Origin of the sequence: Nocardia sp. NPDC049526 (assembly GCF_044465765.1) — a bacterium.
Taxonomy (GTDB): domain Bacteria; phylum Actinomycetota; class Actinomycetes; order Mycobacteriales; family Mycobacteriaceae; genus Nocardia.
This window is the reverse complement of sequence record NZ_JBITMA010000008.1, coordinates 166915-279064: the sequence shown is the minus strand read 5'-3', so window position 1 is coordinate 279064 and position 112150 is coordinate 166915. Positions and strand designations below refer to the sequence as shown.

The following is a 112150-nucleotide window of genomic DNA, read 5'->3' as shown; positions in this document are numbered from 1 at the left end:
TCTGACAAGCACCGGCCCCGGTAGCCGGTTGACGCGTCTAGCGCCACGTAGCTTGTTGCCCCGCACGGCATTTGGGAAACCCCTGACAGTCATCGTTATTCGATTGTTATTCCAGCATCCGACCTATGGTCATTTCACACAAGTATCCTTTTTATCCTCGAAAATGGGTGACTCGACGCGCACACACCGGATGGTGTAGGCATGACGTGATCTCTCACAATTGCAACTTTCAACTTCGTATCTCGGCGCGCGAGTTCGAACAGCCCTGGAGGACGTCACAGGTGTCGCGTCAACGTGTCCGTGCGGGTCTCACCTTGACGGTCTTCATAGCTGTAACCGCGCTGGCCGCGGCCGTCGTGGCGGTGGCGGCGATGTCGCTCAGCAACGACAAATCCACCACGAGCAGCCCATCGCCCGCGGCCCAGAACGACGCCGCGCCGACCACCGCGGCGGAACCGTCGTTCCCCGAGCTGCCGCTGACCACCCCCGAGGCCCCGCCGACCACCTCCGCCATCCGCAGCACCTTCGACAAGATCGCGGGCGGTCTGAAGGTGGACGTCGGTGACTGCGTCGAAATCGGCGGCAGCGGCGACAACCCCACCCTCGGTAAGGCCACCTGCGGCAGCGCGACCTCCAACTACAAGGTCATCGATAAAGCGGCCGATAACGCCGCCTGCCCCACCGACGCCGACCGCGCCCTCAACGACACCCTGCACGGCATCAACCGCGCCGCCCTGTGCCTGGACATCGACTGGGTAATCGGCGGCTGCATGGACCCGAACAAAGACGGCCCCAAACGCCTCGACTGCAACACCAAGGGCGTCCCCAACGCCGTCCGCGTCATGGACGTCAAACAAAAAACCACAAACGTGAACGTCTGCTCCTCCAGCGACCGCGGAATCGTCTACCAACAACGCCAATTCGTAGTCTGCGTCCACCGGTTGTAGGCCCGGGCCGAGTGCTGCGGACGTTGCGTTCCGGTACGCGATGGGTCCCTGGGCGGATCAGAAGGTGAACTGTCTGCCGTAGGCGGTGGTCTGTACCGTCTCCACCGCGGTACTCACCGTGGCGGTGATGAAGGGGACGGCCGATACCGGTGAGGCACACTGGCCGACGTTCAACGCGGCGTTGTTGAAAATGAAGTGGTACGGGAACACGGTCTGGTTGTCCAGGTCGGTCGTCACTGTCGTGACGGTGGTGATCTGGCCCGGTGCCAAGGTGGCTTCCAGGACCTGTGTCAAGCCCAGGGCCCCGCCGACGGTCGGTCCGAGGCTCGCGCTGGGGGCCGAGGCACTCGGGGATGTGGTCTCGACACTCGGGGATGTGGTCTCGACACTCGGGGATGTGGTCTCGACACTCGGGGATGTGGTGTCGGCGCTTTGGGGGGTGGTGGCAGCACTCTGAGACGTAGTGGCAGCGCTTTGAGGGGTGGTGGCAGCGCTTTGAGGGGTGGCAGCAGCACTCTGAGGGGCGGCAGCAGCACTCTGAGGGGCGGCAGCAGCACTCTGAGGGGCGGCAGCAGCACTCTGAGGGGCGGCAGCAGCACTCTGAGGGGCGGCAACACTCTGAGGGGTGACGGCAGCACTCTGAGACGTGGCGGCAACACTCTGAGGGGTGACGGCAGCACTCTGAGACGTAGTAGCAGCACTTTGAGGGGTAGTGGCACTCTGAGACGTCGTGGCGGCACGCGGCGTCGCGGGGACGGTCGTCAGCGTCGCATTCGGTAGCGTGGCGGCAACGTTCGACTGGCTGAATTCGGGGGAAATACTCGCCGCCAGCCCTTGATTGGGATCGATTCCGACGGTGAAGCCGTTGTCCAGACTGATCGCGCAGCCGAGGAGGAACCCCGCGACGGCTTGGCCGGACATTACTCCATCACCCTCCACGTTCAGCGAGTAGTCGCCGGATAGCTGCGCGGCATGCGCGAACGTCATGAGAAAGTTCGGCATCCGGTCGCCCGCTGGGTCCACGTTGACGCTCTCCACCGATGTCGTCACATGCACCCCGGCACCGGATACGTCCGCACCCGGCGGTTGGGCTCGGCTCGGCTCGACGCTGGACCACAGAACCACAGCCAGGACGGCCACGACCACACCGGTCGCGATAAAGACGAATCGAGGTCGCATATCTGATCCCGTTTCGAATCGGATGTACATCAGCGGCGGCTAAATCGCATGACCAGACCCACATAGCTAATATTTGGCAAGCATAGTGGGATACCGTCCCGACTCGTTCAGGCTGCGGGGCGTGTCGCGCACCGCCCCGGGCTCAGCCGTGGCGCCGATATCAAAGACCGTGCAGACCCGCGTTCTTCACGGGAGCGCGGTGACAACGATGCGGTATTACGCCCATCTGTGGCCGGACGCGGACGCGACAACCCGTGCCGCCCGCTAATTCAGGCCCGCGTACGAGTGCAATCCGCTGATCACGATGTTGATGATGAACAAGTTGAAGAGCATCGCGACGAACCCCGCGATGTTGATGTACGCGGCCTTGGTGTCGCGCCAGCCCGAGGTGGCGCGGGCGTGGAGGTAGGCGGCGTACAAGACCCAGGCGATGAAAGAGCAGGTTTCCTTCGGATCCCAGCCCCAGAAGCGGCCCCAGGCGGCTTCGGCCCAGATGGCGCCGAGGATCACGCCGGCACCGAAGAGGGGGAAGCCGATGATGGTGGTTTTGTAGGCGAGGCGGTCGAGGGTGCGGGCGTCGGGGAGGCGGCGGGCGATGGTGCCGAGGATGTTGTCGGATTCGGCGCCTTCGGGCTGACGCAAGCGGTAGAGGAACAGCAGGCTGGCTATGCCGGAGACCAGGAAGACGCCGCTGCCGATGCTGACGATGGTGACGTGGATGGGCAGCCAGAACGACTTCAGTGCGGGCACAACGGGTGCCGCGTCGGCGTACAGCAAGGTGCCTGCCAGGAACAGCAGGATCAGGATCGGGACGAGCAGGAAGACCCACATCGAGCGGTAGCGCTGTTCGCGCAGGAACACCATGCCGACCACGGCGGCCGCGGCGGTCGCCATGGTGACGAATTCGTACATGTTGCCGAGCGGGAAGCGGTGGGTTGCGAAGCCGCGCAACACGATCGAGGTCACATGCAGGGCGATGGCGACGAACAGCACCGAGAATGCCATATTGCCCGCGCGTTCGGCGAACGGCTTGGCCTGCGGCGTCTCGACCCGACCGGGTCCGGCGGGACGATCGGAACCACCGCCGGCAGTTACCAGTTCACGCGCGACGACCTTCTGCGTCCGCGCCGCCGCGTACTGCACGATCAGCAGCACCAGCACCAGCGCGTACACGACGATCGCCGATTTGAAGGCGAGATCGCTGTACTGGGCGATGGTCTCGTCGATCGGCATGGTCACTCTCCCGTGGCGGATCGGTCATCGAGCAGGCGCTTGCGCAGGCGATCGAATTCGCCGCCCCAGCCCGCCTGATCGGTTCTGGCGAGCCCGCCCATCTCTACTACGGTGCGTCGTTTGTCAACGGTACCCGCTTCGTCATCGGCCGGGTACACGCGGATCCAGATGCGTCGCCGCTTCACCAGCAGCGACACCAGCAGTCCGGCCATCATGGCCAGCGCGCTCACCAGCACCCACTGCTGGGCCGGATCGTGGGATACCTGCAGATTCACGAATTCCTGCGCACCGTCGAAGGTGACCTTGGTGCCATTGGGCAACGTCGACGACTCGCCGGGACGCAGATTGACCCTGGCCTCCTTGGTCAGCCGCCCCTGCTTGACCTGCTCGGTATCCAGCGCGAACAGCGACTGCGGCTTGCCGGTATCGAGACCGGTATCGCCGCGATAGATGTCCACCGCGACGGCCGGATCGTTCATGGTCGGGAACGAGGAGGTCAGCAGGCTGCCGTGCAGTAGCGCGGTCGGCGCGAAGAGCCCCTCGATGGCGATCTGGTTCTTGCGGCGCTCTTCGTCGGTCGCGTACATGCCGCCGGGCGGATCGATCCGCAGCACACCGCTGGACAGGAAGGTCTGCGCATTATCGGGCCGCCACTGGATGGTCTCGGTCCGGGTCTGGCCGTTCGGGAAGGTCACCGTGAACGTCGGCGCGTAACCGTGGCCCTGCAGATACAACCGGTCCCCCGAGACGCGCAGCGGATGGTTCACCTGGATCTGCGCACCGCGCCAGGTATCGCCCTGCAGATCGCCGCCGGCCTGATATTCGATATGCGAGGTGAACATCTCGGCCTGACCGTTCTGCAGGTAATCGGCCTTGAAGTCCTTGACCCGCACGCACAATGGCGCCATACCGGTGCCGTCGTTGATATTGCCCGCCTTGAACGAGTCGAAGACGGCGGGCGAGGTGGTGCAGAAGCCGGGACCGTTGTTCGCGATGACGATCACACTGCCCTCGTAACCGAACAGCTTGCCGACCGCGATCGCGACGAGCAGCCCGACCAGAGCCAGGTGGAAGACGAGGTTGCCGAGTTCGCGGGTGTAACCCTTCTCCGCAGAAAGGGTGATCTCGCCGTCACGAGTGCCGTCGCGCACCTCGGTCCGCCAGCCGCGCAACTCTTTTCGAGCGTGCTCGAGCGCGGCGTCCGGCGTGCCATCGATGGTCTCGGAGTAATGGTGCGGCAGCCGAGACAGGTTGCGCGGTACCCGGACCGGCGGCGTGCGCAGCGCGCGATAGTGGTCCAGGCAGCGCGGCAGAATGCAGCCGACGAGCGAAATGAACAGCAGCGCATAGATTGCCGTGAACCAGAAGCTGGAGAACACGTCGAACAGCTGGAACTGGTCCATCCACGGTCCGAGCGTCGGGCGGTCGGCGATGTACTGATCGACCTTGCCCTCGTTGAGATTTCGCTGCGGCAGCAATGCACCCGGAATCGCGCCCAGGGCCAGCAGGAACAGCAATACCAGCGCGGTGCGCATGCTGGTGAGCCCACGCCAGGCATTGCGCACGAGCGCCCACGCGCGACCCGGTAGCGACTGGCGCGGCGGCGTGACCGGCGCCTCGGGTCTGTCGATCACGGTCATATCGGCAGCGTCACCTCGGAAACGAACCCGTCGCGCACCCAGGCGACGAACTGGTCCCACGCCCCTGTGACCAGCGCGATCCCGACTGCGACGAGCAATATGCCCCCGATGATCTGAATGGTGCGCGAATTGCGCCGCAGCCAACCGACCCCGCGCAACGCACTCGCCGACCCGAAGGCCAGGATCACGAACGGCAATCCGAGGCCGAGACAGTAGGCGACGATCAGCGCGACGCCGCGCACGGCCGTCGTGCCCTCGGTCCCGGCCGAAACCGCCATCACCCCGGACAGCGTCGGCCCGAGGCACGGCGTCCAACCGAGCGCGAAGACCGCGCCGAGCAGCGGAGCGCCCAGAACACTGGTGAGCCTGCGCGGCTCCATCCGCGTATCGCGCTGCAACGCGGGGACCAAGCCGATGAATACCAGCCCCATCAGGATGGTGACCACACCGCCGACCCGTTGCAGCAGTCCACGATTCACGTTCAGGGTCTGGATGACGCCGAAAACCGTTGCGGTGGCGAGCACGAACACCACGGTGAAGCCCGCGACGAACAAACCGGCCGCACCGGCCACTCGGATCCGACCCGTACGTGCCGCAGCCCGATCGACCGAAACCGCTGTGCCGCCAAGGCTTTTGGCCTGCGCTGCGGTGGCGGGCGGCGCCTCGGCGCCGACCAGCCCGGCCAGATAGGACAGGTAACCCGGCACCAGCGGCACCACACACGGCGAGGCGAACGAGACCAGTCCGGCCAGTAAGCATGCGCCGAGCGCCAATAACAGCGGCCCCGTCGCCGCCGTCTGCTGGAACGAATCACCTACTGCGGCAAGCACCATCAGTCGGTCTCCACCGGGGGTCGATCAGCACGCTCGGGCACCGGTGCTGATTCCGGGACGAAGTCCATCATGGAATCGGCTGCGGCGCTGCGCGGTACGGCGGCAACGCCGACCCAGCGGTCATCGACCGTCCAGACACCGCGGACGAGACGGGCGGCCTGCCGCGGGCGACAGGCACGCGGGCTACGAGTACGGCGATCGCGATTCACGATTGCACCTTTCCTACCGCTCGCTATGGAGCGGGACGTAATTACGACATGGGCCGAACGACTTGTGCGGGGTCACTGCGAACCTTCCGCGGCAATGCGTTCGACAACTGGTTGGAGGTCTTCCGCCAAGAGCGAGCGGAGGAAGACAGCGGCGACCCGATGTTGCCGATCCAGCACCAGCGTGGTGGGAATGACACTGGTCGGGAAGTTGCCGCCGAGCGCGAGCAGGGTGCGCATGGACGGGTCGTAGACGGACGGATAACCGACCTTGTTGTCGACGACGAAGTCCTGTGCCTTGTCCTGCTGGAAATCACGGACATTGATGCCGAGAAAGACGACGCCCCTGTCCTTGGTTGCCTCGTAGACCTTTTCGAGCGCGGGCGCCTCGGCGCGGCACGGCCCGCACCACTGCCCCCACAGATTGAGCACGACCACCTTGTCCGGGAAGTCGGCGACCGAGGTGGTCTTGCCCGAGGTCATCAGATCCGGCCCGGCGAGCTTGCCGATAGTGCCACGCGCGGCGGGCGGATCGTAGAAAATATCGGTTTTGCCACCGGGCGAGACGAATTCGAACGTACCGCCGGAGGCCACCGCATCCTTCCCGGTCGAACAACCCGCGAGCGCGGCCACCAGGGCCACGCACGCGAGCAGGACCGACGTGAAACGCCGGGCCGACGGCCGGGAAGAAGTTCTCATGCGCCGTGCACCGTGGGATCCGAACCGCCTGCGGGCTCGGAGTAGACGATGTCGACGAGGGTATCGCCCTGGTAGACCAGCGAGGTCAGCGAGGCGAGCGAGCACTGCCGATGCCGCGGATCGTGCCAGAGCCGCTGACCCTGCAGGAACCGCCGCAGCGTCCAGACCGGCAGCTGATGCGAGACCAGCACCGCCTCGTGTCCGGCCGCCTCGACCCTGGCCTTATTGACCGCGGCCAGCATGCGGTGCGCGATCTGCAGATACGGCTCGCCCCAGGACGGGGTGAACGGATCGCGCAGCTTCCACCAGTGTCTCGGCTTGCGCAACGCACCGTCGCCGACCGATACCCGCAGGCCCTCGAAGGTATTACCGGCCTCGATCAGGTTCTCGTCGGTGCGCACGAGCAACCCGTGCTGACGCGCGATCGGCTCGGCGGTCTCCTGCGCACGCTGCAGTGGCGAGGCGATCACCACCGCGATGTCGTGGTCGGCCAGCGACCGCGCCACCGCACCGGCCTGCGCGCGACCGGTCACCGACAGGCTGAATCCAGGCAGGCGACCGTAGAGAATGCCCTTCGGGTTGTGCACCTCGCCATGCCGCAGCACGTGCACGATGGTCTCGACGGTGTCGTCCTCGACCGCGTCGACCGGCGCAGCGGCATCGGACTCGTCGGCGAGGGCGGCCGTTTCCACACTGTCGACTGGAGTCTCTGGTACTTCGCGCATTTCTGAATCTGGCTGGTCGGAACTCACGCGCGGGATCCTTCGGGGGTGGCGGCCGCGGCCGCATGTGCGGCGGCGGGCAGGGCGGCGGCGATACGGTCGAATGCGTCCTCGTCGAGCGCCGCGGAGACGAACCACGCTTCGAACGCGCTCGGCGGCGCGTACACACCGCCGTCGAGCAGTGCGTGGAAGAAGGCGGGGAAACGCCAGGTCTGGCTGGCTTTCGCGGCAGCGTAGTCGGTGACCGGACGGTCGGCGAAGAACACGCTCACCATATTGCCCGCGAACTGGACCTGATGCTCGACCCCCGCGGCACCGAGCGCCTCGGTGAACAAGCCGCCCAGCCGCTCGGCATTGCGATCCAGTGCGGCGTACACCGCGTCATCGGCCGCGCGCAGCGAGGCGAGCCCAGCTGCGACGGCGACCGGGTTCCCGGAAAGGGTGCCCGCCTGATACACCGGGCCAAGCGGCGCAAGGTGATTCATGATCTCGGCGCGCCCGCCGAACGCGGCGGCAGGCAGCCCACCGCTCATCACCTTGCCGAAGGTGTAGAGGTCACCGGCGACACCGTCGCGGCCGAACCAGCCGGACCGGCTCACCCGGAACCCGGTCATCACCTCGTCCATGATCAGCAGCGCGCCGTCGTCGGCGGTCAGCTTGCGCAGGCCCTCGTTGAAACCGGGCAGCGGTGCGACCGCACCCATATTGCCCGCGGCCGCCTCGGTGATCACACACGCGATTTCACCCGGATGCGCGGCGAACGCGGCGGCAACGGCCTCGATGTCGTTGTACGGCAGCACGATGGTGTCGCCCGCCTGCGCGCCGGTGACACCGGGCGAGGTCGGCAGGCCGAGGGTCGCGACACCGGATCCGGCGTCGGCGAGCAGCGCGTCCACATGGCCGTGGTAGCAACCGGAAAATTTGATGATCTTGGCGCGACCGGTGTAGCCGCGGGCCAGCCGGACCGCGCTCATGGTGGCCTCGGTGCCGGAGTTGACCAGGCGGACCCGCTCCACCGGCGCCATCCGTTCGGCGATCAGCTCGGCGAGTTCGATCTCGGCCTCGGTCGGCGCGCCGAAGGACAGTCCGCCGACGGCCGCGCGCTGCACCGCCTCGACCACCTCGGGATGCGCGTGGCCGAGAATCATCGGACCCCAGGAACACACCAGGTCGACATACTCGTTCCCGTCGACATCGATGAGTGTGTAGCCCTTGGCCGATGCGATGAATCGCGGTGTGCCACCGACGGACTTGAAGGCCCGCACCGGCGAATTCACACCACCCGGAATCACCGAAGCGGCCCGGTCGAAGAGCTGAGCCGAGACCGGCACCGATGCCCTGGTCACGCGCGGAGAAGAACTCACGACGTCCAGTGTCTCAGCCCGATTGGAACGAGTCGACGACAGGGTGTAGTCGAGTGACGCAGACCGCACGCACCGCAGCCTCTTCAGCGCAACACGCCGATCATGGTTGCGGCCGATATCGGTCGCCGACGGATTGCCGATGCGTAATCTCGGTGGGTCGTCGCACCATCTAACCCATCGGGAGGGTCCAATGCGGTTCGCCGTCATCAGCGCCACGATCTTTGCCGCGCTCGCCGCCGTCACCTTCGGCACCGGGACCGCGGCCGCCGCGGATCCGGTCAGCCAGCCCGACCGGGTCGGGCTGCATCTGGATCACGCGGAGACCGCGGCCCTCGGCGACGGACCACTGCCCGCATTGGTCTCCATGGTGGTGCCGCTCAACCGGATCGGCGCCGGACTGAAGAGCGACACCGAGATCTACCGCGACGAGAACGGCGGAGTGCACGCCTCATTGCGCCAAGTCATCATGGAGGCGGCCAATCATCCGGACGGCACCGTCACCGTGTACCTCAACGCGCCGGGCACCAGGGACGGCCGCACGCTCGACATCTATCAGAGTTGGAACTAGAGGGACGGCAGCCGGCGGGGGTGGGTGAGCTCAGGTGTACATGCACGGCACCGAGGCCGAGATGGTGTGCAGCTGGCACATGAAGTTGTTGTACACACCCGCCGAACCCGAGTCGGGCACGAAGATAGGCGCGGACTGGGCCACCTCGGTCTGCGTGTCGGTCTGGGCGGCGGGCTCCAGCGGCAGTCCCGGCGCGGCCCATGCGGGCGCCGCACCGATCGCGGACGCCACGACGACCGCCGCGCACACTTTCCCGGCAAAACGAATCACAAGCATTTCTCCCAGTCGACACAATTCGGATACCGGCCGAAAGCATAACGGCCGCAACAGTATTCACTGAATGCCGACCGTTGCACCTCGCGGCGCGGCACTTGCACGGTAGTGCAGTTGCGGCCGATGCGCCAGGGCACGTCTCGGATCCGCCGTCGCACCCGAGCGTGATACGGCGCTACGAGGTGACGCCGACGCAGAACAAGGCGAAGCCGGTTGTCAGCAGACAGGCCAACGGGGCCGGCAGCAGATTCAACAGCGAAAACGACGGGATTGTCGGCATCATGCCTGCGATTTTCCCGCGAAATTCGCGACCGAACTGGTGCGGCGATGCAGATCGCCGGTGATTGCCCTGGTTCAGCGCGAACGCGCGGCACGCACCGTGCGCGCGACCGCATCGATCGCGAGCGCGCCGGCCACCATGACCAGGAAAGCGGCGAGCACCAACCACGGCGCGCTGTAGCGGGTGGAATCGAAGCCGGGCGCGTCACCCGACGGCGCGAAGGTCGTGGTGATCAGCCCGTTGCGCCAGCTCACCACCGCGAGAACCGCGCACCCGAGCGCGAGTGTGAACTCGACCAATGCCGGAAGCATCCGGTCACCGAGCGCAATCAAGCGCGTCAACGATCCGCTCCGTTCTCGCTGTCTTCGGTTTCCTCGATCCGCGTGGGCAGGTCGGCATCGGTCGCGCCGAGCGCTTCGGTGAGCGCGGCCCGCAGTCCGCGGTGATCCTTCGCCCACGCCTGTACCAGTTCACCACCGACGAGCCGCAGCCCGATGCCCTTGCGCCGGCGTGGCACGCCGCTCAATTCGCCGATCGAGCGCGCCGATTCCCAATCCTCATCATCCCAGGAGTCCTCGTCCCGCTCGGGCAGCACCGCCGCGATGGCCGACAGCGGCAGGGTCTCGGTGCCCTCGCGCAGCGTGTCGGGGGTCAGCTCGACGCTCACATGCCGCTGTCCCGCGATCACCTGCAGCACAACGAAACCCGCGATCAGCGCGGCACAGAAAATGAGGGCGAACCAGTGCACCTGATCAGCGGTCACCAATTCCAGAATCAGCACGATCAGACACAGCAACGGCCCGTAGGCCACCGAACGCCAGCGCGCGCCCGGTTCGGCGAACAGGGTGGTCGCGCCATCCGCGGAATCCGTCACACCGCGCTCCCCGTGCCGAGCCCGGCGACGGGAATCGACATCCGGTCCCGGATCAGCCGACCGCGCCGGGCAGGATCAGCAGCGCGACGGTTACCAACGCGAACAGGATCAGCAGGCTCAGTACAAGCAGATCTCGTCGAATGCTCTGCGGCTGTTGGATCACCACTCGCATCGATGCCTCCGATCTCCCGGAGCCATCTGGTCGATGTACTTACAAAACGTAAGACAACGTGTAACAAATGACTTCCGGTTCCCATGTCCTCTGTGACAACCCTCACGATACATGCTGCCGATTTCTTGACAAACTCGCGGACGGCTCCAGCCTTCGTTCACCTGCGATTCACCTGGAAGTACGCAGTCGAGTCCGGACGGTGACTCAGATACACCGCACCCGCCGCCAGCACGCCCTGCACAATCGCCGCCGCACCCGCCACCAGCGAGGCTGCTCCGGTCACCGCTTCCAGCGCGAACAGTGTGCCGACCGCGACCAGCACCAACCAGATGCCCACAGCAGTCAAAAACGTCCGTGCCCATAGCTTTCCGCGCACGAGCTGGTGCACGAACAGCAAAGCGAATGCGGCCAGCGCCAACCCGATCACAACAGCGACCACGAAGGCCAACGAGACCATCAGCTCCGCATTGGCCATCGTGAAATTCGGATCGCCGACGTGCACCTGGTCGAACATCTTCTGCGCGAAATCCTTGCGCTGCTGAAACGCCGCGACAACCGACCCGATCATCTGCAGAATGCCGAATCCGATTACGCCCCACCACAATTGCCGCGCCGTCCGAATATCCTCCGGCGGTTCCGGCCGCGGCCCGACAACGGGCCCACGCGCGTGCGGCCCGGGTGGATACATCCCAGGCGGATACGGCATCGGTGGATACGCCCCTGGCGGAATCGCACCCTGCGGATACGGTCCGGGCGGATGCGCTGCCGCCGGACTTGGGCCGTGGGTATGCGCGCCTGCCGCACTAGGGCCGTCTGTGTGGGCTCCCGCCGGACTCGAGCCGGGCGCATCCGCGTCCGCCGGAGGGCCGTGCGGATTCGAATCAGCCGCCCCGGTCGACTCGGTGTCCCGCGGTCCAGGCAGATACGCCTCGGTTGGATATGCGCCCTCCGGCGGTGACGGTGGGTTCGGTCCCGGCGTATCCGACCCTTGCGGATTCGAACGGAGCGACTCCGTCCCACCCGACTCACGGTCCGACGAATTCGAACCCGACTCGGAGGATGAAGGCGGTGTGGCCGATTCCGGGCTCGACGATTCCGACCCGAACGACTTCGGACTGCCGGACTCCGAACCCGGCGCCTCGGGTCTGGGCGGATTCGTCACGACAGCCAGTGCGCGGCCTCGGTCGCCCAGTAGGTGAGCACCATATCCGCGCCGGCCCGGCGGATACCGATCAGCGATTCGAGGATGGCGGCACGCCGGTCGATCCAGCCGCGTTGGGCGGCGGCTGTGATCATCGCGTATTCGCCCGAGATCTGATATGCGGCCACCGGCACCGTGGATTGGTCGGCGACATCGCGCAGGATGTCCAGATACGACATCGCCGGCTTGACCATCACGATGTCCGCGCCCTCGGCCAGATCCAGTTGCAGCTCCCGGATCGCCTCGCGACGGTTCGCCGGATCCTGCTGATAACTGCGCCGATCCCCTTCCAGCGAGGAGGCGACCGCCTCGCGGAACGGACCGTAGAACGCCGAGGCGTACTTCGCCGCGTAGGCGAGGATGCCGGTGTCGGTTCGCCCGACCGCGTCCAGGCCGCGCCGGATCGCGCCGACCTGACCGTCCATCATGCCGCTGGTACCGAGCAGATCCGCACCGGCTTCGGCCTGCGCGAGCGCCATCTCCACGTAGCGGTGCAGGGTGGCGTCGTTATCGACGGCACCATCCGCGGACAGCACGCCGCAGTGCCCGTGATCGGTGAATTCGTCGAGACAGGTATCGGCCATGACCACCGTCGAATCGCCGACCTCGTCGGCGAGCGCGCGCAGCCCCCGGTTGAGAATGCCGTCGGGATCGCTGGCCTTGCTGCCGGTGGCGTCCTTGTCCTCGGGCCGCGGCACGCCGAAGAGCATGAGCCCGCCCACGCCCGCGGTGACCGCCTCGACCGCCGCCTTGCGCAGCGAATCCATCGAATGCTGCAGCACGCCCGGCATCGAGCCGATCTCGCGCGGCTCGTCCAGTCCGTCGGCGACGAACATCGGCAGCACCAATTGCCGTGGCTCGAGAGTTGTTTCGGCCACGAGACGACGCAGGGCGGGAGTACGGCGCAACCGCCGCGGGCGGTCCAATCCGGTCATAACCGCACGATACGCCCGGCCCGAATGCGAGTCACAAGCGGCGGGTACGCCGATAGATCAGCGGGCCCGTCATCGCCGTTAAGGATGTCTCGAGGATTCGATAAGCCCGCCGCGCGACACTGCGCCTCCCGGGGGGTCGCCGGGGATTTACCGGCGCTCGAAGAGTGCGGTGCGAGGGGCGGATGATGGTGCGGAGTGGCCGGTCTTGTTCCAGGAGTACGCGATGACCGAATTCGCGACGCCACCGCGGCGACGCACCGATTGGGCGGGTCTGCGGAGACTGGCGCGTGGCGGGGATCCGGGCGTGATCGTGCAGTTGGCGCAGCGGTTATCCGAGGCGGGTGAGACGGTCGAGGCCGAGCAGTGGTTCCGCCGCGCCGTTGCCCAAGGCAGCGCACCGGCCATGGCCGGCCTCGGTGCATTGCTCGCGGCCGATGGCCGGATCTCGGATGCGATTCGATGGCTGGAGTTCGCCATCGCGGCGGGTTGTCCGGGGGCGGATCAGCAATTGGGCACGTTGTATCTGGAGCGCGGAAATCTCGACGCCGCCGAGCTGTGGTTCCTGCCCGCGGCCGAGGACGGGCTGCCGGAGGCGCTGTGCAATATGGGTGTTGTCGCGAGTCGTCGCGGTGTCGACAATGAGGCGCGGCATTGGTACGAGCGCGCGGTGCGCGCCGGAAGTCCAACGGCCATGCGCACTCTCGGTGTATATCTGGCGCGCGACGGTGAAATCGTAAGGGCGGTCACGCTGCTGACCGAAGCGGTCCGGCGCGGTCGCGACGACGCGATGGCCGTACTCGGCGCGATCTTCCTCGACCATGGCGACTGGGTCGAGGGCGAGCGGTGGTTGCGCCGCGGCGCCGAAGCAGGCGATGCCGATTCGATGTTCCAACTCGCGCGATTCCTGCGAGAGCAGCCTGTGCAGACGGCCAATCCCGCGGCAAAAGCTCAGGCGCACAAGGACGCCCGCTACTGGCTCGAGCGCGCCGCAATCCTGGGCCACCCCCAAGCCCTCGAGCTCCTACACGAACTCTGAACGCACAAATCACCGGCCCGGGCACCCCGTCTCACAGCCGGGCACCGTGTACCCGGCTCCCGGCTCGAACTCGGGGGTGCCCCGGACTACCACGCGGTTCGCGCAGCCTGCGAAAGCCCTTGTGAGCGGGGCGTTTTTGTCGGTGGGCAGGAGTAAAATCGAAGGCGTGTTCGAGGGAATCGCTCCGGGTTCCCGATTGCGACGGGAGGACGCCACCGTGCCCAACACCGCACCGAAGTCGAAGGTTACCGCTAGCGATTGCTTGCAGGTCGCTCGAAACAACACAGTTCGGCCCTATGTTCCGCTGCAGAAGCGGCCGCTGCCCACCGGGCGGCCACGCAAGTGGTACGTCTCGCACAATCGGCGACTCAAGGCGATGCGCCTGACCATTGCCCTGCTGGACTCCGGGATCTACCTGCCGAGCCAGGCCAGCAACGAAAGGATCCGGCGCACAGCCGAACTCATCGATATCCGCCCGCCGTCCGACACCACCTGCCGTTTGGTGCGGACCCTGATGCGCTACAGCCGCTGATCAACGGAGCTCGACGGTTGCGGCGGCTCCGGTTGTGCGGCGAGGGAGCCGCCGCTAGCGACTGCTTGCAGGTCGCTCGAAAAGGTCCGCTAGCGACTGCTTGCAGGTCGCTCGAAAAGGTCCGCTAGCGACTGCTTGCAGGTCGCTCGAAACAGCCTGCACTCTCGGCGCTCAACCGGGTAGGCCAACGGATATCTAGCGGCTGCGGCGGCTCTTCTTGCGCGGCGGGGGCAGCAGTCCCTCGGCGCGCAGGCGGGCCGCATGCTCGGCCAGCGCCTCGACCAGCGGACCGACCTGGGCGACCTCCGGCTGCACATCCACGCGCAGACCGAATTCGATGGCCGTCTCGGCGGTCTTCGGGCCGATGCACGCAACGATGGTGCGCGCGTGCGGCTTACCCGCGATACCGACCAGATTGCGGACCGTGGATGACGAGGTGAACAGGACCGCGTCGAAACCGCCGGTCTTGATCATCTCGCGGGTCTCGGCGGGCGGCGGCGAGGCGCGCACCGTGCGGTAGGCCGTCACGTCATCGATTTCCCAGCCGCGGTCACGCAGACCCTCGGCCAGGGTTTCGGTGGCAATGTCCGCGCGCGGCAACAGGACTCGGTTCACCGGGTCGAAAACGTCGTCGTAGGGCGGGAAGTCGGCGAGCAGACCCTCGGAAGACTGTTCGCCGCTCGGCACCAGCTCCGGGTTGATGCCGAACGAGCGCACCTTGTCCGCGGTGGCTTCGCCGACGCAGGCAATCTTCACACCGGAAAAGGCCCGTGCGTCCAAACCGAACTCGGCGAACTTCTCCCAAACCGCGCGCACCGCATTGGTGGAGGTGAACACCACCCACTGGTAGCGGCCGTCGACCAGACCCTTGACGGCACGCTCCATCTGCGCCGGACTGCGCGGCGGCTCTACCGCGATGGTCGGGACCTCCATCGGGATGGCACCATGGGTGACCAGTCGCTCGCTCATCTCGGCGGCCTGATCCTTGGTGCGCGGCACCAGCACGGTCCAGCCGTACAGCGCCCGCGACTCCCACCACGACATCTTCGACCGCTGCGCGACCACCTTGCCGATGGTCACCACCAGCGGGCCGACCAATTCGGAGGCCGCGCTGTTGAGCGTGGCCAGGGTGGCCTCGATGGTGCGCTGCTGGCGGGTGGTGCCGCGCACCGTCACCGCGACCGGGGTCTGCGGCGCCATACCGTGTTCGACCAGCGCACTCGCGGTTTCGGCCAGATGACCCGAGGTCGCCGACAACACCAGCGGGCCGGGCGCGGCGGCCAGTGCGGCCCAGTCGACCTCACCGCGCACATCGGCCTCGGTGTGCCCGGAGCCGAGCGCGATACCGGCGAAACTCGGCACCGCGGAACCGTTGGGCAGCCCCGGCAGCACCTCGAAGACCATATGCGAGCGCGTCACCGCATTGACCTCGGCGATCACCGAATCGGTCGTCAGCGGATCACCCGCGACCACCCGGACCACGTCGTGCCCACCGCGGGCCTCGGCGATCAGCGTCTTGGCCACCTCGGCGGGGTCGCCGAGCGCGGGACGCACGTCCACCGGATGCTCACCGTCCTCGCCCGGCTCGACCGCGATACCGATCAGGGCGAGCACGCCCTTGTCGACATCGGGATCGGTGAATGCCAATGTCGCCCGCCCCAGCACCTCGCGCGCACGCACTGTCAGCAGTGCCGCGTCGCCGGGCCCCGACCCGACAAACAGGATCCGTCCTGGATGCTTCTTGTGTGCTCGGCTCATGCCCGCACCTCGCTAGCGCTCGGCACGGCCATGCCCGAAGGCGCTGTGCTGTTGATTCGCTCGCTTCGCTCGCTCATCGGCTGTTCTCCATTGGGCTGGAATTGGAAAAGTCAGTGGGCGGGTTAACCGCTGCTTCCGGCGTGCTGAGCAACTCACGGGCGCCCAGATCGAGCAGTTCCCGGGCCAACTCGCGACCGAGCTCCGCAGCGCGCTCGGGAGCGCCGACCACGGAGGCTCGCAATACATCGGAGCCGTCGACGGCCGCCGCGCAACCGCGCAGCGAGAGTTCGTCGACAATTCTGCCGTCATCGTCGAGTGATTCGACGACCTCGGCGATCGCGCCGATCGGCACGGTGCAACCGGCCTCCAGTTCGGCCAGCATCGATCGTTCGGCAATGACGGACGCGCGGGTCGCGGCGTCGTCGAGTTCGGTCAGCGCCTTGATGAGTTCGCTGTCATCGCCCCGGCATTCGACTGCCAACGCACCCTGTGCGGGCGCGGGCAACATCTGCACCGGCTCCAGCGCCTCGGTGACCACGTCGAGCCGGCCGATTCTGGCCAGTCCGGCCCTGGCCACCACGACCGCGTCCAACTCCCCCTCGCTGACCTTGCGCAGCCGGGTATCGAGATTGCCACGCAGCGGCACGATGTCCAGGCCGAGTCCGAGGGCACGCAATTGCGCGGCGCGGCGCGGCGCGGAGGTGCCGACCTTGGCGCCGGCGGGAAGTTCGCCGAGCACCAGACCGTCGCGCGCGACCAGTGCATCGCGCGGATCCTCGCGGGGCGGGATGGCGGCGATGGTGAAACGCGGATCCTGTGCGGTCGGCAGGTCTTTGTACGAATGCACCGCGATATCGATATTCCCAGCGGCAAGTTCGTCGCGCAGTGCCGAGGTGAAGACTCCGACACCGATCTGCTGCACCGGATCCGAGGACAGATCGCCCGCGGTCTTGACGACCACCAGCTCCGCATCGTGTCCGGCCGCGATCAGGTTGTCGCGGATGGTGCCCGCCTGGGTGAGGGCGAGCAAACTGCCTCTGGTGCCGATCCGCCACGGCACGCGAATGCTGCCTGCGGTCACGTTTTCCTCTTCCTGCACAACTGTCATGCCGTCTGCCCCTGTTCTTCGCCGCGGTGTCCGGCGGTGAAGTCGTCGGCCAACGCGATCTCACTGCCGCCGACGATCGCTTCCGGATCGACCGAAACATCGCCGAGGAAGCGGATCGCCGTATGCTCGTCGCTGACCGAACTGAGTTCCATCGGAGCCGCGACCGCTTGCGCCGCACCGGGTTTGAGCTCGAACAGTTCGCGCAGCGCCTCGGCGTAGGTGTCGCCGCCCGGGGTGGAGGCCAACTGTTTAACTCGCACCGTCGGCGCGTGGAGCAACTTGTCCACCACGCGACGCACGGTGCGCGCCACCTCGTCACGTTCTGGATCGGCCAGTCCGGGCAGCCGGGAATCCAGCCGCAGCAATTCGGCCTCGACCACCTCGGCCGCGCGCTGCCGCAACGCGGCAACGGTCGGGGTGACCTCCGCCATGCGCTGGCCCGCAAGGTATTTCGCGAGTTCGTCGGCGACGATCGAGCGGGCGGCGGCGGTATCGTCGGCGGCCGCACCGGCCGCCGGATCGCGCTGCAATGTCTCGATATCGATGACGGTGACACCGGGCAGTCCGGCTACAGCGTGTTCGACATCGCGCGGCAGACCGAGATCGCAGAACACCAACGGCCGTTCCACCTGGCTGGCGCGCTCGCGCTCGGCGAGTGCGCGATGGGTGTCGGCCAGCGTCACCACCGCGCCGACCGCGCCGGTACAGGTGATGACGACATCCGCGGCCGCCATCGCCTCGGTCAGACGCGACAGTTCCATCGAATGAGCCTCGACACCGTGACTGCGCGCGGTCGCGGCGAGCCGCTTGGCCCGGGCCGACGTGCGATTCACCACGATGATGCGGCCGATGCCCGCCCGCGACAGATGCGCCACCGCGAGCCCGCCCATCGCCCCGGCTCCCAGCACGACGGCGGTCTGCCCGGCGAGCGGGCCGAGCACATGCTGCGCCCGATCCAGCGCCACCGAAACCACCGACGCACCGGCCCGGTCGATACCGGTCTCCGAATGCACCCGCTTGCCGACTCGCAGTGCGTGCTGCGCGAGTTCGTGCAGGGTCCGCCCGACCGCCTGCTGGGCATCGGCGGAGGCATAGGCGCCACGGATCTGGCTGAGCACCTGCTGCTCGCCGATCACCATCGAATCCAGGCCGCTGGCCACCGCGAACAGGTGTTCGGCGGCGGCCTCGCTGTAGCGGACGTAGGCGTGCTTGGTCAGATCCGGCAGCGGGAGGCCGGAATGTTTGGTCAGCAAATCGCCGACTTCGGCGAGGCCGCCGTGGAAGGCGTCCACCACGGCGTACACCTCGACGCGGTTGCAGGTGGAGACGATCATCGCCTCGGACACACGGCTGGAGGTGAGCATTCGATCGATCAGTTTCGGCCGGTCCGCGTCGGTGATCGCGACCTTCTCCAGAATCGAGACGGGCGCACTGCGATGCGAAATCCCGACTAGAAGAATGCTCATGGTGTGACCACCGATCCCTTGCTGGATGGCTCCGTTGCCGAATGCGAGGATGTCGAGTGCTTGAGTGCCGGATGTCCGGCAGCAGTGTGCGCGGGCACGCGGTGGGCGATGCGGCCGGAAACGGCGTGCGCGACCTCGGGCAGCGGCGGCGCATTGCGTGCGGTCTCGAACGACAGCATCTGCAACTCGACCGCCAGATCGACCCGGCGCACCTCCACCGTCTCCGGTGCGGTCAGCTCACACGGGGCAAAGCTCAGAATCGACTGCAGCCCGGAGACGACCAGCAGATCGCAAACGTCCTGTGCCGCGTCGTCGGGCACGGTGATCACCGCGATGGTCGGCTTCAAGGCTTCGATGGCCGGGGCCAGATCCGCGACATCGCGCACCACCAGACCGGCGACCGACCGGCCGATCACCTCGGGGTGGCTGTCGAACATGCCGACCACGGTGAAGCCGCGCCGCCGGAACCCGCCGTAGCCCACCAGGGCCCGGCCCAGATTTCCGGCGCCGACCAGTACCACCCGATGTCCCTGCGAGAGCCCGAGCACATCCTCGATCCTGGTGCGCAACTTGGCGACGTCATAGCCGACACCCCGAACACCGTTGGGGCCGAGGAAGGAAAGGTCCTTGCGCAACTTGGCCGAATTGACACCCGCCGCGACAGCCAGTTCCTCACTCGATACGATGGCAACACCGTCGTCGGCCAACATGGCCAGGACCCGGAGATAGGTGGCCAGCCGCGCCACGGTGGCTTGGGGGATGTCCTTCTGCAGAGCCCTGCCGGAGACGCCACTCGGCGCCTCATGCTGCTCTGTCACGTCGTCGGCTCCTCGTTCCGGCCTCCGGCGAGGTCCGGTTCGTCGTTCGACCTCGGGCCCGGGGCGGTCCGGTGCCATGGTCGAAGTATTCGGAATGCTGGGTTCATTACGCGGTGGATCCGCAGCCTCGGCGAGCGGGTCGCGTGCCACCACCGTAACCGCTTGTGCAGCCCTTCACAAAGTCGGTGAATTTGGCCTCATTTTCCGCCGCGACCAGCAGCGCGGCGGAATCAGGCCGGATCAGCAATCGCTCAGCGAGTCAAGTCGGCCCGCAATCGGGGCTCGTCGACATCGAAATAGCTGTGCTCACGGCCGTCCAAAAGCACGACGGGAAGCCGGTCGCCGTACTCCGCGCGCAGGCCAGGGTCGGTTCCGGCGGCTTCGTCGACGTCGACGGTCGACGGTTCGATATCGAAATCGGCGCAGATCGCCCGGAGTTGCTCGAACGCGGTGACGCAGAGCCCGCAGCCCGATCTCGTCAGCAGCGTCACCGAATGTGTGGGATTGGTCATGGCCGATATTAAATCCCCTCGCCACGCCCCGATCCGAGCGCGCGGTAGTGCCTTAACTGTCACCGCGGCCAGCTAATGTGGTTGTGGTTCGCGCGACGGGCGGAGGTACTGGTGCCGGAACGATCGAAGGTGGCAAGGGCAGGTTTCATCGCGGGACGATTCGGTGAGTTTCCGGTGCGGTGGAATCAGGGTCGGCTCGGCCAGGGTCTGCAGGACCAGCTCGCGCGCATCTCTCGCAGCCCCTTCGGCCCGAGCGAGGAAGAGCTGCGGGCCAATCTGGCCGGTGAGGCCAGTGCCGAGGCGGCGCTGTCGCTGCACGATGCCGAACTCGCCGAAGCCGCTATCGAGGCCACCGGGCCCGAGGTGCCGCGGGACCTGACCGCGGCCGCGTTCTTCGATGTCGACAACACCATGGTGCAGGGTGCGTCGATCGTGCATTTCGCCCGCGGTTTGGCCGCGCGCAAATACTTCAAAACCTCCGATCTGGTGGACGTCGCCTGGAAGCAGGTGAAGTTCCGGGTCACCGGCAAGGAGAACAGCACCGATATGGCCGCGGGCCGGGAGAAGGCGCTGGCATTCATCGCGGGCCGCCCGACCGCCGAACTGGCCGCCCTCGGCGAGGAGATCTACGACGAGATCATCGCCGACAAGATCTGGCCCGGCACAAGGGCTTTGGCGCAGATGCACCTGGACGCCGGCCAGCAGGTATGGCTGGTCACCGCGACGCCGGTCGAGCTGGCACAGGTGATCGCGAAGCGGCTCGGACTCACCGGCGCTCTCGGCACGGTCGCCGAGAGCGTCGACGGAAAGTTCACCGGGCGATTGGTCGGCGACATCCTGCACGGACTCGGCAAGGCGCATGCGGTGCGCACGCTGGCGATCCGAGAAGGCTTGAACCTCAAGCGCTGTACGGCCTACTCCGACAGCCACAACGATGTGCCGATGCTGTCGCTGGTCGGCACCGCGGTGGCGATCAATCCGGATTCGGACCTACGTGAGGTGGCGAAGAATCGCGGCTGGGAGATCCGTGATTTCCGCACCGGACGCAAGGCCGCCAAGATCGGCGTGCCGACCGCGCTGGCACTCGGCGCCGCCGGTGGCGCGGTCGCAGCGGCGGTCACCCGGCGCCGCGAGCATTAGCCCGTGAACGGGTTGCGGCGCTTGGTGAGCAGTTTGTAGAGAGTCTGCTGAATGGTTTCGCGGACCTGATCGGTGACCTCGAACATGGTCATCGGATCGTCCGCGTCCTCGGCCTCGTAGCCGGTGGTCGCGATGGGCTCGCCGAATTCGATGTACCACTTCGACGGCAGCGGCAGCGCACCGAGCGGACCCAAGTGCGGGAACAGCGGCGTCACCGGGAAATACGGCACATTGAGCAGCCGGGCGAGCGGCTTGATATCGGCCAGCTTCGGGTAGATCTCCTCCGAGCCGACGATCGAGCACGGAATGATCGGCGTGCCGGTGCGCACCGCCGCCGCGACGAATCCGCCGCGACCGAAGCGCTGCAGCTTGTAGCGGTCGGTGAACTGCTTGCCGACGCCTTTGAAGCCCTCCGGGAACACACCGGTCAATTCGCCTGCGCGCAAAAGCCTTTCGGCATCCGGATGGCAGGCCAAGGTGTGCCCCGCCTTGCGGGCGAGCACACCGAGCACCGGCGTCTCGAAGAGGAGATCGGCGGCTAGCAGGCGCAGCGCGCGTTCCTTCGGATGCCGGTCGTGGATCGCCAGTTGCAGCATCAGCCCGTCGAGCGGGATGGTGCCCGCATGATTGGCGACGATCAGCGCACCGCCGGCCTCCGGAATGTTCTCGATCCCGTTGACCTGCACCCGGAACCAATAATCCGAGAGCGGGCGCAGCGCGGGCAGGATCAACGATTCGAGCAGATGCTCGTCGAAGCCGAATTCGTCGACCTGATAGTCGCCGGTGACCCGACGGCGCAAGAAATCCGCGGTGGTGCGGATCTGCTTGCCGATGGCGCCGCGCAGCATGTCCGACACCGAATGCGGCGCCGGCGGTTCGGCGGCCGCGAGACGTTCGGTCAGCGACGTCACCACCTGGCTCGGCGTGACCTCGCCGGTCACCGGCTCCGGCCAGCGCCGCGGCGTGCTTCGCTGGCGCGTTTCGATATTCAGATCGTGGAGTTGGATGACTTTTGCGACGTCATTCATGTATGTGCTCCCGTAGCGGCCCCGAGCAGGCCGAGCAGTTTATGTTCTGCGGCATCGATCCATGCTGGATCGATGACGGGCCGCGACGCTGCGCCCCCGATGAAGTCGTCGAATGCCTGCACCGTCGTCCAGCGCGGGACGAAACCGAGTTCGGTGCGCATACGGGTGGTGTCGAGGCCACAGCCGAAGTGGAAATAGTCGATCTGCTCACTGGTGAAATCACGCATGATCGGGCCCATGATCGCCCGACCGGCGGTGCGGAAGACCGACCATGGAATCGGCAGCTCGATCCGGCCCGCACGCCGGATGGCCTGTGACAACACCAATGCGCCGTCCCCGGCGACATTGTAGGTGCCGCCGGGTGCCTGCCGTGCCGCGTGCGCCATCGCGGCGATGGCGTCCTCCTCGTGCAGCAACTGCAACCTGGGATCGCGGCCCAGGACCGTCGGGGCGATCGGTGAACGCAGATATTGCACACCGCGCCGGGCCAATCGCGGGCCGACAATGGGCGCCAAACGCAAAATCGAAGCGGCGATATCGGGACGCCGCCGCGCGAGTCCGCGGACGAATCCTTCGATTTCGATCATGTCGCGAGCAAACCAACCACTCGGTGGGGTTCGCGCACTCATTTCTTCGGTGAATTTCGCGGGATCCTTCGCACTGCATCCGTAGACCGCGGAGGTCGAGCGCACCACCACGCGCCGCACCGAAGGCGACTTCTGACAGACCGCGAGCAGCTGCATGGCGCCGAGTACGTTGAGATCCTTCATCACCGCCCGGCCACCACCGGCCGGTGGATGCGTGAGCATCGCGGCATGCACGACGGTATCGACCTCATTGCCGCCGATCACCTTGCGAATCAAGGGATTTCGAATATCGGCGCGAACGAATTCGGCGCGACCCATGCGTCGTTGCAGCTCGCGACCCGGGGTCATGGTGTCGACGGCCAGGATGTGTTCGACGGTCTGATCCTGGGCCAAACGTGCGACCACGTTGCCGCCGAAGAATCGGCTGGCACCGGTCACCATCACCACCTTGGGTGTATGTCCATCCCGTATTTCAGAACCCACCGCACCGGATCCCAACTGTGACAGCCCCCCAATTCCATTTGCTGCGGTATCAGAGTAACCGGTCGACTCCGATGCGCAGAGGGTATTAACCAGGATCTAACGATGACTTCAGTCACCTGATACATGAGCAACTTTCAAAATTCGCTGTTTCAAACAGAAAAGCCCGCCACCAAACGGTGACGGGCCTCTCAGCTAACGCGCAGCGACTCACTTGCCGAGTTTGCGCCGCTGAACACGCGTGCGGCGAAGCAGCTTGCGATGCTTCTTCTTCGACATGCGCTTGCGGCGCTTCTTGATCACAGAACCCATAGGGTTGTCCTCGCGTTCTCTCTACTCGGCGCGCACGCCAATCACGTACGCCTATTTCAGCGTCCGCGCCGCCAAGCTGGCACCGGACACCACGAAGCGGTGCCGCCGGCAGGCGCACACGAACCGAGGATTCATCCTACCGGGACACCGTCAAGCTGATGAAACCGCCTCATCCAGCGTCGAAGTAGGACGTCTCCAAATAGTCGTGCACCGCCTTGGCATGCACCCGGAACGAGCGACCGACCCGTACGGCGGGCAACTCACCCGAGTGCACCAGCCGATAGACCGTCATCTTGGACACTCGCATGAGATTCGCAACCTCGGCGACGGTGAGGAACTGAGTACCTCCGCCTAGCACCGATTGCGTCGGAGCCGCCGAACCGCCTTGGGTCCGGGAATTAGCCCGGCTACCCGATGGTCCGGAACTTCCTGGCGACGTCCCTGAACTATTTGCAGACATCTTGTTAGACATCATCGCACCACTGACCTCCGGCACGTCCGCGCCGCCGGCTTCCCCACCGGCGGAACAGACACGCACGTGCTCCTTGAAGCTTAGCGGGACCAGTGGGATTACTGCGACGGGTGTGAGAAATCAGGTTTACACGCAGGGAACCGACCGGTCACCCCGTAGACGCGCGGTGTTTGATCAACGCCCGCCCGAGACACCTCAGGTAGCACTGCCGCCCGCACCGTCGTTGGCACCCTGTTCGGCGGATCGTTGCTTCGCGGCGTGCAATGCCTCGAGGAAGGCAGAACGCACCCCGCCACGCTCCAATTCACGCACCGCGGCGGCGGTCGTACCCGCCGGCGAGGTTACGGCGGCACGCAGCTCGGCAGCGGTCTGTCCGGTGCTCTCGAGTAGGGCTGCCGAGCCGAGCATGGTCTGCACCACTAGTTCGGTGGCGACGTCGTGGGTCAGGCCGAGCCCGACACCGGCATCGACCATTGCCTCGACCACCAGGAAGAAGTACGCGGGTCCGGAACCCGAGACCGCGGTCACCGCATCCATCTGCGCCTCGGTTACGGTCGCCACCTTGCCGACCGCGGCGAGCAGCTCGGTCACCTGGGCCAGCTGTTCCGGCCGGGCATAGCGGCCCGGCGCGAGCACGATCATGCCCTGGCCGACCAGCATCGGGGTATTCGGCATCACCCGCACCACCGGGAAACCGGCGGGCAGCTTGTTCTCCAGGCGCGCCGTGGGCACACCCGCCGCCAGCGACACCAGGATCTGATCCCGGTCGGCGTCGAGTTCGGCCTTGCCGAGCTGGGTCAGGACCGTATCCACATCACCCGGCTTGACCGCGATGACCAGGACATCCGCACCGACGATCGCATCCGCGATCGAATCGGTGACCCGCACGCCGAAGCGGTCGCCGATGAGTTCGGCCCGATCGGCATGCGTCTCGACGACGACCAGACCCTTCGCCGCCCGTCCGGATTCGAGCAATCCGGCGATCAACGCCTCCCCGATGCGACCGCCACCGATCACCGCAACTCTCGTCATGGGCTCAAGGCTAATCGCGCGGCAATATCGGCTCGGCGCTGGGGAACCGGTCCTATCGCTGCTGCGGAACCAGGGCGAGCTGACGGCTCTGTGCGACGACCGCACCGGTGGAGTCGAGAATCAGCTGGTCCTCGTCGAACATGCGCTCACCGATCTCATGGCTGGTCGCGATGATCCGCAGCCAACCGGGCGCCGGGCGGCGGCGCAGGTAGGTGGTCATCTGAACGGTCGGGGCCCAACCGGTCTGGCCGAGATTCGCCGGGACCGGCGGGCTCATATCGGCGGACATGATCGCGAAGTACATGGCGATATCCGGATCCTGCTGGTCGCCCTCGAACGGACGCATCCAAAGACGCAGGCGCGGTTCACCTTTCGCACCGTCGAGGAATCGGGCCCACTCGCGGTCGATGAACAGTTCGGCGCCGCGCGCCACGTGGACGACCTTGCCCATCGAGGAATCCCGGTAGCCGACGGCGTCGGCGGGCGGTTCGATCGGCATTTCAGCATGCTGCTGTGCGTAGATCGGATCGGCATCGTCGAGATGACCGAAGGTGAACGCAGTGCGCACCAGCGTGCGCCCGCTCTGGATCAGGTTCACATCGACCAGGCAGATCTGGCGACCGACCTTGCGGATGTGCACCTCGTACTCGACCTCGCCCGGCTCCGGTGCACCGAGGAAATCGGAGCTCGCCGCGATCGGCGCCATGGCCACCAGGGCCGGATCGGCGGCGCGCAGCCAGCGGGTGGCCGCGGCGGCGCTGGTCGCCACCATGGTGCCGCCGTGCACCTTCGGCCCGATGGTCCAGATTTTGTCGATGATGCCCAGGTAGCGGCCGGTATCCGGGTTGGCCGACAGCAGTTCGGTCAGTGTGCACACCCGGCTGAAGGGTGCGTCCGTCGTGATGGCCTGCTCGAGTTCGGCGGTCAGCTCCGGCATCGTCACTCCTATCGTCGGTCGGCCGCGTCGGCGGGACGCGGCGTTCGTACAGCGTAGAACGAAGCGATTCTGGGTCGGAATTCCCCTCTGCGGGCAGATCGGTACGGCGTCACACCTGGTTGGCGTGCGTCGGCGCCGGAGCGGGTGCGTTGAGGTGTGTTCTGGCGAAGTCCAGCGTGCGGTTCAGCATGCCCGTGCGGCCCTGGGCGGTACGGGCATTCTGGGTATTGATCTCGGCGACCGCGTGACCGGCGAAACCGGAGCGCAGTAGTGCCGCGCAGAGCTCGACGCACGGCTGCGTACCCTCGCCCGGCACCAGATGCTCGTCGTGCGCCGCACCGCGGCCGTCGGCGAGATGCAGGTGCGCGAGGCCGCTGCCCATCCGCGCGGCCAACGCCAGCGGATCGGCACCCGCGGTCGCGGTATGTGAGACATCGAGGGTGTAGTGCCGGAATCCGGTATCGGTCGGATCGTAGGACGGGCTGAAGGCGGTCACGCCGGGACCGGGACCGCCGCGGCGCTCCAGCCGCTTCGCCGACCCGGTTTTGCGGCCGAAGAGGGTGTCCGCGCGCATGGGGAACATATTCTCCACCGCGACGATGATGTGGCTGTGCTCCTCCAACTCGGCCACTTGATCGGCGAAGCCCTGCGCATACCTACGCTGCCAGCGGAACGGTGGATGCACGACAACGGTGCCCGCGCCGAGCGCCTCGGCCGTGCGCACACTGCGCTCGAGTTTTGCCACCGGATCCGAGCCCCAGACCCGCTGCGAGATCAGCAGGCATGGTGCGTGGATCGCCAGTACCGGCACACCGTATTTGCGCGAGTATGCCTGGACCGTGGCGATGCTCTGGCTGGCCGGCTCGGCCCAGACCATCAATTCGATACCGTCGTAACCGATTTCGGCCGCGTACCGGAAGGCCGCCTCGGTGTTCTGCGGATAGACCGAGGCCGTCGAGAGACCGACGAGGATCTGCTGACCGCCGGATCCGGCGGCCGCTTCGACCGGCGTATCGGGTTCGGTACGCACGTCGGGATCGGGAGCGCGCCCCATGGCCACGCTCGCCGTTCTGGTGTCGTCCGCCTGCCCGATATTCCCCACAGCCTGCTCCCTGCTCAGTTCGTACTGAGTAGAAAGGCTAGCGGTCCCAGGGTGACAAAGATGCCGACGACGACGGCTATCACCGTGCTGAGAATGTCATCGGTGCGCCGCAGTATTCGCACCAGCGCCACCAAGCCCAGGATCACGATCATCGCCAGGCACAGCGCCACCCAGGGCAGCATTTCCCACATGCGCTCGAAGCCCTTGAAGAGCAACATTCCGGCGACTGCGGCGCCGGTGCTCTGACCGCCGAGAATCATCCACTGGCGGCGATTGGCGTCGTACTCCGACTTGCGGGCGACCCGCGAGCGCGCGCGTCTCGGAGACAGGCGGGAGGCGAACGAATGATCCGAATCGACATCGTCGCCGTCGAAATCCTCGTCGTCGTCGAGGACATCACCGGTCGGGAACGGCTCGTACACATCGGTCAGACCGTCGTACACCTCTGGCTCGGCGGGCTGCGATCGGCCACGTCGCCCACGCCCGTTGCGTTCGGCGACGCGCCCGCGCGCCCGCTCGGCCTCGGCGCGTTCGACTTCGTCGCGCAGCAGGTCGCCCGCCACGGTCTGACCGGAGACGAGTTGCTGATCCTGACTGGCCAGCGACCACGCGGCGGTGGGGATGCTCTCGGATTCGGGCACGTTGCCCTTGGGCGGTGCATGTCTTCGCGCCGACCAGGCGGGCAGACCGCCATCGGCCGGACTGTCCAGTCGTGCGGATCTTCGCTGATCCGGCGGCTCGGGATAGGCGCCGCGCGCCGGACCGTCCGGCAGCGGGGGCATCGGCTGTGGTGCGGAGTCCGGTGCGAAGCCATTGGTGGACGGCGACCACGGCGCGGTCGAGGGTCCGGCGTTATTGGCTTCGGCCTCGGCCTCGGCCTCCGCCGCGCGTCGCCGGGCGGCCCGGCCGCCGGACCTCGATCCATTCGGCGGGCTTTCGGGCGGGGCGCCGATGCCACGGCCGAGATCGCGCAGCGGCTGTACGTCGGTGGTCTCTTCCTCCGGTTCGGCATGCCGACGTCTGCGGCCGGTGCGCCCCGAGCCGACCGCCGAAGCGCCATCTCCAAGCGGGTCCCGCGCATACGGATCAGGCGCCGGGGCATACGGATCCGGCGCCGGGGCGTACAGATCCGAGATCGGCGCGGACAGCGGATCCGCGGGTGCGGCATGCCGCGACGAATCCGCGCCCGGCATTTCCCGCCCTGGCATGACCCGGCTCGAATATCCCGGCGCGGGCAGCGGATCGGCGGACGCGTCCGAGGCGGCGTAGGCCGAGAGCGGGTCGTATCGGGTGATCGGCCCCGACATCGGCGAGTAGTTGGGTAATTCGGGTGCGGCGTACGGCGCCGGATCCGGCGCGGCGTACGAAGTGGGTTCCGGCGCAGGCGTTTCGAAACCCGACCCCGCGTACCCGCCGGACTGAAAACCGGAGGGTTGGTAACCCGACGCGTCGTACCCGTTGGATTCGTACCCGTTGGATTCGTACGACGGCGGTTCATGCGCCGGTTCGTCGTCCTCGGGTGCGGCGTGCGCGGAATGGCCACCGCCGCCGCCCACCGGAATGGCAGGCAGATCACCGGTCAGCTCGGCAACCGAGATGCCGCGACCACTGCGCCGCCGCCGTCCGCCGCCACCGGGCGATGCCGCGCCCTGCTGGCCGTTGCGTGCCAGCAGCTCGGCAACCGATAGCTGCTTGGAATCCTCACTCATGACGACACCGTTTCGATCGGGCCCGATAGACCGCCGCCGGGCACCGGCTTACCGCTCATTTCCGCGACGGAACCCGGCAATGCCGTAGCCCTCGGTCCGCCGTTCATATCGGTATCCAGTTTGCGCAGGATCAGCCCCTCGCGCAGTGCCCACGGACAAATCTCGAGGGTATCCAGCGATAGTGCCCGCATACTCGCCTCCGCGACCAATGCGCCAGCCACCAATTGCTGTGACCGATCGGAACTTACGCCTTCCAATTCTGCACGGTCCGCCGCCGTCATTCTCGAGATGAAGGCAATCAGTTGGCGCAGACCTGAGCTGGTGAGTGTACGGCGCACCCGCAGCCCGGCCGAAGAGGGTGCCGCTCCGGTCAACCGGGCAAGCGACCGAAACGTCTTCGATGTGCCGACCGCGAGATCCGGTTTCCCCACGTCCAGCAGCTGTTTCGTGGGTGCGACAAGTTCCGCGTCGAGCCAATCGCGCAGCACCGCGACGCGGCGTTTGCCCGGCGGATCCTCGCGCAGCCATTCTCTGGTCAATCTTCCGGCGCCGAGTTGCAGCGAGACCGCGAGATCGGGTTCCTCGTCGCCGCCGTTGGTCATTTCCAGTGAGCCGCCGCCGATGTCGAGATTGAGGATCCGGCCCGCGCTCCAGCCGTACCACCGGCGCACGGCGAGAAAGGTCAGCCGGGCCTCGTCGACACCGGCGAGCACCTGCAGTTCGACGCCGGTTTCGGCGCGGACCCTGGCGAGAACCTCATCGGAGTTCGCGGCCTCACGCAGCGCGGAGGTCGCGAACGGCATCAACTCGACGCAGCGGGAAGTCTCGGCGATGCTGGCGAATTCGGCGACCGTCGCGATCAGCCGTTCGGCCCCCTGGACGGTGATGCAGCCGTCGGAATCCATGTTCTCCGATAGCCGGAGAGTGGCCTTTGTCGAGCTCATCGGCATCGGGTGACCACCGCGATGGGCGTCCACCACAAGCAGGTGGACGGTATTGCTTCCGACATCGAGTACCCCAAGCCGCACATGAATACGGTACTGGGTGAACCGGCCCTTTAGCCCAGGCGACTGAGCTGTTAGCGTCCTGAAGTGTGACGGTAGGCGCAGCGAACAGCGGCTCCAAGAGGCCCCGACCAGCGGGGAAGATCGATCCGGCGCCGGAGGTCGATCTCGACTTTCCCCGTGAATGGATCGAGTTCGTGGATCCAGCGAACGACGAGCATGTGATCGTCGCGGATTTGACCTGGCTGCTGTCGCGCTGGACGTGTGTCTTCGGAACTCCGGCCTGTCAGGGAATTCTGAGCGACCGCCCCGATGACGGCTGCTGTTCGCACGGTGCGTTCCTCTCCGACAAGGACGACCGCAAGCGTCTGACCAATGCTGTGAAAATGCTCACACCGAGCGACTGGCAGCTGATGGACGAGGCAACCGACGCCCACGGCAAGATCACCAAGAACGGCTATCTGGAACTCGACGAGTTGGAGGACGAGCCCGCCCTGCGCACCCGTCGCTTCGACGGCGCCTGCATTTTCCTGAACCGCCCCGGGTTCGAGGGCGGCGTCGGGTGCGCGCTGCACACCATGGCGCTGCGCAAGGGCATCGAGCCGCTCGAGGTGAAGCCGGATGTGTGCTGGCAGCTGCCGATCCGGCGCACCCAGGACTGGGTGGAGCGCCCAGACGGCGTGCAGATCCTGAAGACCACCATCACCGAATACGACCGGCGCGGCTGGGGTCCCGGCGGCGAGGACCTGGACTGGTACTGCTCCGGCTCCCCCGACGCCCATGTCGGCGCCCGTCCGGTGTGGCAGTCCTACGGTCCCGAGCTGAAGGAATTGCTGGGTGCACCCGCCTACGAAGAGCTGGCCAGACACTGCAAGCGGCGCGAGGGACTCGGCCTGATCGCGATCCATCCCGCGACCGTGCATGCCGACCGGATGAAATCCGACCAACCCATCGCCGACCAGTCGGCGTGAGGCTTGCATTGCGGGCGATTCACCTCCCCGCCATGCAGGCTTTACTCACATGCGGTTGGATGTGCGGTCATGTTGAAGAAAGCCCTGACCCTGACCGCCATCGCGCTCGGCGCCACCGCCGCACTGACCGGTGCCGCGCATGCCGAACCCAATGGTGACCCGGCCAAATACGCCGATTTCACCGCCGACTTCCTGCCGGCCAACACCCCCGAGGCGATCAATGCCCAGGCGAACGGCAAGAACCTGATCATGAGCCCGTACGGCGTCACCCGCACCATCGCGTGCCGCGGCACCAGCGCGGCCGATGTCTACGAATGCATGCAGGAAGACGATCTCGGCTGGATCACCCTGCACAAGCAGGACGTCCCCGGCCTCGGCCCCACCTGGGTCTACCTGCCCTGATTCGGATACGCAGCAGCACCGAGGTTGTCGGGGCCTCGGTTGCTGGGCTTGTCGGAACTGTTAGTGAGCGCTGACCGTCACGCCTCGAGCTTGTAGCCGAGGCCACGGACGGTGACGAGGTGCTCCGGCTTGGCCGGATCGCCCTCGATCTTCGAGCGCAACCGCTTGACGTGCACGTCGAGGGTCTTGGTGTCGCCGACGTAGTCGGCGCCCCAGACCCGGTCGATCAGCTGGCCGCGGGTGAGCACTCGCCCGGAATTGCGCAGCAGATATTCGAGCAGATCGAATTCCTTCAACGGCAGGGTGACCTGCCTGCCGTTGACGTGCACGGTGTGGCGGTCGACATCCATCCGGACCGGTCCGGCCTCGAGCACACCGCTCTCATTGCCGCCGTCCAGTTCATCGCCCGCGCCACGGCGCAGCACGGCCCGGATACGGGCGATCAATTCGCGCGCCGAGTACGGCTTGGTGACGTAGTCGTCGGCGCCGAGTTCCAGGCCGACCACCTTGTCGATCTCGCTGTCGCGCGCGGTGACCATGATCACCGGGACCCCGCTGCGGGTGCGCAGCTGTTTGCACACATCGGTGCCGCTCATGCCGGGCAGCATGAGGTCGAGCAGCACGATATCGGCGCCGGAGCGGTCGAATTCGGCGAGCGCGGACGGTCCGTCACCGACCACGGTGACCTCGAATCCCTCCTTGCGCAGCAGGAACGCAAGCGGATCGGCCAGCGACTCCTCATCTTCGACGATCAGAACACTCGTCATCTGCGTGCCTCCACACCATTCGGTCTGCCCGGCCCCGTGGGGCGCGGGTGTGTTTCTCTCATGCTCACCGCGGAGCCGTCGACTTCTTCTTCGCCGTCGGCTTCATGGTGGGCAGGTATTCGCAGGGTGAACGTCGATCCGGTGCCGAGCTTGCTCCACAGGGTGATTTCACCGTTGTGGTTGGCCGCCACGTGCTTGACGATAGCCAGGCCGAGCCCGGTACCACCGGTGGCGCGCGAGCGCGCCTTATCGGATCGGAAGAATCGTTCGAAGACCCGCTCCTGGTCTTCCTTGGCGATGCCGATGCCACGATCGGTCACCGCCATCGCGACGTGATCGCCGCGCAGTGAGCGGCTCACCGAAACGTGGGAGCCGGCGAGTGAGTACGCGATCGCGTTCTCCACCAGATTGGACAGTGCGGTGACGAGCAGGGTTTCATCGCCGAGCACCTCGAGTCCGCTCGGGCGATCGGTGCTGACGGTGATGCCCGCGGCCTCGGCGGCGGTACGGGAGCGATCGACCGCCTGCGTGACCACGGTGTCGACGTCGACCACCTCGAGCTCGGGTAGCTTTTCCGCGCCCTGTAGTCGCGAGAGCGCGATCAACTCGGTCACCATCTTGCCCAGGCGCCGGGATTCACCGAGTACGCGCTGACCGAAGTGCCGGACCGCCTCGGGATCTTCGGCGGATTCCAGCATGGCCTCGGCCAGCAGGCTCATCGCGCCGACGGGAGTCTTGAGTTCGTGGCTGACATTGGCGACGAAGTCGCGGCGGGTGGCCTCCATGCGGGCCTGCTCGGAATCGTCGTCGGCGAACAGCACGGTGAAACTGGTCTCTTCGCGCGAAAGCTGTCTGGCCACGCCGCGCACCGCGATCCGGCTGCGGCCGGGCATCGGCTTCTCCGCGGTGAGATCGAATTCGCTGGATTCACCGCTGGCGAGCACCTTCTCCACCGCGGCCCAAGCGCGTTCGTCGAGCAGCCGGTTGCGAACCAGGCCCAGTTCCTCGGCGCGCGGATTGACCAGCACCACATCGCGGTATTCGTCCACGACCGCGATTCCGCTCTCGGAGGCGAGCACGATCAGGTCGAGTACCTGGGACATGGTGAGACCGGAATCCGCCTGTCTGCGGGCGGCCTGCCTGGCGTTCATGAATGGGATCAGTAGCCCGCCGACTGCCAGGCCGACGACAGCCGCGAGGACTGCCAGTAGGACGGCCTGGGGAACACTCACACTTGAATCGTACGGTCGCCGACCGACAACCCAACTCGGGGTACGCGAAGTTTCGCGCAGGTCATAGGCACTTCCAGGCCCGTTAGCCGCTTGTTTACGCGTTGTTCGCGCGACAGCGTCCGGATCGTTTTCACTCCTCCGAATCCGACATTGCCGACCGCACCGAGTCGCCGTAGCGGTCGGCCCATTCGCCGAGGGCGTAGATCGGAATGAGCAGATCGCGTCCGGCTTCGGTCAGTTCGTATTCGACGCGGGGCGGGGCCTCGGCGTAGCGGTGGCGCTCGATGAGGGTCATGGTCTGCATGCGGCGCAGCGTCTGGGTGAGCATCTTCTGGCTGATGCCGCCGATGGCGGTGCGCAGGTCACCGGGGCGCATCGGGCCGTCGCGCAGCATGTAGACGATGACCGCGAGCCAGCGGTTGCCGAACAGGTCGACGCCGAGGCGGGCCGGACAGTCGGCCTCGTAGTCGCCATAGGGCGCGAATTCCACGGGTTCGGCATGTTCGACCGTCATGACACCCAGCCTGCCATCGTCATTGCGCACCTTCGAGTGCCTATCGAAATCCCTAGCGTCGGTGCCGAATACATCCCGAACCAGGAGTTGATATGCGAATCGGAATCATCGGGGCCGGCGCGATGGCGAAGGCACTCGGCGGCGGCTGGGCCGCGGCCGGGCACGAGGTCGTCATCGGCGCTCGGTCCCGTGCGGCCGCGGATGCGCTGGCAGCAACCATCGGGCACGGAGCACGGGGCGGAGGTGTCGGCGCGGCTGCCGAATTCGGGGCGGTCGTGCTGTTGGCACTGCCGGTAAGTGCCCTTGACGAAGTACTGGGTGAAATCGGCGGAGAACTTGCCGGACGGACGGTGATCGACTGCACCAATGCGTTCCTCCCGGACGAGGCCGCGCCGCAGGGAGTTCTGGCTTTCGTACTGTCCGAGGAGGCGGTCGCCGCTCGCATCGCGGCGACGGTCCCCGAGGCGAACGTGGTGAAGGCGTTCAACGTATGTGCCGCCGAGGTGTGGGAATCACCGGCCCGCGTCTTCGAGGACCGCAGGCTGGCGGTGCCGATCTGCGGTGACGATGCCGTCGCGGTGCAACAGGTCGCCGCGCTGGCGGAAGATCTCGGGCTGCAACCGATTTCGGCGGGCGGACTGCATCGCGCCAAATATCTGGAGGCCACCTCGGTCTTCACCGTCGGCCTCTGGTTCGGCGGCGCGGATGCCCGCGCGATCTTCCCGCCGTTGGAAGCGGCATTCGCCGCGGCCGACTAGCGACCGGACCCGGTCCGAGCGTGCACATCCGCCCATACCCCGCGGATTCGAGCTTGAATGCGCGAGAGATGCACGCTCGGGCCGGATACGGCTTACCAGCCCGGGTTACCCCGCACCGGAAGATTCACGAAACTCGGCCGATTCGGATCCAGTTGCACGTGTTGTGGTTTCAGACCCGTATCGATCAGCATCGGCAATACCGGCAGGCCCTTGGGGAAGTTGCCCGCGAAGACATCCACGCGCAGGCGATGGCCAGGCTGCAGAATCGCCTCGGTGGCGGGCAGGGTGATATCGAGGGTCGTCTCCTCCCCCGGCACAGTCGGCTGACGCAGGTCGAGCGAGGTGTAGGGCCGCGGATCGGTGTAATCGCCACTGGCGGAACGGGTGCTGTTCGCCTCGTCGACCTGACGCAGCGACGCCATCAACTGGCCGGAGGAGAGCACGGTGGACTGGCCGTCCGGCGCGACATCGTTCACCGTGACCACCCAGTAGCCGTCGGTCGCATCCTGAACGGTATTGAGGTGCGCAGCGATTCGGCCGGAGATGGTGGTCGGCTCGGCGACCGGGTCGCTGGTGAAGGTCAGCCCGTTCAGCTCGGCGATCCGGGAGTCCTTGGCACAACCATCGATGATCGAGAGGAAACCCGCACTACCCTGCGCTGCGTCGTTGGAGCACAGGGTAGTCAGGCCTGGCGCGACGGTGAGCCGCGCCGAGTCCGGGCTCGCGGTGGCGAGCAACGATCCGTCGTTCAGGCTGTTCGCGGTGTCACTTCGGTTGGCGGACAGGTACATCCGGCGATATTCGGCATCCGGGGAGCCGGTCTGCGGATCGGCGAACGAGTCGGTGGTGATCCAGCCGCCGCCCTGCTGCCGCAAGGTGATCGGGCCGTACTGATCGATGCCGTTGTCGATTCCCTTGAGCCACTTGTCGAACCACGCGCGCTGCAGCACATCCAGGCGCGGCGGCAGGCCGGGCTTGCCGTATTCATTGCCCGAGTTGATGTGGTACGTATTGCCCATCAGCAGCTGTTTCTGGCCCGCGGGCAGCGGAATGTCGTTGTAGATCTTGGATTCCGAGTAGGTGAACAGATCGTGCCAGCCTCCGGTGACGAAGGTGGGTACCTGGATCTGGCTCGGATCGCTGAGCCAGGCCGCGCGCGACGCCGACGAACCGGTCAGCAGTTCCTTGGCGCGCGGGTCCAGGTCCTCGATCCGGGTGGTGCTGTAGACATTGAGGAGCACATCCAGGAAGGTGAACGGATCCTTCGCGCGATCCGCGAGCCATTTCATATCGAACTGTCCGTTGAGTATCGACGCGACATCCGGAACCAGCTTGAGACCGTTGATGGCGGTCAGCCACAGCGGAATGAAGTTGAAGCCGAAGCCGCCACCGGGTGCGAGCACATCGTTGACCAGGTCACTGCCGGGCACTACCGGGAAGATCGCCTTCAGCGCGGGCGGATGCATCGCGGCGACCTGGATCTGGTTGATGCCCGAATAGGACAGGCCGTTCATGCCGATGCGGCCGTCGGACCACGGCTGCCGCGCGGTCCAGTCGATCACCTCATAGGTGTCCTGCTGTTCACGCCGGCGCAGCATGTCCCAGGTGCCCTGGGAGAAGCCGGTGCCGCGCACGTCGACCACGACCTGGGTGTAGCCGCTCTTGATGAGCTGGCGGTCGACGGCGAAGTTGCGCAGTTCGCCGCCGCCGAAGGATTTGGTCAGATCGGTGACGCCGGAGAGCGGGGTGCCGCTGAGGTCGATCCGGCGGAACAGTTCGATCAGCGCATCGGACAGGCCCGGAATGGACATGGCGCTGTCGGCGATGTTCGAGACCAGTTTTGTGTACGGGGTCAGGTTGACCACCGTGGGCGTCGGGGTGTCGACGGGGCGACCCGCGGCATCCGCCGGGCGGTACACATTGCCCCGCAGGACAGTGCCGTCGCTCATGGTGATCGGCACATCCCACTGGATATTCACATTCGGGTACTGCTGGGGTCCGTCCTCGGTCGCGGCCCAGGCGGCGCCGGCCGCGCCACCGTCGGGACCGGACGGCTCCGGCGCGGCGGTCGCGCTCTGGGTGACGAATGGAATGAGCACCGCCGTGACGACTGCCGCCACTGTGGCACGCAACATTGTCTGCATCAGGGGTGATCCGCCTCTCGGACTGGTCGAACGACCAGAGCTTACATACCGACGAGTAGGTTCGAACTTGGGGCTACTTAGATCAGGAGCCGAATGTCGGTTCACATATAGCAACCGACCTCGCTTAATGCCTGCGAAAGACTGGGGAAATCCACGCCAACCTGCAGAATTCACACTAACCCAGACGATCACAGCTAACTGACCGCGACCCGCACACCAGCCCATTTCCGATCGAGGCAGACGGCGTGCCACCGGCGCGACCTCGCAAGCGGATCAGCTGTGTCCCGCCAAGAAACGACAAAGCGCCGCGACCGATGCCGGTCGCGGCGCGTCGAGGCAGCTACGTAGGTGCTTATTTGCCGCCCTGGCTGGCGACGGCCGCGGCACCCGCGGCGGCTGCCTCGGGGTCCAGGTATTCGCGCGGACGAACCGGGCGCAAGTTCTCGTCCAGCTCGTAGCGCAGCGGAATGCCGGTGGGGATGTTCAGCCCGGCGATATCGTCATCGGAGATCCGGTCCAGGTGCTTGACCAGCGCGCGCAACGAATTGCCGTGTGCCGCAACGAGAACGGTCTTGCCCGAGAGCAGGTCCTTGGAGATGGTCGACTCCCAGTACGGGACCATCCGGTTCACCACGTCGAGCAGGCATTCGGTCTTGGGGACGTCGATGCCGTCGTAGCGCGGGTCGCTCTCCTGGCTGTACTCGTTGGCCGGGTCGATGGGCGGCGGCGGGGTGTCGTAGCTGCGCCGCCACAGCATGAACTGGTCGTCGCCGTACTGGTCGCGGACCTGCGCCTTGTTCTTGCCTTGCAGATCGCCGTAGTGGCGCTCGTTGAGGCGCCAGTCGCGCACGACCGGGATCCAGTGCCGGTCGGCAGCGTCCAGCGCGATATTCGCGGTGCTGATCGCGCGCCGCAACACGGAGGTGTAGACGATATCGGGCAGAATGCCGTGTTCGGCCAGCAGTTCCCCGGCGCGCTTGCCCTCGGCGATGCCCTTATCGGTCAGGTGCACATCCACCCAACCGGTGAAAAGGTTCATGGCATTCCATTCGCTCTCGCCGTGGCGCAGCAACACGAGGGTGTACGTCATGCAGGCCATTCTGGCATGTACGCGAACCGGGCTCGCATCCGTTCCCACTGCTCAGGAGATGACATCGGCCGTATCGTGGCCCGCAGCGAGCACACCCGCGCCAACCAGGGTGGCGCCATTGGTGATTCGCGACGGCACCACCTGCAGCTCGCGCAGGAAGTCCAAACCCGCGTGCCGGGTCAGCGCCGCGCGCAGCGGTTCCCACAGCGGTTCACCCGATTGCGCGAAGCCGCCGCCGATCACCACCCGATCGATATCGAGCGTCGCTGCCGCGGAGGCGACGGCCGTGCCGAGTGCGGTTCCGGCCCGATGCAGCGCCGCGAGTGCGATCTCGTTGCCGGTGTGCGCGGCCTTCGCCAGCCCGGCGCCGGTCTCGCCGCGCCAACCCTGTTCGCGCGCCCAGCGCACCGATGACATACCGCTGGCGATCGCCTCCACGCAGCCGACGCCGCCGCATTCACACGGGACATCCCAACCCGGCACCACGATATGGCCGACGTGTCCGGCATTGCCGGTGCGCCCGAGCACCACCCGACCGTCGGCGATGATGCCGCCGCCGATGCCCGAGGAGACCGTCATGGCCAGGCCGTTCGGAATGCCGCGCAGCGCGCCGACGTGATGTTCGGCCAGCGCCAGGCAGGCGCCGTCGATGGCGAATCGCACTGCGGCGGAAGGGAACAGCCGCTGCACCTCGGCCACGATCGGAAAGCCCGGCTTCCATTCCGGAATGTTCAGCGGCCCGGTGACACCGGTGCGCACATCGACCGGCCCGGCCGAACCGATCCCGATCGCCGAGACCGTCGCGTCACCGGCCACCTCCAGTAGCAGGTCGCGGCACGCCGACCACACCGATTCCCGGGGCACATCGACCCGCCGCACATCGCGTACCTTCCGCCCCCCGTAGACCACCCCGGCGGCGAATTTCGTCGCACCGATATCCAGAGCAAGAACCATCATCGCCGGGCAGCCTCCTGTTATCTCGCGGCCCCACGCGCACGTTGCGCCACAGCGCGATTGTCACCTATGCCGAGCGCATCGGCGTGGGATCCGACGGCAACGAACTTCCTGCTCGGATCCGGACCGAGTCTGTCGGCCTCAGCTGCGCTCCCCGACGCCTTGCTTCGTCTGTGCACCCGTTGTCGCAGGCACCAGGAGGCGGGCACTGGCGACATCGGGAGTGCTTGTGCAGCAAGGCCGGTCCGGGGCAGGCTCAGAGCTGGTCGGCGGCCTCGACCAGATGCTCGAAGGCGCGCAGGTTCTGCAGGGATTCGCCGCGCGATACCCGCCACTTCCATTCCCGGCGAATGGATTCGGCGAAGCCGAGTTCCAGCAGGACATTGAAGTCGGCGTCGACGGCCTCGAGGATCTGGCCGAAGATCCGATCCAGTTCATCGGGGGTGACGGCATGGGTGGCCATGCGGCCGACCAGATAGATATCGCCGATCCGGTCCAGTGTGTAGGCCACACCGTAGAGGCGGCGGTTGCGACGCAGCAGGAATTTGTAGACGCCCTCGAAGTTCTCGTCGGGCTTGCGGCACACGAACGATTCGATCCGCAGTCCGTGCTTACCGACGGTGAGCATCACGGTGGTCTTTAGTTTGCGCTCACCGGGCAGGATGACGACAAACGTCTCCTGGCTGGGATGGGTGTACTCGATCTCGCGCTCGCGCAGCGTTTCGTCGATCAGCTGTGCGGTCGCGGCTGCCGTGCTCATCGGTGCGCTCCCGTCCGGCGCCGCCACAGCGCCCGCGATCTGGCCTGACTGGTCTCGCCGAGGAGAACAGCACTGCGGTCCCCCGTCAGGCTAGTGCGTTCACCCGGCAACTCGGCCCGCGCGGCCTCGAAGACCTTGCGGCGGCCCGCACCGAGACCGGCACGTAGTGCGCGGAAATCGGCGAGCGCCGCCGAATAGCTGGCGAGCAGTCCGTCCGCGGTGTGCTCCCAGGAGAAATGCCCGGCGTGCCCGACCGCGCGCAGACCCATCCGACGTAGTCGCTCGCCGTCGTCGAGCAGGTGGCCGAGGGCATCGGCCCAGTCCGGCGTCCGATGTCCGGGGACGAGCAGGCCGGTCTCACCGTGACGCACGGCGGTGCCGAGCCCGCCCACATCGGCCGCGAGCACCGGGGTGCCGCTGGCCTGCGCCTCGATGGCGACCAGACCGAAGGATTCGTTGTAGCTGGGCACCGCGACCAGGTCGGCGGCCCGATACACCTGGACCAGGCGATCCGGCGGCTGCGGCGGCAGGAAGGTGACGTGCTCGGCGATACCGAGCGCGGCCGCGAGTTCGATCAGTGAATCGGGGCGCTCCAGTCCGGTACCGGACGGTCCGCCGACGATGAGCACCCGCAGCTTGCGCGCCGGGTCGCGGTACAGCAGCTCGGCGGCCGCGCGGACCAGCACATCCGGGGCCTTGAGCGGCTGGATGCGGCCGATGAACGCGACGATCCGCTCGTCGGTGGCCAGACCCAATTCGGCTCGGGCCGCCGCCTTTTCACCGGGACAGTAGCGAGTCAGATCCGCGCCGGGCGGCACCACATCGATGCGCTCGGGATCGGCGCCGTACAGCTCGATGAGCTGGCGCGCCTCCTCCGCGGTATTGGCGACCATGCGATCGGCCTCGGCGATCACCTGCTTCTCGCCGATCTCGCGAGTCGCGGGTTCGGGGCAGTCGCCCTCGGCCAGCGCCGCGTTCTTCACCGCCGCCAAGGTGTGCGCGGTGTGCACCAGCGGCACCCGCCAGCGGTCGCGCGCCAGCCAGCCGACCTGACCGGAGAGCCAGTAGTGCGAATGGACGAGGTCATAGTGTCCGGGCAGGTGTCTGGCCTCTTGGCGCAGCACCTCGGCCGTGAATGGGCACAGCTGAGTCGGCAGGTCGTGCTTGTCCAGCCCCTCGAACGGGCCCGCCACCACATTGCGCACCAGCACCCCCGGGGCCGCCTCCTGGACCGGCGGGACGTTCGAGGAGGTGGCCCGGGTGAAAATCTCGACCTCGGTGCCGCGTCGGGCCAGCTGAATGGCGGTCTGCAGGACATAGACGTTCATGCCGCCTGCATCGCCGGTACCCGGTTGAGCAAGTGGTGAGGTGTGCACCGATAACACGGCAATCCGATTCGGCCGTAGGTCCGGGCGTTGACTCACACCATCCATAGTGCACGTTGAATTGCCCAACCCAGACACCGTAACCGGGACGAGTGACAGTCGTCACAGCAGTTTCGTGAGGGTTCTCACGCGCGGTGCAAATATCTGCCCGGCGCTGATCTTGGCACCGGGACACGACAAGTCTGCTCGAGCCGAGCGTGCGTCGCCAGCGAATTTCGGACGGCTAATTCAGACCGTCGATGAACGCGCTCACCTCGGCGACGAAGCGGGCCCGATCCTCGATGAACAGCCCGTGCTGCGCGTCCTCCCAGAACGAGCCGCGGCCGTCGGGCACCGCGTCGAGGATGTAGCGACCGTTCTCGATCGGCACGACCGGATCCTTGGTCCCGTGCAGGACCAGCACCGGAATATCCAGAGCACGTAGCGTTTCGGTGTTGTCGACGGTCCGGTAGAACAGCGCCTTGCGCACCCGGGGCGGCGTGCCGAGGCTCGCACCGAAGATGCGCTGGGCATCGACGCCCTTATCCGGACCGGGTCCGGTATTGGCATTGCCGAAGGCGCCGAAGGCGCGCAACGCACGACCCGCGCTCTCCTCGAAGACACCGGGAATGGCCTCCTGCATGGCCGAACCGGTCTCCGCGCCGGGCGCGCGACCGATATTGGCCATCGAACCCGAGTAGATGACGGCCGCGACCGCGCCGGTGCCGTAGGCGGTCAGATAGTCGCTGATCACGATGCCGCCGTAGGACCAGCCGAGCAGCACCGCATCGGATCGGATGCCCTCGGCGGCGAGCACCGCGGCGATATCGGCGGCCCATTTCTTCGGATCGTCGTAGCCGGTCTCCGGGGCGCCGGAGTAGCCGTGACCGCGCAGGTCGACGGCGAGCACTCGGAAACGCACGGCCAGCTCGTCCGCGGCCGCACCCCAGCACTGCAGATTGGCCGACCAACCGTGTACCAGCACCAGCGGCGTGCCGTCGGCCGGGCCGCTGACCCGATAGACGATGCTCGTTCCGTCCGCACTGACCGCTTCCCGAATAGCCATGCCACCGAGGCTAGTCCGCCTCGCCCGCGCCTTTTGCCGGTCGTAGGTGCGACAGACGTCCCATCGCGGATCGGCGATCAGTGGCCGGTCTGCTTGTTCTGGACGTCCCCGGCGAGTTACCCGGTACTTACGAAATCAGGTCATGCGTTCCATGCAGCCGCGGTCTTCGGCAAATTTTCTGCACTTAGGATCGGAAATATGAGCATTCGCACTGCCGTCGTCACCGGAGCCAGCTCGGGAATCGGGGAAGCCACCGCCCGGGAACTCGCCAAACAGGGCTATCACGTGGTCGTCGGCGCCCGCAGGCTCGATCGGCTGCGGCGCCTCGCCGACGAAATCGGCGGCACCGCACTCGAACTCGATGTGACCTCGGAGGATTCCGTACGCAGTTTCACCGAAGCGATCGAGAACGCCGATGTGCTCGTCAACAATGCGGGTGGCGCGAAGGGGCTGACCCCGGTGGCCGAGGCGGATCTGGACGACTGGCGCTGGATGTGGGAAACCAATGTGCTCGGCACGCTGCGGGTGACCAAGGCGTTGCTGCCGAAGCTGATCGCCTCGGGCGACGGGCTCATCGTCACCATCACCTCGGTCGCCGCCTTCGAGGCCTACGACAATGGCTCCGGCTACACCTCGGCCAAGCACGCACAGGCCGTACTGCACCGCACATTGCGCGGCGAATTGCTCGGCCAGCCGGTGCGGCTCACCGAAATCGCACCCGGCGCAGTGGAAACCGAGTTCTCGCTGATTCGATTCGCTGGCGACGAAGAGCGCGCGGCCAAGGTGTACGAGGGCATTGATCCGCTGGTTGCGCAGGATATCGCGGAGATCATCGGGTTCGTGGCGTCGCGACCGTCACATGTGAATCTGGACCAGATCATCGTCAAGCCCCGTGACCAGGCCGGTCCGGGACGCTTCGCTCGCCGCGGCTGACGGAATCGGCGATACTCCATCTGATTCAGCGTTTCTCGATTGCTGTGAATTCGCTCCAGCGTGGCGCGAACGTTAGCATCGGGTGTTTGAAACGCATCTAGACCAGATTGGAGTAGCTCGGCTCATGCTCAAGGGTTTCAAAGATTTCCTGATGCGCGGGAACGTTATCGATCTTGCGGTCGCGGTGGTCATGGGTACCGCGTTCACCGCGGTGGTGACGGCGGTGACGAAGGGAGTCGTCAATCCGCTGCTCGCGGTATTGGGTAAGACCAACGAGCTGGGACTCGGCGTTCAGCTGGTCTCGGGTAAGCCGGCCACCTTCATCGCGATCGGGCCGATCATCACCGCGCTCATCGACTTCGTGCTGGTCGCCGCGGTGCTGTACTTCGTGCTGATGGTGCCGATGAAGACGCTGAAGAACCGCTTCGGCACCGCCAAGGTGGCCGAGCCGTCCGAGATCGAATTGCTCATCGAGATTCGCGATCTGCTGGCCAAGCAGCAGAAGGATTCGGTCGTCGACACCGAATCGTTCGGTAAGGACGGTTCGCTCGTCAAGGAGCACGCGCGGTAATCGCCACGCGCCGAATATGTTTCGCCCCCGCACGGTTCTTCCGAGCGGGGGCGATTCTCATTCAGGCGCCGACGTATGTTGCGAGGTGTTCGCCGGTGAGAGTGGCGCGCTCGGCGACCAGGTCGGCGGGCGTGCCCTCGAAGACGATCTTGCCGCCGTCGTGGCCCGCGCCGGGACCTAGGTCGATGATCCAGTCGGCATGGGCCAAAACTGCCTGGTGGTGCTCGATGACGATGACCGACTTACCCGAGTCGACCAGCCGATCGAGCAGGCCGAGCAACTGCTCGACATCGGCGAGATGCAGGCCCGTCGTCGGCTCGTCGAGGACGTAGACGCCGCCCTTCTCGGCCATATGGGTGGCCAGCTTGAGCCGCTGCCGCTCGCCGCCGGACAGCGTGGTGAGCGGCTGGCCGAGGGTGAGGTAGCCGAGCCCGACATCGGCGAGCCGGTCGAGGATCTTCTCCGCGGCCGGTGTGCGCGCCGCATCGTCGCTGAAGAACTCCTGCGCCTCGGTCACCGACATCGCGAGCACCTCGCTGATATCGCGGCCGCCGAGGTGGTACTCGAGCACCGCGGCCTGGAACCGCTTGCCCTCACATTCCTCACAGGTGGTGGCGACACCGGCCATGACCGCGAGGTCGGTGTAGATGACGCCCGCGCCGTTGCAGTTGGGGCATGCACCCTCGGAGTTGGCGCTGAAAAGCGCCGGCTTGACGCCGTTTTCCTTCGCGAATGCCTTGCGGATCGGGTCGAGCAGTCCGGTGTAGGTCGCCGGGTTGCTTCGTCGCGAACCGCGGATCGCGCCCTGATCGACCGACACCACGTCCGTGGAGCTTGCGGAGCGGCCATTGAGCTGAGCTGCGCCCGCGGGGATGGAGCCGTGCACGAGCGAGCTCTTGCCCGAGCCCGCGACGCCGGTGATGACGGCGAGCACGCCGAGCGGAATATCGACATCGACATCCCGCAGGTTGTTGGTCGATGCACCGCGAATCGCCAACGCGCCGTTGGACTTTCGCACCGTCTTCTTCAGCGAGGCGCGGTCGTCGAAGTGACGGCCGGTAATGGTGCCGCTGCCGCGCAGCCCATCGACGCTGCCCTCGAAGCAGACGGTGCCGCCGCCCGTACCCGCGCCGGGCCCCAGGTCGACGATGTGGTCGGCAATGACGATCGTCTCCGGCTTGTGCTCGACGACGAGCACCGTATTGCCCTTGTCCCGCAGCCGCAGCAACAGTTCGTTCATCCGCTGGATGTCATGCGGATGCAGACCCGCGGTGGGCTCGTCGAATACATAGGTGACGTCGGTGAGCGAGGAGCCGAGGTGGCGGATCATCTTGACGCGCTGCGCCTCACCACCCGACAGCGTGCCCGCGGGCCGCTCCAGCGACAGATAGCCGAGTCCGATCTCCACGAAGGAGTCGAGGGTGTGGCGCAACGAGGTCAGCAGCGGCGCCACCGACGGCTCCTTCAGCCCGCTGACCCATTCGGCCAGATCGCTGATCTGCATGGCGCAGGCGTCGGCGATGCTGATGCCCTTGATCTTCGACGATCGCGCCAACTCGCTGAGCCGGGTGCCATCGCATTCTGGGCAGATCTGGAAGGTGACCGCCCGCTCCACGAACGCGCGGATATGCGGCTGCAGCGCGTCGACATCCTTGGACAGCATCGACTTGCGGATCCGCGGGATCAGGCCCTCGTAGGTCAGGTTGATGCCATCGACCTTGATCTTGATCGGCTCCTTGTAGAGCAGATCGTTGAGTTCGCGCTTGTTGAACTTCTTGATCGGCTTGTCCGGATCGAAGAACCCACAGCCGGTGAAGATGCGGCCGAACCAGCCGTCCATGCTGTAGCCGGGGATGGTGAGCGCGCCCTCGTTCAGCGATTTGGTGTCGTCGTACAGCTGGGTCAGGTCGATGTCGTTGACCGAACCCCGGCCCTCACAGCGCGGACACATGCCACCGGTAATGCTGAAGCTGCGGCGCTCCTTGACCGTCTTGCCGGCACGCTCTACCGCGACCGCACCCGCGCCGCTGATCGACGCGACATTGAAGGAGAACGCCTGCGGTGAGCCGATATGCGGCTTGCCGAGTCGGCTGAACAGGATGCGCAACATGGCACTGGCGTCGGTGGCGGTGCCGACCGTGGAGCGCGGGTCGGCGCCCATCCGCTGCTGGTCGACGATGATCGCGGTGGTCAGCCCATCGAGCACGTCGACATCGGGCCGCGCCAGCGTGGGCATGAAGCCCTGCACGAAGGTGCTGTAGGTCTCGTTGATCAGCCGCTGCGACTCCGCGGCGATGGTGTCGAATACCAGCGAACTCTTGCCCGAGCCGGAAACACCGGTGAACACCGTCAAGCGGCGCTTCGGGATTTCGATGCTGATGTCTTTGAGGTTGTTCACGCGCGCGCCGAACACGCGGATCAGATCGTGGCTGTCGGCAGCGTGTGGGGCCTGCGTGTCCGTCTTCTTGGCCATTCTGATCGGTTCTCCATCTGGTTGCGCGGGCCGCCTGCGCGGTCTCCGTCGGAGTCGACTGGCTCGATCTGATCAGCTTCGAGCAGTGCGTTCGGTACTTCTACGGCAGGTGGCCGTGGCAATTGCGCGCCATGGGATCGACACCGGTGGCTTGCGGCCGCCACCGGCGTCTCTGCGATTGCCGAGGCTCAGCTCAACTGCTGGATACGGACCATGTTTCCGGCGGGATCGCGGAAAGCGCAGTCGCGAACTCCGTACGGCTGATCGGTCGGCTCCTGGACGACCTCGGCATCGGTGGCCTGCACCTTCTCGAAGGTGGCGTCGACATCCTTGGTCGCCAGCAGGATGCTGGCGTAGGTGCCCTTCGCCATCATCTCGGCGATGGTGCGGCGCTCGTCGTCGGTGATGCCGGGGTCGGCGGCCGGCGGATGCAGGACGATGGATGTGCCGGGCTGGTCGACCGGGCCGACGGTGAGCCAGCGCATCCCGTTGAATCCGACGTCTTTGCGGAGTTCGAAGCCGAGGGCGTCGCGGTAGAAGGCCAGGGCGGCCTCCGGGTCGTCCTGCGGGAGGAAGCTCGCTTGAATGATGATGTCCATGGCGTTCACGCTAGTTGCGCCTTGTTGGCCGGCGCTTCTCGATTCCTGATCGGTCTCGTCACCCGTTTCACGACGAGCGTCGGCAGATCCACCGTGGCGTGCTCGGCCTGCTCCCGGTAGGCGCTCGGCGGAATTCCGACCAATTCGGTGAACCGTGTGCTGAAGGTGCCCAGCGACTGGCAGCCGACCGCGAAACAGACCTCGGTGACGCTGAGATCGCCACGCCGCAACAGCGACATCGCGCGCTCGATGCGCCGCGTCATCAGATAGGAGTACGGCGACTCGCCGTAGGCGAGCTTGAACTGGCGGCTCAAGTGACCGGCCGATATGTGCTCGTCGCGGGCCAGCCGCTCGACGTCGAGCGGCTGCGCGTACTCCCGGTCGATCCGGTCGCGGACACGACGCAGGCGAGCGAGCTCGCGCAGGTTGTCCTCCGTGGCTGGTCTGCTGGTCACCTGACCGATCGTCGCATGTCGCGCGGGGATTGCCTAGCTCAGCGACCGCCGGCGGGCAGCGGCGGCACCGGTGTCGCGGACACCCGATTCTTCGGTTCGCCCTGCAATGCCGACAGCCCGGTCCAGGTATTCCAGTCGATGGTCCAGTCGTAGAGATCGCCATCGGCGGCCGACAGCGCGATCGACGTGCCGGTCACCTCGACCGGATCGCCGTAGAGCGCGGTCGGGAAGTAGGCCTGCGCGTCGCTCGGCGACAGGTTGATGCAGCCGTTGGTGACATTCGAAGAGCCCTGTGCCGAAAGGGATTCCGGGTTGGCGTGAATGAATTCGCCATTATTCGAGATGCGTACGGCCCACCGTTCGCGAACATTGGTGTAGAACGGCGGATTCGACATCATGAAGTCTTCGTACTTCTCGGTGACGACGTGCACTCCGGAGCGGGTGACATTGCGCGCCTCATTGCCCTCGCCGTAGCTGACCGGGATATCGACGACGACCTGTCCGTCGCGCACGACCTGCATGCGATGACTCGGTGCGTTGGCCTTGACGATCTGGCTGCGGCCGATGCGGAAATCCGAAGTGAGATCGGAATATCCGTAGTTTCCGCCGCCGAGATCCAGGCCGTAGAGCTTGGCCGCGACGTGCACGGTGGTGCCGGGCGCCCAGTAGTCCTTCGGTCGCCAGTGCACGCGCGAGCCGCCGTTGTCGTCCGGGAACCAGGCCCACGCGCCCTCGGTCGGCGGATTGGTAGTGACGGTGAGCGCCTTCTCCACCGCGGCCTTGTTCTGCACAGATCCCTTGAACTGCAAGATGATCGGCGCGGCGATGCCGACTTCCTGGTTATCGGCGATGTTGAGCGTCGCGGGGAAGGTGTTCTTCGGTGCCAGGGTGGTGAAGGTGCCGTCGATCGGGACCGGCTTGTGGTCGGCGCCGACCGCGGTGCCGGACCAGGTGTATTTGGCGTCGTAGCCGAGCGGTTCGGTGGTCTGGTAGCTGTGCTTGTCCGCGGCGAGTTCGCCGGCGACCTGCTTGCCGTTGGCATTGGTCAGCGCGATCTGATCGATGGCGCCGTCGGTGACGGTGACCGAGATCGGTGCGGTCGGATTGACGTTCTTGGCGTCTGCGCCCGGCGTCAGCGTGACCTTCGCAAGGGGGGTGTTGTCTTTGGCGGAGTCGCTACTACCGCCTTTGTCGGACGTGCATCCGGCCACCAGCGCGACTACCACGAGCAGCACGGCGGAGACGGCGGCGGCCGGTCTGTGGATGACTGGACGATGGCTCACTTCATCGAATTTACGCGGCGAAAACCGCCCGATTGGGCTGCGAAGAGTGTGGTGTCCGTTTCACCGTTTAAAGATCCACCCCAATGGGTACCGGCTCTGGTTCCAGCCGAATACCGAATCGCTCGGCGACACCGTCGCGGACCGTGCGGGCCAGTGCGACCAGATCGGCGGCGGTCGCACTGCCACGGTTGGTCAAGGCCAGCGTATGTTTCGTGGACAGCCGGGCCGGGGCGTGCGGGCCCGGAAAACCCTTGCCGAAGCCCGCCCGCTCGATGAGCCAGCCCGCGGAGAATTTGACGCCGTCGGGGGCCGGATAAGTCGGAATCGTGACGTCGCCCACATGGGCGATGATCGCAGCCTTCACTGCCTCGACACGGTGATCCGGCACGACCGGATTGGTGAAGAACGAGCCCGCACTCCAGGTGTCGTTGTCGGCGGGGTCGAGCACCATGCCCTTGCCCGCGCGCAACTTCAGCACCGCCGCCCGCACCTGATCGGCGGGCCTGGAGTCACCGTTGCCCGCGCCGAGTGCGTTCGCGAGCTCGCCGTAGCGCAGCGGTGCGCTCGCGCCATCGTGGTTGAGGACGAAGTCCACCGCGAGCACCACGGCGGTATCGCGATGCTTGAGTGCGCTGGTGCGGTAGCCGAAGCCGAGTTCGGCCGGTTCGACCCAGCGGATCTCGCCGCTCGCGCGATCCAGCAGGCGCACCCGGCGCAGCAGACTCTCGACCTCCACGCCGTACGCCCCGACGTTCTGTACCGGCGTCGCACCGGCCGATCCGGGAATGCCCGACAGGCATTCCAGCCCGCCGAGACCGGCCTCGATCGTGGCCGCGACCACCGCGTCCCAGTTCGCACCTGCCTCGGCGACCACACCGTGCGCGCCGATCTCGACCGCCTCGTTGCGCACCAGGACCACGACACCGTCGAAGCCGTCGTCGCCGATGAGCAGGTTGGATCCACCTGCGAGCAGCAGTAGTGGAATGCCGGCGGTGTCCAGCGTCCGGACTGTCGCGACCAGCGCTTCGGTTGTCGCACATTCCGCGACCGTGGCCGCACCGCCGACCCGCAATGTGGTCAGCTCGGCCAGCCGCACCGATTCGCGCAGCCGCGCACCGCTATCGACCAGCAGCTCGCGCAGCTGGTCCGCCGACACCACCCGTGAAGTTCGCACGCCCCAGACGGTAGCCTGTTCGACCATGGCTACACCCCTGGCGTACACGGCTCGCTACTCGCATCCGGTTGCCGCCGTACGCGCGGCCTTCGCCGATGAGCAGTACTGGAAGGACCGCATCGCCGAGGTGGGTGGCGATAATGCCCGGCTGGATTCGGTCAGCGTCAATGGCGACCAGGTCAACGTCGAGATGGTGCAGGTCATCGCCGCCGAGCTGCTGCCGGCCGCGATCACCGCGGTGCGGCCCGGTGATCTGATCATCCCGCGCACCGAGAGCTGGACCGGCGATTCGGCCACCTTCACCGCGCGGGTGGAGGGTGCGCCCGCCGAGGTCCGCGGGACCATCGAGCTCACGGCCGACGGCTCCGGTTCGGTGGCCGAGACCAAGGGCACCATCGAGGTCAAGATTCCGCTGTTCGGCGGGAAGATCGAGGCCGCGATCGCGGAGCGGTTGACCGAACTGCTGGCGAACGAGGAAGAGTTCACCAACAACTGGCTCGCCGGGCACTGAGCTCGGTCGGCCGCGGGGCAGTGATCACCCCAGGTGTGGGGTGGCGCGCGAGTTCGACGCCCACCAGCGATTCGATGCAAGTCCGGCGAGCATGGCTCCGATCGCGTTGACGAGGACATCGTCGACGGACGAGTGGCGGCCGATGCACAGCGCGAACTGCGACACCTCCACCACGCTGGACAGCACCGCGCCGACCAGCAGCAGCCGCCACGGGTCGGCGAACCAGGCCCAGCGCAGCGGCAGCAGAAAGCCGAGTGCGGCGAATACCAACAGATTTCCGCCGAGCTGCTCGACGACGCGATCGTCGCGCAGCTGATCGATCAGATCGCGCAGCGGCACCACATTCACCGAACGACCGGCGCCCGCCGGGGTGAGGATCATCCACAACCACGGCGCGGTGCCGACCACAACGCCGACCTCGCACAGGGCATTGCGCCACGAACCCCGCCGCCGCGCCAGCCACCACGCGACACAACCGGCGAGCGGAAGTGCCGCGATCGTCGCCGTGATCACCCCGCCCCACGCCTCCCACGTACTGTTCATACCGCGATTCTGACCGGACGATGTGCAGATTCCGCGTGGCGTGGGTGTGACGATTGTGGCGAATCCCCAGACCCACCGCCGAGCGATGCGGCGGCAATCGGTCCCGGTAACGTAATCCCACATGGCCCGCCGACTGGACTATTCAGCCCGCTTCCCGCTGCACACCACCAAGGAGCTGTACGCGGCGCTGTCGACCCGGGAGTACTGGGACGACCGGTGCGCGGAGATGTCGAAAATATCTCCGGGCAATGAGGTCAGCAGCCTCGAGGTCAGCGACTCCGGTATCGATGTCGTGCTCAACCACATCCTGCCGCGCGACATGCTGCCGGAGATCGCGCAGGCGGTCATGCGCAAGGACATGGTCATCACCCGCAAGGAGAGCTGGGGACCGTTCGACGAGAACGAGTCCGTCGGCAAGTTCTCCGCCTCGATACCGGCCGGGCCGGGCAGCCTCGGCGGCACCATTCGCCTGTTCCCCACCGATACCGGCTGCACCATGCGGTTCTCCTCCGAGGCCAAGGTGTTCATCCCGATGGTCGGCCCGCGACTCGAGCAGCTGATGCTGGTCAACCTGGTCGACCTGTTCCGCGGCGAGGCCGAGCAGACCGTGAAGTGGCTGGAAGAGCAAAACCCGACCCGCTGAGACCGGTCGGCACCATCACCAGGGGCACCACCGGTGTCAACCGATTACGACGCAGCGACCGCTGGCTGATCCACGACGAACTGGTCACCGGTCGACTGCGCAGTGCGGCCGATCCGCTGGTCGTCGATCTCGGTTATGGGGCGAGTCCGTGGACCACGCTGGAGTTGGCGGTCCGGCTGCGCACGGTCCGCGCGGATGTGCGGGTGGTCGGGCTGGAGATCGATCCGGAACGGGTGGTGCCCGGCCGCGACGGCGTCACCTTCGCCCGCGGCGGATTCGAATTGGCCGGGCTGCGACCGGTGCTGGTACGCGCGTTCAACGTGCTGCGGCAATATCCGGAAACCGCCGTCCCCGATGCGTGGGCCACCATCCTGTCCAGGATGGATCCGGACGGTTTACTCGTCGACGGCACCTGCGATGAGCTGGGCAGACGCTGCGCCTGGGTGCTGCTGGATCGATCCGGACCGCTCTCACTCACCCTGGCCTGGGATCCGTTCACGGTCGAGCGTCCGTCCGATATCGCCGAGCGCCTGCCGAAAGTATTGATCCACCGCAACATTCCCGGCGAGCCGATCCACGCGCTTTTGGCGGCCGCTGATCGCGCATGGGCCCGTGCCGCCCCGCTCGCCCCCTTCGGCCCCCGAGTGCGCTGGCGCGCCGCGGCGGAATACCTCCGCCACGAAGGTCTCCCGGTGCGCACCTACCGCCGCCGCATGCGCGACTGCGTGCTGTCGATCCCCTGGTCTGCCGTCGCGCCCAACCAAGCGCACTGAGTCGCGGCCCGATCACCGCAACGGGGCAGTCGATGGGATCAAGATCAGGTGGAACTGATGGCGGAGGCTTCTCGGGCGATGCCGCCACAGATGCCACCTGATCTTGATCGTGACATCTAGATGGCCCCGCTCGGGTGGGCAAGTCGCGCCGTGGGTGGTTCGTTGTGTCGAGGGGTGTTAGGGGCGGCCGAGGATTGTGCGGAGGTAGGCGGCGAGGGCCGCGAGCGGGAGGATCGAGGTCGGCTCGAAGGGCTGACGCCAGAGGCCGCCGTGGGCGGCACCGGCTACGAATATGGCCTCGGGGTTCGTGTCGGCGGGTGTTTCGGGTGGGGCGAAGAGGTCGGCGACGAGCTTGGCCGCCAAGAGAGTTCGGGCGGTGTCGGGGTCGAATACTTCGATGCCGAAGTGGCGGGCGCCGCGGTAGGAGGCGGCGAGGGAGCGTTGGGCGCGGAGGGATTTCGTCCTGACGGGTGGTGCGACGGCGCATGAGACCGTGCGGCCCGCGGTGTGCGCGAGGACGGTACGCCAGCGCAGGAGGCGTTGGGCCAGTGCGTGATTCGGACCTTGGGCGGGGAGCAGTGCGTCGGCGACGCTCCAGGTCGCGCCGAGGTGGTCCGGATTCGTGGTCCGGTAGTTGGGTCGGTACAGGGTTGATGCGGTGAGCACGCGCAACAGGCGCGGTCCTACACCGCACTCGCGCAGGCGGGCGTGGGCGTCCGCGATGACGTCCTCGGGCACGGCATAGCAGTCGGTCGGCGAACCGAGATATGCGATGGCCGCGTCATCGCGGTGCTCGAGCAGATCCTCGACGAGGACATCCAGCGCGGCGGCCAGCCGAACCCCTTGCGGTCCGGGACCATTCGCGTACAGGCCGAATACCGGGCGAGCGTCGTGGTCGAACTGCGCGCGAATCCAGTGCACCAACGCCGGGAACTGCCTGGTGATATCCGCACCGGGTCCGACCGTGACGGGATAGCGCAGCCGTCCCGCCCCTGCCTTCGCGATATCCGAAATCTCGCGCCACCGCTGCGATCCGGGCAGGTCTATCGCGAGAACGTCAGCGCCCCACCGCAATAGCGGTCGCAGCGGGCCGAGTTCGGCCGCCGCCCCGGTGACGATCACCCGGAAACCGGACAGCGACAACCACTCCGGATGATCGATCACCCGCTCCACCGCCGCCGCGAAGGCGGGCTCGATGATGCCACGGCGACGCCAGTCGGTGAGCTGCTGCCACAGCGCCTCCTCGGCCAATAGCTCTCCGCGGAACGGAATTTCGAGTCGGGGCGCGGGTTTCGCGGTCCCGTCGATCCGGCCGGTCCGGAGTCCGTCGGGTGTGGCGATCGCATCGACGTCGACGCTGTGCAGCGGCGCGATCGTGTGCCCGGTCACGAAACGCAGCAGCTGGCGTGCTGCCCGCAACCCGTCGGTCGCGATCCCCACCGACACCGCGGGCGAGCTCGCGGCCAAGGCGGTCAGGCCACGGAAGATGCCGCGGTAGTCACAGTGCCAGTCCCGGCAGGTTTCGACCTGTTGTGCGAGGTCGGCGTCATATCCGCGGACCGCGTCGGCGACCACGGCGGTGGCGAACATATCACCGATGCGCTCGGGCGCTCCGGACGGAAAGACGAGATCCCAATTGCCCTGACCTACCGTCCCCATGGTCAGTCACCCTGCCATGATTGCGCGCCGGGCAAAACCGGAGATCGAACGAATTGATAGCAGAATCGGATCATTCGCGACTTCACCGCGCCGATCACGCGGCAGTGAGGGCCCGGTGCACGCGAGCCGCCGCACGCGGGGGTAGTCGCACACTCGCGGAACGGATTTCATCGATACCGCAACGGTGGATGGCGACCGCGTCGCCGACCACCTCATCCAATGCGGATTGCCCGATAGCGGCCTCGGCCAGATCGAGCACCGTGCGCACCGGCGTGGTCACCAGAAATCCACCCGCGGATTCGAGATCGGCCGGAATCAGCGGGCGGCGCAGCACCACCAGTCGCGGGGTGACCGGCGGCCGTCCCGCACCGACCGACATATGCAGGAATCGCGGACATAGTCGACCGAGTCCGTGCAACTCCGCAGCACTCTGATGCGACACCGCGGCCGCCCCGTCGAACCAGGCCGCCCACATGGCGTATTCGTCGAGCGGGCCGTTGGGCCAATCGGCCAGCCGCAACAGCCCGACCCCGGCGCGCGTCACCGAGCCGTCGCCGAGACCGGCGCGAACGCGGGCCTCACACCCGGCACGCAGTACCTGCCTGGTAGTAAAGAACCCGGCATGGCGCCCGGCCAATCGCCGCAGCACACGCCACCCGTGCTCGGCGGAATCGAGTGCACGGCCCGCCGCATCGCCAGCCATGTCGACCAGGCTACGCTCGAATTCTGTGTCACATGTCACAATCGAACCCCTCACGGCGCCCTCAGACCGAGCACAGAAACGTGGTGAAGAATCGAGCGCATGAGTACGAAGAGCCCATCCACCCTGAAGGTCAACCGGCGCGCCCTGGTGATCACCCTCGTCGTGGTCGCGATTCTGCTCGCTACCGTGCTGGTCGGCGGGGAGGCATATGCGCGGTACCAGGTATCACGGTGCATCAGCACACAATTCGAGAAGGATATGGGTTCGAAGATCGATGTGAGCTTCGGAGCCAAGCCCATGCTGATCACCTGGATCGACGGGAAGGTCGATCAGGTGAAAGTGAACAGCGACGATTCCAAGTTCGGTCCGGCCGTCGGCATGGTGGTGCACGCCAGGTTCAACAATGTCGAGGTCGGCAATAGTGGCAGCGGCAACACCATCGGCAGCTCGTCGGCCGATGTCACCTGGGGCAACGACGGCATCCGGGAAACGCTCGGCGGCCTGGTCAGCGGCGTGTCGTCCTCCGCGTCGAGCGGGATGCTGACCCTGGATGTGCTCGGTGGGCTCGCGCAGTTGCAGGTGAAGCCGGAGATCAAGGACGGCACCGTGCAGGTCGAGACGAAGTCGGCGGCACTGCTCGGGATGGGGATACCGACCGATCTGGTTTCGGGCATCGTCGAGGTGTTCACGCAGAGTCTGCAGAGCTACCCGCTCGGTATGAAGGCCACCGAGGTCAAGGTCACCGATAACGGCGTCGCGGTGAAGCTGGCGGGTGGGCGGACCGAACTGCCCGCCGCGCAGGACAGCAGCGGTAGCGTCAGCTGCTGATCCGGCTCTCAGGTCCGGGCCGTTGTGCCGGACCAGCGGGCTTTGGGGTCGAGATGGCTATCCAGGTAGCCATTTCCATGGTCACGTTGTCGAATCCACAACGCTGATTGTCGGGCTCGGGATCAGGCGGGGAATCCCTCCAGCACCGCACGGGATTTCGAAAGCCCGAGACGGGTCGCGCCGGCGGCGATCAACTCGGCGGCGGCCTCGGAGGTGCGGATGCCGCCGCTGGCCTTCACGCCCAGACGTCCGCCGACGGTCTCGGCCATGAGCTGGACCGCGTGCACGCCGGCACCACCGGAGGGGTGAAATCCCGTGGAGGTCTTCACGAAATCGGCCCCGGCACGTTCGGCGGCGCGGCAGACCTCGACGATCGCGGCATCGGACAGCGCCGCCGATTCGATGATCACCTTGAGCACCGCGCGATCCCCCATTGCCTCACGCACCGTCACGATGTCGGACAGCACCGCGCTGTAATCGCCTGCGCGCGCGGCTCCGACATCGATCACCATATCGACCTCCGCCGCGCCCTGTTCGATCGCGAGGCGCGCCTCGGCGCCCTTCACGAGCGAATGGTGCTTCCCGGAAGGGAATCCGGCGACCGTCGCGACCACCACGCCGGACGCTCGAATCGGCAACATAGATGGTGATACGCAGATCGCGTACACGCCGAGTTCGCGTGCCTCCGCGACCAAAGCGTTCACCTCCGCGGCAGTCGCCTCCGGCGCCAGCAGCGTGTGATCGATCATGGCGGCCACTTCGGCCCTGGTCAGCGACGCGGAATTTGCCACAGGGTGAGAGTCTGGCATACCGGTGGCGAATTCCATTGCGCGCCTGGCGACACATCGCGCACACTCGATACTGTCGGTGGAGCTACGGACATCGCTTTGCGACTGCCCAGCCGACTGTTGCGCAGTTGCGGAGGGCCCCATTCGTTCAGGAGGAGACGACACCGTGCTGATCCGTCGCGAACGCGCCGACGATGCCGCTGGGATCGCGGCCGTCCACCGCAGCGCCTTCGGACCGCAGTACGCGAATACCGACAACGGCCGGGGGACGGCCGAACTCACCGACGACAGCGCCGCGGACCCACCCGAGGTCGACCTCGTCACCCGGCTGCGCAGCGACTCGGGCTGGATCCCCACCCTCTCGATGGTCGCGGTCGAACACGACACCGTCATCGGGCACGTCTGTCTCACCCGCGCGGGCGTCGGCCCGTTCCCGGTGCTCGCCCTCGGCCCGATCGGTGTGCTGGCCGACCATCAGGGCAATGGCGTCGGCGCGGCCATGATGCACGCCGCCCTCGGCGCCGCCGACGCCCTCGACGAACCCCTGATCGGTCTGGCCGGGAGCATCGACTACTACCCCCGATTCGGCTTCACCCCCGCCGCCCGCCTCGGCATCACGCCGGATGAACCGGCCTGGGTTTCCCACTTCCAGGTGCGGGCATTGTCGGCGTACGACTCGCAGATCACCGGCGAATTCCGCTACGCGGAACCGTTTTACGAGTTGTAGGTCGGGGGCCGGGTTCGGGGTTACGGTCCGAGCGGAGGCTAGGGACCGATGCTCGGAATTCACACAACAGCTCACCAGGTGTTCAGCGATACCCACCAAAGCGGCGACTTCAAGATCACCATGTATTGGTGGAGGCAAACGTCGAGAGTGGCACTCCCGGAATACCCTCTCGGTGGTGTCAGGGGTGGTGGAGCATGTCGTAGACGTAGGAGCGTTCGTGTTTGCGGGAGACCCAGGCGCCTTCGGGAGGGAGGGGGCCTTGGCCGGGGTCGTCGAAGGGGCGACTCAGGACTTCGCCGGAATCGGTGCAGATCGACCAGCCGAAGTCCGGTAGGCGGCGGCACCAGAGGTCGTGATCGACTCGCTTGTAGGACGGGTAGCCGTAGGCCCAGCCGTCGCGCACGAATTCGTACGTCAGCCCATCGAGCTGTCGTACGAACTTCACACGCGTCACATTTCCATTGTCGGCTTTCCCGCGGCCTTCGCTCAACACCTGCCCGGGCAGGGCGCCGCAGGTGCACATAGTCGACCTGGGAGGATTAGCCCCATGAGTTCCGCTCCACCTGTCCTGGACGACCGACGCTTCGTGCTCACCCTCGGGTGCCCGGACCGTCCCGGCATCATTGCCAGGATCACCTCCTTCATCGCCGAGTTCGGGGGGTCCATCGTGGAGGCGGGCTACCACTCCGACCCGGATATCGGCTGGTTCTTCACCCGTCAGGCGATCAAGGCATCGACGGTGCCGTTCGGCATCGCGGAACTGCGCGACCGGTTCGCCGGGGTCGCGGCCGACTTCGGCCCGGAGACCGAGTGGCAGCTGCTCGACTCGGGTGAGCGCCGCCGGGCCGTACTACTGGTCAGCAAGGACGGTCATTGCCTGCACGACCTGCTCGGACGCGCTGCGAGCGGTGAATTGCCCGCCACCATCGAAGCGGTGATCGGCAATCACCCGGACCTCGCCGGGATGACCGAGGCGCACGGCGTGAAGTTCCACCACGTGCCATTCCCGAAGGATCCGGCCGAACGCGGCCCGGCCTTCGAGGAGGTGCGCGCCCTGGTCGATGCTCACGATCCGCACGCCGTCGTCCTGGCCCGCTTCATGCAGGTACTTCCCGCCGAACTGTGCGAGCACTGGGCAGGCAAGGCGATCAATATCCACCACAGCTTCCTGCCATCGTTCGTCGGCGCTCGGCCCTACCACCAAGCCTTCGCCCGCGGCGTCAAACTGATCGGCGCGACCTGCCATTACGTCACCGCCGAACTCGACGCGGGCCCCATCATCGAACAGGACGTCATCCGCATCGACCATGCCGACGAGGTCCGCGATATGGTCCGCCAAGGCCGCGATATCGAACGAGTGGTCCTTGCACGGGGTCTGCGCTGGCATCTCGAGGGCCGAGTGCTGGTTCACGGCCGCCGCACCGTGGTCTTCTCCTGACCCTTATCCGGCTGCTTCGACGGGCTGACGCACCGAATCGAGGACCAACTCCAGTTCCTCGTTGAACCGCTCGTACATCTCGGTATTTCCCAGATGTCCCTGCGGAAGCACCTCGTATTTGACCAGACTGCCGGTCTCCCTGAGCATTTCGGCGATTCGTCCGGCGTGCACCGGCGGCGTCATATCGTCGAACTCGCCGGCCAGGATTGTGGTCGGCACGACGAGGTTGCGGGCCGATTCGCCGAGATCCAGTTCGGCGAGCAGGATTCCGAATTTCGCACGGACGCGGGCGGGGCAGGAGCGGACGACGGCGAGGCTGTAGTCGACCACGTCGCCGGTGGCGCGCAGGCTCATGATCTGTCGGGTGAAGGCCCACTTCACCGGGGCGATCGGCGGGAAGACGAGCGAGGAGCCGAGGCCTAGGCGGCCTATCTTGTACGGCAGCTGAATTCGCCGGTTGAGCAATGGGAGTGGTGCATTGAAGAACGGCAGGACCGTCGTCTCGGCGATCAGTCGACTCGGCGCAGTGTTGGTCAGCAGTACTGCGCATGCCTGCTTCGCGACTCGGTCCCGATAGCGTCCGGCCCAGGCCTGCAGAGTCATGCCGCCGAGACTGTGGCCGACCACAACCGCCCGCTCGCCCGGGCGCAGTGTGGCGTCGAGCACGGTGGCCAGATCGTCGGCGAGCAGATCGGTGGTCAGCCGGCTGGAACCGAGTTCGCTCTCGCCGTGCCCCCGCACGTCGTAGACAACTACGCGGTACCGATCGGCGAACTCGTTGATCTGCGCATTCCAATATTCGATGGCGCAGGTCCAGCCGTGTACCAGCACGATCGTCTGCGCACCGGCCGGTCCGTAGACGTGTACGCGCAAGCGCGCACCGTCACGAGTGATGACCGGAACGACCTCATAGGGCGCGGTCGGGGGATTCAGCGCCGCGGTCGCATAGGTACGCGACCGCAGGTTCGCGCGGTGTGTGTGAAGCAACCCCCGGACCCGACCAGGGACGTCCACCAGTGCAGGCGGCATTGCACGCATCGGACACTCCTTTGTGTAACTCTCCGATACACTAATCGCAAACCGCCGTGCTTGCTAGTGCAAGCACCCCAAAAGTTATCCGAACTTCTCCCCAGCCCTGTTTGTGACCGATCCCAAAGGGAAGCTCGAACCAGCCAGTCGCCGGAAGATCGAAACCAGCTTTCACAAGCACAAATCACCACTGTGAACGCTGACAAGCCGCCGCCGAATCACATCTCCGATCACCCACCGGATCGCACCAAGTCGACCGACAATCCAACTACAGGTACACAGATCCGTCGCGTCGATGGCGACCAGCGCACGCAGACCACGAGTGCTCGATACGCACCACGCCATCCCCAACCGCGGCCGTGACCGGCTCAGGCACGCAGCTTGACGGGCATGGAGCGGTAGGCGTGCAGATTGCGCAGGGGATGCGGGATCGGCGGACCGTCCAAGGACAGATCCGGGTAGCGCTCGAACAGGGCTCGCAGCGCAATGGAGCCTTCCAATCGGGCCAGCGTGGCGCCCAGGCAGCCGTGCAGCCCGCTGCCGAACGCCAGATGATCCGCGGCGTTGGCCCTGGTCACATCGAATCGTTCGGGATCAGGGAAGACCGCGGGGTCGTAGTTGGCGCCCGCCAACGACAGCAGGACCAGCGAACCGGATTCGACGCGCTGATCGGCGATGTCGACCTCGCAGTTCGTGACTCGGCCCGTCATCCGCACCGGACCGTCGTAACGCAAGACTTCCTCGACCGCACGTGGCCACAGCTCCGGCTGCGCCAACAGCAGTTCCAGCTGGTCCGGATGGCTTGTCAGCAGGGCGATTCCGTTGCCGAGCATATTCACCGTCGTCAAGAATCCAGCGTCCAGCAGCAGCGCAGCATTGGCCATCTGCTCGCGTCGGGAGAGCACGCCACCTGTCACCAGCATGCTGAGCACGTCGTCGGCCGGTTCGGCTGTGAGCCCGTCGAGGTGTTGGTCGAAGTACCGCTGAACCTCGGTCAGGTCTTCGATGGCATGGCGGTAAGTGCTCCAGCTCAGGCCGCGTTCGAGCAGCGGCGCACCGGAATCTCCCCACTTCAGCAGTGTCGAATGCATATGCGCGGGCAACCCGAGAATCTCGGCGATGATCGCGACCGGCAACTGTGCGGAAAAGTCGACGATCAGATCCGGTCGCGGCTTCGATTCCAAGCGTTCGAGCAGGTCATCGGTCACTTCGACAACCCGCTCACGCAGTTTGGCGATTGCCTTCGGGGTGAATGCCTGCCCGACCAGGCGTCGGTACCGGGTGTGGTCCGGCGGATCGGTCACCAGCATCGAGGGCGGTTCCGCCAGGTTGGGCAGCCCCGGATCCGTTTTGGTCATCACCCAGCGGATCGGCTTCGGCAAGGCGGAATGATTGGGCGTGACGACGCTGAAGCGACGGTCTCGCAGGATGAGTCGGCACAGCTCGTAGTCCGCGGTCACGCGCAACCCCGACATCTTGGGTATCCGGCCCCGCTGCCGGATCTCCTCGACATACTGCGACGAGCCGAGCAAACGATCCGGACCGACCGCGATCTGCCCCAGGGGATCGCCCCGACGCGCCGCCCACAGGAGATAGAACCGTGGCAGGCCATGCATCATCAGCCACCGAATCCATACCCGTATCAAGATCTCGTCACCTCCCACTCCCTCCTTTTCATATGATAGATAGCCGCTATGGCGGAGCGTCGCTGTCGACGCTGATGGAGCGACCTTCGGATCAGGTGAGAGGCACCATGGACAGGCGCAGTTTCGTCAAGGCCGCCGGCCTGGCGACGATGCTGGGTTTTGCGAGTGGCAGCAAGTATGCGGCGTGGGCCGACGATTACAGCCCGAGCCCGAGATCACCGGTGTACCGCACACTGGTGCCGGAGATCTTCGCACCGCTGCCGGATCCGGCGGATCATCTGCCCGCGATCGTTATCGGATCCGGATTCGGAGCGTCGATCACCGCGCTGCGTCTGGCGCAGGCCGGGACCCAGGTCGCGGTGCTCGAGCGCGGGTCGCGCTGGCCGAACGATCCGTGGCGCAATATCTTCGCCAACGACACGATTCCGGATGGCCGCGGCTTCTGGCATCGCACGACCTTTACCGGCGCGAACAGGATCACGGTGCAGATCGATCCGTTCGGCGGGGTGCTCGACGTTTCCGGTTACCCGGGCATGGACGTGTGGCGCGGTGCGTGTGTGGGCGGTGGCTCGGTGGTGTTCACCGGGGTGATGATCGAGCCGGAGCAGCGGTTCTTCGACCACGTGTTCCAGGGTGTGGTCGACTACCGCGAGATGCACGACGTCTACTATCCCCGAGTCCGAAATACGTTGCGGCCGAGCCCGATACCGAACGATATCTACGACTCCTTCGCGTTCACCCACGCACGGGGCTGGGACGAACAGTTCCGCGCGGCCGGCTATACACCGCAGCGCATCGACGGCAGTTGGAATTGGGACGTCCTGCGCGACGAGCTGACCGGACGATCGATGCCGTCGGCCACGGTCGGCTGTTCGAACCTCGGCAATTCCAACGGCGCGAAGTTCGATCTGAACCAGAACTACCTGCGTTATGCCGAGGACACCGGCTGTGCCCAGATCTATCCCGGCCATCGCGTGGACGCCATCGGCGCGGAGTCGGATCGCTATACCGTCGCCGTGACCAAACTCGCACCTACCGGCGAGGTGCTCCGCATCCGCACGCTGACCTGCGACAAGCTGTTCCTCGCCGCGGGCTCGGTCGGCACCTCCGAGCTGCTGGTACGCGCGCGGGCGACGGGCGCGCTGCCGAACCTCAACGAGCACGTCGGCGAAGGTTGGGGCGGCAACGGCGATGTCGCATTGGCGCGGCCTGCCGGCTCGGTCGACATCGGTACGCAGGGTACGCCGTCCGCGAGCCGGATTCTGGACGAGGCGGGCGCACCCGTATCGCTGGAGAACTGGTTCGTCCCCGGCACCACGCCGTTCGACGTCGGCATTGTCGCGTCGTTGGGCATGGTCCTCGACGACACCCGCGGCCGGTTCGTCTACAACCCGACCGATGGGAGCGTGGGCCTGCAGTGGCCATCCGACGGCGCTGCCGGCTACCTGGCGCACGCGCGGGAAGTCAACAACAAGGCGACCTGCAACTGCCCGTCCAACGCCCAACCAGCCTTGGAGGCGGATGCCTCGTTCACCTCACATCCGTTGGGCGGCGCGGTGATCGGCCGCGCGACGGACCCGTACGGTCGGGTGCGCGGTTATCGAGGCCTGTACGTGATGGACGGGGCGGCGGTGCCCGGCAGCACCGGAACAGTGAACCCGTCCTTGACGATCAGTGCGCTGGCCGAACGCAATATCGAAGAGATCATTCGTTCCGGCGGATAGTCACTACCAGCGCGGCCCGCGCTGAATCTCATCCACCTTCGGCCGCACATCGGCGAGGTACACGCCGGTCGCGATAATCGACACCAGCGCAAGCAGACTCGTGACGCTCAGCGAGAGCAACAGGAACAGCAGGGCTGCGCCGAGGATGGCGATCCAGATCGGTTTGGTCAGCTTGTCGACCGCGGTGAAGGCGTCGGGGCGCTGGCGGATGGCGTGGATGAGCGCGAAAATCGTCGCGCCGAGCGCCAAGAGCCGCAGCCCGTACAAGATCCAGCTGGCCAATCCGTGCGCTGTGTCCACCAGCCCATCATAGAAGCAACGACCCCGCACACGTCGGTGTGCGGGGTCGTCAGCGTGGAGAAGGGAAGGGCGTCAGGCCTTCTTGGGGGCCGCCTTCTTGGCCGGAGCCTTCTTGGCGGCGGGCGCCTTCTTGGCCGGAGCCTTCTTCGGGGCGACGCCGTCGGCGGCGGGCTCGGTCTCGGTGGTCACCTCGATGACCTCGGCCTCGACGACCGGCTCGACCTCGGCCTCTTCTTCCTTGGCCGGGCGGCCGATCAGCTCGTTGACCTTGGCGAGGGCATCCTCGGCGCGGCCGGCCGCATCCTTGTACAGCGTCTCGACGCGCTCGATCCGATCCTCGACGAGGTGGTTGGCGCGCAGCCGCTCGACGGTCTCCTCGCCGCGCACGGCCAGATCCGCGTACAGGTCCAGGACCTGGGTGTAGTACTTCTCGGCGAGCGCCTTCAGCTCCTCCGGGGTGAACTTCTCGCGCAGCTCGGCGAGGTCCTCCGGCAGCTCCGAGGGCAGGCCGGACAGCCGCTCGCGCAGCGTCTCGAACTGGGCCCGGACATCGGCGGGCACGTTGGCGAAGCGCTCGCGGGCCTCTTCTACGCGACCGCTGACATCGGTGGAGGCGGCGCGCTCACGCACCTGGGTGACCGCATCGACAACCGCGGCGTACACGGCGTCACCGGCACCGACGGTTGCGAACAGTGGCTTGATGGTTGCGTTTTCGGTCATTCTTCGCTCTCCTGGCGTGGCGGAGTTGGTGATGTGCTCGGAACGTCGCTGTCCCACTCGTTCCCCCCTGGTTCGCTTCCTCCGTTTTCCCGGCGAAACGATTCATAGATGTCCAGCAGCACCTGCTTCTGCCGTTCGCTGATCGACGTATCGGCAAGCAGGGCATCCCGGACCGGACTGTGCGGCCGCTGCTCGAGATAGCCAGCCCGTACGTACAACACCTCCGAAGAGACCCGCAGTGCCTTGGCGATCTGCGCGAGTACTTCGGCGGACGGATTACGCAATCCGCGCTCGATCTGACTGAGATACGGATTGCTCACTCCCGCCAGGGTGGCGAGCTGACGCAACGAGACTTGCGCGGCTTCTCGCTGTGCCCTGATGAAACCTCCGATGTCGTGTGCCGCGTTGGCCACACGAGCCGCCTTTTCGCCGACGCCGTTGGATCTATCCTGCGAATCGTCGGTGTACTCGGCGGAACCTTCGGGCTGGTCTGCCATCACTCACCTTCTGGCGGTTGTACGTATCCAATTCTAAAGCAGGGTGCTAGCTATTGCAAGCACGCTGTAAGCACCCTTCCAGTCAGCGCGCTCTGCCCCAATTCGCGGCCTTCACGACCCGCCATGGTTACGCAGGCTGCCGCCTCCAGGCCTGAGCTCACGCCGCGGGGGTCAGCCGCCGAACATCAAATGCGAAATCGTGTAGATCACCAGCCCTGCCAGCGATCCTACGACCGTGCCATTGATGCGAATGAATTGCAGATCACGCCCGACCTGCAATTCGATCTTCTTGCTGGCTTCCTCGGCATCCCACCTGGCAACCGTATCGGTGACCAGAGTGGTGATCTCCCCCGCATAGTTTTCCACCAGATACCGCGCGCCGCGGTCGATCCAATCGTCGACTTTGGCGCGCATCTCGGCATCGTCGCGCAGCCGCTCCCCGAGCTGCTGCACATTCTCGGCGACCTTGCGCCGCAGCGTGGAGTTCGGATCGTCGGCCGATTCCAGGATCAACCGCTTCGCCGCGCGCCAGGTCGCCTCGGCCATGCCGGTGATCTCCTCGCGACCCATGATCTGCGCCTTGATCCGCTCGGCCTTTTTGATCATGGCGTCGTCGTGCTGGAGGTCGTAGGCGAATTCCTCGAGGAACCTATTCGCCGCGAGTCGCACCTCGTGTTCCGGATTCGACCGCACCTTCCAGGTGAACTCGACGAGCTCCCGATAGATCCTTTCTGAAAGCAGAATGTTTACGAATTTCGGAGCCCACTGCGGCGCATCCCGCAAAACGATCCGGTCGATCGTTTCCTGCGAACCGAGCGCCCACTGGTGCGCGCGCTCGGCAAGCATGTCGAGCAGCGGCAACTGCCGATTGTCGGCAAGCAGTTCGGCAAGCACCCGGCCGATCGGCGGACCCCACAGCGGCTCGGCGATCCGCTTGACGATGGTGTTGTCGATGACCTGCTCGACATCCTCGTCTCGCAGCACCCCGACCACCGCGCGCAAAATGGTCGAACTCTCCTGCGCCACCCGGCCCGCATGCCCGGGATCGGCCATCCAGCGCCCCACCCGCCAGGAGACCTGCGCCGAATTCACCTTCGCCGAGACCACGTCCGGGGCAAGGAAATTCGAACCGACGAAGGCGCCGAGACTGGCGCCGAGCTGATCCTTCTTCTTCCTGATGATCGCGGTATGCGGGATCGGCAGGCCCAGTGGATGGCGGAACAGCGCGGTCACGGCGAACCAGTCGGCGAGTGCGCCGACCATGCCCGCCTCGGACGCGGCCCGTAGGTAACCGACCCAATCATCGCCCGCCCCGCGCGATTCCATCCAGCGGCAGAACAGATAGACCGCCGTCGCGAACGCCAAAAACCCGGTGGCCAGGGCCTTCATCTTGAACAGATCGCGGCGCTTGCCCGCCTCGTCGACGAAGGCCGCGAAACTGGCCGGTGGTGCGGACGTGGGCACATCCAGCACCACTGTGCTGGACAGGCGGCGTTCGCGGTTACGCTCCACTACCGCCTCCGGGCCCGTCGCTCGCGCCGCCGTGTTGCCGGGAGCTTTCTCCATGACACCCATTCTGCTGTGTGTTACCGACCGACCTCCGAGGCCGATCGCAAGCGACACGCAACCGACGCCGAATGGCCCGATTATGTGCAACCTGTCGCAACCCACACCCAAACGCGCATGTGGGTCGTTGCCTGGACCTAAGCTGGTGGTCCACGAACCCACACAAACGAGGGAGCTGACGCTGTCCACCGAAGACCTTGTCGATGTCGGCGAGCTTGCCGAACGACCGGCGGCGGTGCGCACCGGCCGGACGGACGGCCGCAAGCGCCGATGGCGGCAGCACAAGATCGACCGCCGCGAAGAGCTGGTCGATGGCACCCTCGCGGCCATTCGCACGCGGGGCAGCAATGCGGGCATGGACGAGATCGCCGCGGAGATCGGCGTCTCCAAAACCGTGCTCTACCGCTACTTCTCGGATAAGAACGACCTGGTCCACGCGACCATGCAGCGGTTCATCGAGACCACCCTGATGCCGCGGGTGTACGAGGCGATCAGCCTCGACGCGGACGAGTACCACCTGGTGCGTTCGGCCCTGACCGCCTACGTCGGCACCGTCGACGAGGACCCCGAGGTCTACCGGTTCATCATGGGCAACGGCTCGACCGATCAGTCCTCGCTCGCCGAATTCGAGAAGCTCTTCGCCGACGTCGTCACCACGGTCATCATCGATCGCGGCGCCGAGCACGGCTTCGAGACCGAGGGCGCGCTGCTGTGGTCGTATGTGCTCGTCGGCGGCATCCAGCTGGCAACGCACTGGTGGACCACGGATAAGGCGATGTCGCGCGAGGAAGTCATCGACTACCTGACCATGATGGCCTGGAGCGCCATCGAGGGCATGGCGCGCGCGGGGGGCTCCCGGGCGATCTTCAACGCCCAGCCGCACATCCTGCCGGACCCGCCGCAGAACGGCGCCTGAGCGCTAGCTGGTGATCGCCAACTGATCAATCGCCCGACTTCGCGCGCTAACAGGCCGCTAGCTGGGGCGCTAGCTGAAATAGTGACGGCGGTCTCGACATTGCCGCGAGGTTGGCTACTCTGAACCCGAGCGGTACGCGGGTGTCCCAGGTCACCGCCCCGCGCTCTGCCTGATGGCGGTCCGCGCGGGTCGCTACGTGGTTACGCAAGCGACCGCCTGCGCGCCCGTCGCTCCGACCGCTGGCACCAATGGAGGTACCTCGATGGCGAAGCAAGTGCCGACTTCTCGGCTTGCTCGTGGCACCAAGCTGGGTGCGGTGGCAGCCAGTTCGGTAATCCGAACCCAGCGCACACGCCTATCCATGCGGGGCCGGTCGGCGGCCGTGCGCGCGAAGATGGCCGAGGAGTCCATGATCCGCACCACCGAGCAGGTGGTCACGGTCCTCGGGACCATGAAGGGCGTGGCCATGAAGCTCGGCCAGATGATGTCGGTGCTCGATCTCGATCTGGTGCCCGAGAGCCATCGAGAACGCTTCCAGAAACGACTCGCCGTGCTGCGCAACGCCGCGCCGACGGTGTCGTTCGAGTCGATGCGGCAGGTGATCGAGGAGGACTTCGGGCAGCCGCTGGACGCGGTCTTCGCCGAATTCCAGCCCGAGCCCATTGCCGCGGCCTCGATCGGCCAGGTGTACCTGGGGCGGCTGCACGACGGACGTCAGGTCGCGGTGAAGGTGCAGTACCCGGGCATCGATGCGGCGGTGCGCGCGGATCTCAAGAATCTGGCCATGTTCCGGCGTGTACTGCAATCGGCGATGCCGTGGGTGACGCCCGCCGTACTCGACGAGCTGCGGCTGAACATGGAGAGCGAACTCGACTATCACGCAGAGGCCGATACCCAGCTCCAGATCGCCGAACTCTACGCCGGACACCCGTTCATCATGGTGCCGCGCTCACTGCCCGAACTCAGTACGACGCGGGTGCTGGTCAGTGAATATGTGGCGGGCAAGGGATTCGAGGAGATCCGGCAGCTGCCCGCGGCCGAACGCAATCGGATCGGCGAGATCATCTATCGCTTCTATGTCGGTTCGCTGTTCAGCTTCAACGAATTCTGTGGTGACCCACATCCGGGAAATGTGTTGCTGGCCGACGACGGTCGGATCGGATTCCTCGATTTCGGCCTGTTCAATCGGATGGATGCCGAGCATGTGCGGTTCGAGACGATCTGTCTGCGGGCGGCGGCCGAAGATCGGGCAGAAGACCTGCGGCAGTTGATGATCGAGCGCGGCGTAATCGACTCGCCCGACGAGATCGGCGCCGAGGAATGCCTGGAATACGTGCTCGCGGCCTCGGAATGGTGTCTGCTCGACGAGGAGCTGACCATTACCCCGGAACTGGCCAGCGGTGCGTTTCTGCTCGCGGTGGATCCGCGCGCCAGTGAGTTCGCCGGGATGAAACAGCAGAATCTGCCGCCGGAGCACCTGTTCTCGCGGCGTGCCGACTTCCTCACCTTCGGCATGCTCGGTCAGCTCGAATGCACCGCGAACTGGCACAAGATCTCCCGCGAATGGCTCTACGACGAAGCGCCGGTCACCGATTTGGGTAAGGCGCATCGGGAGTGGTTGATCGAGCGCAAACCGAGGCCGACCAAGAAGCCGCGGGCGCGGGCGAAGAAGCCGACCACGCGCGGTTCCGGTACCAAGTAATTCACCACAGCAGCTATCGAACGGAAGATCATGGCAGACAACCGAGAATTCGACCTAGTGCTGTTCGGCGCAACGGGTTTCGTCGGCAAGCTCACCGCACAGTATCTGCTCGATGGGGCGCCCGCCGAGGCGCGCATCGCGCTGGCGGGACGCTCGCTCGACAAATTGACAGCGGTCCGTGACGAACTCGGCCCGGCCGCCGCGAATTGGGGTCTGGTAGTTGCCGATTCGACGGACCAGACCGCACTCGACGCACTCGCGGCGCGGACCACGGTTGTGGTGACCACCGTCGGCCCGTACCTGCGCTACGGCATCCCGCTGGTGTCCGCGTGCGCGAAGGCCGGGACCCACTACGCCGACCTCACCGGTGAGCCGCTGTTCATCCGGGACGCGATCGACCGGTACCACGAGCAGGCGGTGGAGACCGGCGCGAAGATCGTGAATTCCTGTGGCTACGACTCGATTCCGTCGGATCTCAGTGTGTACCAGCTGTACAAGCGCACCGTTGCGGACAATACCGGCGAGCTGGAGGACACCACCCTGATCGCGTCGCTCAAGGGCGGGGTGAGCGGCGGTACCATCGACTCGGGCCGGGCCATGATGGAGGCAATCGCGGCCGATCCGGCCAAGGGTTCGGTGATGAGCCACCCGTATTCGCTCAGCCCGGACAAGTCGATGGAACCGAATGTCGGCCGTCAGACCGATCAGGCGCTGCAGCGGGCCAGCAGCATCGACCCCAGCCTGGACGGGTGGGTCGGTACCTTCGTCATGGCCGCGCACAACACCAAGATCGTGCGCCGCACCAATGGGCTGCTCGGTTGGGTCTACGGCAAGAACTTCCGCTACCGCGAGGTCATGAACGCGGGCAAGTCGGCCGCGGCGCCGCTGGTGGCCGCCGGTATGGCGGGCGGCATCGTGGCGACGATGGCGTGCGGTGCGGTGCTGTCGCGAGTCGCGATGGGGCGCAAGCTGCTCGACCGGATCGTGCCCAAGCCCGGCACCGGACCGAGCGAACAGGCGCGCACCAGTGGCTGGTTCACCATGAAGACCTACGCACGCACCTCCTCGGGCGCGAAATACGTGGCGACCTTCTCCGGCGCCGGCGACCCCGGCTACCAGGCCACCGCCGTCATGCTCGGACAGGCCGGACTGTGCCTGGCATTCGACGGTGCGAAGCAGCCCGAATTGGCGGGCATCCTCACCCCGGCGGCCGCAATGGGCGACGCACTCACCGATCGCTTGCGTGCTACGGGCATGACCATCGAGGTCGAGCGCACGTAGTCGGGGACAAACCGAGGAGCTCAGATGAAATTGCCGCCTGCGGAACCGAGGGCGGTGCGGTGAACCTCGCTCGACGCACCATGAACGCCCCCGCCCTCGCCGCGATCTACGAAAAGGCTTGGCGGCCTACGCTGTTCTATCTGGCAAGCGGCCGCACCACCGCTGCCGACCGTCGCGACGCCGTCCGCACCCTGCGCCTCGGCCGGGGCCAGAAGGTGCTCGATATCGCTTGCGGCCCAGGCAACTTCACTCGCTATCTGAGCAATGCTCTCGACGGCGACGGCTTCGCCATCGGCCTGGACTACTCCGAACCGATGCTGGCCCGAGCCGTCACCGATAACGCGGGCCCGCGCGTCGGCTACCTTCGTGGCGACGCGCGCACCCTGCCCTTCGCGGACGGCACCTTCGACGCGGTCTGCTGCTTCGGCGCGCTCTATTTGATCCCCGACCCGATCGCGGCGACCCGCGAAATGATCCGCGTCCTCGCGCCAGGCGGGCGCATCGCCATCACCACAAGTCACCGCGCCGACAACAGCTTCGGCCACGCGAGCCGGGTCGTCGGCGGCTGGAGTGGACTGCGCGTCTTCGACGACGAGACCTTCCCGAAGCTCTTCGCCGAAGCGGGCCTGATCGATATTGATCAACAGGTCCACCGCCTCCTGCAATACATCAGCGCCACCCGCCCGCTCTAGGGATCCGCTTTGTCGTGCGCCACATCACATAGGTGCGACGCCGAGGGACGAGCACAAGCGGGTTACACCGGTCGGTACCGAACGGTAAAGTGCCCGCAAGCGGTGGGTGGACCGAACGTGAGGGGGCGACCCAGATGGCGGTACCGGATACCGGTCAACGGATGGCCAGGCAGTTGTATGCCGCCGCCACCGGAACCAGCGGCGGGGAACCCTTCGAGTTGGCCGAGGATGTCGCCGAGAACCTCGCCGCCGCATGCGACAAGCTCGTCGAGGAATTACAAAAAGCCACGGCCACCGGACATCTCGTCACCGAGGTGTCCGGGTTCCCGAACCTACCGACGGGACACGGCTTGGCAAAAGGCTTCGGCGACAAAGGCACTCAGTTCCTCGACACCGTCACCGCCTTCCAGGAAACGGCCCTGCTGTACAAGGCCGCCTACCTGGCCGCGGGAAAGCGTTTCGAGGATGCCGAGGCCGCGAATCGTGCCGCCCTACAACTGATCACCGATTACCTGGAGTCGCCGCGCGGCGAACAGACCGACGGAAACCACTGACCCATGGCCGATTCCGTCACCAGGGCAGCCGCCGATGCCATCCGGGTCCAGCAGCGTGCCGTCGCCGCCGCGGCCGGATCGGCAAGCGGCGGAACCGATCCCCCGTACGCACCAGAGCGCGAACTGTTCGGCGCCTATACGCACCAGGAGATCTGGGATCTGGTGCACGAGGTCATCGATCCCGCGGCCCTCGGCCGGGTCGCCGATGCGTGGCGCGCCAATGCCACCATGGTCGCCGAGGCATTCCAGGCCTTCTCCGATGCCACCAATCGCGAATTCGCGCACTGGTCGGGTCGTTCCGCCGATGCCGCGCTGCGCGCCACCCGCGAATTCGTCCGCGCCGGTACCGAGGCGCATGATGCCTGCCGCGCGATACAGCGCCTGATGGAGCTCAATTCTGATGCGGCACAGGCCATCCGAGCGGCGATTTCGCCGCCGCCGCAGTATCGTGCTCTGGAAGATCCGGCCGCCGAAGCGATCCACGGCGGACAACGCAGGATGGACCACGACATGGCCGCTGCTACGGCGCAGGCCGACGTCCAGGACACGATGACCTATGTCTACACCCCGATCATGCCCGCATCCGGCGACCGTGTCCCCCGATTCACCCCGCCGCCCGACGGCCCACAGATCGCGCGGCCGAATGCCGGCAGCGGGGGCGCACGGTGAAATGGGTATTCACCCCGGACGAATTCACGCATGTCTGGGAGAACGAAACGAGTCTGGACCGTCGACCCTATCCGGTCAATCTGGCGCCCGCCGGCACGGTCCGCACCGAATCCGAATACACCGCACTGCGACTACCCCAGCGCTTCGCCCGCCAGGCCGATGCCGATCTGGCGGCCGCGCTCATGCTGTGCGCCCGCCCCGATGCCACCACCATCACCGTCTCCGGTGAGTCGGGCGCCAAGCGGATCCTTGTTTTCGCCGCGGTGGTGCACAACCACGCGGGCATTCTGATCGCCGATATCGACAAGGTGACGGTGCGCATGTGCCACGTCCGCAACCTCGGCAAACATCTGGTCGAAATCATCGGATCGGCCGAACCGGGCAAGCTGGCGCCCATGCGGGAGCCGCAGGACGCCGTCCTGAACTCCGACGAAGGCGACAGCGCGACCAACGGCCATCGCCGCGCCGCCCGGTTCCGCCAGATCCTGCGAAAACCGGTGGACGGTCGCGGCTTCATCACCGTGACCGTGGAACCGGAAAACCCGATGTCGCCGCCCACCCGGCACCGCAGCTGGCTCGATTTCACCGGTGACGGACGCTATCTGCTCACCACCTCGCACGAGCTGACCCTGACCCCGGTCACCGACGAGGATTTCGCCGACCAATTGCTTCGGCTCGCCCAGATCCGCTGACACATCGCCGGGCAGTTGACAACCGCCACGCTGCAGCGCCCACGTGAGCACAACGAAGCGAGTCTTACGAGCGACCCGTTCGCGGCCCGTCTCGCGTCCGAGTCGTCGAAGCGCATGCGACGAAGTCGCGAGTCTCGACGACTCGGACGCGAGACACCAGGGGGCCGCGAACCCGCCGCGCCGAAGGCGCGGCAATCAGACAGAGCCATAAGATACATCGATGGCGAAGAAATGGTCTCTGCCGCCCACCGAGGCCCTGCGGGCCGATGGCTTGCGCATCGCTGATCTCGACGCCTCCGGTACGCCCGGATTCGAAGGTGACAAGAAGCAGGCCCAGAAGCTGCTCATCGAACGCGCCGGCGTGCTCTCGGATCTGCAGGAGAAGCTCTACGCCAACGGCCGTTCCGGTGATACCCGCAGCGTGCTGTTGGTGCTGCAGGGGATGGATACCGCAGGCAAGGGCGGTATCGTCCGCCACGTCATCGGTTCGGTGGATCCGTCCGGCGTCGACCACGCCTCCTTCGGTGTTCCGACCGCGGAGGAGAAGAGCCACCACTACCTGTGGCGCATTCGCAAGGCACTGCCGCGCGCCGGCCAACTCGGCGTCTTCGACCGCTCGCACTACGAGGATGTACTGGTCGTGCGGGTGCACAATCTGGTGCCTCCGGAGGTCTGGGAACCGCGCTACGACGAGATCAACGCCTTCGAGCGGGAACTGGTCGACCAGGGCACCACGCTGGTGAAGGTCGCCATGTTCGTCTCCCTCGACGTACAGAAGAAGCGGCTGCGCGAACGGCTGGACCGACCGGATAAGCACTGGAAGTTCAACCCCGCCGATATCGACGAACGTGGTTACTGGCCTGCCTATCAAGAGGCCTACCAGGTCATGATGGACCGCACCTCGACCGACTACGCCCCTTGGCATGTGCTCCCGGCCGACCACAAGTGGTTCGCCCGCCTCGCGGTCACCGAACTGCTGATCGACGCACTCGACGGGCTGAAACTCGACTGGCCACCAGCCTTGTTCGATGTCGAGGAGCAACGGCGTCGCCTCACCGAGGCCTGACCAAGGTTCCTCTCAGGTTGACCACGGATGATGTGGCCGTGCCCGTCCACGCCCCGGGGGAGCTCCGGATCTACCATCGTGGCGGCAGGTAACCGGCAGGCAAGCGAAAGGCGTGGTGAACGCACGGTGAGCAATAAACCGGGTGGCAAAACGAATCCGCTCGCGGCGGCGGAGCGCGCCGACCGCAACCGCAAGATCCTGATCCAGGTGGGTGTGGCCGTCGTGCTGGTCGGGCTCATCGCGGCGATCGGCATCGGTATCGCGGTGAAGAACGCAAACAAGAACGATCTGGGCACCACCCCGTCCATCGCCGCCACCGCGAGCCAGCTGCCCAACGGCGCCACCGCGACCATCACCGATAACGGTGCGGTCCGCATCGGCAAGCCGGATGCGAAGGTGACCGTCCGCGTGGTCGCCGACCTGCAGTGCCCGGCCTGCAAGGGCTTCGAGGCCGCCAACGCCCAGGCGATCAAGGATGCCGTCGACAATGGCACGGCCATTGTCGAATACAACATCATCTCGTTCCTGGACAAGGCCTCCACCACGAAGTACTCCTCGCGCGCGGCCAATGCGGCGTACTGCGTCGCCGAGGCGGATCCGTCGAAGTACCTCGGCTGGTTGGCCACCATGTACGAGCAGCAGCCCGCCGAAGGCAGTGCGGGTCTCACCGATGACCAGCTGATCACTATCGCGAAGGGCGCCGGCCTTCCCGATTCGGTCGGGCAGTGCATCAAGGACAACAGCTACAACAAGTACATCGGTGCCAAGACCAAGGATGTGCTGAACAGCGGAGTCCAATCCACACCGACGGTCTTCGTCAACGGCACCCAGATGAACAGCCAGGACCTCGCCTTGCCGAACGGTCAGTTCAAGCCCGACGCGATGGCAGCGGTCATCGCGGCAGCCGCGGCCAAGTGAACAACACCTCTTCCAGGGCCGCCTGGGTGTTGCTGATCGGCGGGCTGGCCGGGTGGCTCGCCTCGGTCACGCTGACCATCGAGCGGTTCAAGCTGTTCACCGATCCGAACTACCGGCCCTCGTGCAGCATCAACCCGATCCTGTCCTGCGGCAGCGTGATGACCACCGAACAGGCCGCGAAATTCGGATTTCCCAATCCGATCATCGGCATCGTGGGCTTCTCGGTGGTCGTCACCCTCGCGGTGCTCGCGGTCGCCAATGTGCGCTTTCCGCGCTGGATCTGGGTCGGGCTGTGGGTGGGGACCGTGCTCGGCACGGTCTTCATCTGCTGGCTGATCTTCCAGAGCCTGTACCGGATCGGCGCGCTGTGCCCGTACTGCATGGTGGTGTGGGCGATCATCACGCCACTGCTCGCGGTGGCCACCGAGCAGGTGTGGGGTGGTGCGCGCGGGCCGATGCGGATCGTCGTCGAGTGGCGGTGGACGTTCGTCGCGGTGTTCTACGCCGTGGTGCTGCTGCTGATCTTCCTGAAGTTCCAGGATTACTGGCTGTCGCTGGTCTAGTTCGGTGTGCCCAGCGCGAGCACCACGGTGATCTTGCGCTGCGTTCCGCCGGGGCCGAGGACACCCAGCTGAACGGTGTCGTCCGGCTTGTGCACATTGATCGCGGCCCGCAACGCCTTCGCGGTGGTGATGTCACGGCCGTCGATCGAGGTGATGACATCGCCATCTACCAGCCCGGCGGCAAAGGCCGGTAATCCGTACAGCGCGACATCGATCTTCGCCCCGCTCGGTTTCGCATCTGAGATCAGTACGCCGAGCGTCGCGGTCGGCCCGATGTGCACGGTTTCGGTGGGCGTGCCGGAACGGATCTGGCCCACTACCCGCATCGCGGTGTCGATCGGCACCGCATAGCCGTTCGCGGTGCGCCCGACCTCGCGTGAGGTTTCGCCCGACGCCGCGGTGATCACGCCGACCACCGTGCCACCGGGATCGGCGAGCGCGCCGCCGGACTGTCCCGCAGTGACCGGGGCCGCGATCTCCACCATTCCGGTCAGCGATTTGCGGGTCAGATCGGAGGAATTGAGCGCGACGATCGTGCTGTTCAGGTCGGTGATATTGCCCTGGATCGAGGTCGGCGTGCCGCCCGCGCCGCCCGCATTGCCGATGGCGAGCACATCCTCGTGCACGCGCAGCTCGGCGGAGCGGCCGATGCGTGCGATCGTCAGGTCGGTGGCGCCGGTGAGTTCCAGCAGCGCGATATCCGCACCGGCGTCGTAGCCGAGCACCGTCGCGTCGTAGACGGTGCCGTTGCCGACATCGGTGACCGTCACGATTTCGGCGCCCTTGACCACATGATGGCTGGTCAGCACCTGTCCGTCGGCGGTGAGCACGATCCCGGTTCCGGCCGCGCCGGGGCCGAACGGCCGTGCGGACGTGCTGATATTCACCAGCGCCGGTTCGACGGCATGTGCGACCGCCACCGGGTCCAGCGGCGGCAGCGGCTCGAGCAGGGCGGGCGGGGAACTGTCCGCACCCGAGGACGACGACCAGTCGGGCAGTTCACCTCGGAAACCGAAGAATGCGGCTATGGCGAGCAGGAAGACCGCGAACAGCGCCGACGCGCGCCCACCACCGCTTCGCTGCCGCTCGGGCGCGCCGTACCGCTCGTCGTCCATGCCGCTCTCCCGCCTCCGGCTGGGCCCTTGACCAATTCCATTGTGGCCGGAGATCTTTTTTCAGCGATGCGTTTGGCAAACCTCCGCTGCGGCGGTAGGCATGTACGCATGAGCGTTGCTGCTGCGTATGCGATGTCCGCGCCCGATGGGCAATTCGAGAAGCTCACGATCGCGCGGCGCGAGCTCGGACCACGCGATGTGCTGATAGATGTCAAATACGCAGGTATCTGCCATTCCGATATCCACACCACCCGCGACGAATGGGGCGGCGCCATATACCCGTGCGTCCCCGGGCACGAGATCGCGGGCATTGTCGCCGCGGTCGGTCCGGAGGTGACCAGGCATCGGGTCGGCGATCGCGTCGGTGTCGGCTGCATGGTCGATTCCTGCGGCGTCTGCGGTCCCTGTCTGGCCAATGAGGAGCAGTACTGCGACAACGGGGCCACCATGACCTACAACACCCGGGTGGACTCGTCCATCCAGCCGGGTGGGTACACGATGGGCGGGTATTCGACCCAGGTCGTGGTGACCGAGAACTTCGTGCTGTCGATTCCGGAGGGCATCGGACTCGATGTGGCGGCGCCGCTGCTGTGCGCGGGCATCACGCTGTTCTCCCCGCTGCGGCACTGGAACGCGGGACCGGGTAAGAAGGTCGCGATCATCGGCATGGGTGGACTCGGGCACGTCGGGGTGAAGATCGCCGCGGCGATGGGGGCCGAGGTCACCGTGCTGAGCCATTCGCTGAGCAAGCAGGACGACGGCAAACGCTTCGGCGCGGACCACTACTACGCGACCGGCGATAAGCAAACCTTCCGCGAGCTGCGCAACCGCTTCGATCTGATCCTCAATACGGTCTCGGCCGAGCTGCCGATCAACGACTACCTGCGCCTGCTGAAGCTGGACGGCACCCTGGTGATCCTCGGCCTGCCCGAGAACCCGTTGATCGTCAAGCCTTTCACCATCACCGGATACCGGCGGGCGCTGGCCGGCTCGATGATCGGCGGTATCGCACAGACCCAGGAGATGCTGAACTTCTGCGCCGCACACGGGATCGGCGCGGAGATCGAGCTGATCTCGGCCGACGAGATCGATGGCGCCTACGACCGGGTCGTCGCGAGTGATGTGCGGTACCGGTTCGTGATCGACGCCGCAACGATGTAGTCCGTGTCGCTGCGCCGATTCGTCGCCGGTTCAGTAGCTTGGCGATGTGTCTGCGGATGAAGAGCGATCCCGGCCCGCCGAAACGGCGGTGGTCACCGCCGATGTGACCGCGGGGCCGCCGCCGTGGCTGTTGCGAGCGTTCCTACTCGCGGCGGCGACGGTGGCCGGGCTGGTGTGCGGCTTCTGGATTCTGCAGAAACTACAGGGTTTCTTGCTGGTGCTGCTGGTTTCGCTGTTCCTGGCCTTCGCCATCGAGCCGGCGGTGAATTGGCTTGCCGCACGCGGTGTCCGGCGCGGGCCGGCGACCGGGGTGGTCTTCCTGGTGTTGGCCGTCGGCGCCACCGCATTCGTATGGACGCTCGGCGCGCTGCTGGTCGATCAGGTCACCACCCTGGTCAAGAACGCACCCGAACATGCGGATCAGGTCGTCGACTGGGTGAATCGCACCTTCAAAGCCGATCTGTCCAGCAGCGATATCCAGAAGTACCTCGGTGACTGGAGTTCCACCATCGACGGCTATCTGGTCGGCTTGGCGGGCAATGCCTGGGGCGTCGGCACCGCCGCGATCGGTGCGATTTTCCAGGCACTCGGCGTGCTGTTGTTCACCTACTACTTCGCCGCCGACGGACCGCGCTTCCGCAACGCGGTCTGCTCGCTGCTGCCGCCACGCCACCAGCGACATGTATTGCGCGCCTGGGATATCGCCGTCGACAAAACCGGCGGCTATATCTATTCGCGCGCACTACTCGCGCTGTGCTCGACGATCGCGCACTATGTTGCGCTGCGGATCCTCGACGTACCGTCCGCATTCGCACTGGCGCTGTGGGTCGGCGTTGTCTCGCAGTTCATTCCGACTGTCGGCACCTATCTCGCCGGTGCGCTGCCGGTGCTCGTCGCGCTGGTGCACGGCCCGTCCACCGCGCTGTGGATTCTGGGCTTCATCGTGGTGTACCAGCAATTCGAAAACTATGTCCTGCAACCGAGAATCACCGCGACCACGCTGGATATGCATCCGGCCGTGGCATTCGGCGCGGTCATAGCGGGTGCGGCGATACTCGGGCCGACGGGTGCGCTGCTGGCGATTCCGGTCACCGCGACGGTGCAGGCGTTCGCGGGCGCCTATATCCGTCGCTACGAGGTCGAGACCGACGGCGATTCCGAAAAGCCCGACCAGCCGCCGAAGAAACAACGAAAGTGGACGCGCCAGTTGATCATTCGCCTCAGCGGCAGCGGTCGGCCACCGGAGTGATCATTCGGCGCGAATGCCTTGCAGAGCGTCGATCAGTGCCAGGCTCACCTTGCCCATCTGGGCGCGGCTGTAGCGGGCGGTGTCGTACTCGACCTGGATGGTCAGGCGTCCGCCGATGGTGAATACGGTGAGCTTCGGCGGCATGCCGGGGCCCATGGCGAAGACGTCGTCGCGGATGTGGCGGATACCGTCCGGGGTCGAATGTGCGGGCAGGCGACCGATATTGGAGATGGCTACGGTTGGCGGGGCCGCCAAAATCGCGGCGGTGGCCTCGTCCTGGACGCGCTGCGAGGCGAGTAGGAATATGGGGGCTTGGCGCTGCTCCAGTGCGGACGCCATGCCCGTGGCCACCTCGTGTGCGATCTCGATCGGGCCCGTGTTCTCGGCGACGAGTGCGGGGGTGCCCACGCCGGAAGCGCAATTCAGGATCGTGTGCGCGGGCAAGTTCAGCTCGGATCGCACATCCACCGCGTGGCCGCAGAATACCGGGAGCGTTCCCGTCGCGGGTTCGAGTTGGGAGCGGACTGCGACGAGTGCGGCGCCGGTGAGCAGGCTGTTGACCGAAAGCCCGTGCGCACGACCGGCGTCGACCAGGTTCTGGGTTTCCTTGGTATCCAATTCGATTCGCTGCACCGCGAACCGGCCGAGTGGGTCGTCGCCGCTCCCGTCGATCGGTAAGGTGCGCGGAGCCGATTCCGGCCCGATCAGCGAGGCCACGGCCCGGATCTGGTCGAGCGACTCGGCGACCTCCACATCCGAGACCACCGCGGCGAGTTGGATATCGATGCCCTCCGGCAATTCCTGATCGGAATCCGACTGCGGCAGTGCGGTTCCCGTCGCATATGCGGTGTAGCGCTGCCACAGCTGCCCGAGCAGTGCGAAAGCCGATCTGCCATCGGCGATTCCGTGATGGATGACCAGGACGATTTGATCGCGGTCGCCGTCGCGGAGCAGATGGGCGCGGAACAGTCCGTCGCGCCAATCCCGAGGCCCGTTGACCAGGTTCAGGTACTCGGCTTCACCGCCATCGGTGATCTCGAGGCGGGGCCGGTAGGCGTCGTCCCGGCGCAGGTACAGCGTGCCGTCGGCATCGGCCACCGGCTTGCTGCGCAGCAGTGGATGCTGGGCAGCGAGTTCGTCGACCACCCGGCGCAGGATCTCGACATCCAGCAGCCCGTGCACGGTGGAACCGATGAACAGCGGCATACCGCCGGTCGGCACGCTGCCGAGGCGGGTTTCGGAGCCGAAGTAGGTGAGCTCGAAGGGAGAAAGTGCTCGCTGTGCGGTCATTGGTCGTCTCGTACTTCCGTGTGGCGGTGCAGGCTACGCCCCAACATACAGATGTTTAAAACGCTTGTCACAAACTGCCGTTTGAAACGTTTGTCACAAACGGACGTATGCCGCGCTGATAAGGTGCGAGGGTGGGAACACGAGACGATCTGCTCGCCGCGGCCAAGCAGTGTCTGGCCGAACGCGGATACGCACGCACCACCGTGCGGGATATCGTGGCCGCCTCCGGCACCAATCTGGCCGCCATCAACTACCACTTCGGCACCCGCGACAAGCTGCTCAACCAGGCGATGATGGAATCGAGCGCGGACGCGGTCCAGCAGATTCTCGATTCGCTCCCCGCCCGTGACGCCGCGGATCCGGCCGCGCGACTACAGGACTTCTTACAGCAGCTGATCACCTCGTTCACCGAGGATCACGCCCTCTGGACCGCCAATGGCGAAAGTCTGGCCCAGGCACTGCACTCCCCCGAACTGCGTGCCGAACTGGGCTCCGCCCAGGAACGGGCGCGCACCGAACTATCCGACTTCTTCGGCCCCGGTGGGCAGAACCCGCAATTAGGCGCCGTCTTGCAAACCATGATCGGCGGGCTGCTGATCCAACACCTGGTCGACCCGGAAAACGCCCCCACCGCCGCCGACATCACCGCAGGTCTGCGCACTCTCGGCGCACTGCTCCCAGCTGAGAGCGGTACTTGACCGCCGCATCGTTGCTTGTGCGTGCTTCCAGGTGGTCTCGCTCTCGGGCGGCGCAACGCCGCTCTCAGCGCTTCACCCCCGTGCGCCGTAGCCCGCTCCGCGCTCATGTCCCGCTGACGCGTTGATCCAACTCGGCCATATCCACGCTCTTCGCGCCCGAATAGCGGCCGCTGCCGATGCGGCGCGCCGCCTGGCATCGCGAACAGGCAGCGAATTCACTGCGCGAATATCGCATCGCCTCGGCGGCGGGTGACAGATGCTGGACCCATGGCGATTCTGCTTGCGCTGGTATCGATGTGCTCGACGCTGGTCGGCGGGCTGGTGGCGGTGCGGATCGGCGACCGCAAACATCTGGTACTGGGGCTGGCGGCGGGTGTCATGTTGGGTGTGGTGTTCTTCGATCTGCTGCCGGAGGCATTGGAGCAGTCGGGGGATATCGTGCTCGGTGTCCCCGCGGCGCTGATCGCCACCGTGTTCGGCTTTGTCACCATCCATGTGATCGAGCGCGCGGTCGCCATCCACACCGGCCATGAAGGCGAATTCGGTTCGCACAAGCACGGTTTCGAATCCGTCGGGCTGGTCGCGGCGGCCGGGCTCATCTTCCACAGCACCCTCGACGGACTCGGCATCGGATTGGGTTTCCAAGCCGGAGCCACCGTCGGCATCGCGGTCGCCATTGCCGTCATCTGTCACGACTTCGCCGACGGCTTCAACACTTTCACCATCACCACGCTCTACGGCTCCGCCCACAGACGCGCACTGACCCTGCTCGCCCTGGACGCCATCGCCCCGGTCATCGGTGCGGTGATCGGCACCGTCATCCGGGTTCCCGCCGGGACCGTCGGCCTCTACCTCGGCTACTTCGCCGGATTCCTGCTCTACCTCGCCACCGCCGACATCCTCCCCGAGGCCCACGCCGAACATCCGTCCCGCCTGACCCTCGCCTGTACCGTCACCGGCGCGACATTCATGCTCGTCGTGGCCGCGCTCAGCGACTGACCAGCGTCGATCGAGATCGGACTCACCCCCGCCGCAACGAGCACCGGTCAGCGAGCGATTGCGCGCAGCAGGCCATCGACCGATTGTTCCGCGAGGGTTTCGGTCAGCGGCAGATGGCCGAAGAGGGCGCGGTAGTAGATCGGGGCGGCAACCGCGTCGAGGACGAAATCGAGATCGATACCCGGGTCGATCTCGCCTCGATGGATGGCCGATTCCAGTGCGATCGCGGTGGTTCGCCTGCGTGGTTCGAATACCGTCGCGAGGAAGTGGGCGCGCAGATCTGGGTCGTTGGCGAGATCCGCCACCAGGGCGGGCAATACGTGGCTCAGCGAGGTATCGCGTAGTGCGGCAACCAGATTGCGCATGGCGATGGTCAGATCGGCACGCAGGTCGCCGGTGTTCGGCGTTGGTTGCAAACCCAGCAGGTCGGCGACGACATCGACAACGAGGTGGCGTTTGGAGGGCCAGCGGCGGTAGATCGCCGGGCGGTGCACGCCCGCTCCGGCCGCTACCTGGCCAATGGACAACTCGGCATAACCGTTCTCGTCCAACAGCTCTCGCGCCGCGGCGAGCACCGCGGTGTCGATACGGTCTTCGCGCGCGCGTCCCGGCATCAGAACACCGGGTGCGGCATCAGGACGACTCGCCAACCGTCCGGATCCGGAAAGGTCAAGCCGCCGTTGGCCGCCCAATACGGATTCTCGGCGGGCACCGGCTCCACCCCGAATTCACCGAGGCGCTGTGCGACGTCATACATCTGTGCCTCGGTCGAAAAGTAGAGCACCAGCAGGTTTTCCGCGCTCGGCGCAGCGCCGGGACTGCCGTCCACATGGGTGGTGAACTCCAGGTGATATCCGGTCCCCGGCAATCCGAGCATCACGCCGTCGTAGCCCGCGTGATTTTCGAATCGGTAGAGCTCGCGCAGTCCCAACCCCTCGACGTAGAACCGCACGACCTCTACCAACCGATCGGTGGGCCTGGCAATTCGAACCTGGACCACCGGCAACGACTCGGGCCATGTCTGCTCAGCCATATCTCAACGATACGGTACGTACTGTACCGATTCGATATGGCGTCCATCACCCGAGCCGCAAAAGACCGCCGCCACGTCCGAGACATGGCGGCGGCCTTCGTCTTCGGTATTACTCCGTCGGCGTGGCCCGCCGACGAACACGGCGCGCGGCGGCGACCATATTGCGCAGCGAGGGCTCCAACTGCCAGTAGTGCCGAGTCTTGAGCCCGCCGTCCGGATTCGCCCACAAGCGTTCCGGACTGATGGCTTCGGCTGCGGCCGTGAGCAATTCGTCGAGCTCGTCGATATCCGGGATCCGCGCCGAACGGCTCTCGTAGACACCGGGACCGACGCCGTGACTCAGGCCGTGACCCGATGCGGAGTCTTCCTTGAGCGCCTTCAACACCCATTCGATCGAGCGGGTCGCCACGATCGCGGTGACATCGGCATCGAGCTCCTCGATCGCGTCGACCACCTCGGTGCGACCGGAATAGCCGATATGCGTGTGGATCTGGGTCTCCGGCTTGACACCAGAGGTGGCCAGGCGGAATGCCCCGACCGCCCACCGCAGATATTCGGCGCGCCCCTGCGGACGCATGGGTAGCAACTCGCGAATGGCGGGCTCGTCGACCTGGATGATCGAGATCCCGGCTCGTTCGAGATCCACGACCTCATCGCGAATGGCGAGCGCGACCTGATCGGCGGTCTCGAACAGCGGCTGATCCTGGCGCACGAACGAACGGGCGATCATGGTGACCGGACCGGTGACCATGCCCTTGACCGGCTTGTCGGTCAGCGACTGGGCGTAGCTGATCCACTCGACCGACATCGGCGCGGGCCGGGAAACATCACCGTAGATGATCGGCGGTCGCACACAACGGGATCCGTACACCTGCACCCAGCCGAAGTGAGTGGTCGCGAAGCCGTCGAGCAGCTCGGCGAAGTACTGGATCATGTCGTTGCGCTCGTGCTCACCGTGCACGAGCACATCGAGTCCGATGTCCTCCTGCAGGCGGATCGTGGCCTCGATCTCGGCCTCGATCTTCTTGCGGTATTCGTCGTAGGACAGTTTGCCCTGGCCCAGGTCGTAGCGGGCCTGGCGAATCCTGTCCGTCTGTGGGAAGGAACCCAGCGTGGTGGCGGGCACCGGCGGCAGATTCAGCTTGCGCTGCTGGGCTTCGCGGCGCACTTCGTACGGTTCGCGCGAGCGCATATCGGGTGTGATCGCGTAAACCCGTTGCCGCACCGCGTGTTTCTGCTTGAAGTGCACCTCGGTGGGCCGCTTGCGCCACTTGTCCGAGGGCCCCTCGGTGAGCGCCTTGGCGAGCGAAACCACCTCGCCGACCTTCTGCCGCGCGAACGCGAGGCGGTCGGCGACATTGCCCTCGATGTCGTATTCGGCGAGCACGTCATAGGGCACGTGCAGCAGTGTCGTGCCGGTGGACACCACGAGATCGGGGCACACCTTGGCCAGCTCGTTCAGGTATTCCAGCGTCACGTAGCGATCCGAACGCCACACATTGAGACCGCTGATCACGCCCGCGTACAAGCGCTTACGCCGAATGCCGGGAATCTCGGCGAGCTCTTCCGGCTGGATCCGATAGCCGGCCAGATCCAGTCCGATGGCCTCGACATTGGTTTCGGCCAGAATGCGCAGCGCCTCACCGAAATCGCCGTACTGCCCGGTGACCAGCATGCGCGGCCGCAGCGCCGAGGTCGAAAGTCGTTGGTAGGCACGCTCGAACGCGGCCAGCTCTGCCGGAGTGCGCTCACTGGTGAAGCACGGCTCGTCGAGTTGCACACAGGTGGACCCGCGCTTGGCGAGGATCTCGAACAGCTCCTCGTACACCGGGAGTAGCTTGTCCAACAGGCTGAGGGTGTCGAAACCGCCTGCCTCACCGGGGATATGGCCCGCCTTGGACAGCAGCAGCAGCGACACCGGACCCACCACCACCGGACGCAGCTCGATATCACCGGCCTTGGCGCGATCCCATTCGTCGAGCAAAGCCTCGGGGTGCAGCGAGAATTCGGTGTTCTCGTCGAGTTCGGGCTGGCGGTAGTGGTAATTCGTACCGAAGAACCGCACCAGCTCCAGCGGCGGCAGATCCGGACGACCGCGCGCCATCAGGAAGTAGAAGTCCAGCGGATGCAGCTCGTCCTGGTAGGGCTTGAACCGCGCGGGCACCGCACCGAACAGCAGCGCATTGTCGAGAATGTGGTCGTAGAAGGAGAAGGTATTGCCCGGCACCTGGGTCAGACCGGTGGCGGCCAACCCGTTGTACTGCCGCTCCTGGATATCGCGCCCGACCGCGAGCAGTTCGTCGCGGGAAACCCCACCACGCCAATAGCCCTCGAGGGCCCGCTTGAGTTCCCGGTGCGGCCCGATCCTCGGGTAGCCGAGAATGCTGGATCCGTAACCGTCCTGAACATTGACCATGAGCGGGGCACTCCCTTTCGATCACCTGCGCGGAATCCTCGACCCAGACCCCGCAGCAGCGCTGCGCTCTCGGTATTTCGGCCGAGCCGCTGGTCACGGCCCAACCTTTCTTGCAGCCTATGCCGCTGACAGCATCGGCAGGGTAAGACTCCGTGGTGGTCGCTCAGGTGATCGTTGACACCTGAGCGACCACCATGGAGCGAGTCTTACCAGCGACGTTCGCGGCCCGTCTCGCGTCCGAGCCGTCGAAGCGCATGCGCCGCAGGCGCGAGTCTCGACGACTCGGACGCGAGACACCAGGGGGCCGCGAACACGCCGCGCCGCAGGCGCGGCAAATCAACACAGAATCAGACCTTGTACTGGTAGAAGCCCGCGCCGGTCTTCTTGCCGAGCAGACCGGCCTCGACCATGCGCATCAGCAGCGGCGGCGCCGAGTACAGCGGCTCCTTGAACTCCTGGTACATGGAGTCGGCGATGGACTTGACGGTGTCGAGGCCGACCAGGTCGGTCAGCGCCAGCGGACCCATCGGGTGGGCACAACCGAGCACCATCGCCTTGTCGACGTCTTCCTTGGTGGCGAAGCCGGATTCGACCATCCGGATGGCCGAGAGCAGGTACGGCACCAGCAGCGCGTTGACCACGAAGCCGGAGCGGTCGGCCGAGCGCACGACCTGCTTGCCGAGCACATCGCCGGCGAAAGCCTCGGCCCGTGCGGACACGGCTTCGCTGGTCTTCAGCGTGGTGACCAGCTCGACCAGCGGCAGCACCGGCACCGGGTTGAAGAAGTGCATGCCGACCACGCGCTCCGGGTTGGCGGTGGCGACGGCGATCTTCATGATCGGGATGGAGGAGGTGTTGGAGGCCAGCACGGCGTCCGGATCGGTGACCACCTTGTCGAGTTCGGCGAAGATGGCGGTCTTGACCTTCTCGTCCTCGAGCACCGCCTCGACCACCAGCTGGCGGTCGGCGAAATCGCCGAGGTCGGAGGTGAACCGCAGCCGCCATGCGGCCTGTTCGCGCTCGCGCTCGGTGATCTTGCCGCTGCTGACGCCGCGGTCGAGCGAGCGCAGGATGCGGGCGCGACCTGCGGCGGCTAGCTCCCGGGTCTGTTCGTAGACGAGCACGTCGATATGCGCCCGCGCACACACCTCCGCGATGCCTGCACCCATCTGACCGGCACCGATGATGCCGACGCGCTGAATCTTCTCGCTGCTCACGTCCCGCTCCTGCTGTTTTTGTCTGGCTGTCGGGTGGCTGATGGCGAAGGACGCTCCGATAAGAGCTGACCTTCGATGGTCCAAGGATAGGGATGCCCTCCCGGCTGGGGCTGTTCAGCCGGGAGGGCGGTACACCCCTACTGGAGTAGAGGATTAGCGGTATTCACGTCGGGAACCTCACTCCCTGTGCGAACACGGTGTGGCGACTCGAGTGCTTACGCAACCCCATACGGGGCGAGCCCGACGAGCCCGTTCGCGGCCGGCTCGCTTCCGAGTACTCGAAGCGCATGCGCCGAAGGCGCGAGTCTCGAGTGCTCGGAAGCGAGCCTTTCGGGCCGCGAACACGCGGCGCGGAGCGCCGCCATGTATCAGTGGAACTGACCTTCTTCGGTGGAACCCTTCAGGGCCGCCGTCGAGGTGTTCGGGTCCACGGTGGTGGCGATGGTGTCGAAGTAGCCGGCACCGACCTCACGCTGGTGCTTGATGGCGGTGAAGCCACGCTCGGCGGCGGCCTTGAACTCGCGCTCCTGCAGGTCGACGAAGGCGGTCATGCCCTCGCGGGCGTAGCCGTGAGCCAGGTCGAACATGCCGTAGTTGAGCGAGTGGAAGCCGGCCAGGGTGATGAACTGGAACTTGAAGCCCATCGCGCCGAGCTCACGCTGGAACTTCGCGATGGTCGCGTCGTCCAGGTGCGCCTTCCAGTTGAAGGACGGCGAGCAGTTGTAGGCCAGCAGCTGGTCCGGGAACTCGCTGCGGACGGACTCGGCGAACTTGCGCGCGACCTCGAGGTCCGGCACGCCGGTCTCCATCCAGATGAGGTCGGCGTAGGGGGCGTAGGCCTTGGCACGCGCGATGCAGGGCTCGATGCCGTTCTTCACACCGAAGAAGCCCTCGGCGGTGCGGGTGCCGTCCAGGAACTCACGGTCGCGCTCGTCCACGTCCGAGGTGATCAGGGTGGCGGCTTCGGCGTCGGTGCGGGCGATGATCACCGAAGGCACGTCGGCGACGTCGGCGGCCAGACGCGCGGAGGTCAGGGTGCGGATGTGCTGCTGGGTCGGGATCAGCACCTTGCCGCCCAGGTGGCCACACTTCTTCTCGGAGGCCAGCTGGTCCTCCCAGTGCACACCGGCGGCGCCGGCGGCGATCATGGCCTTCTGCAGCTCGTAGGCGTTCAGCGCGCCGCCGAAGCCGGCTTCGGCGTCGGCGACGATCGGGGCGAGCCAGTTCTGGACGGAGGTGTCACCCTCGACCTTGGCGATCTCGTCGGCGCGCAGCAGCGCGTTGTTGATGCGGCGGACCACGGACGGAACCGAGTTGGCCGGGTACAGCGACTGGTCCGGGTAGGTGTGGCCGGACAGGTTCGCGTCACCGGCGACCTGCCAACCGGACAGGTAGATGGCCTTCAGGCCAGCACGGACCTGCTGGACCGCCTGGTTACCGGTCAGGGCACCGAGGGAGTTGATGTAGTCCTCGTTGTTGACGAGATCCCAGAGGATCTCCGAGCCACGACGGGCGAGGGTGGCCTCTTCGACGACGGTGCCCTGCAGCTTCGACACCTGGTCGGCGGTGTAGTTGCGGGTGATGCCCTTCCAGCGCGGGTTGGTGTCCCAATCCTGCTGGATCTCCGCAGCGGTCTTCGGGGTGCCGACGTTCGACATCTCTGACTCCACTTCTTCGTTTCGGTGCCCCACGGTCGAGCATCGCTCGAACTGCTGTGGCGGCAATTTGCAGGCTTGCTAGGCCCATGGGGTGTACTTCCACACGATGGCACACCAGGAAATAGCCGTCTACCTGTTGCAAGTGTGAATCCGAGCTAGGTTTCGACTGGCCTTTGCTAACTTTGCGAAATTTGCCTGCGAATTGCACGCGTGAAACCTACCCGCCGGTAGCGCTGACATGCGGTTTTAGCGTAACGCTCGTACTGTTTGAGATCGCCCGACGGGCCGGCATCCGACGCGCCCGGCATTCCGGGTTGTGAGCACCTTCACAAGCGTCCGTGTGGCCTCCGCCACCTCGAAATGGGCGCCGATGGTTCGATTGGCAGACCGCGTCCCATCGCGGACAGACGTTCCGCGTCCGAGAGGAGCCTTTATGCGGAAACTGTGGTTCGCCGTTGCCGTCGTATGTGGTCTAGGCCTGCAACTGCCTGCGGCGAGCGCCGATCCGGGCGCGGTGGAATCCATCGCGCCGCTGGCCGCGGTGGCGACACCGCCCGGTTCGGTGAATTCCAGCCGCATCTTGTATACGACGACCACCGCGAACGATGTGCCGACGGTGGCCGGCGCCGCGGTCTACTTTCCGCCCGGGGAAGCACCCGAAGGTGGTTGGCCGGTGATCGCGTGGGCGCACGGCACGGTCGGACTCGGCGACGACTGCGCCTACAGCATCGCCGGGCCGAGCGCGGTCGAGCGGGACTGGGCGTATCTCGAGACGTGGCTGCGCCAGGGCTATGCGATCGTCGCAGCGGATTACGCCGGACTCGGCACGCCGGGCGAACATCCCTATCTCAATGGCGTCGTGGTCGCGCACAACATCGTCGATGCGGTGCGGGCCGCCACCAGGCAGTACTCGTCGCTGGCGAAGAAATGGGTGGTCGTCGGTCAGTCACAGGGCGCCGGTGCTGCCGTCTACACGGCGCGCTACGCCTCCGAATTCGACGGACCCGAACTCGACTACCGCGGCGCGGTCGGCACCGGCATACCGGCGTATATCCAGGACATTCTGCTGCCGCTCGGTCCGCATGTGCCGCCGGTGAAATTATCGCCGCACTCGTCGGCGTACGTGTTCTACATCCTCAACGGCCTGCGCACCACCTATCCGGCGCTGAATATCGATTCGTATCTGACCGACTCCGGCCGCGACTGGCTCGCCCGCGCCCGCGAGGACTGCATCAACCCGCTCAGCGATGCGCTCGCGGCCGACGGCGTGGTGATCGGTGACCTGTTCTCCCGCCCGCTGCTCGAGATCCCGGACCTGCACAGGCTGCTGACCGGATACCTCGGCCTGCCCGAATCCGGTTACGACAGGCCGCTGTTCCTGGGGCAGGGGTTGCGCGACACCGATGTGGTTACACCGGAGACGCTGCGGTACGCCGCGGTGCTCGAGGCGAATCGGCAGCCGGTCACGCTGCATACATATCCGGAGGACCACAGCGGGACCGTCAATGCGTCGCTACCGGATTCGCTGCCGTTCGTGCGGAATCTGTTCGACTGAACTTATCCACCCCTCCGGCTCCGCCGGCTGCCGTCCCCAGGGCTCACCCACCCCGCCGACTGCCGTCCCCTAGGCGCCACCCGCCGGAAACACCCGACGCCAGTGCTCGGCGATATCGATGCGGCGCGCGACCCATACGTCGGCATGCGACTGGACGTGGTCGAGGAAGCGTTCCAGCGCGGCGAGGCGGGCCGGGCGGCCGACCAGACGACAGTGCAGGCCGACCGAAAGCATCTTCGGACTGCCCTCCGCGCCTTCGCGATAGAGCACGTCGAAGGCGTCGCGGAGGTGGGCGAAGAATTGCTCGCCGCTGGGGAAGCCCGCGGGTGAGGCGAAGCGCATGTCGTTGGTGTCGAGGGTGTACGGGACAACCAGGTGGTTTCGGCCGTGCACGGTGACCCAGTACGGGAGATCATCGGCGTAGGAGTCGGAGTCGTAGACGAAACCGCCGTGTTCTACCACCAGTTCCCTGGTGTGCGGGGAGTCCCGGCCGGTGTACCAGCCGAGCGGGGCCGCGCCGGTGAGTTCGGTGAGGATGCGCACGGCCTCGGCCATATGTTCGCGCTCGGTGTCGCGGTCGGTGAGCTGGTAGGACTGCCAGCGCAGGCCGTGGCAGGCGATTTCGTGGCCGAGTTCCCGAAAGGCGGCCACCGCCTCGGGATTTCGCTGCATGGCACGGGCGACGGCGAAGATGGTCAGCGGTAGGTCGCGGCGATCGAAGGCGCGCAGGACCCGCCACAGTCCGGCGCGGGAGCCGTATTCGTAGAGCGATTCCATGCTCATGTGCCGATTCGGAAAGGCTTGCGCGGGAGTCATTTCCGACAGAAACGTCTCCGAATGCGGATCGCCGTCGAGCACATTGTGCTCGGCGCCCTCTTCGTAATTGAGGACGAACTGGACCGCGATCTTCGCACCACCCGGCCACTGCGGATCCGGTGGCGTCGCGCCGTAGCCGACGAAATCTCGTTCGCCCATGCCGCTCAGCCCCCGAGTTCGCCGTAGAGGCGCAGTCGCGCGAGTCCGCCGTCGGGGTAGATATCCAGGCGGACCTCCTCGACCGAGGCCGCCATCGGCGCGATCGCGAAGCGGTGCCTGGTGTCGGGCAGCAGTTCGGTGCGCGGGAGCAATTCGAGTTCGGTGCCGTCGGTGGTGCGGCCGGTGAGCCGGGCCGAGCCGGGGCTATTGCCGAGAAAGTACGACGTATCGATCTCGGCGAGACGGATGAGGCCGGGTCCGGCCAGCCGGATATGCACCCAGTCGTTGCTGTCGTCGCGGCGGCGTGCGGTTTCCCAGCCGTCGCCCATTTTTCGGGCCAGACCCGGGTAGAGCAACTGGTTCGGCGAACTGTAGAAGCGGTTGGAGCAGTCGAGGACCAGGGCGCCGTTTTCCAGTGCGGCCAGGTCCAGCGGGCCGAGACCGAGCAGCTCGGGGTCGGGCCTGCCCTCGCCGTGTACGCGCAGCCGGGCGACGCCGCCGTCCGGGTGCATGGTGAGTTTCACATGTGTCCAACGGTTTTCGTTCTCGATCGCGAACGGATTGCGGCTGTCCCCGGTTACCGGGGCGCGGTCGATCAGGTGCACCCAATCGTCGCGCTCGGCAATGGCTTCCGCGGGCGGATAGCCGTCGATTTCGAGAGCGGAGACCGAAACCGCGGGCGGATAGTTGCCCTTGAACCAGGCGGTGTCCACCACGATGCCGCGGATCACGCCGGGCACGCCGAGGCGCACGATGGCCGAGTCGTCGCCGGGTCGGCCGCGATGCCTGCGGGTTTCCCAGCCGTCGTAGATCTGGCCCTTGTGCCCGAAGGTCGACGGTCGGTATTCCGACGGACCCGGATTGATCAAATTCTCCTTCTCCGCGAAGAATTCGTCATCGGCCCAGATGACCGATCCGCCGAGCGGTCGGACCGCCAGATCCGGCAGCAGTGTGAAGTCCACGGCATCGCGCCCATCCGTCGCCCGACCATCACCTCCGATGGCATCGCTACTCACAGCACCTCCTGCGTAGTCGTTCACAGCATCTCCTGCGGAATCGGCGCGCGCGCAACGAGCGCCCGCAGCACCTCGGGAGTCAGTACCGGCGCGAGCGCACGCAGTTCATCGGCGGTGCGTGCGCCGCAGTTCACGCCGCGTAAAACGGTGGCCGCCAAGGCTTCCGCGGTGGCGGGCTCGTCCACGACGCCGCCGGAGCGCCGGTCGAGATAGGCGACCAGACGGGGTACCGCGACGTCGATGGCGCGCCGGAAGAATTCGTAGGTGGCCAGCCAGCGGGTGATCAGGTGGCCCGGATGCATATCCCAGCCCTGGTAGTAACCGAGGCGCAGCGCCCGCCCGACGAGCCGATGATGGTTGCGCAGTGCGGATTCCGGATCGCGGTCCGGCACGATCTGGGTGGAGCCGTCACAGATCCACACCCCGGTTTGGGCAGCGGCCACCTGCATGACCGACTTCGCGTAGTCCGCAGCCGGATGGTCGAGCGCCTGATCGGGCGCGGCGATACCGCAGGCGGCGGTGTAGTCATAGGTGCCGAAATGCAAAGCACTGCAACGACCTTCGGACATGCTGAGCATTTTGGCGATCGGGGCGCTGCCGTCGGCGGCGATAATCGCCTGCGGGCTCTCGATCTGCAGTTCGAATCGCAGGGTGCCCGCAGCGAGTCCGGAGCCGCGCTCGAGTCCGTCACAGAGGGCGACCAACGCCGAAGCCTGTTCCGCCGCACGGATCTTCGGGACCGTGAAGACGAAACCCGTCGGCACACCGCCCGCGGCGTCCAAGACCAGCTCGAGGGTGCGCAGGGCACGATTGCGTTCGGCGCCCGCCAGACCCTTCATCCGGATGCCGAGGCCGGCCGGGCCACCGGGTTGCTTCGTCCACTCGGCGAGTGCCGTCCCCGCATTGGTGGCGGCCTTGTCCTCCTCGGCGTCGGCACGGAAGCCGTAACCGTCTTCGAAGTCGATGCGCAGATCCTGGATCGGCCGCTGCTCGAGTCGGCTGCGCACGGTGGGCAGCGCGTCGGTGCCGTCGATTCCGGCGAGCAGGTCGTGGTGGCGATCGAGCAGCTCTATCGCCGCCGCACCCCATTCGGCGGGGGTCGCGGCGGTGGCCCGGTCGGCCGGGACGTAGGCGGTGTGGATCGGCTGGACCCGGCCGTCGGGGCCCGGGTACCGGGTCCGCAACTCGGCGTCGACCGTGTCGAGCATCGCGTCGATGCGAGCGCGGACATTCTCGGGTAGCTGGGTTCGATTTGCGCCGCTCCCGGGCCCTCCGTGGTTACCCACGCTGCCTCCTCCGGGCCTGACGCTCCCGGCGCGGGGTTCGATTTGCGCCGCTCCCGGGCCCTCCGTGGTTACCCACGCTGCCTCCTCCGGGCCTGACGCTCACGGCGCTGGGTACTCACCCCTGGTCTCCTTCCTGAAGGGCGCGCCAGATCCGGTCCGCCGTGATCGGCAATCCGGTCTGTCGTACCCCGACAGCATCGCGGATGGCGTTCGCCAGCGCGGAGGCAACCGGGTTGTACGGGGATTCGCTCATCGACTTGGCGCCGAGTGGGCCCAGGTCATCGGCGGTTTCGGCGAAGTAGACCTCGGTGTGCGGCAAATCGGCGAACTGCGGGATGTGATAGTGCCGCAGTGTCCGCGTGGTTACCTCGCCTTGTGCGGAGCGCATGTCCTCGTAGAGCGCGGTGCCGATGGCCTGCGCGACGCCGCCGACCACCTGTCCGCGGCACTGCGCCGGGTTGAGCACCGTGCCCGCGTCCGCGGCCTGGACCGATTGCAGGATGCGCACCAACCCGGTGTCGGGTTGCACGGCGACCCGGAATGCCTGCACATTGAAGCTGACCGAGCGCGGACTGCCCGCGTGTTCGCCGTGGCCGGACAACTCGCCGTCGGCCAGGAGTTCGGTGGCGTCGATCAGCCGATCGCCGCAGCGGACGCCATCGGCCACCAGGACGCACTCCGCTTCGGCGCTACCGGTCAGCTTGGCGGCCCGGACCAGGATGTGCTCACGCAGCGCCACGGCCGCGGCGTAGGAGGCCTTGCCCGCGACGGTGATGCCGGTGGACCCGAAGGCACCGGTGTCGTAGCCGACGACGTCGGTGTCCGATTGGCGGATCACTATGCGGCGCACATCGGTGTTCAGTGCCGTCGCCGCAAGTTGGGCGTGCACTGTGGTGGTGCCATTGCCGAATTCGACTGTGCCGACGCGGAGTTCGTAGCGCCCGTCGGGGAGCAGGGTGACGGCCGCCTCGGAGCGGTGGCCGCGCGGTGGGATGGTGGCGATCATTGCCAGGGCCATACCGGTACCCACCCGCCAGTCCGGACCGGGGGCGCGAACCCCGTTGCCGCGCAATAAGGCTCGTTCGGCCAGGTCGAGACATTGATCGAGGCCGTAGCTGCCGAAGTCCAGATCGCTATCGCTGACTTCCGCGCCGACGAATGCGTCGCCGGGGACGATGACATTGCGGCGGCGGAATTCGAACGGGTCGATATCGAGTGCGCGCGCCAGTTCATCCATGGCCGACTCGACGCCGAAGATGATCTGTCCGAGACCGTAGCCGCGGAATGCGCCCGACGGAACGTTGTTGGTGTAGACCGTCTTCGCCTCGACGCGCTTATTGGCGCAGCGATAGACCTCGATGGATTCGCCGACACCATGGAACAGCACACCCGCACTGTGATTGCCGTAGGCCCCGGCATCGGCGAGCACGTCGATCGACAGCGCGGTCAGCAGGCCGTGGGCATCAGCGCCCGCGGTGATCGCGACCCGCATCGGATGACGGCAAGTGGCGCTGGTGAATTCGTCGGAGCGGGTGAATTCGTATTGCACGGGTCGGCCGGTGCGCAGCACCGCCAGTGCTATCAGATCCTCGGCCAGCATTTCCTGTTTGGCGCCGAATCCGCCGCCGACGCGCTTGGCGAATACCCGCACCCGGTCACGCGGTAGCCCGAATATCTGGCACAGTTCGTCGCGCACCAGGAACGGGACCTGCGTGCTGCAGCGGACGACCAGCCTGCCGTCGGCGTCCAACCAGCCGATACCGCCGTGGGTTTCCAGGTGTACGTGCTGGGCCCGCGGCGAATGCCAGACACCACTGACCACCTGCGCCGCTGCGGTGAGACCCGCCGAAACGTCGCCGACCTCGCCGTCGATCGCGGCGATCAGATTGCGTTCGGTATCGGCGATGCGCGCCGAATCCGGCTTATCGCCATGCAGTTTCGGGGCTTCCGGCAGCAATGCCTCGGCTGGATCGAATACCGCTGGCAGGATGTCGTACTCGACCTGTATCGCCCGGCAACCTGCACGGGCGATATCCAGGCTCTCCGCCACTACGGCGGCGACCCGCTGTCCGACGAATCGCACCGTGCGATCCAGCACGTAGGTGTCATCCGGGTCGTCGACTCGAAGTTCGTGGCGCGCTGTGGAAAATGCGATATCGGGAGCGTCGGCGTAGGTGAGCACTGCGTGCACGCCCGGCAGGTTCTCGGCGGCAGAGGTGTCGATGGATACGATTCGCGCGTGGGGGTGCGGGCTCGGCAGGACGGCGATGTGCAGTGGGGCTGTGGGCGGCGCTGTGGCGGCATCCGCATCGGTGCCCGCATCCTGCGGAAGGACATCGAAGGTGAACGGCTCTGTGCCGGTGACGACTCGCGGACCGGCAGGTGCACCGACGTCGGTGCCCGCGCGCCCATGGGCGGCACTGTCCGGTAGGGCCGGAGCAACCTCCGCCGTGGCGCTGATCCTTGTGCCGCCTTCAGAGCTGCCGATCGGGTACCTCGCCTGGTCAGGCCCGACAGTCGTACCACCGCGCGGGGCCGATACGCCGCCCCCACCCATCGTCGAGCCACCAGTCGCACCACCGTCCGGCACTATGGTCAGCTCCCCAGCCGCACCACCGCCCGGCACCGAAACGCCGCCCCCACCCATCGTCGAGCCACCAGTCGCACCACCGCCCGGCACTATGGTCAGCCCCCCAGCCGCACCACCGCCCGGCACCGAAACGCCGCCCCCACCCATCGTCGAGCCACCAGTCGCACCACCGTCCGGCACTATGGTCAGCCCCCCAGCCGCACGACCGCCAGGTACCCCCGAGTGGTTTGTGCCTGTGTTCGGGCCCGCACATACCGCAGCGGCTTTCGGGTCCGCGTCAGGAGGCGCGCCCAGCGCATCGGCAATGGTGCGATAGCCGGTGCAGCGGCAGAGGTTTCCCTTCATGAGCTCCGGTAGTGCCTCGGGATCCGGGGCGTTCGGGCCGCCGCAGCCGAGGCCCGCGGCGGTGACCACCATGCCCGCGGTGCAGAAGCCGCATTGGAAGGCGGCCGAGTTCACGAAACGTTGCTGGACCGGGTGCGGCTCTTCGGGGGTGCCGAGGCCGGAGGCAGTGGTTATGGTGCGGTCGGCGGCACGGTAGGCGGGAATGATGCACGAGTGCACGGGGATGCCGTCGAGTTGCACGGTGCACGCACCGCAATCGCCCGCATCGCAGCCTTTCTTCACCGCGAAATGGCCGTGCTCACGCAATAATGTGCGCAGACACTGGCCGGGGCGCGGTTCGGCCTGCACCGACTGACCGTCGACCTCGAATCTCATTGCCCATCACCGACTTCGGTGCGTAGCTCGGCTGCGACCTCGCGAGCGAGCACACCGGCGACATGGCAACGCCAGTCCGGTGCTCCGTGCGGATCGTCGAACCAGAGCGTCGGGTCGATGGCGGCCATCGCACCCCGCACCTCGGCATCGCCGGGCACGCCATCGAAATCCAGCACAATCGGCCGGGTCGTCGCGGCGGATATGGTCAGCGCGCAGTGACCGTCTGCCTCCCGCCGACCCATCACTACCGCACCGGAGCGACCGAGCGGAGCCAGCGCGATCTTCCGGAATGCAGTGCGCGCGTACAGGCTTCGAGTCGGAACGGTAATCGAACGCAACACCTCACCCGAGCCGAGCACGTTACGTCCCGGCCCGAGTACGAACTCTCGCAACGGTATCCGCCGATCGGAACCATCCGGCGACCACACCAGCGCGACACCGTCCAACGCCACCAATGCCCCCAACACCGCCCCGGCGGGCAACGACAGGCACACATTCCCACCCACCGTCGCCGTCCGCCATATCTTGTGCGACGCCACCAACGCCCGACACGCCCGCGCGAACAACGCCGTCCCCGGCCACTCCGCCCGCAGCACCTCCACCCCCAACTCCCGCCCCACCCCGGCTCCGGCCAACTCCGCCAACGTGCAGGTGGCCGCGATTTCCAACCCGTCCCCCGTCGCCGTCAACGCAGTCCACCCGAGCGCGGTGATATCGACCAGCCGCGCCAATTCCTCCTGCGGCTCCGAGAACAGGAACGTCCCTCCGGCGAGCACCGCACAACCCTCGCCCACCACAGCCAGGTCGGCCCGCCCCCGCGCCACAACCACATCCCGAATCGTGTCCAGATCCACGCCACACCTCGCTCCACTACCGCTGCCGCCACAGTAGAAGCCGCGGGTTGCCGCGATGTTGCGCGACACCCGCCCCAGGTTGCGCGGTCGTTACCCGCCGAATCGAGCACCCGCGCCCGCCGAACCGCGTAGTCCGAGACATCTCTGTTCCAGTATCCAGCAATACCGTCTGATCAGGCCATTCGCCTCAACTGCGGCAACTCGCCGGACCCCCGAATACGCCTTTGCCCCGAAGACCAGTCAGGTCCGGTCTGCACACGACGGACCGCGGGCCCGGATCGGGTTGCGCATCCGGGTGTAGCCATCGCACGACTGGAACCATCGCTGAAGCGAGGCGTTGCGGCGTCGGAGCGCCGAGCGGGATCGGCAGCCGGTGCGCCGGAATCCGTCCGATCAGCCGGACGAGCCTCGGAGACGGCTCGATCGGTCTGTCCAGCTCTTGTGTTCGGTATGGCTCCATCGCGACCGAGTCCTGGTCAGTCGACCGAGGTGTGCTGCGGCACTGGACTATTCAGTCGATCGTCCAGTGTGAAGACGTGTAGATCAGATGGCCTCCGGGGGTGTGCATGGTGATCATTCCGCGATAGAATTCGAACATGTTTTCGAACAGTGCGGACACCGAGGCGCGAGCAGCCGACCCGCTGCTCGCTGCGGTTTCCGACCTGCTCGAGCGGCCGTTGGCCGGATTGGCGGACGATGATGTGCTGGATCTGATGCGGGATGTGGAGCGATGCGCGCGCAGGCTCACCGCACTGCAGCACCGGCTGCTGATCGAGGCCGATGAACGCTCGATCCCCGCGCACACCGGGTCGAAGACGCTCAAGCGGTTCCTGATGCAGACACTGCGATTGTCGAGCGCCGATGCCGGAAGTCGGGTGCATGCGGCGCAGTGGGTCGGGGCTTCCCGCGATATGGGCGGAGAACAGCTGCAGCCGCAGTTGCCCTGCACCGCAGGCGCTTTGGCGCGCGGTGAGATTTCCGCCGACCATGTGCGGGGTATCGCGCATGTGATGAACCGCGTGCCGCGCGGGGCGTCCGCCGACGATCGGGAGGCGGCCGAGCAGATTCTGGCCGAGTTCGCGCGGTCGGGGTCGCCGGACGATATCGGCAAGATCGGCGACCGGATTCTGGCCCATCTGGACCCCGACGGCAGGCTCACCGACGACAAGGATCGGGCTCGTATGCGCGGGATCACGGTGGGCCGGCAACGGCCGGACGGGATGTCACCGATCCGCGGGGAGATCGATCCGGTACTGCGGGCATTGCTGGACCCGCTGCTGGCCAAGTACGCCCGCCCCGGCGTATGCAATCCCGAGGACCCCGACAGCCCGGCCGTCGACATCGACGCCGTGGCTCCCGCCGCGCTGGCGGCAGCCGCGCGGCGCGATCACCGCAGCGCCGCGCAGCGCAACCACGATGCGCTGACCGCCGTGCTGCGGTCCGGGCTCGTCGCCGAGGACCTGGGCAGCCACCGCGGCCTGCCGGTGACGACGATCCTTACGATGAACCTCGACGACCTGGCACGGATGTCGGGTGCAGCGACCACCGCCACCGGTGGCGTGGTGCCGATCCGGGACGCGCTCGCGGTGGCCGAGCGGTCACAACCGTTTCTGGCGGTATTCGATCATGCGGGGCTGCCGCTGCATCTCGGCCGGATGAGACGACTCGGGTCGCGTGCGCAGCGGCTGGCACTGATCGCCGCCCTGCGCGGCTGCTCACGCCCGGGGTGCGACGCACCGGCCAGTCTCTGCGCGGTCCACCACATCCTGGACTACGGCAAGGGCGGACGCACCGACATCGATAATCTCGTGCTGGCCTGCGACGCCTGCCATGCTCTCATCCATGACGGCCCGGGCGGCTGGAAAACCGTTGCCGGGGACAGGAATTCGGCATTTCCGGGCCGCACCGCCTGGATTGCGCCGAAGCACATAGACCCCACCGGCACCCCGACGATCAACCACCGCCATCACGCCAACGAACTGCTCGCCGCCGTGCTGACGCGCATCCACACCCGCAACCGTGCGCTGCTCCGCGGCGTCGTCGCGGCGGGCAACACGAACTTCGGCGATACGAACGCGAACGCAAGGCCCGCAGACACCGTGAACACGAACAACACCGGCAATGGATGCGGTCTCGATCCCGGCCGGACACCGGCACCGCCGCGTGCACCCTCGGCGGACAGCACCGGCTGCCCGCCGGGACACCCGCGCGCCTCAGCACTACTCGAAGCTGCCGTCGTCCAGTGAAGGGTTTCGGGCGGCACAGCGAGTAGAAGAGCCGACAAAGAAACAGCAACGGCCCCAGTCGAATACGCGGCTGATTGAAGCCGTTGCCCGTGCCCGGCTCGGGCTCGGGCTCGGGCTCGGGCTCGGGCTCGGGCTCAGGCTCGGCTCGGCTCGGCTCGGCTCGGCTCGGCTCGGCTCGGCTCGGCTCGGCTCGGCTCGGCTCGGCTCGGCTCGGCTCGGCTCGGCTCGGCTCGGAGGACCGCTACACCGTTGGCTGGGCGAACCCAACGTCGTGCACACCTGTCATGAAGGCATCCCACTCGGCTGGAGCGAAGACCAGCGCCGGGCCAGTCGGGTTCTTCAAGTCGCGAACGCCGACCCCACCGTCACTCAGCCAGGCGACTTCCACACATTCGGAGCCAGCCTGGCTGTAGCTGCTCTTGAACCACGCGGCATCAGTAAGGTCCATGCCCACTATTGATACTCCCTTGCTGACTTCCTCAGTAGTACTGAGCTGTCGATGGGGCCAATGAAACGTCCACGGCCCCAGTCCAATACGTGTCAGACTGAGGCCGTTGCCGGCGGTCGGATCGGAGAGCCGCTACACAGTCGGCCGACCGAACTCACCGTCTTGTATGCCTGCCATGAAGGCATCCCAGTCGGCCGGAGCGAAGACCAGCGCCGGGCCAGTCGGGTTCTTCGAGTCGCGAACGCCGACGACGCCGTCACTCAGCCAGGCGACTTCCACACATTCGGAGCCAGCCTGGCTGTAGCTGCTCTTGAACCATGCAGCACCGGTAGGACTCATGTCCACCGTTGAGACTCTTTTGCCAACTTCCTCAGCAGCGCTCAGCTGTCTATGGACAGTGCAGCAGGAAAAGTTCACGGCCCCAGTCAAATATGCGTCAGACCGATGCCGTTGGACGGGATTGGATCGGATCGGAGAACCGCTACTGCGTTGGCCGGGCGAAGCCACCGTTGTGCACACCTGCCATGAAGGCATCCCACTCGGCCGGAGCGAAGACCAGCGCCGGGCCAGTCGGGTTCTTCGAGTCGCGAACGCCGACGACGCCGTCACTCAGCCAGGCGACTTCCACGCATTCTTGATCGGCCTGGCTGTAGCTGCTCTTGAACCACGCAGCACCGGTAAAACTCATGTCCACTGTTGATACTCCTTTGCCATCTTCCTCAGCAGTGCTCTGCTGTCTGCAGGGGTCAGCGAGGCATCGTGCAGAGCCGCCGAGACCTGACGATAGCGATCGACGTCAACCCGTTTCTGTAGGAAGATATTCGCGGTGACCACGCTCTCGATGTAGACAACCGTAGGCTCGATCGGCCTGCCCCTACTGTCGGTTCCGAAGTCCATGATCACGAATGGCCCCGGTACTACCCCCAAGGGCATTCCCGCGCTGAAGGGAAGTATTCGAATCTCGACATTCGGCCACGTACTGGCGTCGGCCACGCGACGCAGCTGATCACTCATGATCTTCGGACTGCCGACGACCCGCCGCAGCGCGGATTCGTGCAGCACGACATCGAAGGTGACCGGCTCAACCTTCCGTTTGATGATTATCTGCCGCTTCATTCGCAGCTCGACGCGGCGTTGGAGGTCGCTAGCGATCTCTCGCAGATTATAGTTGCGCATCAGCGAGGCGGCATAGGCTTCTGTCTGCAGCAGCCCCGGAACAAGCTCCTGATACGAAACCATTTGCCGTGCTGCACCTTCCAGCTCAACATAGTTGTTGAAGTTGCCAGGCAGCACATCGCTGTACTCCTCGTACCAGTTCTTCACAGCCGCTTGCTCGGCAAGGTATTTCAGCGCAGTGGTCTCTTCCGCATCGCGCTCGTAAATCTCGCACAGATGTTGCACGATGCGGACGCGAATCTTATCGGCCGTGCCCTTCTCCAGCCGGTGCAAGGTTGTGGTTCCGATCTCCACCAGCCTTGCCGCTTGCGCCATCGTCATGCCCACTTCTTCACGACGCTGGCGCAGGATGCGCCCCAGCTGTCGCCGGGGCAGGGTGCTGTCTTCCTCGGCCATCTCTGGTTACCCCTCGTTAGACGGAATGTCGGACAGCAGGGAGCGGAACCAGTTTGGCACAGTTCGCGGAAACGTCGCTGGCACAACGAAAAACCTCCGCTGAAATTCCGAGTCTCCGTTGTGCCTGGTCAGAGTTGCTGATGTCGTTGTCCCTGCGCGGCACACGGCGATAGCAGGGAGCAAACGCTTCGTGAGCGAGAGCCCGGCTGGTGCTCGAAGGCGAGGCGGAACTGACACCGCCGGGTGCCGCGCTTCAACCGACCGTCACACCAGTGAGGTTCACCCATGACCCGGACGACAACGATGAGCTCGACTCTTCGGTGCCCGCCGCCCGGCACGCGGACTACCGAAGCCGCCCGCCCGAAGGTCGAAGCGACGACGAACAAGCCAGTGGCAGAAGAGGATACATGCCGATCCCATCGTCGGAAGGCGATCGGGTTCGCGCGCGGCAACATGTCCGAACCGGCACTGATCGAGGCCGGCGTGGCGTGCGCGGCGTGGACATGATCGTGACGCCGCCGCAGGTGTGCGGGTGCGCCGATGTCGAGCTGGCGCACGAACTACTGCGTGCGCACCTCGCCTGCCGAGTCGCGCGATGCGTGTGGAAGGCAGCGGCTTACTACACCCTGATCGAGGCGGGCCGGCTCGTCCCGCAGACGGCGACCCCGCGGGAGCGTGCCGCGGCGCGTGGAATCGCGTTCCCGCCGTTGGACAGTGAGCCACTCCCGCAGAGCGGACCGAATGTGCACACACTGCGCGAGGTCCTGGACAAGCTCTCCGAGCTGGCGCAACCGATTCCCCGCGCGGACATCGCCAACGGCGGCGACGACCAACGCCGCGCTAGGGGGTCGGGATGAGCGAGCACCGCACGGAGGTCGGCGGCTGGGTAGCGGAATGGCGGATCGACCGTCATCGAATTCGAATCATGTCGGTACACAACCAGTCTGAAGACAATCCACTGTTTTCGGCCGGCGCGCCCAGCACCGCGCCGGATCTGGCTCGGATGCGTGAGAGGTTCCCGGATCAGTCGCCGCTGTGGGATGCGATTCGCCACGAGTATTGGGCGGAATTCTTTGTAACCCAAGAACATTCACAGGGCACGGTCTGACGGCGCAGAGTTTCGGCCCGAGCGGGCTTCGCACTGCCGAACAGGGGCTTTGGCCGCGATCTCTGTCCACCCAACCGATTCCGGCTGAAGCGCGCCGGTAAGGGCGTGGGAGAGGCTCGACGAAAGGTTTGTGGTGACATACGATCCGGAACCCACACGAGTACAGCTACTCACAGAGCGGGCGGAGCGGGCAGGCTACCAACTGATGCGCGACCCCTGGCCGCCGTACTCCTGGATCCTGCTGGACGCCGAGGACGGCGAGCCGCTGCACTCGGCACCGACGCTCGACCTCATCGAGCAATGGCTTGCCGTGTGACGCAGAGGCCGACGACACGGGTGTGATTGATCACCGCAATACTTGATATGTCGGTATTTGGCACTAAGTTCGAGCCGCGCGGCTCAGCGCTTCGGTGGCCGTGGTCGCGTCATCTTTTGGCATTGCTGACTACACCCACAGTCGGAAGGTTCCGGCCATTAACCAGCACATGGTGCCCGAGATCAATGCTGACCTCGGGTCCTTTTCATCCGGCACCCCGTACGGGGCTGCCTTCTGGCGCCTAGCCGCCGCAGATTTCGGGCTGTCCGCCGACGAACGGTCGGTGCTCCAGCGCGCCTTTCACGATTCGACCGAACTGGATAAATGGCTGCCCGCCGGCAAGACCTATCGACGACGAGCCTATGGCTGCTACAGGCTGTCGATGGCCGATATGCATTTCACGCCCATCGAGGAACCACCGCCGTATGTGCAATCGACCGAGGTCAATCCGCTGGTCGGCGGTATCGAACGCAGGTTCGCACAGATCGGGCCACTGCATCCGGCGACCGAGCCGACCAGGAAGATCGCGGCCGTCGTCGCCCGCTCGCTGGTGGCGGCCGGTGTCCTGTCGGCGCGGCGCACCCCCGAGGTGCTCGTCGACGCCCACTACATGGCCATCACCGCACCGGGTGAACCAGCGCCGGAGGGTAAGCACCGCGACGGGCTGATCGCCGGATCGGCACATTTGATCGAGCGCCGAAACCTGGCGAAGGGCACCGGTATCTCGTCCATTTACGACGACGCCGAACCGGCGGTCGAACTGGCGTCATTCGAACTGATGCGGCCGCTCGACTCCTACGTCTTCGACGATGAGCGTGTCCAGCACTTCACCGACGAGATCCGGCGCGGGATCCCTTTCGTGAAGGCGTATCGAAATGTGCTGCTGCTCGGATTCAGAAGGTGTGACTGACTCGATCGAGACGATGATCGGCGACCTGGACCGACTGCTCCCGGAGGACGAGCTCGTGGCCGTCGCCACCGAGCTCACCGCCGTCCCCTCCTTCACCGGACAGGAGACGCCGTTGGCGGATCAGATCCAGAAAACCCTCGCCTACAACGGTATTCATACCTTCGGACAGGAGGTGCAGCCCGGTCGATTCCAGATGATCGGTCTGCTCGGCCCGTCGCATGGGACGCCGGCGCTCATGCTGAACGGACACCTGGATATGGATCCGCTGGGGCGCGATCACCCGGAGAATCCGTTCACCGCGCGACGAATCGGCGACCAACTGTTCGGGGCCGGCCTGCACAACATGAAAAGCGGTCTCGCAGCCATGATCGGCGCGGCAATCGCCGTGCACCGCAGCGGAATCCCGCTCCAGCAGGGTTTGCTGTTGGAGTTCGTGGTCGGCGAACTGCAGGGTGGGGTCGGCACGAAGCACGCACTGCAATCCGGGCTCACAGCGGCGGCTGCCGTTGTGCCCGAACCCTATTCGGTCCGTCGCGTCATCACCCGGACCGCGGGCGTCCACAAGTTCGCCCTGGTTGTTCGCGGCCGCAGTGCCCACACCAGCAGGCCGGACGAAGGTGTCGACGCCATCGCGGTGCTGCGGAAGGTTCTCGACCTGCTCGACACGGCCGACATCGGACTGCGCAACCCCGACTTTCCACCGCTGCCTCGCATGCAGGTCGCGAGCCTGCTGGCGGGACGTGGTGAGGGACATGATCTTTCGGGCATCTCCTACTGCGCAGACAAGGCGACCGCCCTCATAGACCTGCGCTACCCGCCGCCCCATGAGCCCGAGGACGTCCACGTGGCCGTCGACGCCGCACTCGACCGCCTCCGTCCGCGGTTTCCGACGGCCACGATCCAACTGGAACATCCCGTCGACCCGCAGTTCCGGGTCAGTGGGACGGATATGCCGCCGATGGACATGTCCCCCGATTGCGCCGTCGTACGCGACATCGCCGAACTACTCCCCTTGGTCTCGGATTTCCACGTCGAGGAGACCGGGCTCGCGCTGCCGTATTCGTACTGCGGCAACGACACCACCCATCTCAGCCGAGCGGGCATCGAATGCTGTCTGTTCGGACCGCGCGGAACCACGCCGGACACCGAACATCACGTGCTGATCAGCGAAATGTCCGCCTGCGCCCGCACGCTCGCCGCGCTCGCGATTCGGCGCTGTACATAACGCGGATCAGTCGCTGCGCATCCGTATTTCGGAGGTGATCTGTTCACCGTGCCGCACACCGGTGCTCGCATAGAGTTCGAGCGCCTGGGAAAGCAGTTGTTCGGCCAGCTCGGCCGGCCCGGTCTTGACCGCGACCGTGGCCAGGCCGCGCAGCGCATCGGCGCGCCCCAGCGGATCACCGATCCGTTCGGCGATCCGCTGGGAATCCTCGTAATACCTTTGTGCGCCCTGGTATTCGCCGAAGTGTCGCTCGATATGCCCGAGGCCGCGCAATGTATCCACCTGGCTGAACCGATCGTCGATCTCGACCGCGATGTCGTATGCCTGCTGGAACATGCTGCGAGCCTTCTCGTAGTCACCGGTCTTGCGCGCGATATTGCCGAGGCCCCACAATGTCCAACCCTCGCCGTACCTGTCGTGGATGCGCTGGGCAATCGCCAATGCGTCGTCGAAGTACCCGCGCGCCGTTTCCTGCTCCCCGACCAGCCTTTCGATATGACCGAGCCCCCGTAGCGCGTCGCCCGCCAACCTCCGGTGGTTCATCTTCTGTGCGATGCGCAAAGCCTCCCCGTAGAGATGCCTGGCCTCGGCCTGTTCGCCCAGTCGCCGGATGACCTCCGCCAGACCCCATTGCGCGGTCGCCACCCGGATCGGGTCGCCGATATCGCCCGCGATGGCGAGCGCCTCCTCCGAGTAGCTGCGGCCGGTCCGATAGTCCGAAGCCACCCAGGCCACATGCGCGAGCCCTTGCAGAGCGTCGCATTCGGTCGGCTGATTGGCGATAGACCTGGCCATTTTCAAGGCCTGTCCGAAGTAGTCCCGTGCCTCCGCGTGATCGCCGGTGCTCCTCGCGGTTTGGCCGAGCTCACATAGGATGGCGGCCTCGGTATTCTGATCCGCCAATTCGAGTGCAACGGCCCTGGCCTGCTCGAACGCCGCCCCCGCCGCCTCGTGGTGGCCCATGAGGCGGTCGACGCGGCCGCGGCCGACCAGGGCCCAGGATTCGGCGCGCCGGTCGTGGACTCGGCCCGCTATGTCGAGGGCGCGGCCGAAGAGGCGGTGGGCCAGGGACCAGTGGCCGGTGCCGGAGAGGTGGGAGGCCAGGCGGCGGGCCAATTCGGCCGCGTCTCTTGTCGGTTCGGCTGCCTGTATGCAGCCCTGCAGCATTTCGCGTTCGCGGGTCAGCCATTCGCGCGCTCTAGTCGCGTCATCGGAGGGGTTCCAGAGGTGTTCGCTGCCCGCGGGATCGAAGATCTGGTGGGTGCTCGCCTGACGCGCGACGGCGAGGCTTTCGCCGACGAGGCGATCGATGACGGCGGCGTGTTCGGCGGGTGAGTCCTCGCGTTCGGCGTGCATGCGAGCGCACCATCGGGTGAGGTCGTGCATTCGGTAGCGGTGACCACCGGGACCACCAGAAGACGGGTCGAGGAACCCGGCCTCGAATAGCCTGCGCACCATCATCATTCCGTCACCGAGCGGTACCGAGGCCATCGTCGCCATGGCCTCCGCGGTTATCTCGGGGCCCGGGAACCAGCCCAGCAGGCGCACCGCCCGTTGATGTTTCGGATCTTGCAGACGCTCATAGGACATCTCGAAGGCGGCGCGCAGTGACTCGTCTTCCGCGGCGAACTGATCGAAGAGGTGTTCGGCGGCCGAGCCGGTCGCGCGGCGGTCCACCGACGCCTCCTTGATCCGCGCCGTCAACCTGGCGATATCGGCCGCGCTGTCGGCGAGCATCTCCTCGCCGTGATGGGCGATCTGGCCGCCGATCAGCCTGATGGCCAACGGAAGCCGGCCCGCCGTCTGCAGGATCAGGCGTACGGCGCGCTTGTCGTAGCCGGCGCGGAGATTGCCCAATTTGACGAGCAGTTCCTCGGCCTCCTCCCACTCCATGACCTCCAGCCGCAGCGGTGGGGCACCGGCTAGCCCGGTGAGTTTGCTGCGGCTGGTGATCAGGACGAAACAGCCGGGGGCTTGTGGCAGTAGGTCTTTCACCTGCGCGGTGTCCAGGACATTGTCGAAGACGATGAGCATGCGGCGATCGCTCATGGTGGTTCGCCAGCGGTTCGCCCGCCCGGCCAAGTCCATTTCGATGGTTTCGCGGGCGACCCCCACCTGCAGCAGGAGCTGCTCGAGTACATCAATGGGTTCGCGCGGATCGCGGCCGAGGGTGTAGCCGTGCAGGTCGACCCAGATCGTGCCATCCGGGTAATGCCGACCGAAGGCCGCGACGGCGTAGCGCGCCAAAGCGGTCTTGCCGATGCCGGTCAGCCCGACGATCACATGCACCGCGACCGCGCCGCTGCGCAGGTGTTCGGTTACGCGGTCACGTAATTGGGCCTTCGGACCGTCGCGGCCGGTGAAGTGCGGAACCTCGGCGGGCAGGTCACCACCGGCGGGCACCGGCAGTCGGCCGATGGCACGCCGCGCCACCGCCTCGTGGTACTCCAGCCGTTCGTGTTCCGGCATATGCGCCAGATCGGCGACATCGACGAGTTGGTCCCAGGTGGTGCCGTAGATGGTGGCGAGATTCTTGAGGACGCGGACCGTCGGCCGCACACCGGTCGGACGCTCCGGTTCGTCATCGAGAACAGCGCCGTCGCGACTGAACGGCCACGCTTCGTATTCGGAGATCCGGCTGGCCTTCATGGCCGCGGTGGCGCTGTCGGTGAGCTCGTTGTAGCGCTCGGCGACCACACCCTGGGTCAATTCGTTGGCGTAGCGCCAGGCGGCGCGCGGTCGGTACCCGCGCTGACGCAGTTCGGCGGCAAGGGGTTCCAGCAATTGCTGATCGGTCAAGCCCAGATCGGCCAGGCGCTCGCGTAGGCGTCGTCGATCCTCGGCACTGACATTGCCTCCGGGACGTCGGCGGGCCTGGCGACCTGCTCGATCCATCGCCCCACCCTCCCCGCATGCGATGCGTCCGGGCCGACGGTGCTGCGCGCGCACCGGAGAATCGAAACGCCGACTGTGATTAATTCCTTGGTATCAGCCACATTTCCGCTGGTCAAGTGCGTCGGCTGGAGTGAAGAAATCACTTTTGCCACTGGGATCGCGCCACGCCGAGGCGAACTGACACCGTAGAGGGCAGCAACTGAACAATGTGACAAGTCGCAGCGGATGAAAGGGGGTTCGCGCGATGCCGATTACGACCACGGAATGGCTCATCAGCAGCGATGTGGCGCACGAGGCGGCCTTCCGAATCGATCTGCCCGAGGCCGGCCGCGGCAAATGGCTGCTGTCGTATCTGCCGACCGACCGTCGGCTGACGCGGGCGCAGGCACTGGCGGGAATGGTTGTGGCGGAAATGATTCTGATGGATCAGTTCGATCCGTCCGGTCGGTTCGACCATGAGATCGCCGAATTGCACGCGGCCGAACTGGGTCTCACGCTGCACGAGGTGATGTGCCTGCTCGCACTGCGGGCGCGGCTGGAATCTGATCCGGAGCACGAGATCGAACACGCCACGGCCCTTGCCTGAAGACCAACTGGCGCTGCGGGTTCTGCGCCGGACCCGCAGATGCCGCGGCCGCCGTCACCGAGGGGAGGACGGCGGCCGCGGACCGAGACTCAGCTCGCCTTCGCGACGAGCGCCGCCTGTGCCCGCGCTACCTCGCCGCCGACCTTCTCCTCGTCGACAGTGCGCACCTCGCCATCGCGAACGACCGTGCGCCCGTTGATGATCAACGCCGCCAGCGGCGGGGCCGAGCCGAGAATCAATGCGGTCACCGGGTCGTCGATGCCCGCGTGTGCAGGCGTATCGAGCCGCCACAAAGCGAGATCGGCGAGTTTGCCCGGTTCGATCGACCCGATTTCGGCTGCCCGCCCCAGCACCCGCGCACCACCGATAGTGGCCAGCTCCAAGGCTTTTCGAGTGCTGATTGCGCGCGGGCCGCCCTTGGCCCTCGCGTAGAGCAGCGCATTGCGCGGCTCCTCGATCATCGAACTGGATTCATTGCTCGCCGCACCGTCCACACCGAGGCCCACCGGCACACCCGCTGCGACCAGGTCCGCGGTGCGCGCGATACCTGCCCCGATCCGCGCATTCGAGGTTGGGCAATGCGCCACTCCGGTACCGGTTTTCGCCATCGTGCCGATGGCAGCGTCGTCCAGGTGGATGCCATGGGCGTACCAGACATCCGAGCCGAGCCAGCCGAGCCGCTCCATGTACTGGGCGGGCGTGCAGCCGAATCTATCCGCACAGAACTCCGCTTCATCGATCGTCTCGGCCAGATGGGTATGCAGGCGTACGCCGAGATCGCGTGCCAGCACGGCGGATTCGCGCAGCAACTCGGTGGTCACCGAGAACGGCGAACATGGCGCGAGTGCGATCCGCAGCATCGAATCGAACGACGGATCATGCCAGCGCGCAACGGCATCCGCGCTCGCGACGAGAATGGCGTCGAGGGTCTCCACCACCTCGTCGGGTGGCAGCCCACCCGAACTCTGTCCGAGATCCATCGAGCCGCGCGTCGGATGGAATCGCAACCCCACCTCGGCGGCCGCGGCGATCTCCGCGCCGAGCAGGTCGCCACCCGCGCGCGGGAACACGTAATGGTGGTCGGTGGATGTGGTGCACCCCGTCCGGGCCAGCGCGGTGAGCGCACCGGTCGCGGCGATGCGAACCGCGTCTTCATCGATGCCCGCCCAGATCGGGTAGAGCGTGGTGAGCCATTCGAACAGCGTGTTATCCGCGGCCAGACCTCGGGTGACCCACTGGTAGAGGTGGTGATGAGAATTCACCAGCCCGGGCGTGAGCAGGCAGCCACGGCCATCGATGCGGTGCACATCCGCACCGAGATCGGGTGCGTCGCCCGCACCGACCGCGGTGATCCGGTTGCCCTGCACCGTCACGTACCCGCGGCGGTATTCGGTGCCGTTCGGATCGACGGTCGCCACGGCGCACCCGTCGATGACCGTGGTTGTCGTCATGTGCTTACGGTAGCCATGCGGGCCCGGCTTCCGGGGCATCTTCCCGCTGCACAGTGGCATGGATGAGTCCGTAGGGCCGGTCATCGGCGTGAAAGACCTCGCCGTGGTTCTCGATGCCGAATCGACCGAGGTCGTAGTCGAAATGATGCTTATTCGGCGCGGCCAGCCGGATTTCGGCGAGCACCGGAAAGGCCTCGAGTGCGGCCTTGCCCATCTCGAAGAGCGTCTGCTGCATAGCCTTCGAATGCAGCGTCGCGAAGACCTCGACCATCCGCTGCCGGACGCCCGCGTACACCGCATCCCAGTCCACGCCGGTCGTGGCGGCGAAACGCCACTGCGCGACGAGGGAGGTCGCGAGCATCCGGTCGTGCGTCGGCGCGAGGACAGTGAAGTCATCGGTCAGGAAGTCGGCGAACTCCGAACCGGTCGACTTGAGAATCACCAGATCCTTGACCCCGCCGATCACCCAGGCCTGCTGCCGGTCGCCCTTGCCCGCCACCGTGACCGTCGCGGTCCGCACCTCCGAACCCTGCCGCACCCAGGTGTGATCGTGCTCGCTGCCGTCGACGGTTACCCGCTGCCAGGCATACTCCTCGACCTCGACGCGTGCGCTGTCGACCGGTGCGATCTCGTCGACGAAATGCGCGGCGAGCGTCAGCGCATAATCTTCGATCGGTTGCAGTCCAGGCTTTTTCGCATACGCGTAGGCCGTCTGCTTCTGGGTATCGGTCGGCAGCACCTTCGACTGGTCACCGGCGATATAGGCATCGGCGAAATCCCCACGCAGCACCGTGGATACGTTCACATCGCGGATCTCGTGACGCGGCTGGTCCCGATAGATCCGGACGATGCGGTTCTCCGCCTTTCCGTACCGGTTGTCGGACAGCACGATCGGCCCGGTCAGCTCCATGAATGGCTCAGCTCCCTCGGTAGGTGGAAAAGGCGAAGGGCGACAACAGCAATGGGACGTGATAGTGCCGCTCTTCGATGACGACGAACGTGACGCAGACCTCCGGATAGAACGATTCGACCCCGCGCTCGGCGAAGTATGCGCCGGTATCGAACACCAGCCGATACGTCTCGGGTGGCAGCGAATTACCGAGGGAAGCGATCCGGCCGTCGTCATCGGTGGTTCCGGAACCGAGCACCTCGGTATCCCGATAGAGCACCACCGCGATACCGGCCGCGGGCACACCCGCGACGGCATCGAGGACATGTGTGCTGAGCGTGCTCATGACTGCGCCTCGCTGGCGCTCGGCTCCGTCATGACCACGAAGGTGGCTGTGTCGAATGTTCGCTCGCTGCGCTCGCTCATTCGGCATCACCGAGCAACAGCCGCGCCAACCGAATCCGATTGATTTTCGCCAATTCCGTTCGCATAACTCGCCTTTCGGTCTCCGGATCATTTCCGAGCCGAGCGGTCAGCAATTCCAGCAGCTCGTCCCCGGACTTACCGGTCGCGCACACCAGATAGATATGGCCGAATTTCTCCTCATAGGCCAGATTGCCCTCGGCCAGCCCCACCCGAACGGCGTCGTCGGCCCCGGCGACCCCCGCCTGCTCCCGCGCGGATGCCGCGGTATCGGGCCGGGCACCGATACGCGGATGTCCGTCGAGGGCGCGATCGATCTCTGCCTCGGATAATTCGGCCAGCACCGCATCGGCCCTATCGAATAGGGCATCGACGTTCGCGTACGGCCGCTCGGCGGCCAGCGCACGAGCCCATTCCGGCGCAGCGCAACACACGAGCAAGGCCGCATTCGCCTCCGCTTCGGGCAACGCGTTGAATTCCGCGAGGCCCAACCCGTCGTATGTCATCGAACCAGCATCGAATACGACCGACCCGGCCGCCAGTCGAACGAGATAGATCACTTCCGGCGTGTCGCCGGCATCCGACGGTCGACGTCACAGCACTTTTCCGTAACCCATCGGCCACGCGGCCGGGCTACCGTCTTTTCATGGCTGCATCACCCGAACCGGTCTGCGCCGGCATCGTCTTGGCCGCGGGCGCCGGAACGCGCTACGGGATGCCCAAGGCATTGGCCGAGGGTGGTGCCTGGCTGCGGTCGGCGGTGGCGGCACTGCGCGACGGCGGCTGTGATCCGGTCATCGTGGTGCTCGGCGCGACCGGACCGGCGCCGGACGCGGTCGACCTACCCGAGGGTGTCGATCACGTGTGGGCGGCGGACTGGGCGACCGGACTCGGAGCCTCGCTGCGGGCAGGTCTGCGAGCCGTCGCGCATACCCCCGCCGAGTACGTCGCGATCATGCCGGTGGATACCCCCGATGTCGGGGCCGATGTGGTCGCCCGGGTCGTCGCCGCGGCCTTCGCGGCACCGACCGGATTGGCGCGGGCTGTGTTCAACACCACACCCGGCCATCCTGTTGTCATGTCTCATAAGCACTGGACCTCGGCGTATCAAGCAGCTGTTAGAGATTCCGGCGGGCGCACCTATTTAGCCGGTAATAACGATATGGTGTGCGTCACGTGCGACGATTTGGCGACAGGCGATGATCGTGACTTCCCGGCCACGCCGCACGCGTGAGCGGAGCTGAACAGATGCGGGACATCGTCGACGACCTATTGCGGGTATGGCATTCCGGCCGGAGCGGTGGACTGGCCACCGTCGTGCGAACTGTTGGTTCCGGACCGCTGCCGGTCGGCACATCGATCCTGGTGGATGCCAATGGCGCGGTCTATGGTTCGCTCCTCGGCGGCAGCGTCGAGACGACCGTGATCGAGG

General features: G+C 66.1%; 114 protein-coding genes (1 of these 114 cut by a window edge). 41 read left to right on the top strand and 73 right to left on the bottom strand.

Going from position 1 to position 112150, the window contains the following annotated elements:
• Positions 1–281: 281 nt before the first annotated feature.
• Positions 282–947: a hypothetical protein gene (locus ACIBW7_RS25855; RefSeq protein WP_397050509.1), complete on the top strand. Its 666-nt coding sequence runs from the start codon at positions 282–284 to the stop codon at positions 945–947.
• Positions 948–1004: 57 nt separating this feature from the next.
• Here the strand turns inward: ACIBW7_RS25855 and ACIBW7_RS25850 are convergent, their stop codons facing one another.
• The 8 genes from ACIBW7_RS25850 to hemL form a co-directional block, all read right to left on the bottom strand.
• The gene (locus tag ACIBW7_RS25850) at positions 1005–2126 is read right to left on the bottom strand and encodes an MspA family porin (protein ID WP_397050804.1); all 1122 of its coding nucleotides are present in this window, start codon (positions 2124–2126) and stop codon (positions 1005–1007) included.
• Between the two features lie 264 nt (positions 2127–2390).
• A complete protein-coding gene (gene ccsB, locus ACIBW7_RS25845; protein WP_063045377.1) occupies positions 2391–3359 on the bottom strand; it encodes a c-type cytochrome biogenesis protein CcsB in 969 nt (322 codons plus the stop codon).
• A gap of 2 nt (positions 3360–3361) precedes the next feature.
• On the bottom strand, positions 3362–4999 hold the full coding sequence (locus ACIBW7_RS25840) for a cytochrome c biogenesis protein ResB (RefSeq protein ID WP_397050506.1): 1638 nt from the start codon (positions 4997–4999) through the stop codon (positions 3362–3364).
• Positions 4996–5832 (bottom strand): cytochrome c biogenesis CcdA family protein, encoded by an 837-nt coding sequence (locus tag ACIBW7_RS25835; protein ID WP_397050504.1) that lies wholly within the window; start codon positions 5830–5832, stop codon positions 4996–4998. The genes ACIBW7_RS25840 and ACIBW7_RS25835 overlap by 4 nt, the downstream gene beginning before the upstream one ends.
• Positions 5832–6041, bottom strand: a complete 210-nt coding sequence (locus ACIBW7_RS25830; protein WP_397050502.1) for a hypothetical protein — start codon at positions 6039–6041, stop codon at positions 5832–5834. The genes ACIBW7_RS25835 and ACIBW7_RS25830 overlap by 1 nt, the downstream gene beginning before the upstream one ends.
• A gap of 72 nt (positions 6042–6113) precedes the next feature.
• Entirely contained in the window at positions 6114–6737 is a 624-nt protein-coding gene (locus tag ACIBW7_RS25825) for a TlpA disulfide reductase family protein (protein ID WP_387294355.1), read from the bottom strand.
• Positions 6734–7462, bottom strand: a complete 729-nt coding sequence (locus ACIBW7_RS25820; protein ID WP_397050802.1) for a histidine phosphatase family protein — start codon at positions 7460–7462, stop codon at positions 6734–6736. Before ACIBW7_RS25820 ends, ACIBW7_RS25825 begins: the two co-directional genes overlap by 4 nt.
• 23 nt (positions 7463–7485) lie before the next feature.
• Positions 7486–8823 (bottom strand): glutamate-1-semialdehyde 2,1-aminomutase, encoded by a 1338-nt coding sequence (gene hemL / locus ACIBW7_RS25815; RefSeq protein ID WP_397050499.1) that lies wholly within the window; start codon positions 8821–8823, stop codon positions 7486–7488.
• Between the two features lie 190 nt (positions 8824–9013).
• Between hemL and ACIBW7_RS25810 the strand changes: the two genes are divergently transcribed.
• Positions 9014–9391 carry a hypothetical protein gene (locus ACIBW7_RS25810; protein ID WP_397050497.1) on the top strand — a complete coding sequence of 126 codons (378 nt, stop codon included), beginning with the start codon at positions 9014–9016 and terminating at the stop codon, positions 9389–9391.
• Between the two features lie 30 nt (positions 9392–9421).
• Here the strand turns inward: ACIBW7_RS25810 and ACIBW7_RS25805 are convergent, their stop codons facing one another.
• The 5 genes from ACIBW7_RS25805 to hemB form a co-directional block, all read right to left on the bottom strand.
• On the bottom strand, positions 9422–9667 hold the full coding sequence (locus tag ACIBW7_RS25805) for a hypothetical protein (RefSeq protein WP_397050495.1): 246 nt from the start codon (positions 9665–9667) through the stop codon (positions 9422–9424).
• Between the two features lie 351 nt (positions 9668–10018).
• On the bottom strand, positions 10019–10285 hold the full coding sequence (locus ACIBW7_RS25800) for a hypothetical protein (RefSeq protein ID WP_397050493.1): 267 nt from the start codon (positions 10283–10285) through the stop codon (positions 10019–10021).
• Positions 10282–10818, bottom strand: coding sequence for a hypothetical protein (locus ACIBW7_RS25795; RefSeq protein ID WP_397050491.1), 537 nt, complete (start codon positions 10816–10818; stop codon positions 10282–10284). Before ACIBW7_RS25795 ends, ACIBW7_RS25800 begins: the two co-directional genes overlap by 4 nt.
• A 329-nt stretch (positions 10819–11147) precedes the next feature.
• Entirely contained in the window at positions 11148–11678 is a 531-nt protein-coding gene (locus ACIBW7_RS25790; protein ID WP_397050489.1) for a hypothetical protein, read from the bottom strand.
• Between the two features lie 470 nt (positions 11679–12148).
• Entirely contained in the window at positions 12149–13126 is a 978-nt protein-coding gene (gene hemB / locus ACIBW7_RS25785) for a porphobilinogen synthase (RefSeq protein WP_063045350.1), read from the bottom strand.
• 223 nt (positions 13127–13349) lie between these two features.
• On the opposite strand from hemB, the gene ACIBW7_RS25780 reads away from it, so the two are divergent.
• Positions 13350–14162, top strand: coding sequence for a tetratricopeptide repeat protein (locus ACIBW7_RS25780; RefSeq protein ID WP_397050486.1), 813 nt, complete (start codon positions 13350–13352; stop codon positions 14160–14162).
• Positions 14163–14328: 166 nt separating this feature from the next.
• Positions 14329–14694: a hypothetical protein gene (locus tag ACIBW7_RS25775; protein ID WP_397050484.1), complete on the top strand. Its 366-nt coding sequence runs from the start codon at positions 14329–14331 to the stop codon at positions 14692–14694.
• Positions 14695–14889: 195 nt separating this feature from the next.
• Here ACIBW7_RS25775 and ACIBW7_RS25770 read toward each other — a convergent pair whose 3' ends face one another.
• From ACIBW7_RS25770 to ACIBW7_RS25750, 5 genes are all read right to left on the bottom strand, one after another.
• Complete coding sequence (locus tag ACIBW7_RS25770) at positions 14890–16452, bottom strand: uroporphyrinogen-III synthase (RefSeq protein WP_397050482.1); 1563 nt, start codon at positions 16450–16452, stop codon at positions 14890–14892.
• Between the two features lie 73 nt (positions 16453–16525).
• On the bottom strand, positions 16526–17560 hold the full coding sequence (gene hemC, locus ACIBW7_RS25765; RefSeq protein ID WP_397050480.1) for a hydroxymethylbilane synthase: 1035 nt from the start codon (positions 17558–17560) through the stop codon (positions 16526–16528).
• The gene (locus tag ACIBW7_RS25760; protein WP_397050478.1) at positions 17557–19026 is read right to left on the bottom strand and encodes a glutamyl-tRNA reductase; all 1470 of its coding nucleotides are present in this window, start codon (positions 19024–19026) and stop codon (positions 17557–17559) included. The genes hemC and ACIBW7_RS25760 overlap by 4 nt, the downstream gene beginning before the upstream one ends.
• A complete protein-coding gene (locus ACIBW7_RS25755) occupies positions 19023–19844 on the bottom strand; it encodes a redox-sensing transcriptional repressor Rex (RefSeq protein ID WP_397050476.1) in 822 nt (273 codons plus the stop codon). Before ACIBW7_RS25755 ends, ACIBW7_RS25760 begins: the two co-directional genes overlap by 4 nt.
• A 251-nt stretch (positions 19845–20095) precedes the next feature.
• Positions 20096–20356, bottom strand: a complete 261-nt coding sequence (locus ACIBW7_RS25750; protein ID WP_063045342.1) for a glutaredoxin family protein — start codon at positions 20354–20356, stop codon at positions 20096–20098.
• Positions 20357–20485: 129 nt separating this feature from the next.
• On the opposite strand from ACIBW7_RS25750, the gene ACIBW7_RS25745 reads away from it, so the two are divergent.
• Complete coding sequence (locus tag ACIBW7_RS25745) at positions 20486–21496, top strand: HAD family hydrolase (RefSeq protein WP_397050800.1); 1011 nt, start codon at positions 20486–20488, stop codon at positions 21494–21496.
• Here the strand turns inward: ACIBW7_RS25745 and ACIBW7_RS25740 are convergent.
• The 9 genes from ACIBW7_RS25740 to ACIBW7_RS25700 form a co-directional block, all read right to left on the bottom strand.
• Positions 21493–22524 carry a lysophospholipid acyltransferase family protein gene (locus ACIBW7_RS25740; protein ID WP_397050474.1) on the bottom strand — a complete coding sequence of 344 codons (1032 nt, stop codon included), beginning with the start codon at positions 22522–22524 and terminating at the stop codon, positions 21493–21495. The genes ACIBW7_RS25745 and ACIBW7_RS25740 overlap by 4 nt on opposite strands.
• Positions 22521–23552: an NAD-dependent epimerase/dehydratase family protein gene (locus tag ACIBW7_RS25735; RefSeq protein WP_397050798.1), complete on the bottom strand. Its 1032-nt coding sequence runs from the start codon at positions 23550–23552 to the stop codon at positions 22521–22523. The genes ACIBW7_RS25740 and ACIBW7_RS25735 overlap by 4 nt, the downstream gene beginning before the upstream one ends.
• A gap of 249 nt (positions 23553–23801) precedes the next feature.
• Positions 23802–23903: a 30S ribosomal protein bS22 gene (locus tag ACIBW7_RS25730; protein WP_003402602.1), complete on the bottom strand. Its 102-nt coding sequence runs from the start codon at positions 23901–23903 to the stop codon at positions 23802–23804.
• 169 nt (positions 23904–24072) lie between these two features.
• A complete protein-coding gene (locus ACIBW7_RS25725; RefSeq protein WP_397050472.1) occupies positions 24073–24363 on the bottom strand; it encodes a helix-turn-helix domain-containing protein in 291 nt (96 codons plus the stop codon).
• Between the two features lie 207 nt (positions 24364–24570).
• Complete coding sequence (gene proC, locus ACIBW7_RS25720) at positions 24571–25407, bottom strand: pyrroline-5-carboxylate reductase (protein ID WP_397050470.1); 837 nt, start codon at positions 25405–25407, stop codon at positions 24571–24573.
• Between the two features lie 52 nt (positions 25408–25459).
• Entirely contained in the window at positions 25460–26344 is an 885-nt protein-coding gene (locus ACIBW7_RS25715; protein ID WP_397050469.1) for a thioesterase family protein, read from the bottom strand.
• A 109-nt stretch (positions 26345–26453) separates the two neighbouring features.
• Positions 26454–27446, bottom strand: coding sequence for a sugar phosphate isomerase/epimerase family protein (locus ACIBW7_RS25710; RefSeq protein WP_397050467.1), 993 nt, complete (start codon positions 27444–27446; stop codon positions 26454–26456).
• A gap of 14 nt (positions 27447–27460) precedes the next feature.
• A complete protein-coding gene (locus tag ACIBW7_RS25705; protein WP_397050465.1) occupies positions 27461–29155 on the bottom strand; it encodes a hypothetical protein in 1695 nt (564 codons plus the stop codon).
• Entirely contained in the window at positions 29152–30183 is a 1032-nt protein-coding gene (locus ACIBW7_RS25700) for a hypothetical protein (protein WP_397050463.1), read from the bottom strand. Before ACIBW7_RS25700 ends, ACIBW7_RS25705 begins: the two co-directional genes overlap by 4 nt.
• Before the next feature lie 119 nt (positions 30184–30302).
• Here ACIBW7_RS25700 and ACIBW7_RS25695 point away from each other — a divergent pair, with 119 nt between their 5' ends.
• Positions 30303–31130 carry a hypothetical protein gene (locus ACIBW7_RS25695; RefSeq protein WP_397050797.1) on the top strand — a complete coding sequence of 276 codons (828 nt, stop codon included), beginning with the start codon at positions 30303–30305 and terminating at the stop codon, positions 31128–31130.
• 69 nt (positions 31131–31199) lie between these two features.
• On the top strand, positions 31200–31532 hold the full coding sequence (locus ACIBW7_RS25690; RefSeq protein WP_397050461.1) for a hypothetical protein: 333 nt from the start codon (positions 31200–31202) through the stop codon (positions 31530–31532).
• Between the two features lie 77 nt (positions 31533–31609).
• Here ACIBW7_RS25690 and ACIBW7_RS25685 read toward each other — a convergent pair whose 3' ends face one another.
• The 3 genes from ACIBW7_RS25685 to ACIBW7_RS25675 all read right to left on the bottom strand — a co-directional run bounded on the left by ACIBW7_RS25685 (position 31610) and on the right by ACIBW7_RS25675 (position 34045).
• Entirely contained in the window at positions 31610–32299 is a 690-nt protein-coding gene (locus ACIBW7_RS25685) for a response regulator transcription factor (protein ID WP_040696229.1), read from the bottom strand.
• The gene (locus ACIBW7_RS25680) at positions 32296–33531 is read right to left on the bottom strand and encodes a sensor histidine kinase (RefSeq protein WP_397050459.1); all 1236 of its coding nucleotides are present in this window, start codon (positions 33529–33531) and stop codon (positions 32296–32298) included. Before ACIBW7_RS25680 ends, ACIBW7_RS25685 begins: the two co-directional genes overlap by 4 nt.
• Positions 33532–33661: 130 nt before the next feature.
• On the bottom strand, positions 33662–34045 hold the full coding sequence (locus tag ACIBW7_RS25675) for a winged helix-turn-helix transcriptional regulator (RefSeq protein ID WP_397050457.1): 384 nt from the start codon (positions 34043–34045) through the stop codon (positions 33662–33664).
• Between the two features lie 92 nt (positions 34046–34137).
• On the opposite strand from ACIBW7_RS25675, the gene ACIBW7_RS25670 reads away from it, so the two are divergent.
• On the top strand, positions 34138–34803 hold the full coding sequence (locus ACIBW7_RS25670) for an NADPH-dependent F420 reductase (protein WP_397050455.1): 666 nt from the start codon (positions 34138–34140) through the stop codon (positions 34801–34803).
• 92 nt (positions 34804–34895) lie between these two features.
• On the opposite strand, the gene ACIBW7_RS25665 is transcribed toward ACIBW7_RS25670, so the two are convergent.
• The 6 genes from ACIBW7_RS25665 to ACIBW7_RS25640 all read right to left on the bottom strand — a co-directional run bounded on the left by ACIBW7_RS25665 (position 34896) and on the right by ACIBW7_RS25640 (position 42181).
• Positions 34896–36947 carry a CocE/NonD family hydrolase gene (locus tag ACIBW7_RS25665; protein ID WP_397050453.1) on the bottom strand — a complete coding sequence of 684 codons (2052 nt, stop codon included), beginning with the start codon at positions 36945–36947 and terminating at the stop codon, positions 34896–34898.
• A gap of 352 nt (positions 36948–37299) precedes the next feature.
• Complete coding sequence (locus ACIBW7_RS25660) at positions 37300–38037, bottom strand: phosphoglyceromutase (RefSeq protein WP_397050451.1); 738 nt, start codon at positions 38035–38037, stop codon at positions 37300–37302.
• 51 nt (positions 38038–38088) lie between these two features.
• On the bottom strand, positions 38089–38994 hold the full coding sequence (locus ACIBW7_RS25655; RefSeq protein WP_397050449.1) for an ROK family protein: 906 nt from the start codon (positions 38992–38994) through the stop codon (positions 38089–38091).
• A 253-nt stretch (positions 38995–39247) separates the two neighbouring features.
• Positions 39248–39751 carry a YbjN domain-containing protein gene (locus ACIBW7_RS25650; protein ID WP_397050447.1) on the bottom strand — a complete coding sequence of 168 codons (504 nt, stop codon included), beginning with the start codon at positions 39749–39751 and terminating at the stop codon, positions 39248–39250.
• Positions 39748–41184, bottom strand: coding sequence for a D-inositol-3-phosphate glycosyltransferase (mshA, locus tag ACIBW7_RS25645; RefSeq protein ID WP_397050445.1), 1437 nt, complete (start codon positions 41182–41184; stop codon positions 39748–39750). Before mshA ends, ACIBW7_RS25650 begins: the two co-directional genes overlap by 4 nt.
• A gap of 175 nt (positions 41185–41359) precedes the next feature.
• Positions 41360–42181, bottom strand: coding sequence for an alpha/beta fold hydrolase (locus ACIBW7_RS25640; RefSeq protein ID WP_397050443.1), 822 nt, complete (start codon positions 42179–42181; stop codon positions 41360–41362).
• Between the two features lie 198 nt (positions 42182–42379).
• Here ACIBW7_RS25640 and ACIBW7_RS25635 point away from each other — a divergent pair, with 198 nt between their 5' ends.
• Both ACIBW7_RS25635 and mscL read left to right on the top strand, forming a co-directional pair.
• Positions 42380–43114, top strand: coding sequence for an SDR family NAD(P)-dependent oxidoreductase (locus tag ACIBW7_RS25635; protein WP_397050441.1), 735 nt, complete (start codon positions 42380–42382; stop codon positions 43112–43114).
• Between the two features lie 124 nt (positions 43115–43238).
• Positions 43239–43685: a large conductance mechanosensitive channel protein MscL gene (mscL, locus tag ACIBW7_RS25630; protein ID WP_397050439.1), complete on the top strand. Its 447-nt coding sequence runs from the start codon at positions 43239–43241 to the stop codon at positions 43683–43685.
• Positions 43686–43746: 61 nt separating this feature from the next.
• Here mscL and ACIBW7_RS25625 read toward each other — a convergent pair whose 3' ends face one another.
• The 5 genes from ACIBW7_RS25625 to ACIBW7_RS25605 all read right to left on the bottom strand — a co-directional run bounded on the left by ACIBW7_RS25625 (position 43747) and on the right by ACIBW7_RS25605 (position 49669).
• Complete coding sequence (locus ACIBW7_RS25625) at positions 43747–46158, bottom strand: ATP-binding cassette domain-containing protein (protein WP_397050437.1); 2412 nt, start codon at positions 46156–46158, stop codon at positions 43747–43749.
• 188 nt (positions 46159–46346) lie between these two features.
• The gene (locus ACIBW7_RS25620) at positions 46347–46757 is read right to left on the bottom strand and encodes a VOC family protein (RefSeq protein WP_357471754.1); all 411 of its coding nucleotides are present in this window, start codon (positions 46755–46757) and stop codon (positions 46347–46349) included.
• A gap of 5 nt (positions 46758–46762) precedes the next feature.
• Entirely contained in the window at positions 46763–47212 is a 450-nt protein-coding gene (locus tag ACIBW7_RS25615) for a helix-turn-helix transcriptional regulator (protein ID WP_397050434.1), read from the bottom strand.
• A 38-nt stretch (positions 47213–47250) separates the two neighbouring features.
• On the bottom strand, positions 47251–48495 hold the full coding sequence (locus ACIBW7_RS25610) for an Ig-like domain-containing protein (RefSeq protein WP_397050432.1): 1245 nt from the start codon (positions 48493–48495) through the stop codon (positions 47251–47253).
• A 67-nt stretch (positions 48496–48562) separates the two neighbouring features.
• Positions 48563–49669 (bottom strand): UDP-N-acetylmuramate dehydrogenase, encoded by a 1107-nt coding sequence (locus ACIBW7_RS25605; RefSeq protein ID WP_397050430.1) that lies wholly within the window; start codon positions 49667–49669, stop codon positions 48563–48565.
• Positions 49670–49694: 25 nt separating this feature from the next.
• Between ACIBW7_RS25605 and ACIBW7_RS25600 the strand changes: the two genes are divergently transcribed.
• On the top strand, positions 49695–50180 hold the full coding sequence (locus tag ACIBW7_RS25600; RefSeq protein WP_397050428.1) for a DUF2505 domain-containing protein: 486 nt from the start codon (positions 49695–49697) through the stop codon (positions 50178–50180).
• 24 nt (positions 50181–50204) lie between these two features.
• Here the strand turns inward: ACIBW7_RS25600 and ACIBW7_RS25595 are convergent, their stop codons facing one another.
• Positions 50205–50723 carry a VanZ family protein gene (locus ACIBW7_RS25595; protein ID WP_397050426.1) on the bottom strand — a complete coding sequence of 173 codons (519 nt, stop codon included), beginning with the start codon at positions 50721–50723 and terminating at the stop codon, positions 50205–50207.
• A gap of 121 nt (positions 50724–50844) precedes the next feature.
• On the opposite strand from ACIBW7_RS25595, the gene ACIBW7_RS25590 reads away from it, so the two are divergent.
• Positions 50845–51366, top strand: coding sequence for a DUF2505 domain-containing protein (locus tag ACIBW7_RS25590; protein WP_397050424.1), 522 nt, complete (start codon positions 50845–50847; stop codon positions 51364–51366).
• The gene (locus ACIBW7_RS25585; protein ID WP_397050422.1) at positions 51336–52139 is read left to right on the top strand and encodes a class I SAM-dependent methyltransferase; all 804 of its coding nucleotides are present in this window, start codon (positions 51336–51338) and stop codon (positions 52137–52139) included. Before ACIBW7_RS25590 ends, ACIBW7_RS25585 begins: the two co-directional genes overlap by 31 nt.
• A 177-nt stretch (positions 52140–52316) precedes the next feature.
• Here the strand turns inward: ACIBW7_RS25585 and ACIBW7_RS25580 are convergent, their stop codons facing one another.
• The gene (locus tag ACIBW7_RS25580; protein WP_397050420.1) at positions 52317–53798 is read right to left on the bottom strand and encodes a hypothetical protein; all 1482 of its coding nucleotides are present in this window, start codon (positions 53796–53798) and stop codon (positions 52317–52319) included.
• A 94-nt stretch (positions 53799–53892) separates the two neighbouring features.
• Positions 53893–54501, bottom strand: a complete 609-nt coding sequence (locus tag ACIBW7_RS25575) for a hypothetical protein (protein WP_397050418.1) — start codon at positions 54499–54501, stop codon at positions 53893–53895.
• Positions 54502–54600: 99 nt separating this feature from the next.
• Here ACIBW7_RS25575 and ACIBW7_RS25570 point away from each other — a divergent pair, with 99 nt between their 5' ends.
• The gene (locus ACIBW7_RS25570; protein WP_397050416.1) at positions 54601–55329 is read left to right on the top strand and encodes a DUF2993 domain-containing protein; all 729 of its coding nucleotides are present in this window, start codon (positions 54601–54603) and stop codon (positions 55327–55329) included.
• 122 nt (positions 55330–55451) lie between these two features.
• On the opposite strand, the gene deoC is transcribed toward ACIBW7_RS25570, so the two are convergent.
• Positions 55452–56138 carry a deoxyribose-phosphate aldolase gene (gene deoC, locus ACIBW7_RS25565; protein ID WP_397050414.1) on the bottom strand — a complete coding sequence of 229 codons (687 nt, stop codon included), beginning with the start codon at positions 56136–56138 and terminating at the stop codon, positions 55452–55454.
• Between the two features lie 145 nt (positions 56139–56283).
• On the opposite strand from deoC, the gene ACIBW7_RS25560 reads away from it, so the two are divergent.
• Positions 56284–56844, top strand: coding sequence for a GNAT family N-acetyltransferase (locus ACIBW7_RS25560; RefSeq protein WP_397050412.1), 561 nt, complete (start codon positions 56284–56286; stop codon positions 56842–56844).
• A 178-nt stretch (positions 56845–57022) separates the two neighbouring features.
• Here the strand turns inward: ACIBW7_RS25560 and ACIBW7_RS25555 are convergent, their stop codons facing one another.
• On the bottom strand, positions 57023–57298 hold the full coding sequence (locus ACIBW7_RS25555; RefSeq protein WP_357471782.1) for a hypothetical protein: 276 nt from the start codon (positions 57296–57298) through the stop codon (positions 57023–57025).
• Positions 57299–57391: 93 nt separating this feature from the next.
• On the opposite strand from ACIBW7_RS25555, the gene purU reads away from it, so the two are divergent.
• A complete protein-coding gene (gene purU, locus ACIBW7_RS25550; RefSeq protein ID WP_040696337.1) occupies positions 57392–58282 on the top strand; it encodes a formyltetrahydrofolate deformylase in 891 nt (296 codons plus the stop codon).
• A gap of 3 nt (positions 58283–58285) precedes the next feature.
• Here the strand turns inward: purU and ACIBW7_RS25545 are convergent, their stop codons facing one another.
• Positions 58286–59320: an alpha/beta fold hydrolase gene (locus ACIBW7_RS25545; RefSeq protein ID WP_397050409.1), complete on the bottom strand. Its 1035-nt coding sequence runs from the start codon at positions 59318–59320 to the stop codon at positions 58286–58288.
• A gap of 359 nt (positions 59321–59679) precedes the next feature.
• A complete protein-coding gene (locus ACIBW7_RS25540; protein ID WP_397050407.1) occupies positions 59680–60930 on the bottom strand; it encodes a cytochrome P450 in 1251 nt (416 codons plus the stop codon).
• A 134-nt stretch (positions 60931–61064) separates the two neighbouring features.
• Here ACIBW7_RS25540 and ACIBW7_RS25535 point away from each other — a divergent pair, with 134 nt between their 5' ends.
• Positions 61065–62681 carry a GMC oxidoreductase gene (locus ACIBW7_RS25535; RefSeq protein WP_397050405.1) on the top strand — a complete coding sequence of 539 codons (1617 nt, stop codon included), beginning with the start codon at positions 61065–61067 and terminating at the stop codon, positions 62679–62681.
• Between the two features lie 3 nt (positions 62682–62684).
• On the opposite strand, the gene ACIBW7_RS25530 is transcribed toward ACIBW7_RS25535, so the two are convergent.
• From ACIBW7_RS25530 to ACIBW7_RS25515, 4 genes are all read right to left on the bottom strand, one after another.
• Positions 62685–62981 carry a DUF2516 family protein gene (locus ACIBW7_RS25530; protein ID WP_040696344.1) on the bottom strand — a complete coding sequence of 99 codons (297 nt, stop codon included), beginning with the start codon at positions 62979–62981 and terminating at the stop codon, positions 62685–62687.
• Positions 62982–63053: 72 nt separating this feature from the next.
• On the bottom strand, positions 63054–63701 hold the full coding sequence (locus ACIBW7_RS25525) for a heparin-binding hemagglutinin (protein ID WP_397050402.1): 648 nt from the start codon (positions 63699–63701) through the stop codon (positions 63054–63056).
• A complete protein-coding gene (locus ACIBW7_RS25520) occupies positions 63698–64198 on the bottom strand; it encodes a helix-turn-helix domain-containing protein (protein ID WP_397050400.1) in 501 nt (166 codons plus the stop codon). The genes ACIBW7_RS25525 and ACIBW7_RS25520 overlap by 4 nt, the downstream gene beginning before the upstream one ends.
• 171 nt (positions 64199–64369) lie before the next feature.
• On the bottom strand, positions 64370–65587 hold the full coding sequence (locus tag ACIBW7_RS25515; RefSeq protein ID WP_397050795.1) for a DUF445 domain-containing protein: 1218 nt from the start codon (positions 65585–65587) through the stop codon (positions 64370–64372).
• Between the two features lie 412 nt (positions 65588–65999).
• Here ACIBW7_RS25515 and ACIBW7_RS25510 point away from each other — a divergent pair, with 412 nt between their 5' ends.
• The 10 genes from ACIBW7_RS25510 to ACIBW7_RS25465 all read left to right on the top strand — a co-directional run bounded on the left by ACIBW7_RS25510 (position 66000) and on the right by ACIBW7_RS25465 (position 74817).
• Positions 66000–66680, top strand: coding sequence for a TetR/AcrR family transcriptional regulator (locus ACIBW7_RS25510; RefSeq protein ID WP_397050793.1), 681 nt, complete (start codon positions 66000–66002; stop codon positions 66678–66680).
• Between the two features lie 262 nt (positions 66681–66942).
• On the top strand, positions 66943–68382 hold the full coding sequence (locus ACIBW7_RS25505) for an ABC1 kinase family protein (protein WP_397050398.1): 1440 nt from the start codon (positions 66943–66945) through the stop codon (positions 68380–68382).
• A 27-nt stretch (positions 68383–68409) separates the two neighbouring features.
• Positions 68410–69663: a saccharopine dehydrogenase family protein gene (locus tag ACIBW7_RS25500; RefSeq protein WP_397050792.1), complete on the top strand. Its 1254-nt coding sequence runs from the start codon at positions 68410–68412 to the stop codon at positions 69661–69663.
• Positions 69664–69722: 59 nt separating this feature from the next.
• Positions 69723–70355, top strand: a complete 633-nt coding sequence (locus tag ACIBW7_RS25495; protein ID WP_397050396.1) for a class I SAM-dependent methyltransferase — start codon at positions 69723–69725, stop codon at positions 70353–70355.
• A gap of 134 nt (positions 70356–70489) precedes the next feature.
• Complete coding sequence (locus tag ACIBW7_RS25490) at positions 70490–70909, top strand: hypothetical protein (RefSeq protein WP_397050394.1); 420 nt, start codon at positions 70490–70492, stop codon at positions 70907–70909.
• A gap of 3 nt (positions 70910–70912) precedes the next feature.
• A complete protein-coding gene (locus ACIBW7_RS25485) occupies positions 70913–71578 on the top strand; it encodes a hypothetical protein (protein ID WP_397050392.1) in 666 nt (221 codons plus the stop codon).
• Positions 71575–72270, top strand: coding sequence for an ESX secretion-associated protein EspG (locus tag ACIBW7_RS25480; RefSeq protein WP_397050390.1), 696 nt, complete (start codon positions 71575–71577; stop codon positions 72268–72270). Before ACIBW7_RS25485 ends, ACIBW7_RS25480 begins: the two co-directional genes overlap by 4 nt.
• A gap of 220 nt (positions 72271–72490) precedes the next feature.
• Entirely contained in the window at positions 72491–73336 is an 846-nt protein-coding gene (locus ACIBW7_RS25475) for a polyphosphate kinase 2 family protein (RefSeq protein WP_397050388.1), read from the top strand.
• Between the two features lie 126 nt (positions 73337–73462).
• Positions 73463–74254, top strand: coding sequence for a DsbA family protein (locus tag ACIBW7_RS25470; RefSeq protein WP_397050386.1), 792 nt, complete (start codon positions 73463–73465; stop codon positions 74252–74254).
• Positions 74251–74817: a vitamin K epoxide reductase family protein gene (locus ACIBW7_RS25465; protein ID WP_397050384.1), complete on the top strand. Its 567-nt coding sequence runs from the start codon at positions 74251–74253 to the stop codon at positions 74815–74817. The genes ACIBW7_RS25470 and ACIBW7_RS25465 overlap by 4 nt, the downstream gene beginning before the upstream one ends.
• Here ACIBW7_RS25465 and ACIBW7_RS25460 read toward each other — a convergent pair.
• Positions 74814–75932 (bottom strand): S1C family serine protease, encoded by a 1119-nt coding sequence (locus ACIBW7_RS25460; protein ID WP_397050382.1) that lies wholly within the window; start codon positions 75930–75932, stop codon positions 74814–74816. The genes ACIBW7_RS25465 and ACIBW7_RS25460 overlap by 4 nt on opposite strands.
• Positions 75933–76040: 108 nt before the next feature.
• Between ACIBW7_RS25460 and ACIBW7_RS25455 the strand changes: the two genes are divergently transcribed.
• Positions 76041–77093, top strand: a complete 1053-nt coding sequence (locus ACIBW7_RS25455) for an NAD(P)-dependent alcohol dehydrogenase (RefSeq protein WP_397050380.1) — start codon at positions 76041–76043, stop codon at positions 77091–77093.
• Positions 77094–77139: 46 nt separating this feature from the next.
• The gene (locus ACIBW7_RS25450) at positions 77140–78342 is read left to right on the top strand and encodes an AI-2E family transporter (RefSeq protein ID WP_397050378.1); all 1203 of its coding nucleotides are present in this window, start codon (positions 77140–77142) and stop codon (positions 78340–78342) included.
• On the opposite strand, the gene ACIBW7_RS25445 is transcribed toward ACIBW7_RS25450, so the two are convergent.
• Positions 78343–79632, bottom strand: coding sequence for a condensation domain-containing protein (locus tag ACIBW7_RS25445; RefSeq protein WP_397050376.1), 1290 nt, complete (start codon positions 79630–79632; stop codon positions 78343–78345).
• Between the two features lie 131 nt (positions 79633–79763).
• Here ACIBW7_RS25445 and ACIBW7_RS25440 point away from each other — a divergent pair, with 131 nt between their 5' ends.
• Positions 79764–80330, top strand: coding sequence for a TetR/AcrR family transcriptional regulator (locus ACIBW7_RS25440; protein ID WP_397050374.1), 567 nt, complete (start codon positions 79764–79766; stop codon positions 80328–80330).
• A gap of 267 nt (positions 80331–80597) precedes the next feature.
• Positions 80598–81329, top strand: a complete 732-nt coding sequence (locus tag ACIBW7_RS25435; protein WP_397050372.1) for a ZIP family metal transporter — start codon at positions 80598–80600, stop codon at positions 81327–81329.
• 47 nt (positions 81330–81376) lie between these two features.
• Here the strand turns inward: ACIBW7_RS25435 and ACIBW7_RS25430 are convergent, their stop codons facing one another.
• The 5 genes from ACIBW7_RS25430 to aceA all read right to left on the bottom strand — a co-directional run bounded on the left by ACIBW7_RS25430 (position 81377) and on the right by aceA (position 87653).
• A complete protein-coding gene (locus ACIBW7_RS25430) occupies positions 81377–81943 on the bottom strand; it encodes a TetR/AcrR family transcriptional regulator (RefSeq protein ID WP_397050370.1) in 567 nt (188 codons plus the stop codon).
• Positions 81943–82362, bottom strand: coding sequence for a VOC family protein (locus ACIBW7_RS25425; protein ID WP_397050368.1), 420 nt, complete (start codon positions 82360–82362; stop codon positions 81943–81945). The genes ACIBW7_RS25430 and ACIBW7_RS25425 overlap by 1 nt, the downstream gene beginning before the upstream one ends.
• 109 nt (positions 82363–82471) lie before the next feature.
• The gene (gene metE / locus ACIBW7_RS25420; RefSeq protein ID WP_397050366.1) at positions 82472–84778 is read right to left on the bottom strand and encodes a 5-methyltetrahydropteroyltriglutamate--homocysteine S-methyltransferase; all 2307 of its coding nucleotides are present in this window, start codon (positions 84776–84778) and stop codon (positions 82472–82474) included.
• Positions 84779–85125: 347 nt separating this feature from the next.
• Positions 85126–85995 carry a 3-hydroxybutyryl-CoA dehydrogenase gene (locus ACIBW7_RS25415; protein ID WP_357481834.1) on the bottom strand — a complete coding sequence of 290 codons (870 nt, stop codon included), beginning with the start codon at positions 85993–85995 and terminating at the stop codon, positions 85126–85128.
• 368 nt (positions 85996–86363) lie between these two features.
• Complete coding sequence (aceA, locus tag ACIBW7_RS25410) at positions 86364–87653, bottom strand: isocitrate lyase (RefSeq protein ID WP_040696392.1); 1290 nt, start codon at positions 87651–87653, stop codon at positions 86364–86366.
• A gap of 433 nt (positions 87654–88086) precedes the next feature.
• On the opposite strand from aceA, the gene ACIBW7_RS25405 reads away from it, so the two are divergent.
• Entirely contained in the window at positions 88087–89208 is a 1122-nt protein-coding gene (locus ACIBW7_RS25405; RefSeq protein WP_397050363.1) for a lipase family protein, read from the top strand.
• 69 nt (positions 89209–89277) lie between these two features.
• Here the strand turns inward: ACIBW7_RS25405 and puuE are convergent, their stop codons facing one another.
• The 5 genes from puuE to ACIBW7_RS25380 all read right to left on the bottom strand — a co-directional run bounded on the left by puuE (position 89278) and on the right by ACIBW7_RS25380 (position 96649).
• Positions 89278–90183 carry an allantoinase PuuE gene (puuE, locus tag ACIBW7_RS25400; protein ID WP_397050361.1) on the bottom strand — a complete coding sequence of 302 codons (906 nt, stop codon included), beginning with the start codon at positions 90181–90183 and terminating at the stop codon, positions 89278–89280.
• Positions 90184–90188: 5 nt separating this feature from the next.
• Positions 90189–91199 (bottom strand): allantoicase, encoded by a 1011-nt coding sequence (gene alc / locus ACIBW7_RS25395; RefSeq protein ID WP_397050359.1) that lies wholly within the window; start codon positions 91197–91199, stop codon positions 90189–90191.
• A gap of 20 nt (positions 91200–91219) precedes the next feature.
• Positions 91220–92407 (bottom strand): DUF6986 family protein, encoded by a 1188-nt coding sequence (locus tag ACIBW7_RS25390; protein ID WP_397050790.1) that lies wholly within the window; start codon positions 92405–92407, stop codon positions 91220–91222.
• 193 nt (positions 92408–92600) lie between these two features.
• The gene (locus ACIBW7_RS25385; RefSeq protein WP_397050357.1) at positions 92601–95795 is read right to left on the bottom strand and encodes a molybdopterin-dependent oxidoreductase; all 3195 of its coding nucleotides are present in this window, start codon (positions 95793–95795) and stop codon (positions 92601–92603) included.
• Positions 95792–96649, bottom strand: coding sequence for an FAD binding domain-containing protein (locus ACIBW7_RS25380; protein WP_397050355.1), 858 nt, complete (start codon positions 96647–96649; stop codon positions 95792–95794). The genes ACIBW7_RS25385 and ACIBW7_RS25380 overlap by 4 nt, the downstream gene beginning before the upstream one ends.
• A gap of 596 nt (positions 96650–97245) precedes the next feature.
• Here ACIBW7_RS25380 and ACIBW7_RS25375 point away from each other — a divergent pair.
• Complete coding sequence (locus ACIBW7_RS25375) at positions 97246–98895, top strand: DUF222 domain-containing protein (protein ID WP_397050353.1); 1650 nt, start codon at positions 97246–97248, stop codon at positions 98893–98895.
• A gap of 241 nt (positions 98896–99136) precedes the next feature.
• On the opposite strand, the gene ACIBW7_RS25370 is transcribed toward ACIBW7_RS25375, so the two are convergent.
• The 4 genes from ACIBW7_RS25370 to ACIBW7_RS25355 all read right to left on the bottom strand — a co-directional run bounded on the left by ACIBW7_RS25370 (position 99137) and on the right by ACIBW7_RS25355 (position 100915).
• Positions 99137–99343 (bottom strand): DUF397 domain-containing protein, encoded by a 207-nt coding sequence (locus tag ACIBW7_RS25370; protein WP_397050351.1) that lies wholly within the window; start codon positions 99341–99343, stop codon positions 99137–99139.
• A 132-nt stretch (positions 99344–99475) separates the two neighbouring features.
• Complete coding sequence (locus ACIBW7_RS25365) at positions 99476–99682, bottom strand: DUF397 domain-containing protein (protein WP_397050788.1); 207 nt, start codon at positions 99680–99682, stop codon at positions 99476–99478.
• Between the two features lie 142 nt (positions 99683–99824).
• Positions 99825–100031, bottom strand: coding sequence for a DUF397 domain-containing protein (locus ACIBW7_RS25360; RefSeq protein WP_397050349.1), 207 nt, complete (start codon positions 100029–100031; stop codon positions 99825–99827).
• On the bottom strand, positions 100028–100915 hold the full coding sequence (locus ACIBW7_RS25355) for a helix-turn-helix domain-containing protein (protein ID WP_397050347.1): 888 nt from the start codon (positions 100913–100915) through the stop codon (positions 100028–100030). Before ACIBW7_RS25355 ends, ACIBW7_RS25360 begins: the two co-directional genes overlap by 4 nt.
• A gap of 497 nt (positions 100916–101412) precedes the next feature.
• On the opposite strand from ACIBW7_RS25355, the gene ACIBW7_RS25350 reads away from it, so the two are divergent.
• The 5 genes from ACIBW7_RS25350 (at position 101413) to ACIBW7_RS25330 (ending at position 104474) form a co-directional block, all read left to right on the top strand.
• Positions 101413–101772 (top strand): hypothetical protein, encoded by a 360-nt coding sequence (locus ACIBW7_RS25350; RefSeq protein WP_397050345.1) that lies wholly within the window; start codon positions 101413–101415, stop codon positions 101770–101772.
• Positions 101769–102023, top strand: a complete 255-nt coding sequence (locus ACIBW7_RS25345) for a hypothetical protein (protein ID WP_397050343.1) — start codon at positions 101769–101771, stop codon at positions 102021–102023. The genes ACIBW7_RS25350 and ACIBW7_RS25345 overlap by 4 nt, the downstream gene beginning before the upstream one ends.
• A 133-nt stretch (positions 102024–102156) precedes the next feature.
• On the top strand, positions 102157–102339 hold the full coding sequence (locus ACIBW7_RS25340) for a hypothetical protein (RefSeq protein WP_397050341.1): 183 nt from the start codon (positions 102157–102159) through the stop codon (positions 102337–102339).
• Positions 102340–102508: 169 nt separating this feature from the next.
• On the top strand, positions 102509–103249 hold the full coding sequence (locus tag ACIBW7_RS25335; RefSeq protein WP_397050339.1) for a 2OG-Fe dioxygenase family protein: 741 nt from the start codon (positions 102509–102511) through the stop codon (positions 103247–103249).
• Positions 103242–104474, top strand: coding sequence for a M20 family metallopeptidase (locus ACIBW7_RS25330; protein ID WP_397050337.1), 1233 nt, complete (start codon positions 103242–103244; stop codon positions 104472–104474). Before ACIBW7_RS25335 ends, ACIBW7_RS25330 begins: the two co-directional genes overlap by 8 nt.
• Before the next feature lie 6 nt (positions 104475–104480).
• Here the strand turns inward: ACIBW7_RS25330 and ACIBW7_RS25325 are convergent, their stop codons facing one another.
• A complete protein-coding gene (locus ACIBW7_RS25325; protein WP_397050335.1) occupies positions 104481–107369 on the bottom strand; it encodes a tetratricopeptide repeat protein in 2889 nt (962 codons plus the stop codon).
• A gap of 244 nt (positions 107370–107613) precedes the next feature.
• On the opposite strand from ACIBW7_RS25325, the gene ACIBW7_RS25320 reads away from it, so the two are divergent.
• Positions 107614–107955, top strand: a complete 342-nt coding sequence (locus tag ACIBW7_RS25320) for a hypothetical protein (RefSeq protein WP_397050333.1) — start codon at positions 107614–107616, stop codon at positions 107953–107955.
• An 89-nt stretch (positions 107956–108044) separates the two neighbouring features.
• Here the strand turns inward: ACIBW7_RS25320 and ACIBW7_RS25315 are convergent, their stop codons facing one another.
• The 4 genes from ACIBW7_RS25315 to uraD form a co-directional block, all read right to left on the bottom strand.
• On the bottom strand, positions 108045–109406 hold the full coding sequence (locus ACIBW7_RS25315) for an 8-oxoguanine deaminase (protein ID WP_397050331.1): 1362 nt from the start codon (positions 109404–109406) through the stop codon (positions 108045–108047).
• Between the two features lie 4 nt (positions 109407–109410).
• Entirely contained in the window at positions 109411–110316 is a 906-nt protein-coding gene (gene pucL, locus ACIBW7_RS25310; protein ID WP_397050329.1) for a factor-independent urate hydroxylase, read from the bottom strand.
• A 7-nt stretch (positions 110317–110323) separates the two neighbouring features.
• Positions 110324–110641: a hydroxyisourate hydrolase gene (gene uraH / locus ACIBW7_RS25305; RefSeq protein ID WP_397050327.1), complete on the bottom strand. Its 318-nt coding sequence runs from the start codon at positions 110639–110641 to the stop codon at positions 110324–110326.
• 76 nt (positions 110642–110717) lie between these two features.
• Positions 110718–111224 carry a 2-oxo-4-hydroxy-4-carboxy-5-ureidoimidazoline decarboxylase gene (uraD, locus tag ACIBW7_RS25300; protein WP_397050325.1) on the bottom strand — a complete coding sequence of 169 codons (507 nt, stop codon included), beginning with the start codon at positions 111222–111224 and terminating at the stop codon, positions 110718–110720.
• Between the two features lie 140 nt (positions 111225–111364).
• Here uraD and ACIBW7_RS25295 point away from each other — a divergent pair, with 140 nt between their 5' ends.
• Positions 111365–111952: an NTP transferase domain-containing protein gene (locus ACIBW7_RS25295; RefSeq protein ID WP_397050323.1), complete on the top strand. Its 588-nt coding sequence runs from the start codon at positions 111365–111367 to the stop codon at positions 111950–111952.
• Positions 111953–111966: 14 nt separating this feature from the next.
• Positions 111967–112150 carry the 5' portion of an XdhC family protein gene (locus ACIBW7_RS25290; protein ID WP_397050321.1) on the top strand. It continues 854 nt past the right edge of the window, so the window shows 184 of its 1038 coding nt (coding positions 1–184); its start codon is at positions 111967–111969; the stop codon falls past the right edge of the window.

Excerpts from the sequence above, each read along its gene's own strand:
- ACIBW7_RS25825 (WP_387294355.1), bottom strand. The coding sequence starts at position 6,737 with ATGAGAACTTCTTCCCGGCCGTCGGCCCGGCGTTTCACGTCGGTCCTG.
- metE (WP_397050366.1), bottom strand. The coding sequence starts at position 84,778 with ATGGTCAATGTTCAGGACGGTTACGGATCCAGCATTCTCGGCTACCCG.
- puuE (WP_397050361.1), bottom strand. The coding sequence starts at position 90,183 with ATGGGCGAACGAGATTTCGTCGGCTACGGCGCGACGCCACCGGATCCG.
- ACIBW7_RS25620 (WP_357471754.1), bottom strand. The coding sequence starts at position 46,757 with ATGGACATCATCATTCAAGCGAGCTTCCTCCCGCAGGACGACCCGGAG.
- ACIBW7_RS25760 (WP_397050478.1), bottom strand. The coding sequence starts at position 19,026 with ATGAGCATTCTTCTAGTCGGGATTTCGCATCGCAGTGCGCCCGTCTCG.
- purU (WP_040696337.1), top strand. The coding sequence starts at position 57,392 with ATGAGTTCCGCTCCACCTGTCCTGGACGACCGACGCTTCGTGCTCACC.
- ACIBW7_RS25770 (WP_397050482.1), bottom strand. The coding sequence starts at position 16,452 with ATGAGCCGAGCACACAAGAAGCATCCAGGACGGATCCTGTTTGTCGGG.
- ACIBW7_RS25705 (WP_397050465.1), bottom strand. The coding sequence starts at position 29,155 with ATGAGTGAGGATTCCAAGCAGCTATCGGTTGCCGAGCTGCTGGCACGC.
- ACIBW7_RS25810 (WP_397050497.1), top strand. The coding sequence starts at position 9,014 with ATGCGGTTCGCCGTCATCAGCGCCACGATCTTTGCCGCGCTCGCCGCC.
- ACIBW7_RS25715 (WP_397050469.1), bottom strand. The coding sequence starts at position 26,344 with ATGCCGGAGCTGACCGCCGAACTCGAGCAGGCCATCACGACGGACGCA.
- ACIBW7_RS25545 (WP_397050409.1), bottom strand. The coding sequence starts at position 59,320 with ATGCGTGCAATGCCGCCTGCACTGGTGGACGTCCCTGGTCGGGTCCGG.
- ACIBW7_RS25640 (WP_397050443.1), bottom strand. The coding sequence starts at position 42,181 with ATGGCTATTCGGGAAGCGGTCAGTGCGGACGGAACGAGCATCGTCTAT.
- ACIBW7_RS25840 (WP_397050506.1), bottom strand. The coding sequence starts at position 4,999 with ATGACCGTGATCGACAGACCCGAGGCGCCGGTCACGCCGCCGCGCCAG.
- ACIBW7_RS25295 (WP_397050323.1), top strand. The coding sequence starts at position 111,365 with ATGGCTGCATCACCCGAACCGGTCTGCGCCGGCATCGTCTTGGCCGCG.
- ACIBW7_RS25475 (WP_397050388.1), top strand. The coding sequence starts at position 72,491 with ATGGCGAAGAAATGGTCTCTGCCGCCCACCGAGGCCCTGCGGGCCGAT.
- ACIBW7_RS25635 (WP_397050441.1), top strand. The coding sequence starts at position 42,380 with ATGAGCATTCGCACTGCCGTCGTCACCGGAGCCAGCTCGGGAATCGGG.
- ACIBW7_RS25460 (WP_397050382.1), bottom strand. The coding sequence starts at position 75,932 with ATGGACGACGAGCGGTACGGCGCGCCCGAGCGGCAGCGAAGCGGTGGT.
- ccsB (WP_063045377.1), bottom strand. The coding sequence starts at position 3,359 with ATGCCGATCGACGAGACCATCGCCCAGTACAGCGATCTCGCCTTCAAA.
- ACIBW7_RS25425 (WP_397050368.1), bottom strand. The coding sequence starts at position 82,362 with ATGGCTGAGCAGACATGGCCCGAGTCGTTGCCGGTGGTCCAGGTTCGA.
- ACIBW7_RS25445 (WP_397050376.1), bottom strand. The coding sequence starts at position 79,632 with ATGACCGCACAGCGAGCACTTTCTCCCTTCGAGCTCACCTACTTCGGC.
- ACIBW7_RS25505 (WP_397050398.1), top strand. The coding sequence starts at position 66,943 with ATGGCGAAGCAAGTGCCGACTTCTCGGCTTGCTCGTGGCACCAAGCTG.
- ACIBW7_RS25730 (WP_003402602.1), bottom strand. The coding sequence starts at position 23,903 with ATGGGTTCTGTGATCAAGAAGCGCCGCAAGCGCATGTCGAAGAAGAAG.
- ACIBW7_RS25570 (WP_397050416.1), top strand. The coding sequence starts at position 54,601 with ATGAGTACGAAGAGCCCATCCACCCTGAAGGTCAACCGGCGCGCCCTG.
- ACIBW7_RS25535 (WP_397050405.1), top strand. The coding sequence starts at position 61,065 with ATGGACAGGCGCAGTTTCGTCAAGGCCGCCGGCCTGGCGACGATGCTG.
- ACIBW7_RS25540 (WP_397050407.1), bottom strand. The coding sequence starts at position 60,930 with ATGATGCATGGCCTGCCACGGTTCTATCTCCTGTGGGCGGCGCGTCGG.
- ACIBW7_RS25370 (WP_397050351.1), bottom strand. The coding sequence starts at position 99,343 with ATGGACCTTACTGATGCCGCGTGGTTCAAGAGCAGCTACAGCCAGGCT.
- mscL (WP_397050439.1), top strand. The coding sequence starts at position 43,239 with ATGCTCAAGGGTTTCAAAGATTTCCTGATGCGCGGGAACGTTATCGAT.
- ACIBW7_RS25835 (WP_397050504.1), bottom strand. The coding sequence starts at position 5,832 with ATGGTGCTTGCCGCAGTAGGTGATTCGTTCCAGCAGACGGCGGCGACG.
- ACIBW7_RS25625 (WP_397050437.1), bottom strand. The coding sequence starts at position 46,158 with ATGGCCAAGAAGACGGACACGCAGGCCCCACACGCTGCCGACAGCCAC.
- ACIBW7_RS25385 (WP_397050357.1), bottom strand. The coding sequence starts at position 95,795 with ATGAGATTCGAGGTCGACGGTCAGTCGGTGCAGGCCGAACCGCGCCCC.
- hemC (WP_397050480.1), bottom strand. The coding sequence starts at position 17,560 with ATGACAGTTGTGCAGGAAGAGGAAAACGTGACCGCAGGCAGCATTCGC.
- uraD (WP_397050325.1), bottom strand. The coding sequence starts at position 111,224 with ATGACATACGACGGGTTGGGCCTCGCGGAATTCAACGCGTTGCCCGAA.
- ACIBW7_RS25355 (WP_397050347.1), bottom strand. The coding sequence starts at position 100,915 with ATGGCCGAGGAAGACAGCACCCTGCCCCGGCGACAGCTGGGGCGCATC.
- ACIBW7_RS25525 (WP_397050402.1), bottom strand. The coding sequence starts at position 63,701 with ATGACCGAAAACGCAACCATCAAGCCACTGTTCGCAACCGTCGGTGCC.
- ACIBW7_RS25490 (WP_397050394.1), top strand. The coding sequence starts at position 70,490 with ATGGCGGTACCGGATACCGGTCAACGGATGGCCAGGCAGTTGTATGCC.
- ACIBW7_RS25735 (WP_397050798.1), bottom strand. The coding sequence starts at position 23,552 with ATGGTGACCGGTGCCAGCCGATTCTTCGGCGGCAACGTGGTCGCACGT.
- hemB (WP_063045350.1), bottom strand. The coding sequence starts at position 13,126 with ATGACCGGATTGGACCGCCCGCGGCGGTTGCGCCGTACTCCCGCCCTG.
- ACIBW7_RS25670 (WP_397050455.1), top strand. The coding sequence starts at position 34,138 with ATGCGAATCGGAATCATCGGGGCCGGCGCGATGGCGAAGGCACTCGGC.
- ACIBW7_RS25325 (WP_397050335.1), bottom strand. The coding sequence starts at position 107,369 with ATGGATCGAGCAGGTCGCCAGGCCCGCCGACGTCCCGGAGGCAATGTC.
- ACIBW7_RS25725 (WP_397050472.1), bottom strand. The coding sequence starts at position 24,363 with ATGTCTGCAAATAGTTCAGGGACGTCGCCAGGAAGTTCCGGACCATCG.
- uraH (WP_397050327.1), bottom strand. The coding sequence starts at position 110,641 with ATGAGCACGCTCAGCACACATGTCCTCGATGCCGTCGCGGGTGTGCCC.
- ACIBW7_RS25390 (WP_397050790.1), bottom strand. The coding sequence starts at position 92,407 with ATGCTCGACACGGTCGACGCCGAGTTGCGGACCCGGTACCCGGGCCCC.
- mshA (WP_397050445.1), bottom strand. The coding sequence starts at position 41,184 with ATGGATGGTGTGAGTCAACGCCCGGACCTACGGCCGAATCGGATTGCC.
- ACIBW7_RS25805 (WP_397050495.1), bottom strand. The coding sequence starts at position 9,667 with ATGCTTGTGATTCGTTTTGCCGGGAAAGTGTGCGCGGCGGTCGTCGTG.
- ACIBW7_RS25690 (WP_397050461.1), top strand. The coding sequence starts at position 31,200 with ATGTTGAAGAAAGCCCTGACCCTGACCGCCATCGCGCTCGGCGCCACC.
- ACIBW7_RS25520 (WP_397050400.1), bottom strand. The coding sequence starts at position 64,198 with ATGGCAGACCAGCCCGAAGGTTCCGCCGAGTACACCGACGATTCGCAG.
- ACIBW7_RS25455 (WP_397050380.1), top strand. The coding sequence starts at position 76,041 with ATGAGCGTTGCTGCTGCGTATGCGATGTCCGCGCCCGATGGGCAATTC.
- ACIBW7_RS25590 (WP_397050424.1), top strand. The coding sequence starts at position 50,845 with ATGGCCCGCCGACTGGACTATTCAGCCCGCTTCCCGCTGCACACCACC.
- ACIBW7_RS25850 (WP_397050804.1), bottom strand. The coding sequence starts at position 2,126 with ATGCGACCTCGATTCGTCTTTATCGCGACCGGTGTGGTCGTGGCCGTC.
- ACIBW7_RS25655 (WP_397050449.1), bottom strand. The coding sequence starts at position 38,994 with ATGATGGTTCTTGCTCTGGATATCGGTGCGACGAAATTCGCCGCCGGG.
- ACIBW7_RS25335 (WP_397050339.1), top strand. The coding sequence starts at position 102,509 with ATGGTGCCCGAGATCAATGCTGACCTCGGGTCCTTTTCATCCGGCACC.
- ACIBW7_RS25320 (WP_397050333.1), top strand. The coding sequence starts at position 107,614 with ATGCCGATTACGACCACGGAATGGCTCATCAGCAGCGATGTGGCGCAC.
- ACIBW7_RS25365 (WP_397050788.1), bottom strand. The coding sequence starts at position 99,682 with ATGAGTCCTACCGGTGCTGCATGGTTCAAGAGCAGCTACAGCCAGGCT.
- ACIBW7_RS25405 (WP_397050363.1), top strand. The coding sequence starts at position 88,087 with ATGCGGAAACTGTGGTTCGCCGTTGCCGTCGTATGTGGTCTAGGCCTG.
- ACIBW7_RS25360 (WP_397050349.1), bottom strand. The coding sequence starts at position 100,031 with ATGAGTTTTACCGGTGCTGCGTGGTTCAAGAGCAGCTACAGCCAGGCC.
- ACIBW7_RS25600 (WP_397050428.1), top strand. The coding sequence starts at position 49,695 with ATGGCTACACCCCTGGCGTACACGGCTCGCTACTCGCATCCGGTTGCC.
- ACIBW7_RS25650 (WP_397050447.1), bottom strand. The coding sequence starts at position 39,751 with ATGAGCACGGCAGCCGCGACCGCACAGCTGATCGACGAAACGCTGCGC.
- proC (WP_397050470.1), bottom strand. The coding sequence starts at position 25,407 with ATGACGAGAGTTGCGGTGATCGGTGGCGGTCGCATCGGGGAGGCGTTG.
- pucL (WP_397050329.1), bottom strand. The coding sequence starts at position 110,316 with ATGGAGCTGACCGGGCCGATCGTGCTGTCCGACAACCGGTACGGAAAG.
- ACIBW7_RS25595 (WP_397050426.1), bottom strand. The coding sequence starts at position 50,723 with ATGAACAGTACGTGGGAGGCGTGGGGCGGGGTGATCACGGCGACGATC.
- ACIBW7_RS25515 (WP_397050795.1), bottom strand. The coding sequence starts at position 65,587 with ATGAAGGCCCTGGCCACCGGGTTTTTGGCGTTCGCGACGGCGGTCTAT.
- ACIBW7_RS25580 (WP_397050420.1), bottom strand. The coding sequence starts at position 53,798 with ATGGGGACGGTAGGTCAGGGCAATTGGGATCTCGTCTTTCCGTCCGGA.
- ACIBW7_RS25315 (WP_397050331.1), bottom strand. The coding sequence starts at position 109,406 with ATGACGACAACCACGGTCATCGACGGGTGCGCCGTGGCGACCGTCGAT.
- ACIBW7_RS25790 (WP_397050489.1), bottom strand. The coding sequence starts at position 11,678 with ATGTATCCACCCGGGCCGCACGCGCGTGGGCCCGTTGTCGGGCCGCGG.
- ACIBW7_RS25820 (WP_397050802.1), bottom strand. The coding sequence starts at position 7,462 with ATGCGCGAAGTACCAGAGACTCCAGTCGACAGTGTGGAAACGGCCGCC.
- ACIBW7_RS25345 (WP_397050343.1), top strand. The coding sequence starts at position 101,769 with ATGAGCGAGCACCGCACGGAGGTCGGCGGCTGGGTAGCGGAATGGCGG.
- ACIBW7_RS25750 (WP_063045342.1), bottom strand. The coding sequence starts at position 20,356 with ATGACCAATCCCACACATTCGGTGACGCTGCTGACGAGATCGGGCTGC.
- aceA (WP_040696392.1), bottom strand. The coding sequence starts at position 87,653 with ATGTCGAACGTCGGCACCCCGAAGACCGCTGCGGAGATCCAGCAGGAT.
- ACIBW7_RS25740 (WP_397050474.1), bottom strand. The coding sequence starts at position 22,524 with ATGAATGACGTCGCAAAAGTCATCCAACTCCACGATCTGAATATCGAA.
- ACIBW7_RS25430 (WP_397050370.1), bottom strand. The coding sequence starts at position 81,943 with ATGCCGGGACGCGCGCGCGAAGACCGTATCGACACCGCGGTGCTCGCC.
- ACIBW7_RS25485 (WP_397050392.1), top strand. The coding sequence starts at position 70,913 with ATGGCCGATTCCGTCACCAGGGCAGCCGCCGATGCCATCCGGGTCCAG.
- ACIBW7_RS25780 (WP_397050486.1), top strand. The coding sequence starts at position 13,350 with ATGACCGAATTCGCGACGCCACCGCGGCGACGCACCGATTGGGCGGGT.
- ACIBW7_RS25685 (WP_040696229.1), bottom strand. The coding sequence starts at position 32,299 with ATGACGAGTGTTCTGATCGTCGAAGATGAGGAGTCGCTGGCCGATCCG.
- ACIBW7_RS25435 (WP_397050372.1), top strand. The coding sequence starts at position 80,598 with ATGGCGATTCTGCTTGCGCTGGTATCGATGTGCTCGACGCTGGTCGGC.
- ACIBW7_RS25665 (WP_397050453.1), bottom strand. The coding sequence starts at position 36,947 with ATGCAGACAATGTTGCGTGCCACAGTGGCGGCAGTCGTCACGGCGGTG.
- ACIBW7_RS25575 (WP_397050418.1), bottom strand. The coding sequence starts at position 54,501 with ATGGCTGGCGATGCGGCGGGCCGTGCACTCGATTCCGCCGAGCACGGG.
- ACIBW7_RS25375 (WP_397050353.1), top strand. The coding sequence starts at position 97,246 with ATGTTTTCGAACAGTGCGGACACCGAGGCGCGAGCAGCCGACCCGCTG.
- deoC (WP_397050414.1), bottom strand. The coding sequence starts at position 56,138 with ATGCCAGACTCTCACCCTGTGGCAAATTCCGCGTCGCTGACCAGGGCC.
- ACIBW7_RS25660 (WP_397050451.1), bottom strand. The coding sequence starts at position 38,037 with ATGACGTACACCCTCGTGTTGCTGCGCCACGGCGAGAGCGAATGGAAT.
- ACIBW7_RS25675 (WP_397050457.1), bottom strand. The coding sequence starts at position 34,045 with ATGACGGTCGAACATGCCGAACCCGTGGAATTCGCGCCCTATGGCGAC.